Origin of the sequence: Corallococcus sp. BB11-1 (assembly GCF_026626625.1) — a bacterium.
GTDB classification, from domain to species: Bacteria; Myxococcota; Myxococcia; order Myxococcales; family Myxococcaceae; genus Corallococcus; species Corallococcus soli.
In genome coordinates this window covers 1-113070 of the sequence record NZ_JAPNJY010000019.1, presented here as the reverse complement: position 1 = coordinate 113070, position 113070 = coordinate 1, and the positions used below count along the sequence as shown (strand labels likewise).

The following is a 113070-nucleotide window of genomic DNA, read 5'->3' as shown; positions in this document are numbered from 1 at the left end:
CATCCCGCCCAACCGCGTGGTGGAGCTGGGAAGTCAGGTGGAGCTATAGCCGCCGCTCCCGGGGCCCGGCCCGGGAGTTCCGGCACCCCGGAACCTGACGCACAAAGACTTCACCGGGCGAAAAGAGAATCTTCTCCGGACTTCACGCGGCGTCATTTCTTCCCACAAGGCCTCTTCCACGCTACAAGCCCCTGGAATCATTGGGATTGCGGGGGCAGCCCTGGGGTCGGGACGACCCTCTGAATGTGGACATTGGCTCGAATCGAGGGGTTTACGTCCACGCTCGGCTGCTCCATCTTGCCCCGCCGACGTCCGTGAATTCCGGTTCGGATAAAAAAATACGGTAGGGCAGCAACACTTCCGCCAATCAATCGAGAATCTTTTCGCGGGGCAGAAAACTTCCTGCCCTGGCGTACGAGAACTTGGTTACTGTGCGGCCAGGTGTCCCCCGACACCCGGCGTCTGAAACGAGGTCAGCCTTCCATGCTCCAGGCCATCGCCCCCGCCTCCCTGTCCTCCTCGGTTTCCGCCGTGAAGTCCGTCATGCCGTGGGCCGAGCGCCCGCTGATGCCGCTGTCGGAGGCGGCGCCGTACACGGTGCTGAGCGCGCAGGAGCTGTACCCGCGCATCTGCGTGCGTGATCCGTACTTCGCGCTCAAGGACGTGACGGTGCTGCCGGGTGAGGTGGTGGCGCGCGTCCCGGTGCAGATGGACCCCGACGCGCAGGCGATGCCCATTGGCCTGGGCGAGGCGGGCCGTCACCTGGCCATCCTGGGCTCCTGCGCCTCCGCGCTGGTGGCGCCCAAGGACGGGCAGCACTTCTACCTGGCGAGCGCCGCGCGCGGTCAGTGGCTGGCGCCCCAGGCGCAGGAGCGCACCACGGACCTGCTGTGGGCCCTGGCGCAGGCGGAGTACACGGGCAAGCGCACCTGCACGGCGCGCACGCTGCTCTCCGCGTCGGACGGCACGCCGCTGTTCCGGCTGGAGGTGGACTACAACGTGCTGTCCGCCGCCGCCTTCACCCGCCTGTTCGGTCAGGCGAAGCTGGAGATGCGCGCCGCGCCCCGGCCCGCGGACAACGTGCAGCGCACCCCGGAGGAGTGGGCGAAGCTGCGGCAGAACCCGTACAGCAAGCCGCTGGAGCTGACGGACTGGAAGAACGAGGGCGACAGCCTGTGCTCGTCGCTGGTCGTCACCCCGGAGCTGTGCAAGGGCCACTTCGCGATGCACCCGGTGATGCCGGTGGCCGTCGTCGCGGGCGGCATGACGCGCATGGCGACCACGCTGGGCCGTTCGCTGGAGCAGTGCGGCACCGCCCGCTTCGTGGCGAAGGACGTGAAGCTGTCCGCGGACAGCCTGGCCTACTCGGGGCAGACGGTGGTGTTCGGCGCCCGCCGCACGAAGGTGCGCGGCGCGGACCACACGTTCGCCTGCTGGGCGGCGGTGGGCGAGCGCGTCGTCGCGCAGCTGGACGTGACCTTCACCCGCGTCGACTGAGGACAGGCGCGACGCGGGACGGGAGCGACGGGCGCGGGAGGACCGCGCTCAGCTCCACTGGATGTCGTAGTCCACGCGGTCCAGGCCCTGCTGCTTCGCGGTGACGTTGCCCGTGAGCCCCAGCACCTTGAGCGAACCGGTGAGGATGCCCACGTGGTACGCGGGCGGCATCATGTCCCGGCGCATGCGCAGCGTGCCGGACTTGGTCCCCGTGGTGAGGTACTCGCGGTTGCCGTAGGACACCGCCGCGCTGTACGCCATCTGCGCGCCCGCGAAGAGCTTCTGCGGGTCCCCTCGGGAGATGATGCCGAAGATGAGCATCCCCGGCCCGGTGGAGTAGCGCGTGATGCTCACCTCGCCGCACGCCTGGAACACGGCCTCGGGTGAGCCGAGCTGCCCCTCCAGCAGGTCCGCCACGGTGTACAGCAGCGTGAGCAGCTCCCGCGCCGGATACGAGCGCAGCTCCGCGTAGTCGTGGTCCAACTCGCCCACGCGAATCTTCTCCATCCCGTTCGCCCCCGCGTGCTGCTGCACCAGGCTGAACACGGATTTGAAGATGAGCCCTCGGATGGAATCCCCCGGCTGGAGGATGGCGATCCTTGCGGCGAGCTCGGCCTTGTCCGACGGCATGACTTCCAACTCCTTGCTTCCCGGGGGTGAGGAAGCGAACCCCAGCTTAACGGGACACTCCCGTCTGTCGACAAAGGACTCGCGCCGGCTGCCTACCCGGTGGGATGCCCAGGCACAACGCCCCGTGTCAGGGCCGGCCGGCCGACGTGGTGGGTCGGGTCCGTCCCAGCTCGGAGGCCCAGCCCGGAGGCGCGCGGGGCGCGCTCAGCGCTCGTCGAGCAGCAGGGGGGTGAAGCCGGCGGCGTCGCAGGAGGCGAGCACGTAGCGCACGCCGCCCCGCTCGCCGGTGAAGCCCGCGGTGATGCCGCCCGCGTGCAGGTGGCCGTAGACGCAGACCTTGGGGGCGAAGGCTTCAATGGGGGCGCTGAACGCGGTGGACCGCTCGTTGGCGTACACCGGCGGGAAGTGCACGGCGACGATGCGCGTGAGCGGCGTGGGGCTGGCCAGCTCCTTCTTGCGCGCGTCCTCCAGCGACGCGGCCAGCCTCCGCGTCTCGCGCTCCAGGTACCCGGCGTCGGACGGCTCGTCGCCCATCTCTCCGCCGGGCATGGGCGGCGCTTCCGGCGTGGTCCACAGCCGCGTGCCGGCGATGACCCACGGGCCCATCACCACCGCGTTGTTGTGCAGGAAGCCTTCCAGCGTGCGGAAGGGCTCCAGCAGCTTGCGCAGCTTGGACGCGGAGTCGCCCCACCAGTAGTCGTGGTTGCCGCGCACCAGCACCTTGCGCCCGGGGCGCGCGTCCAGCCACGCCAGGTCGTCCATCACCTCGTGCGCCCGCGTGGCCCAGGAGATGTCCCCCGCGACGATGACCACGTCCTCCGGCCGCACCCGCTCATCCCACGCGCGTTGCAGCGGGAGCGGGTGGTCCGTCCAGCCGAAGCGGTGCATGTCCTTCTGCCGCGTGGAGGGCAGGTGCGTGTCGCCGATGCCGAAGAGCCGCATGATGCTGGCGTCATAGCGGATGGCCCGCCCCCGTGTTGGACCTTCGCGCGCGCCGCCCTGACGGGACGCCGGCCCCACGGGTCCGCCAGGGGTTGAAATAACAGCGGATACAAGAAACGATGTAACAAAACGTTACGCCACGAATGTCCTGAAACACGTCAGTGAGACAAGGACGCTCCATCCTCCGGCCAGGCTCCGGGCTTTGGGTCCAGGGATGTAGGCAATTCCATGATTTCGGGTGTTTGCAGTCAAGCACTGCGCGGTGGGATCCGCGCGGGTGGTGCATGGATGTACCGATTCAGGAAGAAAACTGGACGAAGGTAACGGGCTGGGGAGGGCTGGCACGCATGGTGCTGTAGAAGGGACGTGGGCCTCTCCCGTGGGAATGCGGGGGCGGGCCATGGAGTCCCTCCCCCGACTTTGGAGTTCCCTCATGTCAACGTTCCGCAATCCGTTCGCGGCGGCCGCCGCCGCCCTGGTGTTGTCCGCGTGTGGTCCCCAGGCGCAGCAGCCCACGGAGGCGCCCGCTCCCGCTGAGACGGAGACGCCGTCGCAGCCGACGGACACCGGTGGCAGCGCGATGCCGCGTGAGCTGGATCCGCTGTTCGCGCAGGCCGCTCAGGAGTTCAACGTCCCGGCGGAGCTGCTCAAGGCGGTCTCCTACACGGAGACGCGCTGGCAGATGGTGCGCGGCACGGAGGAGTTCCCGGGCCAGCAGCCCGCGTTCGGCCTGATGGCCCTGCGCGGCGCGGACCTGGAGCAGGGCGCGGCGCTGGCCGGCGTGTCGGTGGACGCGGCGCGCACGGACGCGGCGGCGAACATCCGCGCGGGCGCGGCGCTGCTCTCCCGGTTCGCCACGGAGGCGAACGTGGAGCGCGGGGACCTGGGCGCGTGGGCGCCGGTGGCCGCGCGGCTGAGCGGCATCAGCCACCCGGAAGCGCTGGCGGAGCACGTGCACCACGGCGTGTACTCGGTCATCAATGAGGGCGCGGTGGCGCTCAACACGGACGGCTCCGTGGCGGCGTCCCTGGAGCCCGTGACGGTGGAGGCGAAGTTCGCCCGCCCGCAGGTGCGGGCCATGGCGGCGGGTCCGGACTACGGCGCGTCCATCTGGCGTCCGTCGCCCAACTACAACGCGCGGCCCGCGGGCGCCGGTGGCGACCCGTCGATGATCATCATCCACACCTGTGAGGGCGGCTACGCCGGGTGCTGGGGCTGGCTCGCCAACAGCGCCTCCGGCGTGAGCGCGCACTACGTGGTGAACGAGAGCGGCAGCGAGGTGACGCAGCTCGTGCGTGAGTCCAGCCGCGCCTGGCACATCGGCGCTGCGTACGACTGCAGCCTCAACGGCAGCAAGGAGTGCTGGCTGAACGGCGCGTCGTCCAACAACTTCACCATCGGCATCGAGCACGGCGGCTTCGCCAGCGGGACGTTCTCGTCGGGCCTCATCGAGACGTCCGCCAAGCTGTCGTGCGACATCGCGCGCGACAACGCCATCCTGAAGGACAGCTACCACATCGTGGCGCACGGCCGCCTGCAGCCGGCGACGCGCACGGACCCGGGTCCCAACTGGCCGTGGGCGTCGTACATCAACAAGATCAACGGCTACTGCGGCACCGCGACGCCGGCCGGTGAGATCATCGTCGACAGCAACAGCGCCAACAACGACGCGTCCAAGGCGCGCTTCGAGCTGACGGGCGCGTGGACCGCGGGCAGCAGCGCCGGCTACTACGGCAGCGGCTACTACTTCGCGGCCACGGAGGCCATCTCCGAGCCGGCGACGTTCTGGTTCTACCTGCCCACCGCGCAGACGCGCACGGTGGACGGCTGGTGGGTGGCGGGCACGAACCGCTCCTCCTCCGCGGCGTTCATCTCCTTCAACGCGGCCGGCGCCAACCTGGGCACGGCGACCGCGAACCAGCAGATCAACGGCGGCAAGTGGGTGACGCTGGGCTCGTACAACTTCACCGCCGGCTGGAACAAGGTGCAGCTGAGCCGCTGGCAGGCCGCGGGCTCGGTGGTCATCGCCGACGCCATCCGGGTGCGCTGACGTGAAGGCACGGGGCCTTGAACGGAAGGCGCGTTTGGGGCCCCTCCGGGCACGGACGTGGTGCGCCGTGCTCGGGTTGCTGGGTGCCATGGGGTGCGAGGGCCGCTGCGGCGGCGCTTCCACCCCGGCCCCCGGCCCCCAGTCCCTGTCGGAGGCGGAGCGGCGGGCCCTTCCGGGCACCATCGTCTTCCTCTCCGAGCGGGCGGGACAGAAGGACGTCTGGCGGGTGACGCCGGACGGGAAGGAGGCGCAGGTCACCTCCGCGCCCGAGGACGAGTACCCCGGCCCCCCGTCGCCGGACGGCCAGCGGCTGCTGGTGGTGGCGTCGGGCGAGGCCAACGGCCACGTGTTCCAGCAACTGCGCGTGCAGCCCCTGGAGGGCGGCGCGGCGGTGGCGCTGCATCCGCCCCGGAGCCGCGCGCGCAACGCGAGCTGGGGCCCGGACGGGACGTGGCTGGTGGCGGAGTCGGACGCGCAGGGCTTCAGCGACGTGGTCCGCCTGGCGCCCACGGCGAACGCGGCGGACACGCGGCTGACGCACGAGAAGGCGGGCTGCTTCGAGCCCGCGGTGTCCCCGGACGGCACGCAGGTGGCGTGCGTGTGCAGCACGGAGGGAGACCCGGAGGTCTACGTCTACCGCGCGGATGGCACGGGCGAGCCGCGCCGCATCACCACGTTCTACAAGGAAGACCGCTCACCGCGGTGGAGCCCGGATGGCCAGTGGCTCCTGTTCGTGAGCGACCGCGAGCGCCGGGAGCGGATGTACCTGGTGCGGCCGGATGGCTCCGACCTGCGCGTGCTGTCCGGCGAGGGCTTCGCGGGCGACGAGCGCGAGGCCGTCTTCAGCCCGGACAGCCAGCGCGTGGCGTACGTGGCCCGGCATGCGGACGGCAAGAGCCGCATCTGGGTGGCGAAGGTGGCGGGCGGCGCCCCGGTGGCGCTCACGGACGGCACCCACCGCGACGACATGCCGGCGTGGAGCCCGGACGGCAAGGCGCTGGTGTTCGTCTCCGAGCGCGACGGCGACACCGACCTGTTCCTGATGCGCGCGGACGGCACGGGCCAGACGCGGCTCACCACCGCGAAGGGCGCGGACTGGCTGCCCACCTGGTTCGCGCCGCGTTAGTCAGCCCGCCCGCTGCCTCGCGGGCTGGGGCTCCGGGGCTTCGGGCCGTGAGGCCTTCGCCATCTCCAGCGGCACGCTGAAGAAGAAGGTGGCGCCCCGGTCCGGTTCGCTCTCCACCCAGATGTGGCCGCCGTGGGCCTCCACGATGAGCCGGCTGATGTAGAGCCCCAGGCCCAGCCCCTTGCCGTCCGCGGAGCGACCGTCCTCGGTGCGGTAGTACTTGTCGAACAGGCGCGCCGCGTCGCGGGCGGCCAGGCCCGCGCCCAGGTTGCTGACCGACACCACGGCCTGCTCGTGCACGGCGGACAGGCGCACGTCCACCGGGGTGCCCTTGGGGCTGTACTTGATGGCGTTGGTCAGCAGGTTGGTGACCACGCGCTCCAGCCGCGCGGCGTCCATGGGCACGGGAGGCAGCGGCTCCGCCAGGTGCAGCCGGAAGCGCTCGCGCGTGTCCGGGGCCACGTCGCGCTCCAGCACCTCCTCCAGGAAGCGGCCCAGGTCGCGCGACTCGCGGCGCAGGGTCACGCTGCCGGACTCCAGCCGCGAGCCCTCCAGCAGCTCCTCAATCATCGTGTTCATCCACTCCACGTTGTGGATGATGGCCTGGGCCATGTGGCCCTCGCGCTCCAGCTTGCGCTCGTGCAGCGCGCGCTGGAGCAGGTGGGCGCGCAGGTTGATGGTGTGCAGGGGGTTGCGCAGGTCGTGGGAGATGAGCCCCACGTACTCCTCGCGCAGCTTCTCCAGCTCGCGGCGCTCGGTGACGTCGCGCAGGATGGCGATGGTGGTGGCGTCCCCGGCGCCCTCCAGCGGGGAGAGCCGCACCTCCAGGGGCACGCAGGTGCCGTCCTGGCGCCGGCCGGACACCATCCGCCCGGCCCCGGTGGGGCGCGGCGAGGCGCTGGTGGACGGACCGTGCAGGCCCTCGGGCACCAGCAGCTCCACGCCCCGGTCCAGCAAGGCTTCACGCCGGTAGCCGAACACGCGCTCCACTTCCGCGTTGGCGAAGCGCACCCGCCCGGAGGCGTCCACCACCACCATCGGATCCGGCGCGGTGTCCAGGAGGGTGCGGAAGCGCACCTCGGAGGCCTCCAGCGCGGTGGTGGCCCTGCGCCGTTCGTTGTCCAGCAGGTCCAGCGCGCGCGCCGCCATCAGCACCAGCGCGGCGCCGCCCGCGGCCACCACCGTGGAGAAGAGGGGGAACTTCGCGTCATGGCTCAGCCTGCCGGACAGGTGCATCACCACCAGCGTCAGCCCCAGCAGCGGCGGGCCCATGAGCGTCACCGGCACCAGCCGCCGCGCCACGAAGCCGCCCAGCGTGTCCTGCGTGAGCCGCCCCATCAGCCCCAGGTCCGGCCGCGCGCACAGCGTGCCCACCGCCAGCAGGATGAGCAGGCAGGTGGTGTGCAGCCCCATGCTGCGCTCCTGGAAGAACGGCACGGTGGCGGGCGTCACCAGCGGGCCCAGCAGGAAGCCGTTGAGGCCCAGCAGCGCCGCCATCAGCGTCAGGGACACGAACGCGTCCGACCACGACAGCCGCTGGGGGGTGCCCCGGTCCAGCAGCGCCAGCGCCGGGCCCAGCAGCAGCAGGCACAGCGACGTCAGGGGGGAAGGCTTGATGCCGGGCGACGCGAAGCCGTCCTCACCAAAGAGGCGCAGGAACAGCGCATCCAGGCCTCCGCCGCTCGCCATGACGCCGGCGACGACGCCATCCACCAGGCTCGCCGCGCCCAGCAGGGCCGTGGCCCATGCCATCCCGGTGCCCATCCAGCGGCGGACGGGGCTCGCGTCGCACCGCAGGCGCAACCCCAGCGCGCCTCCGGCCAGCAGCAACCCGAGCGCGGCGCTGGGACGCATCGCCGGCAGCGCGGCGCCCATGGACTTGAGGACCATGACGTCCAGTGCCCAGCCCACCAGGACCAACAGGCCCACCAGGCAGGCCGCGGCCGAGGAGCTGCGCGCAAGGGCACGGACCAACGCCGTGCTTCGTGGCATGGATCGGCCGCTCATGGTCCGCGTCCCCCCCGGAACGCCAGCGTGCAACCTTGGTACACAATCACGCCTTGGGGGTCGCTCCGGCAATGAGACGCCAGGGCCGCTCCATGTCCGCCGAAGGCAGGGCTATCCGACTTGTCAGGGTGAGGATACGACAAGGACCGGACATCGCCCAGCAGCGGTGGCCCGGCCCTGTTTCACCAGCAGACACCCGTCGCGGGGAGTGCCCGGGGAGGGGCCCGTTATGGCGCGTAGCGTCCCGGATACACGGTGAGCACCACGCCCAGGCCGGGGCCGGTGTCCACGTTGCGCGGGACGTAGGCGTCCTGCCCCTCCACGGAGACCTTGAAGGACTCCACGCCGCTCGCGGAGTGCACATAGAGGAACAGTCCGTGGGACGCGGTGCCCGTCTGGCTCACGGAGGTGAGGTCCTCGGAGGGGTAGTAGAGCCGGTCCGCCAGGTCGGCGCGGTCGAGCGCCACGCGCGCGCCGCTCACGGGCTGGCCGCCCAGGTCCACCACGCGCCCGAGCACGAAGCCCGCGGTGGCCAGGGTGGCCGTGGGAGTGCCGGTGTGGCCCATGAGGCGGGGGACGCCCACGGCGGCGCCCAGCTGGTCCACGAAGGCGGCGGGCAGGGCCCACGCCCGCGCGGCGACGATGTCCGTTCGCGGGCGGGTGCCGGTGAAGGCGGTGTCGTAGACGAGCGTGGTGCTGCGCACGAACCCGTCCTGCGCCAGGCCCACGCCGAGCCCCTGGTGGATGTCGCGCACGGGCACGTCGGTGACGCGGAAGGTGCCGTCCTCGGCCACCGTCCCGGTGGCGAAGGTGGCGGACGCGTCGCTGACGGCCACGCGCAGGGGCTCCTCCACGCTCAGCGTCATCCCGGACAGGGAGGGTGTCTGCGCGCCCCGGCCCACGGCCTCCGGGAACACGGCGGCCTGCCCGCTGACGAGGATGCGAAGGTTCTCCAGATCCACGGCCTCGGCGTCCTCGGTCCGCACGCCGGGGTCCGGTGTGAAGCCGCCGTCGCCACAGGCCAGTGCCACCAGCCCGAGCACGGCACCACCCGCCGCCCGAATAAAGTGTCTCATCGCGTCGCAACATCCGCACGGTCCGGTGTGATCGCAATCCGTTCCCGGGCCCCGTCCGTCCCCTGGCGGACGCCCCGGTGCACGCGGGGGAGGGGGGCCTGGGATGGCGAGGCTTCCGGATGTTGAAAACACGTCGGCACCGGGAGCCTGCCTTCCGCGAATGACGGAAGGCCGCGCCCGGTGCCGGGGTCCTGCATGGGATGGCGAGGGGAGGGACGCCTACCAGCGCGCCCCGCTCTTGTTGGAGGAACCGGAGCTCTTGCCCGTGTTCCAGCCACCACCGCTGCTGCCGCTGCTTCCGCTGCTGCTCCGGCCGCTGCCGCTGCTGCCGCTGCTGTTGCCGCTGCTGCTCCGGCCGCTGCCGCCGGGGCTGCTCCAGCCGCCACCACTGCTGCCGCTGCTGCCGCTGCTGCCGCTGCTTCCGCTGTTGCTCCGGCCACCGCCGCTGCTGCCGCTGCTGCCGCTGCTGCCGCTGCTGTTGCCGGGGCTGCTCCAGCCGCCACCGCTGTTGCCGCTGTTGCCGCTGCTGCCGCTGTTGCCGCTGCTGCCGCTGTTGCCGCTGTTGCCGCTGTTGCCGCGGGAGCTGTCGTTGTCGTCGTCGCGGCTCTTGTTGCCCGGGGTGCCCCAGCCGCCGCCCTTGTTGTCGTCGTTGTCACGCTTGCTGTTGTTCGCGGCGGGGGCGGCGTTGCTGCGGCCCCAGCCATTGCCGGAGCCACTGGGCGGGCGGGCCCCGGTGCCGGTGCCACCCGGAGGCGGGCGGCGACCCACGTTGTAGGGGACGGGTGAGGGCGCGGACGAGGGACGCGACGGGCCGGTGTTGTAGCGGACGTTCCCGGCGGAGGCCGCGTGGGTCCGGTCCCAGCGGTAGCCCCGGGTGCCGCGGTCATACGAGTACCCGTGGCCCCAGGAGCCGTGCGGGTAGAAGTCGTGCGAGTGGCGCCCGTGGAAGCTGCAATAGCCGCCGTTCGGGATGGGGTGGTAGTCCCAGTACCAGACCAGCGTCGGGCCCCGGTAGTAGTAGACGTTGTCCGTGTAGACGTAGGACGTCTGCGGCGGCTGGTAGTCGTGGATGTGGCTGTAGTCCTCCGGGCACCACCCGCTGCCGTAGTCATCCGGGATGGGGTGCGCCCCGGCGAACCGGTACTCCACGACGGGGGCGACGTAGGCCGCGCGGGTGGGGCGGTGGTAGTGGCCGTCCACGATACAGCCGGTCCCCATCAGCAGGGCGAAGGGGACGACCAGGGCGAGCAAGCGGTTCATGGAGAATCTCCTGGCGCGGAAGTGGACCCCCAAAGCGTCCCGCTCCGCAACCTCTCTGCCCTCATGACGGCCGGCGGCGCTTTTAATTCATCCCGCGAGCCTGCCTGCCAGGGAGGAGGGGGAGGGCCCCGCTGATATGAAGCCCGGGCGCGGGTCCACCCGAAGCCTGGAGCCCGCGCCTGGGAGAGACACGGATGTCGGAGTCGGACAGGGATTTCGGACGGGGGGCGGGGCCGTCCTGCGCGCTGCACCCGGAGCAGGTCGCCGCGGGCACCTGCACGCGGTGCGGCAACTTCATGTGCGACATGTGCAGCGAGGGCGGAAGCTCCCCGCGCTGCCCCACCTGCCGGGCGCGCGCCGGCACCACGTTCCCCCTGAACCGGGACACCTGGACCGTCAACGCGCTGTGGGAGGTGTGCTGGAAGGCCTTCCAGCGCGAGTGGGCCATGCTGTCGCTGGCGGTGTTGATCAGCTTCGGCGTCTCACTCGGCTCGCAGTTCCTGGTCACGCTGGGCCAGGGCATCGGCACCGCGCTGGACAGCACCGCGCTGGCCGTCGCGCTGGGCCTGGTGGGCGTGGTGGTCCAACTGGTGGTGCAGGGGCTGGTGCAACTGGGGCTGCTGCGCGTGTACTTCGACGTGCTGGGCGGGCAGCGCGCGGACGTGGCGCGCCTCTTCACCCAGATGCACAAGGTGGGGCCCTACCTGCTGACGATGCTCGTCGTCGTCGCCATCATCGTGGTGCCGCTGTTCATCGTGGGAGGCCTGGGCTTCCTGGCGGCGATGGGCACCGGCCTGCTGCACGGCATCCGCGAGGAGGCGGCGTCCGGCGAGATCCGGAACACCGTGGTACCCGTGCTGGCGGTGCTGGGAGGGGTCACGCTGGTGCTGATCTTCCCCCTCATCTACGTGACGCTCCCGCTCTACTTCGTCCAGCCGGAGCTCGCGTACGAAGACGCGCCGCCCTCACCCCTCCAGGTGCTGCGTCGCTGCTGGGACTACGCCCGGGGCCAGCGCCTGGCCATGGTGGGCGTGAGCTTCATCGCGGGGCTCGTGGTGCTGGGGGGCTTCCTCGTCTGCTGCGTGGGCGTCATCCCCGCCACGGCCATGGCCCAGCTGCTGCTCGCGGGGCTGTACCTGACGCTGCGCTCCGGGTCGGACGAAGGCTCCGACCCGTCGCACGGCTGACGCTCCGGTGACGCCGGGCGCGCGCCTTCGCCCACGGGACGAAGGCGCGCCGGGCGGAGCCTCAGTGCACCAGCCGCTCGGAGGAGCCGGAGCGGGGCGCGATGACCTTGCCCAGGCACGCGAGGATGTGCTCGCGGTACTCGGTGAGCTCCCGCAGGCCGCACAGCATCCACCGGCCGCCGATGACGAGCGTGGGCACGCCCCTCACCCCGCGGCTGTTGGCCAGCCGGTGCTCGTCGTGGATGAGCCGGCGCGTCTCCTCCGAACGGAAGGCCGCGGAGAACTGGTTCATGGACAGGCCCACGCGCGACGCCAGCTCGAACACCACGTCCGAGCGCGACACGTTGACGCCCTGCTCCAGCGCCGCGCGTTGCATGGCCCGCGCGAGGAAGGCCCGCGCCTGCGGACCCTGCAATCGCGCGGCTTCCAGCGCCGCCAGGGCCGGCACGCTGGAGCGGGGAGGGTCTCCCCCCAGCCACAGGTCCGTGGAGAGCAGCGCGGCAGTGGGTTCGGCTTCGCGCTGCGCGCGCTTCACCTCTTCCACCAATCCGCGCACTTCGCGCTCCGTGGGCAGCACGTCGTGCAGCCGCAGCGGGTAGGGCCGCACACTCCAGCGGACGGCTTCGCCAAACTCCTGGCGAAGCACGTCCAACCGCAGGTCGGCGAGGTAGCACCAGGAACACAACACATCCTGGTAGACGGTGATCTGCAGCGGCTTGTGCAGCGTTTTCATCGGGGGTCGCCAGATTAGAGGCGCATCCCCGTCGCTGCCAACACCCCCTGACAAACCACGCCGGTTGGCATTCCCGTATTCCTGTGGAGCATGCAAGGCACCGTGCGCACCGTGAAGCGCGACACGCACGCCATGCGGCAGGCGGGCAGGCACGTTTCACTGCTCGCGTGCCTGCTGTCACCCCCATTAGGCGGCCCCTGCCGCTAGGAGGCCCGCCCCGCGCGCGCCACCAACGCCGGGCCCCGGGTCCCCGCGTACACCAACGCGTGCTCCACGATGGTCCCGGCGATGTCCTGTTTCGTGGCGCCCTCCAGGCCCTCGAAGCCGGGGCTGGAGTTGATCTCCATCAGGCGGGGGCCGTCCCGGCCCTCCAGCATGTCCACGCCCGCGACCTCCAGCCCGATGATGCGCGCCGCCTTCACCGCGGCCTCCATGTAGGCCGGGGGCAGGACGATGGCGCGGCCCTCGCCGCCCCGGTGGATGTTGGAGCGGAACTCGCCCTTCTTCGCCTTGCGGCGCATGGCGCCCACCACCGTGTCGCCCACCACCAGCGCGCGCACGTCGCGGCCTTCGCTCTCCGCGACGAACTCCTGCAAGACAATCTCCTGGCCCAGGTCCCAGAAGGTGTCGAGGATGGTCTGCACCTCCGGCAGCGTGTGGGCGATCATCACGCCCACGCCCTGGGTGCCCTTGATCAGCTTGATGATGACGGGCAGGCCCCCCACCTCCTGCACCAGCTTGCGCACGTTGCCGCGGTCATGCGCCATCACCGTCCGGGGCATGTCCAGGCCCGCGCGGGCCAGGAACTGGAGCGCCCGCAGCTTGTCGCGGCTGCGCGCGATGGCGGTGGGGGGGTTGAGCACCGGCACGTCCATCATCTCGAAGTGGTTCACCACCGCCAGGCCGTACGCGGTGATGGACGCGCCAATCCGGGGGATGACGACGTCCACGCCCTTCACCTCCGCACCGCGGTACGTCATGCGCGGCCGGCCCTGGGCCAGCATCAGGCAGCAGCGCAGCGTGTCGAAGACGAGCGCCCGGTGCCCCCGCGCCTTGATGGCCTCCACCAGCCGGCGCGTCGAGTACAGCGAGCGCTTCCGGGACAGGATGGCCACGGTCTTCTTGGCGCGGGGCCGGCGTGGGCGCGGTGCGTCGCCACGCTCGGGTGCCTGCGCTCCAGGCGGGATGGGCGCCTTCTTCGGCTTCACTTTTCGGGGGGGCATGCGGGGCGCGGGACACTAGCACGCACGGCCCGTCAGGCATGGTCCGTGGGCGCCCTTTGCTATCCTCGCGTTCACTGATGACCGCCTCCAATCCGCATCCCGACGACATCCACACGAATCCCGGTGATGTCGGCCTCGAACTGTCGGCCCAGTCCTCCCTGCTGGGGGAGACGCAGGTGGTGGATCCGCGCGCCACCATGAAGCTGCACAAGTGCCGGCTCCTGGTGACGTCGGGGCCGGACACCGGGCGCTCCATGGCCAGCGACAAGGAGCGGCTGAGGTGCGGCGCCCACCCGGGCAACGACCTGGTGCTGGTGGAGGATCGCACCGCGAGCCGCCACCACTTCGAGGTCCAGTACACCGAGCGCGGCTACCTGCTGGTGGACCTGAACTCCACCAACGGCACCTTCCTGGACGGCCGGCGCATCGAACGGGCCTACCTGTCCCCGGGTTCGCAGATCCGCGCCGGCTCCTCCGTCATCACCTTCGCGCCGCTGGACGAAGAGGTGGCGGTGGAGCCCGACCGCGAGGGCGAGCTGTGCGGCATGGTGGGCCAGAGCGTGAAGATGCGGCAGGTGTTCGGGCTCATCAAGCGCATCGCGCCCATGGACGTGTCCGTCATCATCCAGGGGGAGACGGGCACCGGGAAGGAGCTGGTCTCCAGCGCCATCCACGAGCTGTCCGGCCGCAAGAAGGGCCCCATGGTGGTGCTGGACTGCGGCGCCATCCCGCCCAACCTCATCGAGAGCGAGCTGTTCGGCCATGAGAAGGGCGCCTTCACCGGCGCGGTGTCCGGGCGCCCCGGCGCCTTCGAGCGCGCGCAGGGCGGCACCATCTTCCTGGACGAACTGGGCGAGCTGCGCCTGGACCTGCAACCCAAGCTCTTGCGCGTGCTGGAGAACCGCGAGGTGCGCCGGGTGGGCGGCAACGACGTCATCGAGGTCGACGTCCGCGTCATCGCCGCGACCCACCGCGACCTCGTGAAGGAGATCGCCGCGGGCAACTTCCGCGAGGACCTCTACTTCCGCCTGTCCGTCATCAACATCCAGCTGCCGCCCCTGCGCCAGCGCCGCGACGACATCCCGCTCATCCTGAAGCAGGCCCTGGCGGAGCCGGAGGTCGTGGACAAGCACGGCCGCAAGCGCTTCTCCGCGGAGGCCCTGGGCCTGCTGATGGCCTACGCGTGGCCCGGCAACGTGCGCGAGCTGATGAACGTGCTGTCCCACGTGCTGACCTTCTCCGAGGGCGAGGAGATATTGCCCTCCCACCTGCCCCCGCGCGTCCGGGGCCAGGCCCGCGAGGGGCCGCTGCCCTTCAACGAGCACCTGGCCTTCAAGGACGCCAAGGAGCAGCTCCTGGAGAACTTCGAGCGCGAGTACGTCACCAGCGTCCTCACCCGCTGCGAGGGCAACCTGTCCCGCGCGGCCCGGGAGAGCGGGCTGCACCGCAAGTCCATTGAGCGGCTGGTGAAGAAGTACCAGCTGGACGCCAAGGGCCTGAAGCCGCGGTGAGCGGCGCGGGGCCTGTTTGGGATGAAGCCCGGTTGACGGATAGTAGGGGCCGGAAACCCTTCTGGAAGGTGGCGGATGACCTTGAAGCTTGAAATCGCGGTGCGTGGCTGGGTGGGGATGCTGGGCCTGGGCGCCGTCCTGCTGGCGCCGCCGGTGCTCGCGGCGGAGCCCTCGCAGTGCATGGTGAACTGCAACACCAAGGCGGCCACCACCATGCAGGCCTGCACCAGCTCCTGCTCCGGCAAGTCCTCCTCCCCGAAGTACCAGAAGTGCATCCAGGGCTGCGCCGAGAAGCTGACGGCCCTGCAGTCCAAGTGTGCCCAGGGCTGTTCCGGCAAGAAGAAGAAGTCCGGGGCGGACCACGACCACTAGGCAGGCCCGGGGCGGTCCGCCCGCGCGGGCCTCCCGGTGTTGAAGCCCTCGCGCGGCGGTGTTACGGGCGCGGGGCCATGAGCGACGCCCCCTCCCGCAAGGACCTCGACGCCACCGTCCACCTGCCGCGCACGGAGTTCCCCATGAAGGGGAACCTCGCGCAGCTCGAACCGCGCCTGCTGGCGTGGTGGGCGGAGCGCGGCGTGTGGAAGCGGCTGTTGGAGAAGAACGCCGGCCGTGAGCCCTTCGTGCTGGCGGACGGGCCCCCGTACGCCAACGGCCACCTGCACGCCGGGCATGCGCTCAACAAGGTGCTGAAGGACATCGTGGTGAAGTACCGGAACCTCTCCGGCCGCCCGTGTGACTTCATCCCCGGCTGGGACACGCATGGCCTCCCCATCGAACAGGCGGTGGAGAAGCGGCTGAAGGAGCAGAAGCTGGACAAGCGCACGCTGTCGCGCGACGCGCTGCTGGAGCGCTGCCGCGAGTACGCGCTGGAGTTCGTGGACATCCAGAAGGCGGAGTTCCAGCGGCTGGGCGTCTTCGGCTCGTGGGACGCGCCCTACAAGACGCTCGACTTCACCTACGAGGCGCGGGAGCTGCGGGAGCTGGCCACGTTCGCGCGCCGGGGCATGCTGTACCGCCGCAAGAAGCCGGTGGCGTGGTGCCTCCAGGACCAGACGGCGCTCGCCGAGGCGGAGGTGGAGTACGCGGAGCACACCTCGCCGTCCGTGTACGTGGCCTTCGACGCGGCGGGGGCCTCGCTCGGTGAGCGGCTGCCGCAGCTGCGCGGCCAGCGGGTGTCCTTCGTCATCTGGACCACCACGCCCTGGACGCTGCCGGCGAACCTAGCCATCGCGGTGAACCCCGCGTTCGAATACGTCTTCTACCGGCTGGAGGACCGCGTCCTGTGCGTGGCCAAGGACCTGCTGGCGAAGGTGCTGGCGGAGGTGAAGTCGGACGAGCTGGCGGTGAAGCACGTCCAGCTGCCCACGGGGGAGGTGTCGTCCCCGGCGCTGGTGGACCCCTCGCGCATCCTCGCGTACGCGACGGGCGAGGACCTGGAGCACGTGACGTACCAGCACCCCTTCCACGAGCGGCAGGGGCGCGTGCTGCTGGGCGGGCACGTCACCCTGGACGCGGGCACGGGGCTGGTGCACACGGCGCCGGGCCACGGGCAGGAGGACTACGAGGTGGGCCTCGCGTACGGCCTGGACATCTACAACCCGGTGCGCGCGGACGGCCGCTACGACGACACGGTGGGCGAGGTGCTCGCGGGCCGGCGCGTGTTCGAAGCGAACCCCGTGGTGCTGGACCTGCTGGTGCAGCGGGGCGCGCTGCTCAATGACAAAGCAGACACCGTCACGCACAGCTACCCGCACTGCTGGCGCTGCCACCAGCCCGTCATCCAGAGCGCCACCTACCAGTGGTTCATCCCCATGGACGCGCCCTTCCACGGCACGCAGACGTTCCGGCAGGCGGTGCTGGAGCAGGTGGACAAGGTGCGCTGGGTGCCGGCGTGGGGACAGTCGCGCATCCGGGGCATGCTGGAGGGGCGCCCGGACTGGTGCATCAGCCGGCAGCGCAGCTGGGGCGTGCCCCTCCCCATCGCGTACTGCGACGGGTGCGACGACGCGGTGGTGTCCCCGGAGGTGATGGAGCGCGTGGCGGCGGCGGTGGAGAAGGAAGGGGCGGGCGTGTGGTACCGCACGCCGGTGAAGGACTTCCTCGGGGAGGACTTCCGGTGTCCGCGCTGCGGGAAGGAGGACTTCCACCGCGAGACGGACATCCTGGACGTGTGGTTCGACTCGGCGTGCATGGCGTCCGCGGTGCTGGAGCCGCGGCAGCGCGTGCCGGCGGACCTGTTCCTGGAGGGCAGCGACCAGCACCGGGGCTGGTTCCACTCCTCGCTGCTGGTGTCGGTGGGCACGCGCGACGTGGCGCCCTACAAGGCGTGTCTCACGCACGGCTTCGTGGTGGATGGCCACGGCGAGAAGATGTCCAAGAGCCGGGGCAACACGGTGGCGCCGGACAAGGTCATCCAGCAGTACGGCGCGGAGGTGCTGCGGCTGTGGGTGGCCGCCAGCGACTACCGCAACGACGTGCGCCTGTCGGACGCCATCCTCAAGGGGTTGTCGGAGGGCTACCGGAAGATCCGCAACACGCTGCGCTACGCGCTGGGCAACCTGCACGACTTCGACCCCGCGAAGGACGCGGTGCCGGCGCAGGCGCTGGCGCCGCTGGACCAGTGGGCGCGCGGCCGGCTGTCCCAGGTGGTGGCCCGGGTGCGGCAGGCGTACGAGGACTACGAGTTCCACCTCGTCTACGCGACGGTGGTGGACTTCTGCGCCAACGACCTGTCCGCCGTGTACTTCGACATCCTGAAGGACCGGCTCTACACGGCGAAGGCGGACGGGCCCGCGCGCCGGGGAGCGCAGACGGTGCTGCACGAGGTCGTCACCGTGTTGCTGCCGCTGCTCGCGCCGGTGATGAGCTTCACGGCGGAGGAGGCCTGGCAGCACCTGCCGGGCAGGACCTCGGAGAGCGTGTTCCTGGCGGGCTTCCCGGAGCCGAAGGGCGCGATGGCGCCTGGGCTCGCGGAGCGCTACGCGAAGCTCTTCGCGGTGCGCGGCGCGGTGCAGGGCGTGCTGGAGGTGGCGCGGCGGGACAAGCGCATTGGCGCGTCCCTGGAGGCGCGCGTGGTGCTGACGGCCGATGGTCCGCCCGGAGGCTCGGTCAAGGAGCTGCTCCAGGCGCACCTGTTGGAGCTGCCCGGGCTGTTCATCGTGAGTCAGGTGGAGTGGGCGGACGCCGCCTCCGACGCGGCGACGGCGCTGGACGTGTCCCAGGCGTTCGGCGATGGCGCGTCCCTGGCCGTGGAGGTGCTGCCCGCGAAGGGGACGAAGTGCCCGCGCTGCTGGGTGTATTCAGAGGGGGTGGAGGCGGGCGGCGGGGTGTGCCCCAAATGCCGTGAGGCGTTGGGCTGAAGACAGACAGCGCTCCCCTGGGGGCGTGTCTGTCCAAACTTCGGGTGTGTTAGTTCAAGGCGCCGCCGGGGCAGGAACCGGCGGCCCCTTGCTCCTGGCATTCCCGGAGTCACATGCCTCCATTCCTCGGTGACCGTGAAGACAAGGTTCGTGGCAAGAAGGTCTACGGACGGGATTTCAACACGCGGGACCTGGGCTGGGAGGGGGAGTGCCGCCATGCCTACCTGCTTCGCGTCACCCATGCGGACCGCAAGTACCTGGGCCTGGATGACGCGCGGCTGGGAGAGGTCTTCGCGATGCTGGGCGTCCAGCCGCCGGACATCTTCCAGGCCGCGGACCTCCACGCGCGGGGGTTCACGGCGCCGTACAGGCAGACGCCCCCCGGTGGGGGCAGGCCCCGGCTGGTCGTCCACCCGGCCCAGGGGCTCGCGCTGGATGACCCGAGTGTGGTGCCTGACTTCTCCGGCGTGTACTGGCTGACCCCGCCCGGCGGCTACGCGGACCACATCGGTCAGCCGGTGGCCATCCTCCTGTTCAAGGAGAGCCGCGACCTGCGGAGGTTCGCCACCTGGAACCGGGAGCGGGGCCCGCGTGACGGCCGTCCCGTGCTGCGCTTCGACGCCAGCTCGCGGGTGGAGTGGCAGCAGGACATCCAGCGGCTCGTCAACCCGCTGCTGGACGCGAAGGTCTTCCGGGAGGAGGCCCTCTACGGCGCCACCCACTTCATCCGCAGCCAGGTGCCGGACCACGCGTTCTCCGCCCAGGGCCACAAGGACCACGACCCCGACGCGCTGGGGCCGGACGTGGACCCCGCGAAGCGGGCCATCAACCTCAAGGCGAACAAGGCCCGCGAGGCCATCCGCAGGTCCGTCGCCGAGGAGGGGATGACCGTGATGCGCCGGACCTTCTTCAGCCAGAGCATCGATCCGATGTTCATGGAGCTGGAGACGGGGCTCGCCTTCCTCACCCGGGATGAGGAAGGCAGGCCCGTCATGCGCATCGCGGCGGGGACGCAGTCTCCGCGCAAGGACCAGGACGGCGTGGAGACGCTCACCACCCTGTGGCCCCAGGACGAGGCTCCCCGGGTCGAGCTGAAGACCTTCCCGATTGGCGGCGGCTTCGGGGGACGCGACCTCTCCACCTTCCCCATCTACCTGGCCCTGGCGGCCTTCTTCTGCGACGGGCCCGTGCGGCTGGCCTTCGACCGGTACGAACAGTTCCTCTGCGGCATCAAGCGGCACGCCGCCGTGCTCCAGAACGTGCTGGCCTACGGGCCCCGGGACCCCCAGGGACCTCCGCCCAGGGGCCCCGGGGACTACGTCCTGCACTCGCTCGACGCCACCCTCTACATGGACGGCGGCGGCGTGCTGAACCTCACCAAGCCTGTCGTGCAGCTCTGTGCCCTCCACGCCGCCGGGCCGTACCGCTTCACGCACAACGCCATCAGCGGCTACGGCATCAGCACGAACGGCGCCCCGTCCGGTTCGATGCGCGGCTTCGGGATTCCGCAGGCGGCCTTCGCCATCGAGTCCATGATTGACGAGGTCGCGAGCACGGTCGGCGTGGATCCCATCGCGTTCCGGCGTGAGAAGCTGCTCCAGGCGAAGGACGTCGACGTCACGGGCTTCGAGCTGCGGCACCGGCTGGACACCGAGCGCATCTGCGAGCTCGCGGCGCAGGAGCCGCTCTGGACCGGGCGCGAAGCAAGGCGGGCCGAGTACGCGGCGCGGGGCAACGGGCTCGTGAAGTACGGCGTCGGCTTCGCCTGCGCGATGCAGGCCATTGGCACCAGCGAGGACGCGGTCTTCGCCGAGGTCAGCATCAGCGCGACGGGCGAGGTGACGGTGCGCTCCACCGCCATCGAGATGGGGCAGGGCAGTGAGACCTCGCTCGCCATCGCCCCCCGGCCGCTCCTGGGCCGCGAGGCGTCCCGCGTCGTCATGGGGGTGTTGGGCCGCTTCGACCACGAGACCATCCGGCTGAACAGGGCCCCCTACGCCCCGGGGCAGCCCCGGAACACGCCGAAGCTGGACAACACGATGAGCGCCTCGGTGACGGCGTTCTTCCACCTCCATGCCGTGGAGGAGGCCGCGCGGGTCGTCTTCGAGCACGGCCTGAAGCCGTGCGCGGAGGCCCTCTGGGGCGACGTCCCGGAGTCCGCGCGCTGGGAGGATGGGAAGCTGGTCGCTCCGGGGCGGGAGCCCATTGCCCTGGAGGAGCTGGCGTGCAGGGCCCACGCCCGGGCGAAGGAGGATGGGCTGTGCACCGGCGCCATCGTGCACACCTACTACCGCAACGCGTACGCCTGTTCGGAGTACACGCTGCGGGGCACGACGCGGCTGCGCTACATCGACGGGCTGGCCGTCCGCCACGGCGGGGATGATGAGGACGTGACGGGCTATGAGCACGTCACCCGCGTGGACGTCCCGTATGACGGCGTCGCGAACGACGCGAGGCACCACATCCGGAGCGTCTACGCGTCGGCCGGCCACCTCGTCGCGGTCACGGTGAACACCCGCTCCGGGGTGATTGACGTCGTGGACGCGGTCACCCTCCTGGACGCGGGCGACGTCCACCACCAGCGGATCCTCGAAGGGCAGGTGGAGGGCGGCTTCGCGATGGGGCTGGGGATGACCCTGTTCGAGAACATCCCGCCCGCGCCCGTGGGCGTGGACGGCCTGCTCAACCTGCACCGCTATCCGGTCCCCCGGGCCACGCACATGCCCTCTTCGGGCATCCAGCTGCGGCTGCTGCCGATTCCGGAGGGGGAGCAGATATTGAGGTCCGGTCCTCCCATCCGGAAGAAGGGCATCGCGGAGGCCGTCATGACCACGGTGATGCCGGCCATCGCGAACGCGGTCGCCCATGCCACGGGGGCACGCCTGGGCGTGCTGCCCTTCACGCCCGCGCGCGTCCTGGAGGCGCTGAAGCCATGACCGGAAATCCCAAGGGCACCGAGCGCGAATACACCCTCCACGTCAACGGCACCCCGAGGACCGTCGTCGCGTCGGGGCAGGACCTGCTCGTCGACGTGCTGCACGAACAACTGGACCTCACCGGCACGAAGCTCAGCTGCGGCATCGGCTCGTGTGGGGCCTGCAAGGTCGTGGCGCAGAAGACGCCCGGCAGTCCCAAGATGGCCATGCTGGCGTGCTACGCGCGCATGGACTCCATTGAAGGGCTGCACTTCACGACGGTGGAGGGGCTGTCGGGGCCGGGCGAGGCGCTCCACCCGCTGCAGCGGGAGTTCCTGGAGTGCTATGCGTTCCAGTGCGGCTTCTCCACCCCGGGCTTCCTGATGGCGGCGGACGTCCTCATGGATCAGCTCGCCCGCAGGCCCATCCCCGCGGCGCAGCTGGACCAACGCATCCGTCAGGCCATCTCCGGAAACGTCTGTCGTTGCACGGGGTACGTGAAGTACGCGGAGGCCATCAAGAAGGCCATCCTCGCGGACCCGCGCCTCACCTGTGAGACGCCGGGGCCGGCGGAGCCGCAGCGCTCGGTCGTCACCTTCCGGGTGCGCAAGCAGTCCTCGAACGACCTGGAGGAGAAGGCGCTCGTGGGCTTCCTGGACGAGGTGGAGGCGATCATCCGGTTCGAGGAGTGGCTCCGGCTGGACACCTGCACCGCGCGGGTGAGCGCGAAGACGCGTTCGGTCCGCACCGGAGAGCCGGTGCGCGACTTCAACCTGGGGAAGTTCTTCTTCAAGTCCATCGAGTCCGTGGACTTCACCCTGGACTCGGTGGACACGCTCGACGGGCGCTACCAACTGGACGCGGTGCCCTTCGGCACGGCCATCCCGGTGAACATCCAGGGCCACGTCTCCGCGCTCGGCATCCGGCTGCCGGTGACGGCGGACGCGGTGGTGATGGTGCTGGAGGGCACCCGCCTGCGCATCACGTCGCGCGCCCCGGTGACGCTCGACATGCGGGACCTGGGCTTCTCCGTGGACGCCTTCGCCAGCGAGTTCTTCCTGCGGCTCACGCGCACGGTGGAGATCACCTTCGACCTGGTGCTGGAGAAGGACGAACCCCGGGGCCCGGAGGTCTGGGCCACCGTCCCCCGGAGTCGCTGAGCCCGACCTCAGGTGCCGACGGCTTCCAGGCGGCGCAGCGTGTCCACCAGGCCCTGCATGCGGTCGTGGTGGGTGCCGGGCCAGAAGACGCGCTGGCAGCCGGGACACTGGCGGAAGTGGGAGTGGCGTCCGGCCACGCCTTCGGGGACGCGGCCCTGCACCTCGTCCGGCGAGGCGGCGGACAGCAGCGCGTTGCAGGCCATGCAGCGGCTGAAGGGCCGCATGCGCTCCGTCAGCGCGTAGCGGCGCACCACCTCCACCAGCTGGTGCGCGGGATCCGTGGCGCGCGGGAAGTAGCCGTGCACCACCTCTGAACGCTTCAGCAAGCCCAGGTCCCGCGTGAGCAACACCCGCGACTCCTGACGCGACAGGCGCGCCAGGTGCTCATCCGCGGAGTCATTGCGCCACAGGGTGTCGAAGCCGAGCATCCGCAGAAAGCCAGACAGCCGCCCCAGGCCCACGTCCAACACGAAGCGCGGCATGTCCGGGAGCGGCGGCCCCACGCGCGCCTCGGGTGGAACACCGGGCGCCTGGAGTGCGGGGTAGACGACGAGCCGGGTGTCCGCTCGCGCCCGGTGCTCGAAGCCCACCGCTTCGCCGTCCACCAACACCACGTCCACCTCCGGGTGCGGTGGCCCCAGCGACTCGATGAGGTCCTTCACGGAGGGGCTGCCCTGCAGGACATGGGTGAACGCCACGTCCCGGCGCTCCGGTGCCAGGAAGTCGTTCAGCACGCCGTGGAAACGCACGGTGAGCTCCCGTGGTGACATCGTGGCCTCCTCACCTCTGGCTGCTTAGTCTTGCTGTGTTGTCCTGCTGCGTCGCGGAGATGTGGAGATGTCTTCCTTTGAATTCAAGTCTTCCGCAGATACATGTGACGAAAAACTCTTGGATTCTGCGAAGGAGGGGAGAAATCGTCACGGGTGGTCGCAGGACAGCCAGCCTGCAAACTTCTATAATCCCGAGTCAGTCGGCGTGCCGAAGCCGACGGGTCGCCCCCTCGCCCCCTCGGAAGCAAGGATCCAGGTCCCCTCATGTCCATGAAGCTCCCCCCGTTTCTCAGCGCCCTCGTGGCGGTGGGGGCCCTGGCGACCGCCTGTGGCCAGGATGCAGAGCCGTTGCCGCCTCGGGACCCAGTGATCGAGGTCGATGCCGGAAACCAGGATGATGCGGGCACGCAGGCGGATGCCGGCGCCACGGTCGACGCAGGCGGCGAAGAGGATGCCGGCCGCACGATTGACGCGGGCACTGACGTCGACGCGGGCACCACGGTCGACGCGGGCGTTGCGGACGCGGGCTCGGGTGACGCGGGCACCACCGTCGACGCGGGCACCACCGTCGACGCGGGCACCTCCGTCGATGCGGGCACCACCGTCGATGCAGGCACCGCGGACGCGGGCTCGGGTGACGCGGGCACCACGGACGGTGGCTCGGACGCGGACGGCGGCTCCACGAAGATCCGCATCATGGCGGCCAACATCACCAGCGGTAACGGCCAGAACTACGACCCGGGTCACGGCATCCGGCTGATGCAGGGCGTGAAGCCTGACGTCGTCCTCATCCAGGAGTTCAACTACAAGTCGAACTCCGCGGCGGACATCCGAAGCATGGTCGACACGACCTTCGGCAAGGATTTCCATTACTACCGCGAGACCGGCGCGCAGATCCCCAACGGCATCATCAGCCGCTTCCCCATCCTGGAGTCGGGCGAGTGGAAGGACACGCAGGTGTCCAACCGCGACTTCGCCTGGGCGCGCATCGACATCCCGGGGCCGCGTGACCTCTGGGCGGTCAGCGTGCACCTGCTCACCAGCGGCTCCGGCGTTCGCAACACGGAGGCTGGCAACCTGGTGAAGTACATCAAGGAGAAGATTCCTGAGGCGGACTACCTGACCGTCGGCGGTGACCTCAACACCGACAGCCGCTCCGAGTCCTGCCTCACCACCCTCAAGCAGGTGGTGACGACCGTGGGTCCGCACCCCGCCGACAAGAACGGCAAGGAAGGCACCAACGCGAGCCGCGCCAAGCCCTACGACCACGTCCTGGTGGACAACGACCTCCACCAGTACCGGGTGCCCACCGTGGTGGGCGCGAGCACCTTCCCCAACGGCCTCGTGCTCGACAGCCGCGTCTACACGCCGCTGTCGGAGATCTACCCGGCGCTGTCCAGCGACAGCGGCGCCGCCAACATGCAGCACATGGGCGTGGTGAAGGACTACCTCACGCCCAACTTCTAGTCGGTGAGCGCGACGCGGCCGGGCACCGGGAGTCCCTCGGTGTCCGGCCGGTCCGCGCGCCTCCAGAAGTGCTTCAGAAGCTCCACTTGTGCTTGTTCTTCGCCAGGAAGCGCCCCACCGGAGGGATGCGGGCGATGAGCGGCGTGAGCACGAACACCGCCGCCAGCCGCAGCGGCTTCACGGCCTGTGACGCGATGTAGGCGGCCCCCCAGGCGCCTGCCTGGGCCCCGGTGCTCTGCGGCTGGAAGCCCGCGCGGATGGCCGCCCAGAAGCCCACGATGACCAGGCCGAAGATGACGTAGTTCAGCACGATGGCCAGCGGCCCGTAGTCCACCAGCAGCGCCTTGAAGCGCGCCATCAGCGACGGCTTCTCCGCCGGGGTGGTGGTCTCGGGTGGGGCAATGTCGGGAGTGGACGGTTTCACGTCGGGCTGAACAGGCGCCATGGGCGCACCATGCCCGAAACCGTTGGCCTCCGGGAGTCCGCTGGCAGGCGGGCCGGCGGGCGCCCCAAGGGCCCGGGTTGTCAGGGCTCCCGGGGGCAGGATAGAGGTCAAGGCGCGCATGAAAGCCTCCCTCCGCCTCCTCCTCGTGGTGGTCCTCGCCGTGCTCGCGGCGGATCAGGTGACCAAGTACCTGGCCGTGTCCCGGCTGACGCAGGCCCTGGACGGCCGCGACGGCCTGGCGCGCGTGTCGGGCTTCCTGAGCGAGCAGAACCTGGACAACGACCCGCCGGTGGAAGGCGAGTTCAGGCGCAACACGCGGCCGTACCGCTTCATCGAGGACTACTGGCACTTCCGCTACGTGGAGAACCCGGGGGCGGCGTGGGGCATGTTCGCCGACCTGCCGGACACCGCGCGCAAGGTGTTCTTCCACGTCGTGAGCCTGGCGGCGCTGTCGTTCATCCTGGTGCTCTACCGGCGCACGGACGCGTCCCAGAAGGTGGTGCGGCTGGCGCTGGCGCTCATCACCGGCGGCGCGCTGGGCAACTTCATGGACCGGCTCATCCGGGGCTACGTCATCGACTTCATCGACTGGCACTGGCGCAACCAGCCGGGCATGCGCTGGCCCACCTTCAACGTGGCGGACGCGGCCATCGTGGTGGGCGTGGCGCTGATGCTGCTGGACTCCGTGTGGGTGCGCCGGCCGGAGCCCGTCTCCACCCCGACGTTGACGCCGCCGAGCCCTCAGCCGTGACGGGGTGGGGTGGGCTGGTATAAGCCCTCTCCGTGCCGCGCAAATACGTCATCCTCGTCGCCCTCTCGCTGGGCCTCATCGTGCTGGACCAGTGGACGAAGTACCTGGTCGTGCGGGACCTCACCACCCGCTTCGACGGGGCCACCACGCTGAGCCAGCGCCTGGGCAGGATGTACACGCCCGCGGAGGCGGCCGGCCGCTACGGCCTGCACTTCCAGCCGCGCACGCACGTGGAGGTCGTCGATAACTTCTTCCGCCTGCGCTACGCGGAGAACCCGGGCGCCGCGTGGGGCATGTTCCGCGACCTGCCGCCCAACGTGCGCGGCCCGCTCTTCCACCTGGTGAGCCTGGGCGCGGTGCTCCTCATCGTCTTCTACTTCCGGAAGCTGACCGGCACGGACCCCGCGGAGGCGTGGGCGCTGTGGGGCCTGCCGATGGTGCTGGGCGGCGCGCTGGGCAACTACGTCGACCGCGTGTCCCGGGCCTTCGTCATCGATTTCCTGGAAGCGCATTGGTACGACAAGGCCGCCTGGCCGTCGTTCAACGTCGCGGACGCGGCCATCGTGGTGGGCGTGGGCATGCTCGTGGTGGACGCCTTCGTCCGCAAGGAGAAGCCGGCCTCCGACCCCGCCAAGGCCTGACGCCTCCACCGGGCTTCGCGCCCGGGGCCGGGGTGGGAATGTCCCGCCCGGCCGCCCTGGTTGTCCCCGCCGTTTCCGGGCGCGGTCCGTCGTCGGGTCCGTCTTCGCCGCCCGGCCCGAGGTCCCCATGCTCCCCGTCCTCCTGCGCCTCTCCTTCACCAGCCTCTGGATGCAGCTCCTGCTGTACGCCGTCGCGGTGGGGGTGGTGTCCTCCATCGCCGTCAACGGCTGGAAGGGCGCGGTGGGCCCGGTGGACGCGGCGACGGACAAGGCCGCGCCCGCCTCGCTCCAGGACAAGCTGCTGCGCGCGGGGGGCTTCGCCGCCATGGGCCTTGGGCTGGCGTACTTCGGCTTGATGTACGCGCTGCCGCCGGAGGCCTTCCCCGGGGGCAAGGGGGAGGGCATCCCGCTGCACACCTACGGCGTGCTGCTGGCCCTGGGGTTCAGCTGCGCGGTGTCGGTGGCGGGGCGGCTGGCGCAGGACGAGTGGCGCCGGGTGACCCTGGTGCCGGGCCAGGGCCTCGTGGACACGGAAGGGCCCCGGCGGCGCGAGCAGGTGATGGACCTGGCGTTCTGGGTGCTCATCGGCGGGCTCGTGGGCAGCCGCGTGCTGTTCGTGATGGTGAACTGGCAGGACTACGCGCGGGACTGGACGCAGGCGCTGTCGCTGGGCGGCGGGCTGGTGTTCTACGGCGGCCTCATTGGCGCGGGGCTGGCGGCGTACCTGTTCGCCCGCAAGAACGACCTGGACTTCCTGCGGCTCGCGGACGTGTGCATCCCCACCGTGTCGCTGGGCCAGTGCCTGGGGCGCCTGGGCTGCTTCTCCGCCGGCTGCTGCTGGGGGGACATGGCGGGCAGCCACTCCCACACCGGGGTGACGTTCCCCGGCGCCGGGGTGGCCCAGGACCTGTTCGGCCGGCTGGGGCACGCGTCCAGCCTGGCGTATGGCTCCCAGGCGGGGGATGACCGCTTCGTCGTGGAGGCCACCGGGCAGGTGCTCCACCACGCGGCGCCGGGCGCGGTGCGCATCTCCGACTGGGTGGCCCTGCACGGCACCACCCTGCCGGTGTACCCCACGCAGCTCTTCGAGTCGGTGGGGCAGCTGGTGCTCTTCGTGGCGCTGCTGTACGCGCGCCGCTTCCGCCGCTTCCACGGGCACATCTTCGCCCTCTGGCTGATGGCCTACGCCGTCCTGCGCACCACGGTGGAGCTGTTCCGGGGCGACGTGGAGCGCGGCACCCTGCACGGCCTGCTGGAGTCGCTGGGGGCCCAGGGGCTGGCGGCGGCGGTGCCCCTGGAGGCCTGGTACAACGTGTCCACCAGCCAGTTCATCTCCCTGTGCATGTTCACCTTCGGCGCCCTGCTGCTGGCGCGCCACCGACCGGCGGGTGAGGCCGCTGGCCTGGGACCGACACCGTCGGCGGCCTGAGGTTGCGAGCCGCGCCCGGGTTGAGGACACTCCCGATACATGCCGCCGCCCGATAACGCCCGGTCCGCCAACAAAGGCGGGGCCCGGTCCGCGCAGGACGCCAGCTCCTCCAGCGAAGCCGCCCTCCAGGAGTGTGAGGCCCTGGAGGCGGAGCTCGCGGAGCTGCGCCACACCTACGAGCAGTACTTCCTGGGCATGGAGCGGCAGGCGCCCATCCGCGCGCACGAGGACCTGAAGAAGCGGATGATCCGCCTCAAGGGCGCCTTCGTGCGCAGCACGTCGGTGAAGTTCCGCGTGCAGACCATCCACAACAAGTTCCTCACCTACGAGCGGCTGTGGGTGCGCACGCTCCAGGAGATTGAGGCCGGCACCTACCACCGCGACCTGGCCAAGGCCCGCCGTCGCGCCGAGTCCTCGAAGAAGCCCGCCGCCGCCGGTGAGCGCCGCAAGGACGTGGTGGAACTGCCGGAGGAGATCTCCGACATGGAGATCGAGGAGATCGAGGAGCTGACCGGCCGCCGCCCCATCAACGAGCCCAAGGTCCCGGGCCGTCCGGTGAACGAGCCCGTGGTGCCCGCGGTGGCGGCTTCCCCCGTGGCTCCCACCGTGGCTCCAGCGGCGGGCACGCCGTTCCGGGGGACGCCCGCGGTGGCGCCCGTGGGTGGCACGCCGTTCCGGGGGACGCCCGCGGTGCCCGGCGTTCCGGCGGTGGCGGGGGCCCCGAAGCTGCCTTCGCTGACGCCCGCGGTGCCTTCGGTGGCGGGGGGGACTCCCGCGGCGGGGCGCCCCGCGGTGCCTCCGGGCATGGCCGCGAAGTCCGGGGCCCCGGCGGCGGGTGCGCCCGCGCGTCCCATGGCGGCGGCGGCCCAGGCGGCGCCCCGGCCCGCGGCGGCCGGCCCCGGCGGCGGCCTGTCCGACGACAAGCTGCGCGCGGTGTACGACGCCTACGTCACCGCGAAGCGCCGCTGCCAGGAGGACACGTCCAAGCTGTCCTATGACTCGGTGGCGGCCACGCTGCGCAAGCAGGTGCCGGAGCTGCTCAAGCAGCACAACGCGAAGGCCGTGGAGTTCAAGGTCGTCATCAAGGACGGCAAGGCCTCGCTCAAGGCCGTGCCCAAGTAGAGGGGCGGTTGCGATGAACCAGGACCTGGAAGCGCTCAAGGCGCGGGTGGCGCGCCTGTCGGTGATGATCTTCGACATCGACGGCACGCTCACCGACGGCCGCATCTTCTGGGTGCCCAACTCCGGCTGGACGCAGATGTACAGCGTGCGCGACGGCATGGGCATCAAGCGCCTGCAGGAGGTGGGCATCGAGGTGGCGGCCATCTCCGGGGGCGACAGCCTCTCCGCGCAGATGCGCATGCAGTCGCTGGGCTTGCGCCACGTGCACTTCGGCAGCAACGACAAGGTGGCGCACTTCGAGAAACTGCTCGGCATCCTCGACGTGTCCGCCGAACACTGCGGCTACATGGGCGATGAGCTGGTGGACCTGCCGCTGCTCAAGGCGGTGGGCTTCTCCGCCACCGTGCCCGAGGCCCCGGACGAGGTGCGCTCCCAGGTGCACTACGTGGCCCAGCGCGCCGCGGGCTTCGGCGCCGCGCGCGAGGTGTGTGAGTTCATCCTGAAGCACCGGGTGCGCGCCGCTCCGGTGCCCTGAAGAGGCAAGCACCGCATGAAGAGGGGAATGTTGTTGGCGGGGGTCGTGGTGCTCGCGGGCTGCGCGAGCACGCGGCCCGTGAAGGCCCGCGCGGTCGTGGAGTGCACCATCACGACGCAGGGCCGGGCGGAGCACTGCAAGGCCCGCGAGTGGGAGGGGCCTCTCACCGCCGAGCAGCGCAAGGAGATCTTCGACCACATCGAGTCCGGCCAGTACAAGCCCGTCACCTACAACGGCACTCCGGTGGAGGTGCGCTACCTCTTCCGCTTCGAGTTCCGGGAGCCCATGCCTCCCGCCGACGGGGGAACCCTGTTCCCCAAGGACGGAGGCCTGCCCCCTCCGTCGGTGCCGTGACGGCTACTTCCAGAAGCGCGCCACCGCGCCGCTCTTCCCGGTGACGGGGTCGCTGGGAGGCACGGGCACCCGCGCGATGCGCTTCACCGACGCGTCGTGCGTCTTCGCATCCGGGCGCTGGAGGTCCCACTGGCCGTGGCCTTCCGGATAGGCACCCACGACGAGGAAGTCACCGCTCGACTCCACGCGCTTGTGGCCGGTGCCCGCGGGCAGCACCACCACGTCTCCCGCCTGCACGCTGACCCCCTGTCCCGCTTCACCGCCGAGCATCAGCTTCGCCGTGCCCTTCATCGCGCTCCTCCTTCGCGGCGTCGAATCGCGAACGTGACAGGGCCAACCTGTGAAGGGTCCGGGGGCCGCGCAACGCTGGAACGGGGCCCTTCTGACCCATCGTCAAAGGGGCGGGACGGGAAATTCGCCCAAACGTTCGTTCCTGGAAACGCCTCCTCCCCCAACGTGAGTCCAGGTTGTCGCTCCCGGAGGCCGTTCCTACCTTGCGCTGCCTGACGGTCGGTGGACGACCCGAGACACCTGGGAGGCGACGTGGGGATGCGGCGGATGTGGCTCGGACTGACCGCGGTCGTGGGGCTCGCGGTGTCCACCGGATGCGGAGGTCCGACGCCGGAGGATTCCGAGGCGCGGCTCGCGGTGCTGGAGGCGGAGGGCAAGCAGATGGACCACGCCCTGGACGCGGTCGAGGACCGGCTCCTGGGCAGCCAGGGCCGCCTGGCCATGTGGAGCGAGTTGGGGCGGCGTCACCAGGAGGTCAGCGTCGTCCAGTGCAAGGTGGCGGACGCGCACCTGGCCGCCATCATGAAGCACTACGACAAGCAGGACCAGAAGGCGCGGATGATCAAGCAGCGCAACTCCATGGCGTCCGTGCTCACCTCCGGCAAGGCGGCGCCCCAGCAGCGCAGCAACTGACGCTCAGCCTTCGCGGGCCATGCGTCCGCGGACGTGCTTCTCCACCGCGATGACGCCGTGGAGGAACAGCCCCGGCATCCACCGACGCATGCGCCAGAACCAGCGCGCGTCCATCATGGGCAGCACGTGCGGAGCGTTCCGGTCCACGGCCGTGAGCAGCCGCGCGGCGACCTGGTCCGGGCCCACCTTCGAGCCGTCCACCAGCTTCGCGCCCAGGCCCTTCAGCGAGTCATCCGAATAGCGCGCCGCCGCGGCGATGTTCGTCCGGAAGAAGGTGGGACACGCCACCGTGACGCCCAGGCCCAGCGGCCTCAGCTCCGCGTAGAGCGTCTCCGACAGCGCCACGACGGCGGCCTTGGACGCGTTGTAGGCCGCCAGGTGCGGCGCGAAGATGAGCCCCGCGGCGGACGCGATGTTGAGCACGTGCCCCGTGCCCTGCCTGCGCATGCGCGGCACGAAGGCGTGACAGCCGTGGATGACGCCCCACAGGTTCACGTCCAGCACGCGCCGCCACTCCACCAGCGGCAGCACGCCCACGTCCCCCGCCGCGCCCACGCCCGCGTTGTTGACGAGCAGGTCCACGCCGCCGAACGCGTCGTCCGTGGCGCGCGCCAGGGCCTCCACCGCTTCGGGGTCGGTGACGTCGCACGGGAACACGCGCGCCTCGCCGCCCAGCGCGGTGACGCGGCGGGCGGTCTCCTCGGCGGTGGCCGGGTCCACGTCCGACACCAGCACCCGCGCCCGCCGGGTCGCCAGGGCTTCACACAGCGCGCGCCCCAGGCCGCTGCCGGCTCCGGTCACCACCGCGCGAGGACGTGAGGGAAGGCTCATGGCTTCAGGGCTCCGGGCCCGGTGAACGGGCGGCATGGAACGTCGTGACGCGACAGGGCTAGCACGGCGGGTCAGGGGTGGTCATGCACCCGTGAAGGCCACGCATGCGGGGAATCCGCTTCCTGACGGGCAGGCAGGCGGGCGCACGGTTCGTGACCGGGGGGCGGAAGTTGGCTAGAACCCAGGCCGTGCAATGCGCCTGGTTCGGGGCACTGGCGGTCGTGTCGGCCATGCTCCTGGGATGCAACAATCTGGAGTCCTGCGGCTCCACGTCGGTGGACATCACCCGGACCGACGGGAGTCTCTACCGTTGCGTCACGTCCGAGGACTGTCCCCGGACCTCGCGTGTCTCGGTGTGCGTCACGGACGTGTCCTCGGAGCGTGAGTGCGTGCGCTGCGACGAGACGCGCTGCGTGCGCCTCATCCCGGAGTCGTGCGAATGAAGCGGCTGGGCCGACGCTGGGTGTTCGCGTTCGCGGTGGGGACGCTGGCCGTCACGGGCTGCCGCGACAAGCCGGTGGACCACATGCAGCGCGCGCGTGACGCCATCTTCGAGAAGCGTCCGGACGAAGCGCTGGTGGAGTACCGCAAGGCATACGACATGCTCCTGCGTGACGGGACGCCGGAGGCGCTGGTGATGCGCGCCCGGGCGCTCAAAGGCGCGGCGGACGTGTACTGGCTGGAGCAGCGCAAGGTGAAGGAGGCGGTGTCCGTCTACCGCCAGCTCATCCAGCAGTGTCCGGAGTCCCCGGAGGCGCTGGAGGCGCGCATCATCCTGGCGGAGCTGCTGCGGGTGCACTACCGCGACCTGCGAGGCTCCATCGACCAGCTCACCGCGGCGCTGCACCGCAACCCGCCCCAGGGCGCGGAGCTGCAGTACCAGGTGGCCAAGCTCTACTTCGAGCTGGCGGACTACCCGCAGTGCGAGCTGGAGGCGCGCAAGCTGCCGGAGCGCTTCGCCACCAGCGCGTACGTGGACGACTCCATCTACCTCCAGGCGCAGGCGCTGGCGATGATGGACGGCAAGCGGCAGGAAGCGCTGCGCGCCTTCGCGGACCTGCGCTCGCGCTTCCCGGATTCGGAGCTGGCGCCGCACGCCCTCTTCGAGATGGGCAAGCTGCGCGCGGACGCCGGGGACAACGAGAAGGCCATCGAGACCTGGGTGGAGACGCTCAAGACGCACCCGGACCCCACGCTGGTGCAGGACGCCATCCTGCGGGCGCGCCGCCGGCTGGCGAACCTCACGGTGGAGGGCATCGGCAAGAAGGAAGTGGCGTTTGATCGCGCCAGGCAGGCCCGCACCTCCGTGGAGGCCATGGGCGGCACCGCCGAGGAAGCCGCCCGCGACCGCGGGGACTGACGCCCGGCGCATTCGCGTGCGCGGTCCTGCCTCGCATGCGATGTAACGAAGCGGCCCCGCCCCGTCGGGCCGGGCGTCTCTTCGTGGGAGGAATCACATGAACGTGCTGGTGACTGGGGCCACCGCGGGCGTGGGGCTGGCCGTCGCGCGCCGCTTCGTGAAGGAGGGCGCGCGCGTCATCGCCACCGGGCGCCGGGGCGAGCGGCTGGACGCGCTGAGGGCCGAGCTGGGGGAGCGGCTGCTGCCGGTGACGCTGGACGTGACGGACCGCGCGGCCGTGGAGCGGACCTTCGCGTCGCTGCCCGCGGACTTCGCGCAGGTGGACGTGCTGGTCAACAACGCGGGGCTCGCGCTGGGCCTGGACCCCGCGCAGACGGCGCGGCTGGAGGACTGGGACGTGATGGTGGACACCAACGTCAAGGGGCTCCTGTACTGCACGCGCGCGGCGCTGACGGGCATGGTCGCCAGGGACCGGGGCCACGTCATCAACATCGGCTCCATCGCGGGCGAGTTCCCCTACCCGGGCGGCAACGTGTACGGCGCGACGAAGGCGTTCGTGCACCAGTTCAGCCTCAACCTGCGCGCGGACCTGCACGGCACGGCGGTGCGCGTGACGGACATCGAGCCGGGCCTGCTGGGCGGCACGGAGTTCTCCAACGTGCGCTTCAAGGGCGATGACGCCCGCGCCGCGTCGCTGTACGCGAACACGCAGCCGCTGACGCCGGAGGACATCGCGGACACGGTGCACTGGGTGGCTTCTCGGCCCGCGCACGTGAACATCAACGTCATCTCCATGATGCCGGTGGCGCAGGCGTTCGGCCCGCTGCCGGTGAAGCGCCAGGCCTGAGGCCCGGCGCCGCTCAGCCCGGCACGGGCAGCACGGCTTCCAGCAGCGGCGCGGGCACCGTCGGGTCGTCCGCGTCCGCCACCAGCAGCAGGTGGACGCGCCCACCCTCCACGCGCGCGTCCACGCCCTCCAGCTTCAGGCCCGCGTCCACCGCGTCCAGGTACACCGGCGTCCCATCCGGCGCGAGCACGCCCACCGCGGAGCCCTTCACCGGGCCATCCGCCACGCGGTCGCGTGAGTCCTCCGCCGTGGCGGTGAACACCACGCGCCCATCCGGCAGCGCCGACGCGTCCGTGAAGGACAGCCGGACGCCGTTCGCCTCGCCCAGCTCCCACCGGCGCACGCTGCGCACCGCCACCGGCCCCAGCGCGCCCACGTCCACGCTGGCCAGCACGCGGTCCAGGTCCAGGTCCACCAGCGCGTCCACGCCGCCCTCGCCGTTGCCCCGGTTGAGCAGCCGCAGGAACCGGCCCGTCACCGCCGCGCCCTCCACGTTGAGCGCCACCAGCTCCCGCTCCAACTGCACGTACAACCCCGTGCAGTCCACCGTGCGGGGCGGCCCCGCGAGCGTCCCGTCCGCGTTCAGCGGCAGCACCGACGCCCGGCGCCGCGCCGGCGTCGAACCCGAGGGCAGCGCCAGCAGCGCGCCGTGCGCGAACGTGGCGGAGGGGCCCAGCCGGCACAGCGCCTCCAGGTCGGGCTTGGCCGCCTTGCGCGCCGCGTGCGCGTCCGGCAGCTCCCCCGGAAAGAGGCGCACGCCGTGGCCCGGCGCGTCCCCGGTGGCGGGGAACACGGCCAGGTGGAGCGCGTCGTCCGCGACCACGTAGAGCCAGTCCCCCACGCGCACCAGCCCGCTGGCGGCGGAGACATGGCCGCCCCGCGGCTCCAACAAGGTCAGCGTGCGCCGCTGCGTGGTGACGATCATGGAATGGCCTCCGGGGCGCAGCGTCGCTGATTACAGCAGGCTGCCGCGCAGGAAGAGGCTGGCCGCCGTGAAATAGATGACGAGTCCGGTCACGTCCACCAGCGTGGCCACGAAGGGCGCGGAGGCGCTCGCGGGGTCGAAGCCCACGCGCCTCAAGATGAACGGGAGCATGGAGCCGGACAGCGTGCCGAACAGCACCACGCCCACCAGCGACACGCCCACGGTGAGGCCGATGACCACCGCATGGTCCCCATAGCTGTGGAACAGCCCCTGCCACACCATCACGCGCGTGAAGCCCACGAGCCCCAGCACCGTGCCCAGCGCCAGCCCCGTGCCCAGCTCCCGCCGGGCCACGCGCCACCAGTCCTTCAGCCGCATCTCCGACAGCGCCAGCGCGCGGATGATGAGCGTGGTGGCCTGGCTGCCGGAGTTGCCGCCGGAGCTGATGATGAGCGGGATGAAGAGGCTCAGCACCACGGCGCGCGCGATTTCATGCTCGAAGTAGCCCATCGCCGTGGCGGTGAGCATCTCTCCCAGGAAGAGCACCATCAGCCAGCCGGCGCGCTTCTTGAGCATCGCCAGGAAGCCCACGTCGAAGTACGGCGCGTCCAGGGCCTCCATGCCGCCGACCTTCTGGATGTCCTCCGTGGCCTCCTCCTGCACCACGTCCACGATGTCGTCCACCGTGACGATGCCCTTCATGCGCTGCGCCTCGTCCACCACGGGCATCGCCATGAAGCTGTGTTCGGAGAAGGTGCGGCTGACGGCCTCCTGGTCGGTGTTCTCCGCCACGGTGATGACGTCGCGCTGCATGACGTCCGCCACGCGCTTGTCCGGCGCGGCCTGGAAGAGCTGGCGCAGGGACAGCACGCCCTGCAGGCGCTGCTCGGCGTCCAGCACGTAGGCGTAATAGACGGTCTCCACCCGCTCGCGCGCCTGCTTGCGCAGGTAGCCGATGGCCTCGTCGATGCTCATGTCCGGACGCACGCGGGCGAAGCGCGGATTCATCAGGCCGCCGGCGTCGTCCTCCGCGTAGGCCAGCAGGACGTTCACCTCGCGGCGGCTGGCGTCGTCCAGCTGCGACAGGATGGTGTTCACCTGGTCCGGCTCCACCGCCTGGACCAGGTCGGCCAGGTCGTCCGGGGGCAGCAGGCGGACCCAGGTGCGGCGCTCGGCCGGAGGCAGGGAGAGGATGAGCTCCGCCTGTTCGCGCGCGGACAGCCCAAGGAAGAAGTCGTCCGCCACGGCCGGGGGCAGCAGGCGGAAGCCCTCCAGGCGCTCATCCCCGGACAGCACCGCCCAGGCCTCGTGAAGCTCATCGGGGGACAACGCGTTCTGGCTCTGGGGACTCTCCACCATGGCGTGCCTCGGAAGGGGAGGGTGCGCGCGCGCCGATGCGCGGCGCGCCGGCCTCTCTACACCCCCATGGGGGGCACGGCGAGCGGAAGCCGCGAAACATCCCCCTGAAATTTCGCCCGCCTGCCCGGTGCGTCCTCCCTCGGGGGCACGGCCTCGGGCCCGGGGTGCCTGGGTGCCTTCGCCGCCTGCCTTCCCGCTGCTTCCAAGCCGGTCCGGGGCGTCCGGCCGGGCGTCAGGGGCCGCGTGCCCGGTGCTCCGGCTCCTTGGGGCACCACGCTCCAGGTCGGTGCGCGGAGGCTCAGGTCTTCTGCTGGATGAGCTCGACCTTGTAGCCGTCCGGGTCTTCCACGAAGGCGATGACGGTGGTGCCGTGCTTCATGGGGCCGGGCTCGCGGACGACCTTGCCGCCGGCCGCGCGGATGGCGTTGGCGGTGGCGTGGATGTCGCTGACGCCCAGGGCGATGTGGCCGTAGGCGGTGCCCAATTCGTACTTCGCCGTGTCCCAGTTGTGGGTGAGCTCCAGCGCGGGGTGGGTGTCCTCCGGGCCGAAGCCGACGAAGGCGAGCGTGAAGCGGCCTTCAGGGTAGTCGTGGCGGCGCAGCAGCGTCATGCCGACGACGCGGGTGTAGAAGTCGAGCGACTTCTCCAGGTCGCCGACGCGGAGCATGGTGTGGAGGATTCGCATGCGGGCGGTCATAACCGCCGGGGCCGCCGGGGTGAAGCCACGACTGCCGGACGGGTGGGCGTCCCTCCTGCCCGGGGCGGCCCTTCGCCGTGCGGGCAGGCATCCGCATGGCGGTGGAAAGCCGACACCGGAGCCCCACGCGAGGCGGGGAGCGGCGCCCGGCGCGTGCTATGGAACCCGGCATGAAACACGCTCAAAGCCAGGCCCTCTTCGCCCGCGCGCAGGCGCGCATCCCGGGTGGGGTGAACTCTCCGGTGCGCGCCTTCCGTGGCGTGGGGGGTGACCCCGTCTTCTTCCGCGAGGGCGCCGGTGCGTGGCTCACCGACGTGGACGGCAACCGCTACGTGGACCTCGTGGGCAGCTGGGGCCCGCTCATCCTCGGGCACGCGTACCCGCCCATCATCGAGGCCATCCTGGAGGCCGCCCGGCGCGGCACCACCTTCGGCGCGCCCGTCGCGGCGGAGGTGGAGTTCGCGGAGCTGCTCTGCGCCACGGTGCCGTCGGTGGAGAAGGTGCGCCTGGTGTCCAGCGGCACGGAGGCCACGGTGGCCGCCATCCGCGTGGCGCGCGGCTTCACCGGCCGCGAGCACATCCTCAAGTTCGAGGGCTGCTTCCACGGCGCGGGCGACCCGTTCCTCGTGAAGGCGGGCAGCGGCGTGGAGACGCTGGGCCTGCCGGACTCGCCGGGCGTGCCGGCGGCGCTGGCGGCGCTGACGCTCACCGCGCCCTTCAACGACCTGGCCGCGGTGGAGCGCATCTTCGAGGAGAAGGGCAAGGACATCGCCTGCGTCATCATCGAGCCGGTGGTGGGCAACATGGGCGTGCTGGTGCCCCGGCCGGGCTACCTGGAGGGGTTGCAGGCGCTCTGCCAGAAGCACGGCGTGCTCTTCGTGCTGGACGAGGTGATGACGGGCTTCCGGCTGGCGCGCGGCGGGGCGCAGGAGCTGTACAAGCTCAAGCCGGACCTGACCACGATGGCGAAGGTGGTGGGCGGCGGCATGCCGCTGGGCGCGTACGGCGGCCGGCGCGACGTCATGGCGAAGGTGGCGCCCGAAGGGCCCGTGTACCAGTCCGGCACGCTGTCCGGGAACCCGGTGGCGGTGGCGGCGGGCATGGCGTGCCTGAAGGCGCTGGCGGCGCCGGGCACGTACGCGCGGCTGGAGCAGCTGGGGTTGTTGCTGGAGGAGGGCTTCCGCGCGGAGGCGAAGGCGGCGGGCGTGCCGGTGACGGTGAACCGCGTGGGCAGCATGCTCACGGTGTTCTTCACGGCGGAGCCGGTGTTCGACTACACGTCCGCGAAGAAGGCGGACACGGCGAAGTTCGGGCGCTTCTTCCACGCGATGCTGCAAGAAGGTGTGTACCTGCCGCCCAGCCAGTTCGAGGCGGCGTTCGTGTCGCTGGCCATCGGCGAGCCGGAGGTGGCGCACGTCCTCGCCGCGGCCCGCAAGGCGTTCCGCGCGCTTGGCGACGCCCGTTGAGCCAGAGCCCCTGAAGGGGCCGCTGCGCTTCGGTCCCTACACGCTCGTGCGCCGCATTGGCGCGGGCGGCATGGGAGAGGTCTTCCTCGCGCGCGAGGAGGGCGTGCGGCGCGCGGTGGTGGTGAAGAAGGTGCTGCCGGGGCTCTTGGAGAACCGGCAGTTCGTGGGGCGCTTCCGCGACGAGGCGCGCGTGGTGGTGCGGCTGGCGCACCCGAACATCGCGCGCGTGTACGCGATGGGCGAGGTGGACGGGCAGCTCTTCCTCGCCATGGAGTACGTACAGGGCAAGACGCTGAGCCGGCTGGCGTACCGGCTGCGGCAGCGCCAGCGGATGATGCCTTTGGGCGCGCTGCTCCAGATGGGGCAGCGGCTGTGCGAGGGCCTGGCGTACGCGCACGACGCGACGGACGAGGACGGACACCCGCTGCACCTGGTGCACCGCGACCTGTCGCCCGCGAACGTGTGCGTGAGCTACGCGGGCGAGGTGAAGATCATCGACTTCGGCGCGGCGCAGTCCACGCTGAAGGAGCAGCAGACGGCGCCGCGCGTGGTGATTGGGAACCTCACGTACATGGCGCCGGAACAGGCCCGCAAGCGCACGGTGGACCGGCGCGCGGACGTGTACGCGGCGGGCGTGGTGCTGTGGGAGCTGTTCGCGTGGAAGCCGCTGTCCCAGCGCGGGGACCCCCTGGAGCGCTGGCGGCGCGCGGCGTATCCGCAGTGGGAGCCGGCGGGGCGTCACCGGCCGGACCTGCCGCGCGCGGTGGACGCGTTCCTGGTGCGCGCGCTGGCGCCCGAACCGAACGACCGGTTCCCGACCGCGGCGGCGATGGCGGAGGCGCTGGCGGCGCTGAAGGAGAAGCTGACGCCGGGCGTGACGGACCAGGACCTGGTGCGGCTGATGTCGGCGGCCTTCCCGCGAGAGAAGGTCCACGAGCAGCAGCTGGTGGAGGAGCTGCTGCGCGAGCCGTCGGAGCGCGCGAGCACGCGGCAGGAGTTCCCGTCGGTGCTCGCCCCGCCCACCGCGCTGGTGGAGCGCGAAGCGGACGCGCTCCGGGCGCAGGAGGACATCGCGACGGAGGCGCTGGACGCGGTGAAGTTGCGCCAGGCGGCGGCCGAGGCGGAGGCGCGCAAGGACGTTGCCCCCCGGGAGCTGAAGCCCTGGGAGGAGCCCGGTGCGCGCAAGGCGCCTCCGGTGCGGCTGCACAACCAGGAAGTCACCAGGGACGCGTGGGTGCCGGGCACGGGCGCGGAGGAGTCCACCAACCCCGCCGCGCGACCACCGCCCGTGACGTGGGTGCCGGGCACGGGCGCGGAGGAGTCCACCGACCCCACCCGGCCCTCGCCCGTGGCGTCCATGCCGCGCATGGAGGAGTCCACTGACCCCACCCGGCCCTCGCCCGTGACGTCGACGCCGCGCACGGAGGAGCCCACAGACCCCGCTCGACCCTCGCCCGTGACGTGGACGCCGGGCTCCGGTGGGGAGGACGCGACCTCGCTGGGCGTGGATCCCAGGCGGCTCGCGGGCCTGGCGGACGAAGGGGCCCTCACGCCCGGCTCGGGCGAGAACGTGGACCCGGGGCGGACACCGGCTCTGGCCGCCGAAGCGACCCCCACGCCCGGCGCGGACTCGGGCCTGTCCCTCGCTCCGGGCGCTGAAGCCGCTCGCCTGGGAGGCGGGCCCGCCTGGACGCCGGGGTCGGGCGCGGACGAACCCACCCCCCGGGAGGTCGCCATGCCCCGGCCCTCCGGCCCGGGCGCCGAGGACACCACCGACCCGGGCGAAGGCCCCCGGGCGGACGGAGGGGGCCTGCCGGGCACCCAGCCCGCGGAGGGGCAACTTCTCCAGGCGGATTGGAATCCGGGCCCGGAAGCGGAAGACTCCGGTTCACAACCTCGCGCTGTTCATCGAGAAGGGGCCCCCCCCGCCCCGGAGGACTCACCCATGCAGAACCGGCCCTCGCGTCCGGGTTGGACCCCCGGCGTCGGCAGTGAGGACTCCACGACGAACGAGCGGCCCATGCGCAAGAGCGAGGACACCGAGCCCTCCTCGCGCGCTCCCGCCAAGGGCACCGCGAGCTCCGGTTGGACGCCGGGCTCTGGCGAGGAGGAGGCCACCGAAGGCGCCGGCCCGTCCCCGCTGGCCCTGGGCCCCGACGAAGACGCGGACGCGGACGACGAACACACGGCCGTCGACAAGCCGAAGCGCCCCCGCGCGAACGCGTCCCCGGAGCGGCGCGCCCCCACGGGCCGCACGTCCGTGGGCGCCGCCCCGCCGGTTCGCGCCGCCCCGCCGGTGGTGGAGGACTTCCCGGACGCCACCCGCCCCCTGTCCCAGGAGGAGCTCCCCGTGCCCTGGACGCCCGGCGGCGCGGGCGAAGCCACCGAGGCCCTGGAGGCCGCGAAAATCTTCGGTGCCCTGTCACGCACGACGGGCAACCTGCCCGCGTACCTGTCGGAGCAGTCCGCCCCCTACGTCGCTCCCAAGGAGGCCCCCCGCCGCGCGGCCCCCGTCGTGGACGAGCGGCCCAACGACACCCGCCCGATCCCGGTGCGCACCAAGACGCGCGAAACGCTCGTGGGCTACGACATGGACATCTCCGCCGCGCTCAAGGTCGCGGAGGAGCTGAAGGCGCGTGAGCGCGAGCTGGCGGAGGCGAAGCGCAAGGGCGGGAAGAAGCCCGCCAAGGTCGTCCACTTCCAGCTCCCCCGCCTGCCGTGGCCGCTGCCCTCGCGCTACCGCTTCTGGGCCATGCTCGCGGTGGTGGTCGTCGTGGCGCTCGTCCTGGGCTTCGGCGTCATGTGGCTCTTCGTGGGCTCCTCCGGCGGCGAGTGAGCCGCCGCCTCAGTCCGCGGAGGGCAGCCGGTACTGCACGCCCAGCGACACGGTGGCCGTGCTGAGCCAGTTGCTCGTGTAGCCGTCGCCGAACTCCTCCTCGTTGTCGTCCGACGTGCCGCGCGCGCCGCCGCCCAGGTAGCGCAGGTTGAGGAACACCTCCACCTGGTCGGTGAGCCGCACGCCGCCGCGCAGGCTCGCGTCCAGCAGCGCCCCCACCGTGTCGGAGTCGTCATCGCCGTTGATGAGGGCCACCGGCGCGTAGCTGCCGTCCGCCTCCACCCCCACCCACCAGTTCTCGCTGAGCGCCCACCGGCCGCGCACCTTGAGCAGCGGCACCGGCCCCACGTCCCGGTTGGCCCGCCGCAGCGTCCCGTCCGCCGACGTGAAGACGAACGTGGCGTTGCGCAGTTGCAGGGACGCGCCCACCGACAGCTCCCGCGCGGGGCCGCCCAGCAGGTCATACAGGTAGCTGGCCCGGTAGAACGGGAACGCGTAGCGCACGTCCAGCGGCGTGCCCTCCGGGAACGTGAGCCCGTCCAGCCGGATGTCCCGCCGCAGCACCACCTGCGTCTGGATGTCCAACGGCTGCACCAGGAAGATGAGCGTGTGCCGCCCGCGCAGGGCCAGCTCCGCGCTCAGGCGCACGAAGGTGTAGAGGTTGTCCTGCCCTCCGTCCTCCGGGAACCGGAAGGAGGTCCCGTCGCGGCCCTGGATGAGGCTGTGTGACAGCACGTCCAGGAAGCCCAGCTCCGCCACCGCGCGCAGCTCCACGCGAGGCTCCTCCTTCCGGGCCTTGAATGGAACGTCGACGGGCAGTGCCTCCGCGCGCGCCACGCCCATGAAGCCGAACAAGCACGCCACGACCCCTGCCACGACATGACCCCGGTGCATCATCCGCCTCCCTGGAAGGTGCGGCCCCTGCGTACCGGTGGTGGGCAGGGAGCGCCCGGCGAAAACGCGCCCGGGGTGGCGACTGTTCACTGCACGCGCAAGGGTGTGTCAGCCGCCCGTCAGCGGCAGCACCGGGAGCACGGGCGGCTCCAGCGGGAGGAAGAGCCGGAAGACGGTGCCCCCCGTCTCCGGCACGTCCAGCCCCAGCTGTCCCAGGTGAGAATCCACGATGCGCTTCACCACGGCGAGCCCCAGGCCGGTGCCCTGCGCCTTGGTGGTGAAGAAGGGCTCGAAGACGCGCGCGCGCAGCTCCAGCGGGATGCCCGGCCCGGTGTCGCTGATCTCCACCTGCACGCCGGGCCGGTCCAGCCACGCCCGCCGGGCCACCACCCGCAGCGTGCCGCCCTGGGGCATGGCCTGCACCGCGTTGAGGGCCAGGTTGAGGAAGGCCTGGCGGATGAGCCGCTCGTCCACCGTCACCGACGGCACGCCCTCCTCCATCATCCACTCCACGTTCACCGGCGGCGGCGTCTGGCCGCCCGCGTCCGACAGCGCGCCGCCCACCGCCTCCTCCAGCAGCTGCGTCACGGACACGGGATACAGGTGCGGCGACGGGGGGCGCGCGAAGGTGAGCAGGTCCGCGACGATGCGGTTGAGCCGGTCCGCCTCCTCCCCCACGATGTCCACCAGCGGCGCCGCCGGGCTCTCCGCGCCGATGATGCGGCGGATGGTGGCCACCGAATTGAAGATGGCGCCCAGGGGGTTGCGCACCTCGTGGGCCACGACGGCGGACAGCTCGCCCAGCGCGGCCAGCCGCTCGCGGTGCACCAACTGCTCCTGCGCGCGCGCCAGCTCCGCGTAGCTCTTCTTCAGGTCCTCCACCAGCCGCGCCCCCTCCAGCGCCAGCGACAGCTGGTTGGCGATGGCGTCCGCCCGCTCCAGCTCCGAGGGCGTGAAGCGGCGAGGCCGGCGCGTCTCCACCATCACCGCCACGCCCACCATCTGCGCGTGCACGGCGAGCGGCAGCACCATGTACGCCACGCCGTCCGTGGCCCGGCGCAGCTCGTCGTCCATCCGCACGTCCACGCGCGCGTCCTCCACCCGCAGCGGCTGGCGCGTGCGGAACACCTCGCCGGCCAGCGAGTGCGGGGACAAATCCAGCGGCAGGTCCCGGCCCACCAGCTCCGGGTGCCCGCCCGTCGCCGCGCGGATGGCCAGCCGCTCCCCCTTCGCGTCCGGCAGGAGCACGTAGGCGTCCGGCACGTCCACGATGCGCGCCAGGCTGGTGACGCCCGTGGCCAGCAGCCGGTCCAACTCCAGCGTGGCCGCCAGCGCCTTGCCCACCTCGTGCATCAGCGCCAGGTCCTCCGCCCGCCCGCGCACCTCGTCCAGCAGCCGGTGGGATTCAATGGCCGCCGCGAAGTGTGTGCCCATGCCCTGGAGCGTCTCCAGCTCCAGCGGGGTGAGCCGCCGCCGCGCGTGGAACAGCACGCTCAGCGTGCCCACGCCGCGCGAGCGCACCCGCAGCGGCACCGACACCAGCGTCTGGAAGGCCAGGGCGCGCAGCGCGTCGCGCGTGGGCGCGGGGCAGGCCTCCGCGTCCAGCACCTGCACCCCGTCGCTCATGCCGGTGGGGCGGGGCAGCGACCCCAGGCGCGCGCGGCGCACCCGGGCCACCGCGTCCTCGGACAGGCCGCGCGCGTACACCAGCTCCAGCGGCTCGCCCGGCTCGTGGCGCGAGTCCGCCGGCAGCAGCAGGCACACCGCGTCGCAGGACAGCAGCCCGGCGATCTCCTCCGTGCCGGAGCCGAAGAAGGCGCGCGGGTGCGGCGCGGACGCCGCCTGGGACGCCAGCCGCCCCAGCGCGGAGAGCGCCGTGGCGCGCACGCTCAGCCGCTGGATGGTGCGCGCCGCGTCCAGCGCGGACGACACCTGCTGTCCGAACAGCCGCACCGCGGCCACGTCCTCCTCGCTCAGCCACTCCGCCGCCAGCAGCAGCATGGCCAGGGGCGCGTTCTCCACGTCGATGCGCACCCCCACCGCGCGGTGCGGCTCCGCGCGCTGGAACACCGTCAGCACCGTGTCCATGCGCGCCTCCGGCACGAACCGCGACGCCTCCACGCCCAGGTCCTCCACCCACGCGCTCCCGTCGCGCCAGGTGCGCACCAGCGCCGGGGCCCAGCCGCCCATCGTCTCCACCGGCACCCGGCCGCCCAGCGCGGGCGCGTGCGGCACCAGCCGGGGCGCGAGCCCCGCCACCGACAGCTCCACCCCCACGCCCCGGGGCGTCAACCACGCGAACCCCAGCTCCAGCGCCTCCAGCCCGCGGAACACCTCCTCGCGCACCGCCTCCTCGGAATGCAGCGCGCGCACCTGCCCGCCCAGCTCCGCCAACTTTCTCAGCACCGTGCGTCGGCGCACCCGGGACGTCACATCCCGCGCCTGCACCACCCAATCCCTGGCATGCGAATGCACCGTCAATTCCACGCGCATCCCGCCGCCCGCGGTCCTGAGCCAGGCCTCGTAGGTGCCCGCCACCGGCGCCGAGCCCAGCCGCCGCGCCAGCCGATCCACCGGGGTGTCCGCCTGGGGCTCCTCCAGCAGCGCCGTCACCGGCTGCCCCACCAGCTCTTCACGGGGCGCGCCCACGAGCCGCGCCAGCGCGGCGTTCGCGTGCACGAGCACGCCGTCCCGGAGCACGAACACGCCCAGGGGCATGTCGTCGAGGAGGCGGTACTCCGCCTCTGGCTCCTCCGGGACCGTCCCCACCCGACGGTTCGTACGCTCAGTGCTTCTCACCCGGGCCACGTTGGCACCCCTGGACCCCCGGGTGAAGCCACCCCCCCGTCGCACCGCCCACCAGCGCACACCCGGCGCACGACGCGCCACGGCAATCCCCGCGTTTCTTCCCATACGCCAGACGTCATATTCGCGCCCCGCGGCCGGCAAACCCAGAGTCTGTGTGACATTGACAGTGCGTGCGAAGGTATCTAGATACATTCATCAACACGCGGCTCGGGTCTGGCTCCAGGGTCTTCCTGGGAGCACCCGGCGGTTCGCGGTCCTGAAGGGGGATGTCTTGAGCCTGCCCCGCACGACTTCCGGTGTCATCGTCCAGCAGCAGGACGGAGCCTTCTTCCTCATGGACACCGAGGGCGGAGAGGTCTTCCGCGTGAACGAGACGGCCGCCCGCATCTTCGAGCTGTGCCGGGGCGGCACGTCGCTGGAGGACGCCGTGCAGACCCTCGCCCGGGGGCTGGAGGCGCAGGGCCAGGAGGCCGCCATCCTCGCGGACGTCCAGCGCACCGTGGCGCAGTTCCAGGAGCTGGGGCTGTGCGAGCCCTCGCCCGCCGTCCGCTGAGTTCCTGAAGCCTCCCCCCGCATCCCGGGGCGCCGCGGGTCCTCCTGCTTCCGCGCGGCGCGCAAAGGCATCACACCGTTCGAGGAGCCCCCTCCTGGGGAGGGTCGGCAGCGCCATGCCCTGGCTCCGGGTTTCGCGTGCGTCCTGACGTCGGGACGTCCGCGAAAGCCAGTCGTGAGACCTGTGTTTCACGGCTGGGTGGAGCGAGATGAAGACGACAGGGAATGTCAGACCCCCTGTTCATGCTTCACCGCGCTTCACGGCAGTGGTTGTCCCGCAGCAAATCCAACCAAGGAGAAACACCATGTACACCCAGGCCCAGATCGTCCGCGTCGCCGCGTCGTCCGACAAGTGCACCTGCTCCAACGGCATGGTGGTGCTGTCGAACAACGTGGCGGAGTAGTTCCGCTCCGTCCGTTGCATCCCGCAGTACCCAACCTGAACCAGGAGAATCCCAACATGTACACCCAGGCCCAGATCGTCCGCGTCGCCGCGTCGTCCGACAAGTGCACCTGCTCCAACGGCATGAGCGTGGTCATCCGCGCGGAGTAGTCGCGCCGCTCCGCCCGCCATCACCCGTCGTCTGGAGAAACACCATGGACCTCAAGGCCAGGCTCGTCCGCTGTATCGCTTCGTCCGGCAGGTGCATGTGTTGTGGGGGCATTGCCCCTGAGACGGGCGCCGTCCGGCGGGCGGCGTAGTGCCATCACGGCCGGGTGGAGGCCGTGCGCCTCCACCCGGCTGTCTTTTCAATCCCTGACGCCCGCCCATGTCGCCAGATTCGCTCCAGTTGTTGCTCTTCACCCAGGCGGACGTCGGCGGATGCGCGCTCTTTCGCGTCGTGCCCGTGGAGCTCCGCGTGGGTCCCGGCCAGGGATGCGTGTGGTTGGACGCGTCGCGAGGTTCGGTCTTCACGCCTGTCTGGCAGCGGCACGTCCAGCACCTCGCGGCGCTGGGCAGGGCGCGCTACGCGCTGCCGTGGGAGCAGACCGACCTGCACGTCCGCGCGCGCGGCGGGAGCGTGACGCTGGATGGCCGGAGCGCGTCGTTGCCGTTGTTCGTCGCCTGGGTGGCGCTCCTGAGCGGCCGCCCGCTGCCGTCGCCCTTCCTGGGCACGGGGGTGGCGCTGGAGGAGCACGGTGAGCGGCTCGCGCCCGCGCCGCGCGAGTTCCTCCAGGGAAAGCTGGGCGTGGCCCAGTCCTACGTGAAGCAGGTGTTTCCCCAGGCGGGGAGGGTGGCCGTGTACGTGCCGGAGGACAGCGGTTTCGACGCGCATGCCCTGACGGCGCTGGACGTGCGGCCGGTGCCCACGCTCACGCGGGCGGTGTCGGCGGTGCTGGGGTTGGAGCCGCGCGCGGACGCGGCGGCCGTCACGAAGCCGGAGGCGCCATGATCCGCCAGGGCGTGCAGGCCCTCCGGGAGATGTATGGGTTGACGAAGGGGCTGGGCAACCTGCGGGTGATGCTCGGCTCGGGGCTGGTGGGCATGGTGGCCGCGGGCCTGCTCAACCCGGTGATGCCGTTGTACCTGCGCTCGCGCGGGCTGGATTTCCAGCAGATCGGCCTGCTCTACACGGTGGGCTCGCTGCTGCCCATCTTCGCGCAGCCGGTGCTGGGCGCCCTGTCGGACCGCCATGGCCGCAAGCCCTTCGTGGTGGGGCTGTCGCTGCTCACGTCGCTGATGGTGCCGGCGGTGGCGCTGGTGGACGACCCGACGCCGCTCGCGGCGGTGATGATCTTGAAGATGCTCCTGGCGCGCAGCGCGGCGCCCGTGTCCAACGCGATGGTGGCGGACTTCGCGCCCACGAAGCAGCGCGCCACCATCTTCGCGATGCTGGATGCCACCTCGAACCTGGTGTTCGTGGCGGCGCTGTTCGCCTCCTCGGCGGTCATCCGCGCGCTGTCGGTGAGCGGCACCTTCTTCCTCGCGGGCGCCCTGTTCCTGGTGGGCAGCCTGCTGCTGCTGTCGCTGGACGACTCCCAGCCCGCGCCGCGCGCAGGGGCCGGGGCGGGCGGGGTGCGGACGGGCTGGGCGCTGGCGCTCCAGGGGCTCGTGTCCCCCTTCACCTACGTGAAGGACCACCCGCGCCTTTCGGGCCTGTTCCTCTGGCAGTTCTTCTTCACCTTCGCGCTGGCGCTGTTTCCCACGTACCTGCCGCTGTACGCGGTGGAGCTGGGCGCGCCCGGGGAGCTGGTGGGGCCGCTGGTGGCGGTGTCCTGGCTCGTGTTCGCCTTCGTGCAGCCCTTTGGCGGCCGGCTGTCGGACCGGATGCCCCGGCGCGTGGGCCTCATCACGCCGGGCCTGGCGGGCATGGCGGTGATGGCGGCGGTGCTCGGCGCCTCCGGGTGGCTGCCGCGCGGATACGCGCTGGGCGCGCTGGTGGCGTCGTGGGTGCTGCTCGCGGTGCCGGATGGCCTGCACCGAGGCTCCGCGGCGGCGCTGGTGGTGGAGCAGGTGCCGTCGCCCGCGGAGCGCGGCCGCTTCATGGGGGCGCTGGGCTCCAGCGCGGCGCTGGCGGGCGTGCTCGCGCCCCTCACCTACGGCCTCGTCGCGCAGAAGGCCGGCCTCGGCTTCACGTTCCTCGTCTCCTCGGCGGCCCTCGTGCTGGCCCTCGGCTGTGTGTCGAGGGTCCGCGAGTCCCCGGAACTTCCCCCTGTCGCGGCGCCGGTGGCCGCGCTCAACCCCAACTCGGAGCCCGGATGAGCCCCTTACGAAACGTGTGTCGCTGGGGCGCCGCGCTGTGTGTCGCGCTGGTGCCCGCCCTGGGCTTCGCCGATTCGACCTACAAGGTCACGGCGACGCCAACGAAGGAAGCCATCACCATCGACGGCAAGGGGGACGAGCCGGCGTGGCAGACGGCGCCGGAGATTGGCAACTGGTTCCTCACGCGCGTGGACTACGGCCGCCCCGCGCCGGACGACACCAAGGTCCGCATCCTCTACGACAGCGACAACCTCTACTTCCTCTTCCACTGCCTGGACTCCAAGCCGGAGCGCATCACCGGCTACACCATGCAGAACGAGGGGTTCCTCCACCAGGAGGACAACATCACCGTCATCCTGGACACGTACCTGGACCACCGCAACGCGTACTTCTTCTGGACCAACCCGCTGGGCGTGCGCACCGACGGGCGCATCGTGGATGACGGCGAGGCGTTCTCCACCAACTGGCGCGGCGAGTGGGAGACGAAGTCCACGGTGGTGTCGGACGGGTGGATCGCGGAGGTGCGCATCCCGTTCGCGAACTTCCAGTTCGAGAAGAAGGACGAGCTGACGTTCGGCATGCTCCTGGACCGCGAGCAGTCGCGCAACCAGGAGTGGAGCAACTGGACGCCGGACGGCGTGAACAGCGCGAAGGTGAGCCGCTACCCGCACCTGAGCGGGCTCAAGGACATCAACCCGCGCTCCATCTTCAGCGTCACCCCGTACGTGGCCACCACGGTGGCGCTCAAGTCCACCGACGGCCGCGGCGTGTTCCGGCCCAACGTGGGCGCGGACGCGCGCTTCGACCCCACCCCCTGGCTGTCCATGAAGCTGACGGCCAACCCGGACTTCAGCGACGCCGAAGCGGACCAGAGCTTCCTGCTGCTGGACACCGACCAGCCGCTGCTGCCGGAGCGCCGCCAGTTCTTCCTGGAGAGCGAGCACCTCTTCATCGCGCCCATCAACATCTTCACCTCGCGCCGCATCGCGCTCAGGCCGCATGACCGGGTGTGGGGCGGGTTGCAGCTCACCGGCAAGATTGGCGACACGAACTTCGCGATGATGGACATCCAGCACCGCGACTTCACCGGCAAGGACGCGAACGGCCGGGAGGTCTACGAGAACGTCAACTCCGGCGTGCTGCGCCTCCAGCACGACATCGGCAAGCGGTCGATGATTTCGCTGGTGGCGCTCAACCGCAGCGGCCGGGGCGGCATCTTCGGGGACTCCGACTTCCAGACGGTGGGCGTGGACGGCAACTTCCACCTCTTCGAGGAGTTCTTCATCCAGGCGCAGGCGCTCAAGAGCTGGAGCCCGCTGGGCAACGACGACTCGGACGCGTACCACGTGGGCCTGCACCGCTTCGACACGCTGTCGGAGTTCTGGTTGCAGTTCGAGGACATCGGGAAGAACTACGCGAACCCGCTGGGCTGGACGCCCGTCGTCGACAAGCAGGGCTACAACTCGCGCCTGTTCCTGAACCCGTTCCCCAAGTGGCGCTTCCTGCCCCGGCTGGACGTGACGTGGGACACGCTGTGGCGCCGCAATCACGAACACCAGCGCACGCGCTGGCGCCAGCGGCTCAACGTCCAGCCGTACCTGCACCACGACTTCGCGCTCATCTTCGACGGCGTCTATGACGACAACCTGGGGTTCCGAGACCGCTTCGGCACGTTCGGCTTCACGCTGTTCCCGCACGACTGGCAGAACTACACGCTGACGGCCATTGGCGGCCGGTTCCTGGGCGGCCAGATTCGCGGCCTCAACGGCGCGGTCAACATGAAGCTGGGGCGACACTTCGTCGCCAAGCTCAGCGGCTTCTACACACGCAACTTCGACGTGCCGGAGAACAGCGACCTCTTCGGCACCTCCGGTGACGGCTACAGCTTCTCCGGCTACGCGCAGCTGCGCTACCACTTCAGCCCGGACCTCTACGCGCGTCTGACATTGCAGAAGGGCGTGGTGTACGAGCTGGCGGACTACAACTCCGTGAACGGCGTGTTCGTGGACGCGATGGTGGGTTGGCACTACCGCCAATGGAGCGACATCTTCCTCGTCTACACGGACCAACCCTTCGGCGGCTCCCAGGAGCGGCGGATCCTCTCCAAGATCTCCTTCAACTACTGAAAGAAGGCACACCCACCATGAGCACCGCCGACGCCGCCAGCCTCAAGCGCCGCTACGACGAGGTGTCCCCGAAGTACGACCAGGGGGGCCCCAGCCAGATGGCCATCAAGCTGTTCTGGCTCACCTACGAGCACCTCACCTGGAAGCCGGTGGAGGCGCTGCTGCCCCGGGACGGCACGGCCTGGCGCGTGCTGGACGCGGGCGGCGGCGGGGGCAAGTTCGGCACCCGCTTCGCGGAGGCGGGCCACCACGTCACCGTGTTGGACATCTCCCCGGGCATGCTGGAGGGGGCCCGCGCGCAGTTCACCGCGAAGGGCCTGCTGGACCGGGTGGCCTTCATGGAGGGGGACGTGGCGAAGCTGGACCTGCCGGATGCCGCGTTCGACCTGGTCTTCTGTGAAGGCGATCCGGTGTCCTACTGCCTGGATGCGTATCCGCGCGCGGTGAAGGAGCTGGTGCGCGTGGCGAAGCCGGGCGCGCCGGTGGTGCTGGGCGTGGACAACCGCTACGAGGCGTTCTCCGGCTCCTTGAAGCTGGGCCGGCCGGAGGAGGCGTTCCGCACGCTCCAGGATGGCAGGACGACGTGTCCCTACGGCCTGCCGGTGCACGCCTTCACGGTGCGCGAGCTGGAGCAGGCGGTGGCGGACGCGGGCGCGGAGCTGCTGGAGATCTTCGGCAAGCCGGTGATGTTCTTCGACATGCTCAACGCCATGGCCGCCGCTCGCGGCGGCGCCTCCGGGCAGCCGTGGGACGCGTGGGCCGCGCGCGAGGAGATACTGGCGATGCAGGAGAAGCTGGCGCACGAGGGCTTCGCCGTCCTGGGCCAGCACTTCCAGGTGATGGCCCGGCGGCGGGCCTGAGGCGAAGGAGCGCGCACCGTGGGCCTTCCCTTCCTTGGCGTGGGGCTCAGCTACCGCTGGGACCTCAACCCGCATCTGGCGCGTGGCAACCCCGGCGTGGACTGGCTGGAGGTGACACCGGAGCACTTCCTGCCGCTCACGCCGGACGCGGAGCGGCGGCTGGACCTGCTCGCGAAGCGCTATCCCCTGGTGGGCCACAGCCTGGAGCTGTCGGTGGGCTCGGACGGCGTGGACGCGCCCGGCTACCGCGAGGGCTTGCGGCGTATCACCCAGCGGACGGGCAGCGTGTGGCACGGGGACCATCTGTGTTTCACGCGCGTGGGGGACCTGGCCCTGCGCGCGCTCACGCCGGTGCCGCTGACGGACGAGGCGGTGGCCACCTGCGTGCGCAACGTGCGCGCGGCCCAGGCGGACCTGGGCGTGCCCTTCGTGGTGGAGAACATCGCGTATCTCTTCCACACGCCGCTCAACACGCTGGATGAGGCGGACTTCCTGCGCCGCGTGGTGGAGGGCGCTGACTGCGGGTTGTTGTTGGATTTGCACAACCTGTATTGCAACGCGGCCAACCACGGGTTCGACCCGTATGCCTTCCTGGACCGTCTGCCATTGGAGCGGGTGGTGCAGATCCACCTGGCGGGCGGCATGACGGCGGAGGGGCTGCGATTGGACAGCCACTCGGAGACGTCGCCCGAGGAGGTGTGGCGGCTGTTGGAGTACGTGGCGCCGCGCTGTCCGGTGCGGGGCGTGAACTTCGAGATGGACAGCGGCTTTCCACCCTTCGCGCGGCTGGTGGAGGAGCTCGCGCGCGCGCGCGCCATCCTCCAGCGCTGCGGCGCGAGCGCGGCCTGAAGGGACGGGGACACGGCCATGGGTTATCCACAGACGCTGGAGGTGCTGGCGCGGCTGCACGTGGATCCGCGCTTCCGCGAGGCGTGGACGCGGGATGCGCCACGGACGCTGGCGCCGCTGGCGCTGACGCCGGGGGAGCGGGAGGCGCTCGGCCGCGTGGACCGCGCGGTGGTGGACCGCGCCGGACGGATGATGGACTACCACCGCGCCGAGCGCGTGCGCGAACAGCTCCCGTGGGTGGATGAGGCGAAGCGGCCGGACCTGGCGCCGCTGCGCCTGCGCTTCCTCCAGGACGTACCGCCAGAGGTGCTCAACCGCGAGGAGGCCATCGCCTGGTGCCGCTTCCTGGAGCTGGAGTCAGATGCTCCCGGCCCACGCCTGCCGGCTTACGTCCCGCAGGTGGCCCGCTGTGAACGGCTGCGCATCGCGCTGGCGTGGGGGCTGCTGCCCATGCCCCCGGTGGGGCCCCTCGTAGAATCCTTCGACTTCCCGGTGCTGGGGCTCCTCGCCGCGCTGGAGGCGCCGGGCTGGCCCCCGGTGGAGGCCCGCCCCACGCGCGTGGAGTACCTCAAGGTGCCGGGCCTGCCCGCGGTGATGGTGCGCGAGCTGCCCGCCCCTTGAGGTGGCTCACCGCCGCCGGCCGCTGGCTCAGTGGTTGCGGCTCCCGTTGCGGCGGGTGGACGGCTTGTCGGCGGGCGCACCCTTCTCCTCCCGGTGGTGGTGCACCTTCTCGTAGGTGCCCATGAGCTGGGCCTCGCCCACGATGTGGCCGTCCATGGCCTCGCGCAGCTCCGCGCGGGAGGGCCGGCCCAGGTCCGGCAGCACCGTGTCCAGGGCGTACAGCCGGAAGAAGTACCGGTGGCTGCCAATGGGCGGCATGGGGCCACCGTAGTCCTGCCGCTGGAAGTCGTTCATCCCCAGCTTCACCCCGGGCGGCAGCACGTCCAGCGTGGCCCCGTCCGGCAGGCTCTGGGCGTTGGGGGGCAGGTTGTAGAGGACCCAGTGGCAGAAGGTGCGCTGCGGGTGGGCCGGGTCCGGCGCGTCCGGGTCCTCCACGATGAGCGCCAGGCTCTTGGCCCCCGGGGGGAGGTTCTCCCAGTGCAGGGGGGGCGCCTTGTCCTCGCCCTCGCCGGTGTAGGCGATGGGGATGGGCATCCCGTCCTTGAACTGGGGCGAGGTGAGCTCGAGCGGCTTCGGCATGGGTGGCTCCTGGAGGCGGAAGGCGTCCTCCGGCAAGCTGGCGACGCCCACCCCCGGCGCGTAGAGGCGGCGGGTGGGCCGCCCGCCCGTCCGTCACCCCCGTGCGACGACCGTTGCTGATCCACCGGACGCTCCCTTCGCCCGCCTGCCGCCGCGCCCCTTCCTCCAGAGGAGAAACCCCCGCTCCGTCCAGGACCGTGATAGCTGCGCTTGCGGGTGCGGCAATCCCTGCTGCCAGCGCCACCCCCCGGGTCAGCGGAGTGGTTGCACGCGCCGCGCATTCGGTGCTAAGCGGCGCCCGCGCGGGTATGGGCGGGGTCGGGGTTGGTGAAGAGAAACCCAAGACTTTCCCAGGGTTTGGTGAGGCGTCCGCATGGCAGACCAGGAGCCACGGGAGCGGGCGGACGCGCCGGGCAGTGAGCTGGGCGAGACGGCCCGGCAGATGCGCGCGGCGGAGCCGTACATCTCCGCGGTCTGGAAGCTGGTGGGCGGGGCGGTGGTGGGGGTCCTGGGAGGGTACTTCCTGGACAAGTGGCTGGGGACGTCCCCCTGGCTGCTCCTGGGCCTGTCCCTGGTGGGGATTGGCGTGGGGTTCTACGGCTTCCTCCACGCGATGGCGCGGCTGGGGAAGCGCAAGTGACGGGGCGGGACGGGCGGCAGGGGAAGGACCCCTTCTGGGCGCACGCGGGGCTGGCGGCGGCGGCCATGGGCGTGGGCGCGGTGGTGGCGGCGGCGCTGCCGAAGGTGGCGGAGGACCGGGTGGCGGCGCTCCTGGGCGTCGGGATGTCGGCGGTGGTGGGGGTGCTCGCGCTGTTCCTGAAGCGGCGGGCGCTGGCGCAGGCGGACCTCAAGGCCGCGCTGAAGGTGGTCGGAGTGGTGTTCGCGCTGAGAGGCGTGGCGGTGGGGCTGGGGTTGGCGTGGGTGGTGTCCCGGAATTTGAGCGCGATCGCGTTCGTGGGCGGCTTCTTCGGCGTCTACTTCGCGCTGCAGTGGATTGAAGTCAGCTACGTGATGGCCGCGTCGAAAGACCCGGCGGGCGGAGACGAGTGATGCGCAAGGCAATGGTGCTGTTCGCCTGTCTGTTCGCGGGTTCCGTGTGGGCCTCCGGTCCGGCCGGCGTCGCGAACGAGGGCAAGGACGCCGAGGGCGAGGACGTCGCCGGCTACATCCTCCATCACGTGTCCGACTCGAACGAGTACGAGTTCGAGATCCCGCTGAGCCACAACCACATCGTCGTCCACCTGCCGCGCATCTTCATCCCCCTGAACGAGGGCGCCTGCACGCCGGTGGCGGACCCGAGCGGCCACGGCGAGGTGTACCCGGGCCTGGGCGCCGGCTGCGTGGACCTCTCCATCACCAAGCACACGGTGATGATGTGGCTGGCGGCGCTCATCCTCATCGGCTCGCTGATGGTGTGGAGCAACCGCGACAAGACGAAGCTGGTTCCGCGCGGCACGGCGGCGAACCTCTTCGAGATGCTGGTCCTCTTCGTGCGCGACGAGCTGGCCATCAAGAACATCGGCAAGGAGGAGGGCCCCCGGTACGTGCCCTACCTGCTGACCGCGTTCTTCTTCATCCTCTTCATGAACCTGCTGGGCCTGTTCCCCTGGATGGCGTCCGCCACGGGCAACATCGCGGTCACCTGCGGCCTGGCGCTGTGCACCTTCGTCGTCACCCAGATCGCGGGCATCCGCGCGGCGGGCATCGGTGGCTACCTGAAGCACCTGACGGGCGGCGTGGCCCCCTGGCTGTGGCCCATCATGATTCCGGTGGAGTTCCTGGGCCTGTTCACCAAGCCCTTCGCCCTCACCATCCGACTCTTCGCCAACATGCTGGCGGGCCACATCGTCATCTTCTTCCTGCTGGGCCTCATCTTCATGCTCCGTCACCCCGCGGTGGCGCTGGTGAGCGTGCCGTTCGCCTTCGGCATCTACCTGCTGGAGCTGTTCGTGGCCTTCGTGCAGGCGTACGTGTTCACCATGCTGTCCGCGCTCTTCATCGGCATGAGCGTGGCCATGGGCCACCACCACGACGACCACGGCCACGCGGAAGGTGGCGCCAGCCACGACCACGGCAAGGCGCACCACATTTGAGCCGGGGAAGCTTCCCGGCCTGACTGGACGGGGCGCCTGAAGCACCGCGCGCCCCGGTTGAAGACCCGGCGGTTCGAAAGGCCGTCGGAGGTAGTCCTAAAGGGATTTCACGACCCCCCCACAAGCGGGTCCTGCCTCACCCGAAAGTACGTGCTCCCATGACCAACATCGCTCTTGCCTTCCTCGCCGCCGGTATCGGCGCGGGTCTCTCCATCATCGGCGCCGCGCTCGGCATCGGTAAGCTGGCGGCCGCCGCCATGGACGCCACGGGCCGTCAGCCGGCCGCGGGCGGCGACATCCGCACCACCATGATCATCGCCGCGGCGCTCATCGAAGGCGCGACGCTGTTCGCGCTGGTCGTCTGCATCCTGCTCGCCATCAAGGTCTGAGCCGGTTGGCAACACCTGGGAGCCGGCGTCCTCTTCGTTGAAGGAGGGGCGCCGGCCTTCCGGCAAAGCAGTCGCCGTGCCCGTGTCACCCGCAGTCTCCCGCACCACTTTTTCGCCGTCTGAATCCGGGACCCGCCATGTTCCTGCCCTCTGTTCTCGCCGCCAGCAGCTTCGTGGAGGTCCGTCCGGGCCTCATCTTCTGGACCATCGTCACCTTCGTCCTCGTCATGCTGGTGCTGCGCGCGAAGGCGTGGGGCCCCATCCTGTCGCTCGTGGAGGAGCGCGAGAAGCAGATCTCCAACGCCATCGAGAGCGCGAAGCGTGAGCGCGCCGAGGCGGAGAAGCTGCTGGCCGACCAGAAGACGGCCATCGCGGAGGCCCGTCGCGAGGCGGCGGAGATGATGCGCCGCAACACCGCGGACATGGAGAAGTTCCGCGACGAGCTGATGGCCAAGAGCCGCAAGGAGGCGGAGGAGCTGAAGCTGAGCGCCCGCCGCGAAATCGACGACCAGAAGGCCAAGGCCATCGCGGAAGTGCGCGCCATGGCGGTGGACCTGGCCATGGACGTGGCCACCAAGCTCATGAACGAGCGCATGGACGACGCCAAGCACCGCGCGCTGGCCGAGCAGTTCGTTCAGGGCCTGCCGGGTGCGACGAGCGCCACGGCGACCCGTCGTTCGGCGTAAGGCCGGGAAGTCCCAAGCCGCGCCCGTCTGTTCCAGGAATCCATCATGGCTCTCTCCATCGGCATCGTCGGTCTGCCCAACGTGGGCAAGTCCACCCTGTTCAACGCCGTGTCCTCCGCGGCGAGCGCGCAGGCCGCGAACTACCCGTTCTGCACGATTGAGCCGAACGTGGGCGTGGTGCCGGTGCCGGACGACCGCCTGGACCAGCTGACGGCGCTCATCAAGCCGCTGAAGAAGATCCCCACGTCGCTGGAGCTCGTGGACATCGCGGGCCTGGTGCGTGGCGCTTCCAAGGGTGAAGGCCTGGGCAACCAGTTCCTGGCGAACATCCGCCAGGTGGACGCGGTGCTCCACGTGCTGCGCTGCTTCGAGGACGACAACGTCACCCACGTCGAGGGCGGCGTGGATCCGGTGCGGGACCGGGACGTGGTCGACACGGAGCTGTGCCTCAAGGACCTGGAGACGGTGGAGAAGCGCCGTGACCGCTCGCTGAAGAACACCAAGCTGGGCGGCAAGGCGGCCGAAGAGGCCAAGGCCGAGGTGGCGGTGTTGGAGCGGGTGATGGCGGCCCTGGACAACGGCGTCACGGTGCGCGCGCAGAAGCTGAGCGAGGAGGACCACGCGCCCCTCCAGGACCTGTTCCTGCTGACGGACAAGCCCGTGCTGTACGTGGCGAACATCAGCGAAGGGCAGATTGGCAAGGAAGACAGCGACCCGCGCGTGAAGGCGGTGCGCGACATGGCCGCCAAGGAAGGCGCGGGCGTGGTGGTGCTGGCGGCGGCGCTGGAGTCGGAGATCCAGCAGCTCCCCGAGTCCGACCGCGCTGGCTTCCTGGAGAGCAACGGCCTGACGGAGCCCGGCCTGCACAAGGTGGTGCGCGAGGGCTACAAGCTGCTGGGCCTGTGGACGTACTTCACGGTGGGCGAGCAGGAGTGCCGCGCGTGGACCATCCACAAGGGCTTCAAGGCGCCGCAGGCGGCGGGTGTCATCCACTCGGACTTCGAGCGCGGCTTCATCAAGGCGGAGGTCATGCGCTGGGAGGACCTGGTGAAGCTGGGCAGCGAGGCGGCGGTGAAGGAGAAGGGCCTGCTGCGCGTGGAAGGCAAGGAGTACGCCGTGCAGGACGGTGACTGTATGCACTTCCGCTTCAACGTCTGACGCGCGAGTCCTCGGCTTCGCTGTGACGCGCGGGCGCCACCTTCCACTTCGGAAGGGGCGCCCGTTTCGTTTTCAGCGCGGGCCGCTCAGCAGGGTGAAGACCCAGAGCGCCACGGCGAGCAGGGCCAGCACGGTGGAGATGACGGCGGAGCGCTTCGCGCGGCCCGTGGGGTCCGGGTTGTTCTTCGCGTAGCGCCACACACCGCCCACCCGCAGCACGAGGAAGAGGGCGAGGAGCACGGGGCCCACGACCTGCCAGCCCTCGGGGCGTTTGAGGACGACGATCCACGCGGCGATGAAGGCGACGTTGCCGAGCAACAACACGGCGGGATAGGGCAGGGAAGGGCGGCGTTCGCTCACGGGCGGCAGTGTGCGCATCCCGGGCCCGGGCTCCAACCGAAACCTGTGGGGCGTGCACGGCAGGCGACACCGGCGTGCCGGCGCCTACTTCGCGGCGGGCGACTGCGAAGGCTCCACGTAGCGCGCGCGGGGACGGAGCAGGTGGCCCTGTTCGCGCTGCTCCAGGATGTGCGCCACCCAGCCCGCGGTGCGGCCCAGGCCGAACAGCAGGGTGCCCGCGCCCGGCGGCAGGCCCAGGGCGTCCGCCAGCATCACCAGGCCGAAGTCCATCGCCGGAGGGGGATGGCCGGCGTCGCGCATGGTGTCCATCACGGCGCGGGCCACCTTCACGCGGAGGGGCTCGGGCCTCACGCTCAACGCGGCCTCCACCAGCGGCGGCGTGCGCGGGTCCCCTTGGGGGTAGAGGCGATGGCCGAAGCCCGTCACGGCTTCACCCCGGCGCAGGCGGCCGTGCACCACCTGGGCGGCGCGCTCGGGCCGGCCCACCTCCGTGAGCAGGGCCTCCACGCGGTCGCAGGAGCCGCCGTGCTTGTGGCCGGAGACGGCCGCCAGCGCCGCGCTCAGGCTCGCGTACAGGTCCGCTCCCGAGGAGGCCGTCACCCTCGCGGCGAAGGTGGAGGTGTTCAGCTCGTGGTCCGCGCAGAGGATCAACGCGCGGTTGAGCAGCTCTGGCGCGCGCTTCACCTTCGAATCCCAGGCGGTGGCCAGCGACGCGGCCACCGTGTCTTCCTTCAAGGCCCGGGACACACGCCCCGGAGCCTGCGTCACGCAGACCCAGGCGCCCATCTGGCGGATGATGCGGCGGGCCCGCGCCTGCTCCTGCTCCACGGGCGCTGCGAAGCGGCCCTCGTCGCTCGCGGCCAGCAGGGGCACCAGCGCGGCCAGCGCCGACAACGGCGGTGTGTCCCGGGGCAGCAGCGCGGCCAGTGCGGAGGGCGTCAGCGGCGGGGCCCCTCGTGGCTTCGGGCCGGAGCCCCTTCGCGTTCCTTGCGACGGGTCCGAGCGCTCAAAGGCAGACAGCGCTGACGCTCCCCGGGTCAGACCCCCCTCCGAGAAGGGCCACGGCGTGGACACGGACGGCAGGTGCCCTGTCCACAGCAGCTCCGCCACGTCCTCGAAGAGGTGCCCTCCGGTGGCCAGGGCCACGGCGTCGTGCCCCCGGTACTGGAGCCCCCGCTCGTCGATCCTCGACACCGAGGAGTCGATGACCGGCTCGCCCCAGCGCAGCGCTCCTGACGCCACCGCCGCGTGTCCGGCCCTGGCGTCATGGCGTGTCTTCAGGCGCTCCAGGTCCGCGCGCAGGTAGCGGTTCTCCTTCGTGCCCTTCTCCGGCACGCACCGCACGAGCCCCCGGCTCACGTACGTGTAGAGCGTCGCCCGCTTCACACCCAGGAGGGCCGCCGCCTCCTCCGCGCGCAGCAGCTCCTCCTCAGGTGGATGGTCGAATCGAGATTGAGAACGACCCCCGCTGCGACGCACCATGGTTCTCGTGCCTCCCTGATGTGGAGTCTCGACTCGACTGGACATCCTGTCGAGTCGAACCCGTCTGGCGCGAGGCCTTCAGCGGGGAGCGACCATGGCCGTGGACTTTGGACGCACGTCGTCGGACTACGCGAAATACCGGGCGGGATTCCCGGACGCCTTCTTCAACCGGTTGGAACAGGACGGCGTGCTGCGGTCCGGGCTGCGCGCGCTGGACCTGGGCACGGGCACGGGCACCATCGCCCGGGGGCTCGCCCGGCGTGGCATGGACGTCACCGCGCTGGATGTGTCCGCGCCGCAGTTGGACGCCGCCCGGCGGCTCGCGCGCGACGATGGCCTCACGGTGGACTTCCGTGTCGCCAGCGCGGAGGAGACGGGCCTGCCGTCGGGGTCCTTCGACCGCGTGTTCGCTGGCCAGTGCTGGCATTGGTTCAACCGGCCCGTCGCCGCGCGCGAGGTGCTCCGGCTGTTGCGGCCCGGCGGGCGGTTGATCATCGCCTGCTTCGACTGGCTGTCCCTGCCCGGCAACGTGGTGGAGGCCACCGAGGCCCTGATGGAAGGCTTCAGCCCTCGGGACAACCTGGACATCGACCGCTTCGGCCATGGCGTGGGGGTCTATCCGGAGTGGTTCCGCGACGTGGCCCTCGCGGGCTTCCAGTCGGTGACGTCCTTCACCTTCGACTCCCCCACGCCGTACACCCACGAAGCGTGGCGCGGACGCATCCGCGCCAACGCCCGCATTGGCGCCCTGCTCCCGTCCGAGGAGGTGGCCCGCTTCGATGCCGCGCTGGGCGCGCTCCTCGCGGAGCGCTTCCCCGTGGAGCCGCTGTCCGTTCCCCACCGTGTGTTCGCGCTCGTCGCCGAGCGCCCCTGAGCAACCTGGAGGCCCGCCATGTCCCCATCGCATCCCCACGTCGTCCACACCGAAGACGTCCCCTGGACCGAGGTCGCCCACGGCACCCGCGTGGCGCTCAAGCGCAAGCAATTGGGCGCCGCCGCGCACGGGCGCAAGCTCGGGTGCAGCCTCGTGGAGCTGCCTCCGGGCCGCCGCTCGTGGCCCGCGCACTACCACCTGGCCAACGAGGAGGCCGTCTACGTGCTGGCCGGCACGGGCTCGCTGCGCATCGGTTCGGACGTCGTGCCCCTGCGCGCGGGGGACTATGTCGCGCTGCCCCCCGGCGCGGAGTGCGCGCACCAGCTCCTCAACGACGGGGCGGAGCCGCTGCGCTACCTGTGCTTCTCCACCATGGAGGAGCCGGACGTGCTCGTGTACCCGGACTCGAAGAAGGTGGGCGTCATGGCGGGCGCCGCGCCCGGCGGTGACAAGGCCGCGCGCACGCTGCTGGCCTATCTGCCGCTGGCCGCGTCGGTGGATTACTGGGACGGCGAGGAGCCCTGATAGGCTTCGCGCCCCATGGCCTCCCTGCTGGATGCGCTCGACCGCGAGCGGCTGCTCAAGGACCCCGCCGCCGCTGCCGGGCTGCTGCCCCAGGGTGAGCCCCCCCATGTGTCGCTGCTGCGCCTGTGCGAGGCGGGGCTGCTCGTGGGCGGACTCACCGTGGGGTACGGCGTCCGGCCGGACGAGCTGATGGGCCCGCTCACCGCGGCCATGGGGGGCGCGGCCCGGCGGCTGAAGGTCGTGGACGTGCGCGAGCGCCCCGCGCTGGAGCTGCACGTCGCGGCCGGGGACGTCACGGAGCGGTGGGAGGTGGAGGACGTGGCCGCGCTCGTGCACAACCTCAACGACCTGTACCGCGACGCTGCCGACGTGCGCGCGGTCGCCGTGCTGGGCGAATGGGAGGACTCCCTCCAACTGCTGTGCGTGGAGCGCCGCGCCCTGGGCCGGCTCCTGCGGCAGCCCTTCTTCGCGCCCGTCAACGCCCGCGCGCTCGCGGACCTGGTGCCCCGGGGCTGAAGGCGGGATGGGTGGGCCACGCTCGACCCCGGCGGCCCGCTGGGGCACCATGGGGGCATGCGGATCACCCTGGCCCTCATCGTTGGATTGCTCCTGGCGCAGGTCGCGCGCGCGGAGCCGGACTCCTTTGGACTGGGCACTGGCCGGGATGGCGCGCTGACCGTCACCGCCGGCAGTCTTGCCGTCATCGGCTCCTCCGCGCCCCTGCGGCTGGCCGCGACCGAGGGCAAGACGGAGCTGTCGGCACCCGGCCTCGAGGTCGTGGAGGGCGACCTGGTGATGGTCCACCAGACCCTGGGACTGTTGCCCCTGCCCGAGCCCGGCAACACGAAGCCCGTGGTGGTGCCCACGACCGGCCCCGGCCGCTGGGAGCTGGCGCGCGTGCTGTCCATGGACACCACCTCCGGCACGTTCCAGCTGACCCGGCCCCTGCGCTTCTCCTACCCCGCGGCGCGCACCCAGGTGCTGCGCGTGAGCGAGTTCACCGACGTGAGCGTCGAGGCGGACGCGCGGCTGTCCGTGAAGCCCTGGGATGGGAAGTCCGGCGGCATCCTCGCGATGCTGGTGACGGGCAAGGTCGTCAATGAAGGCCGCATCGACGCGGACGGCGCCGGGTTCCTGGGGGGCGCCTACCAGGCCCACGCGGGGCTCAAGGGCTGCACCGGGCTGGACCTGTCCCCCGCCCAGGGCGGCTCCGAGCGCGGCGAGGGCGTGGCAGGGAGGGCGTCCGGGAACAAGAGCGTCACCGGCCGCGGCAACCTGGCCAATGGCGGTGGAGGGGGCAATTGCCTCCAGGCGGGCGGCGGCGGCGGTGGACACGGCGGCATCGGTGGCAATGGTGGTCACTCCTCGGGCGCGGATGGCTCGCGCGTCGAGGGCGGCCTGGGCGGGGCGCCGCTGAGCTACTCCATCTTTGATCGCTTCACGTTCGGCGGGGGTGGCGGCGCGGGTGAGGGCACGGGCACCGACGGCACCAGCGGTGGGCAGGGCGGCGGCGTGGTGTTCATCCGGGCCTTCACGTTCCAGGGCAAGGGGATCATCAGCGCGTCGGGCCTCGCGGCCGACGTCGCGGGCACCGACGGCGCGGGCGGCGGCGGCGCGGGCGGCGCGGTGCTGCTGCGCTCGGGGGACCTGCTGGAGTGCGGGAGGGTGGAGGCTCGCGGCGGCGCCGGCGGCGACACGAAGGTGGGCGACCAGCCCCTGGGGCCGGGCGGTGGTGGCGCGGGTGGCCGCTTGCTGCTCCAGGGCAGGGAGACGTCGCACTGTACGTCCAACGTGAGCGCGGGCACCCCCGGCCAGTCCGGGGCCCCGAGCGCGGGTTCTCATGGCGCGGGGCCCGCCAGTCCCGACGCGGGCACGTCGGTGGGGACCGTGCAGTACATCGAGCAGAGCTTCCAGGCGCCGGCCCAGCCCGTCATCACCCTGCCCGCGGGGGGGGAGGTGTCCACCACCACGCGCCCGCGCATCGAGGGCAAGGCGGGCACGGATGGGCCCATCGTCCACGTCCTCGTGGATGAGCGGGAGATTGGCATGGTGGTGCCAGGGGCCGACGGCGTGTTCGCCGTGGTGCCGGTGGCGCCGCTGGCGGCGGGTGCGCACCAGGTCACCGCGTGGGCGGAGTCGTTCGGCGTGGCCAGCCTCATGTCCGAGCCGGTGCGCTTCACCACGCCGCAGGTGGTGCTCGCGGATGGCGGCGTCGTGGACATCGCCGTGCTGGTGGTGCCCATGAATGGCGCCACCGTGGGGCCCACGCCGCTGTTCGCTGGCACGTCGAGCAATGGCATCTCCGTGGGCGTCGTCATCGACGACGGGCCGGACAACATCGTGCCGGTGGATCTGCTCGGGCGCTTTGGCTACCAGGTGCCGGAGTCCGCGCCGTTGTCGGTGGGCGCGCACAAGGTCAGCGTCCACGCGCACAACGAGGCGGGCGAGGACGGGCCGTTCTCCGACGTGGTGACCTTCGAGGTCGTGGTGGCGGGCACGGACGGCGGAACGGGCACCGACGCGGGCACCGCGGATCCTTCCATGCCCATGATGGTCGTGCCCGCGCAGGACGCGAGCGTGGACCCCACGCCGGAGTTCGCGGGCGTGGCGCTGCCCGGCGCGTCCATCCGCCTGGAGCTGGATGGCGTCGCGCTGGCCACGGTCACCACCGACGCGGAGGGCGTCTTCCGTCACCAGGTGGGCGCCGACGCGGCGCTGGCGACAGGCGCGCACCGCATCGTCGCGCAGGTGGTGACGGCCCAGGGCGAAGCCGGCCTGCGCTCGCCGGAGGTGGGCTTCCAGGTGCGTGGCCCCACCGACCTGGACGTGGGCTGCGGTTGCGGCGCGGCGCCCGCGGGGATGCTCGGTCTCTGGGCCCTGGTGGGACTGGCCGCGCTGGCCCGCCGCCGCGCCCGGCGCTGAGCGCGCGGGCTGGGTCTGGACCGTGAGATTCCTCCGGTTCAGACCTCGGTGAAGTACATGCCGGTGGCGCCCGTCTGCTCCAGCGCGGTCTTGAGGTCTTCGGAGACGATGAGCGCGACCCGCCATCCCCAGGGGCGGAAGAGCTGGGTCGCGCCGACCTTCGATGGGTCGATGCGCATGCCGTACACGGAGCGGTACTGCCCGAGCTTCTCGGGCTTGTTGTGTCTGGGCTCCCAGAAGAGGACCTCCTCGGAGGCCTTTTCGTCGATGCAGCGGAGGGTCTTCGTGGCGACCACGAGGACGTATTGGTCGGGCTGACCAGGAATGTCGACCGGGAGGAGTTGCACGTCGGCGGCGGCTCGCTCCGCGAGGACCGTCGCGAGCTTGACGTGGACGATGGGGGTCAGCCCGATGCCCGCCAGTGAGAAGTCCCGAGACCGCCCAGGTTCGCCGATGGGAATCCGAAGCCGCTCTGGCATTTGAATGGGTTTCCCGGCTCTGAACATCCAGGGATCGACCTCGACCTCCACGGAGTTCATGTCGACGGGATCCTCCAGGAACCAGTTTCCTTCCTGGACATCCTCCGAGAGGTCGAAGAATCGAGCAGCCATGAGTGGTTCCTAGCCTCCCTTTCGGGACGTCAGGAGTCTATTGAGAACGGAGCCCGGCATGTTGGCTTCCCGAGCAAGCTCCTGGAGTGCATGGGTCAGGACCTCGCGACATTGCACGAGTGTCCGACAGTCTTCCGTCGCCTCACTCAACCGTCTCATCACGGCTTCATGGTACTTGCGCGGGTGTGGACCTCGGTGGCCATGGACCTCGACGATGTTTTCGGGGTCCTTCAAGTCCATTCCGGCCTTCTTGAAGAGTCTGCGGAAGAGCGGCGTCCAGGGCCCTCCGTTCTTCGAGGACTTCTCGTTGCGGATGGTGGCCAGGTGATGCTTCTGGGGCGGTCCGGACCGGGAGGACATCGCGACTGCGTTGGGTGCGAGCGCGATGGTGAACCCGTCGGCGGTCATCGCCACGGAGCGGATGCTCCCCATGGCCACGTACCGAAAACCCGCCTGGGTCTCCACCGCGAGCGCGGCCGGCGCTGAGCCCGGCAGTCCCTGGGTCCTCGCGGCGAGCCCCGCCGTGTTCCCCAGCGCGGCGGCGGCCACCATGACGAAGACGCGCGCTGAGTTCTCTCCCAGCACCTTTCCATACGCCTCACCCGCGTCGCGTACCTGCACGAACGTGGTGGCTTGATCCACCTGCCGCACCAGGGCCACCCACCCGTCGAGGATGCGCCACACCGTGTCCACGCCCAGGTACGCGATGGCCGTCGCGGTCATCAGGGCGGCGAGTCCCTTGGACAACGGCTCCGGCAGCGCCCAGAGCAACAGGTACATCGTCACGGTGGAGGTCATCATGGCCATCACCGCCTGCGGATGGGCCATGTCCTTCAATGCGTCGGAGGTCTCGCGCCACACCGAATCCATCGCGACCGCCATCGCCAGCGCATAGCGACCGTCGCTCCCCAGCAACGGTCCCTCTTCCAGCAATCGCAGACAGTCTCCCGCCTGTCTCCGGCGGCTGGCGCACCAGTGCTTGTAGCCACGGGTCAGGTCGTCGGAGGCATCCAAGAGGTGCAGCTCACGCGCTTCCTCTTCGCCCAGGGGGATGATCCGCCGGGTCCGCTCCTGGAACCCGAACAGGCCGCTGCGCTCCGGCAGGCCGAACAGCTCCCGGGCGTCCCTCATGGGCCGAGTGGAAGGTCGCACCTCCCGGGCCAGTGCCCGCACCGCCAGCTTGAACTCCTCGTCCTCCAGCCGGGTCGCGGCGAGCGAAGCGTCCACGTCCTCGTGGGGCGTGACGACCTTTCGCTCGCCGTCGTCCGTCTCCAGCTTCACGACCCGCGTCGTCGCGCAGCCCGACACGAGCAACCCCAACAACAGCGCCCACTCCCATCGCCTCATGCGCGCCTCGTGGTTGCGTCCAGCTCCTGTCCGCACGCTATCCGTGAAGCCGTGCCCGCGTTCTCAGGTGCCGTCCGCACCCACCGGGTGAGGTGTGCCTGCCAGTGGGCGGCCGTTCCCCTGGAGGGGTTGCCGGGCGCGGCGTGGGGGCGCCTGTTATCTTCCCGCGCTCGAAGGCGCCCCAGGTGGATGTCCAGGGCGGAAGGTGGCGCGCGTGTCGACGGACGTGTCCTCGGAAGCTACTTCAGCGCGAACCCGGCGGCGCCCGTCCCGCGCCCCGGGCTGGCGGTGGGTGCTGTCCCTGCTGCTGGGCCTGGCCCTCCCCGTCGCCCTGCACGTCTACATCGGCCTGCGCCTCTTCACGTCCCCCGGCTGGCCCGCCCCCTGGACTGGCGTGGGGTGGGGCCTGCTGGCCCTCTGCTTCCTCCTGCTGCTGGCCGGGTTCCGCGTCTCCCGCCACGAGCAGCCCACCGGCCTCTCCCGCGCCCTCCAGTGGGGCGGCTACGTGTGGCTGGGGGCCTTCGGCATCTTCCTGACGGCCGTCCTGGCCTCCGACGTCATCGCGGGCGCGCTGTCCCTCTCCGGCGCCGTCACGGACATGCACGCCCTGGCCCGGGGCCGCGCGGCGGCCGTGCTGGGCACCGTGGTGCCCGCGGTCGCGTTCGCCTTCGTCACCGCGCGCGGCCGCGCGAAGGTGGAGCGCACCACCGTGCCCCTCCAGGGCCTGGGCCCGGGACTGGACGGCCTGCGCGTGGTGCAGCTCTCCGACGTCCACGTGGGCCCCACCCTGGACGGGGTGTGGCTCCAGCGCGTGGTGGACCAGGTGAACGCCCTGGAGCCGGACCTCATCGCCGTCACGGGCGACCTGGTGGACGGCACCGTGGAGCAGCTGCGCGACCAGGTGGCGCCGCTCGCCGGCCTCAAGGCGAAGCTGGGCGTCTACTACGTCACCGGAAACCACGAATTCTACCACGGCGCCCGTGACTGGATTGCGGAGGTGGCCCGGCTGGGCCTCACCGTCCTCAACAACGAGCACCGCGTGGTGGAGCGCGACGGCGCCCGGCTCGTCGTGGCCGGCGTCACCGACCATGACGCGGGCCACATCGACGCCCCGCTCGCCAGCCGCCCCGACCTCGCGCTCGCGGGCGCCCCGCCCGACGTGCCCCGCCTGCTGCTGGCCCACCAGCCGCGCACCGCCCTGTCCCTGGAGGGGCTGCGCGTGGACCTCCAGCTGTCCGGGCACACCCACGGCGGGCAGATCTTCCCCTTCATGTTCTTCGTGAAGCTCCAGCAGCCCGTCGTGAAGGGCCTGGCCACCGTGGCCGGCACCCGGGTCTATACGCACCGCGGCACCGGCTACTGGGGACCCCCGCTGCGCCTGGGCCCCGCCCCGGAGATCGCCGCCCTCACGCTGGTCTCCGCATCCCGGTCTGCCGGAGATTGAAGCCAAGCTTGATATTTCCGATATTGCTGTTTACTGTGAGGACGTGTCCATCGCACCGTCTTCCCTCCTTGTCCCGGAATTCGCTTTCTCCCGCCCCACGGCGCCCGCGGCCCCGGGTGCACGGCGCGGGAAGCTGACGGCGGTCCCGGCGGCCCGGCCGGCGTCGGCGGAGCCGGTGCTGTTGGTGGTCTCCGAGTCGCCCGAGGTACGGTTGGCGGTAGCAAGGGAAGTGGGGGAGGGGTGCCGCGTGGTGGCGGCGCTGGGGGCAACGTCGGCGGACCGGCGGTTGGACATGGGTGTGGACGTGGATGGGCTGGTGCTGGACCTCGACGCGGATCGCCGCGTCGTGAGCGATTTCCTCTGCCGTCTGGTGGACCGGGGCTTCAGCGGTCCGCGCATCCTCCTGTCCTCCGGTTTCCGCCCTGAAGCCAGCGCCACCTTCCGGGCCTCCAGCCATTCCCACTTCGCACTCGGCCGGCCCTGGCGCTCCGGTGAGTTGCGTTCGCTCCTGGAGCTGGTCCTTGGGGTCTCCCACCTCGCTGAATCGACAGGCTGTCCGTGACACCCGCTTCGCGCCGCTGACCGAGCGGGTCGCGGACGCGGGCCATGGGCTCTTCACCGGCATCGCCGGGGCGTCCGCGGGCGCCGCGCGCAGCGCGTACGTGGCGCTGATGCTGCTGGCCGGCGGCATGGCCCGCTGCGCGACGGGCCGCTCGCGGGAGGGCCTGCCCCAGCTCAAGCGGGGCCTGTTCCGCGCGGCGCAGGTGCCCATGGACCTGGTGCTGATGGTGGGCGGCCGCGTGCTCAGCGCCGTGCAGGTGATGTCCGGCCTGGAGCCGGTGGGCCGCCGGCTGACGGACGCGGAGGTGACGCGGCTCAAGCCCATCTTCGGCGACAGCCTGGACTTCCGCTGCGTGCGCGTGAAGGAAGGCGCCCTGGGCCTGCTGGGCCTGCCGGGCCGCGCGTTCGCCCACGGCGACATCCTCTTCATCCCCCCTGGCTACGGCGCGGTGGGCTTCCGGCTGCTGGTGCACGAGCTGACGCACGTGTGGCAGCACCAGCACGGCGGCACGGGCTACCTGAGCGGCGCGCTGGCGGCGCAGTACCTGGGGGACGGCTACGACTGGCGCAAGGCCGTGGGCCACCGCCGGTGGGCGGAGCTGAACGCGGAGCAGCAGGCCCAGTTCATCGAGGACGCCGCCGACGCGCAGCTCATCCCCCACGTGGGCCGTCCCACCCCCCAGCAGCGGCTGCGCGGGTGGAGCGACGCCGCCCTGTGCCTGCTGGACGAGGCGCTGGACTGCCTCTACGCCGGACGGGGCGCGCCGTGAGCCGGAGGCCCCGCCCATGACGCCGCCTGCCTCCCGGCCCGGGGGCACGCCCGAGGGTCGCTGCCTGCAAGCCGTGACGTGGCTCCGCCTGGAGTCCCCGGGGACGGAGCACTGCGAGCTGTGGGAGTCCGACGCGGGCCCCCTGCTCACGGGCACCGTGGTGCTGGTGAGCGAAGGGCTGCCGCTGCTCGTGCGCTACACCGTGGCGTGTGATCCGGACTGGCACACGCGCGAGGCGCGGCTGGTGCTGCACCAGGGCGGCACGCGGCGCACGCTGGTGCTCCAGGTGGATGACCACCAGCGCTGGTGGCGCGACGGCCGCGAGCTGCCGGAGCTGCGCGGGTGCGTGGACGTGGACCTGAGCGTCACCCCGTCCACCAACACCCTGCCCATCCGCCGGCTGGGGCTGGAGGTGGGCCAGGCCCGGGACGTGACGGCCGCGTGGGTGCGCCTGCCGGACCTGACCCTGGAGCGGCTGGAGCAGCGCTACACCCGGCTGTCGTCGTCGCTCTACCGCTACGAGAGCTCCGGGGGCGCCTTCGTCGGGGAGGTGGACACCGACGCCCACGGGCTCGTCACGCACTACCCCACCGGCTGGGAACGCGTGGCCACCTCCGAGGGTTGAGCGTCCGGGCGCCATGGCGCCAACGCGGCCCCAACGTCCCGGGGGCGCAACCCGGGGCACCCCCGCGCGGACAATCCCGTCAGCCCCGCCGCGACGCCCCGTCCGCATGTCGGTGGATGTGCGTTGATGGGGCAGGAGACGCGGTTCTCCCTGCGGGCGGGGGATTGCGGGGACTACCTGTCATATAGGAATGGGCCCGGGTGACGTGCTGGGTTATATAACCGCGCATGAACCGTTCCGGATGCAGAGGGGCCGCGAGCCTGGGGCCACCCCGCCGGACGTCACGTGCAAGGTTGATGTGGTGAAAACCCACCCCCGAGGTCCTCTCGCTTCTGGCCGCGCCCGCAAGAAGCGCTCCCTGGCGCCCGCCTCCGCCGCCGCGCTGTCGCGGCGGCAGTTGGAGCGCAAGCTGGCGGTCAGTGTGGGCGCGGCGGCCCGGGCCGCGCGGCTGCGGGCCGGACTGACGCAGGCGGATGTGGCGGACCGTGTCGGCATCGCGTCGGAGGTCTACGGCCGGCTGGAGCGGGGCAAGATGATGCCCAGCGTCCCCACGCTGTTCCGGCTGTGCCTGGCGCTGCAGTTGTCCGCGGACGCGTCGCTGGGGCTGGCGGTGGCGGCGGCGGCGGGCGCGGGGCTGTGGGAAGAGGACTCCACGGACAAGGACGACCTGCCGGAGATGCGCCGCCTGCTGCGCTCCCTGCGCCGGCTGCCGCGCCCCCAGCTCAAGCTGATGAGCCTGGTGGCCAGCGCCATCCTGCCGACGCGCCGTTAGCGCGCGGCCGGGGCCTGCCCGGGCGCCGTCACCCGCCAGACCCAGCCGGAGGGGGTGGGGTCGCGGTGCGTGGTGTTCACGTCCACCGCGTACACGTCCAGGGTGTGCTCGCCCACGCCCAGGTCCTTCAGGCGCCAGGGGGACTCACAAGGGATGTAGAGGCTGCCGTCGAGCGAGCACCAGAACACGGGCTTCAGCGTCGTGGCGGTGAAGACGAAGCGGGCCTCGCGCGACGTCGTGGCGCCAGGGGGCCCCTCGTCGATGAACGTGTCCGGCCCGGGGTTCCCTGCCCGCGCGAGCGACGGCGGGAACAGCAGCGGCATCAGCACCAGTCCCAGCAGCAGGGACGCGAACACGCCATGGGGCAGGTAGCGCAGGGACGGCGGGGGAATCATGGCCGGGACTCCGAGGCTCGGGCGCGCGACCCCCCGTCCCCGCCACGCCCGCGTGCCGGGCTCGTGACGCGCGGCGGCGGCCTCGGTGGTCGGGGGCGGGTCATGGGACGGGTCCAGGGATCGGGAAAGGGACGACTTCCTGGAGGGTGGGGATTGCTCCGAAATGGGGCGTCCCGTCCGGCGGGCGGGGGCGGGCATCCACGGCGAGACGGGAGCCCCGGGGCGACTGTCCGCCAACGGAAGGATGCGCGGAATGCCGCGAACCGGCGAGCCAATGGATTCGCGGCGATCACGGACGGGCGCTTGTCATGGCGTGCATCCCCTGGCCTCATGGGCGCTGGCCGGGAACCGACTCCACGTACGACGAGCTCCACCGCACATGACCGTAGGAAAGAGGAGCGAGACCTGGCGCATCGGGTGGGTGGCGCTGGTGCTGGCCTTCCTGCTGCCGTCCCTGCCCGCGCGCGCGGTGCCACCCGCTGGCGGCGCGCAGGAGGAGCGCCCCGGCAGTGAGCGCCTGGGCGACACGCTGGACGCGGGCCTGCCCGTCACGGAGGAGAACCTCACCCCGGGCTCCGGCCCCCGGGGCATGGACGCGCCGTGGACCGAGGGGCAGGGCGCATCCCCGGACGGCGCGGACGGCGGCGCGGGCACGGTGGCGAAGGAGGCGGAGCTCCAGCGCACCGACGCGGGCTGGGCGGTGGAGGCGGGGGCCGCCCCGGACGGCGGGCCCGCGCTGGCCGCCTTCGTGCCCCCCGCGCTCGTGGGGGACTCCCCCGCGCCGTACCCGCCCAGGCTCGTGGGCGAGGCCGTGGCGGGCACGGTGAAGCTGGAGCTGCTGGTGGACGAGGCGGGCGAGGTGGACACCGCCACGCTGGTGGAGGGCGTGCACCCGCTGCTGGACGAGGCGGCGCTGCACGCGGCGCCCCTGCTGCGCTTCTCCCCGGCGCTGATGGAGGGCAAGCCCGTCGCGGTGCGCCTGTTCTTCGAATACCGCTTCGAGGCCCCCGTGTCGGTGGCCGCCGGCGAGGACGGCGGGACGCCGGGCTCCGTTGGCTACAAGCCCCAGGGCCCCATCACCCTCAAGGGGCTGGTGCGCGCCAAGGGCAACCGCGCGCCGCTCATCGGCGCCACGCTGGTGTCGGACGCCGCGCCGGACTCGCCGGTGCAGACGGACGAGCACGGCCGCTTCGAGGCGCGCTTTCCCACCGGCGGGCAGGCGGTGCGCGTCTTCGCCCCGGGCCACAAGCCCGGCCTGTACCGCGAGGCCCTGAAGGGCACCGAGTCGCTGGAGGTCGTCTACGGCCTAGAGCCGCTGGTCCTGAACCCGTACGAGACGGTGGTGCGCGGCGACCGCGAGCGCACCGAGGTCAGCCGCATCACCCTGCGCGACGCGGAGCTGCGCGAGGTGCCCGGCACCATGGGCGACCCCTTCCGCGTCGTCATGCTGTTGCCGGGCGTGGGCAGCATGCTGTCCGGCGTGGCCTACCCGGTGGTGCGCGGCAGCCAGCCGGCGTCCACGGGCTACTTCCTGGATGGCATCCGCATCCCCATCCTCTTCCACCTGTTCCTGGGCCCCGCGGTCATCCACCCGGACTTCCTGGACGCCATCGACTTCTATCCGGGCACGCCGCCGCCGCAGTACGGCCGGCTGATGGGCGGCGCCATCGACGGGCGCCTCACCCGGCCGCGCGACGACCGCGTGCACGGCAGCGCCTACGCGGACTTCATCAATGCGGGCTTCTTCATTGAGACGCCCTTCAAGTCCACCGGCACCAACGTCAGCCTCGCGGGGCGCTATTCCTATACGCCGTGGATCATCGCGCTGGCGGCCAACGCCCTCCAGGACCCGGCGCCGCCGGGCCGCAGCAACCCCAAGGTGGTGCTCGACTTCTGGGACTACCAGGGGCGCGTGGAGCAGGACGTGGGCCAGGGCAAGCTGCGGCTGTTTGCCTTTGGCTCGTCGGACACCTTCGGTTCGCAGTCGCAGGACGCGGAGGGCGACACCGCGCTGCAGTCCATCCTCTTCCACCGCGTGGACCTGCGGGGCCGCCACCCGCTGGGCAAGGGCGAGTTCGAGGTGGGCGGGACGTGGGGCCTGGACCGCTTCGCCGTCGTGTCGCGCGGTCCGGACAGCGGCAATGAAATCCACATCGACCAGAGCACGCTGTCCGCCCGCGTGGGCTACAGCGTTCCCTTGACGGAGCGTCTGCTGTTGCGCACGGGCGCGGACGTGGACCACAAGCGCGCCATCGTGGACATCCTCAGCCTGGAGGACGGCGAGGAGGTGCCGGAGGACAGCATCCACGCGCCCGTGGCGCTGGCCACCTTCGCCGGCACCTACGCGGAGGCGGTGTGGACGCCGGATGAGAAGTGGACGGTGGTGCCCGGGCTGCGCCTGGACAGCTACCACCTGTCCGGCGGCTTCGACCACAAGGTCATCGAGCCGCGCCTCACGGTGCGCCACAAGCTCACCGACACCGTCACGCTCAAGGGCGGCGCGGGCATCTTCCACCAGCCGCCCACCACCCTCATCAGCCTGCCGGTGGTGGACGTGGGCAGCCTGGTGTTGGGCCTCCAGGAGGGCGTGCAGATGTCCGTGGGCGCGGAGTGGAAGCCCTTCGGCAAGTGGGAGGTGGGGCTGGACCTCTATTTGAACCCCATGCTGCGCACCATCGAGCTCACGCCCTTCTCAGACGAAGGCATTGGCGACGTGGGCATCGGCGGGCCGGCCGAACCGGACGAGCCGACGGGGCCGGGCGGCGGCATCACCCAGAACGGCTTTCGCCGGGTGCGCGCCCGGCAGATCACCGTGGACGACCCGCCCGTCAGCCGCGACGACTGGGACCTGCCGGACTTCGAAAGCCACGGCCTGGCGTATGGCCTGGAGGTGCTCATCCGCTACCCGCTGGGGAACAACTGGTTCGGGTGGCTCTCCTACAGCCTCCAGCGCAGCACGCGCAGCAGCACCTTCTTCCGCTACGACGCCCGGGGGGAGGTCGTCTCCGAGGACAAGGCCAACCTGCCCTTCGCCTTCGACCAGACACACATCCTGAACCTGGTGGTCAGCCACAAGTTCTCCAACAACATCACCCTGGGAGGCGTGCTCCACTTCAACACCGGACGCCCCGAGTACGACAACCTGGGGAGCCAGACGATGCGCGAGGGCACCGACCGCGACGGCCGCCCCGCATGGGTCCGCGTGTCCAGGGACCAGGTGGACCGGCTGCCGCCCTTCTTCCGCTTCGACGTGCGCCTGTCCAAGGCCTGGGCCTACGAGACCTTCACCCTGGAGGCCTACCTGGACATGCTCAACGTCACCCTCAACCAGGAGACCCTGGGCTTCGACTACGAGGGCGGCGGCGCCAGCCGGCAGCCCTTGACCAAGAGTTCCGTGGGGTTGCCCATCGCCCTGCCCATCATCGGGGTCAAGGGCCGCTACTGACGCAACCTCCCTGGCGGGTAGGGTGAATGCTCAGGGGTGAGCAGTTTTTCGCCCACCCTGCACCCCGGGGCTGATCCAAAAGTGGCCTTTTGTGTCAGTATTCCGTGAGACGCGGGTTTTTCCTGCCTGCTTGGCACTGTCGCCGAGGGTGGGGGAGGGGCCCGAAGCGTCGGGGGGAGCACGATGATGGGTTTGTCCTGGGGGCCGGGAATGGCCTCGGCGTGGGAGCTGCCCGCCGACAATGAGACGCCCTGCGTCCTCCTGGAGCCCTTGCATGGGGAAACGGGCGAGGTGCTCGACTTCCGTTGGACGTCGATGAACGTCCCGGCCGAGGGCTGGGTGCGCTCGTTGGAGCTGGGCCGGCACCTGTCCCTGTGGACGCTGGAGGGCGTGGCGCTGGTGGACGTGGCGGCGTGCGCGCGGGTGCTGCTGCGCGGCGTGCCGCACGTGGGCCAGGTGCCGGGGGACGCGGCGGGGCGCCAGTACGTGGTGGTGCGCCATGGCGAGGGGCTGGCGCTGTGGCTGTTGCCCCGGGACGAGGGGCGGGCGTCGGACGCGCAGCAGGCGGCCCGGGAGCGCAACGCCCGGCGCGAGGTGGAGGAGGCGCTGGCGCGCACGGAGCAGACGGTGAGCGCGCTGCGCGAGGCGGAGGAGCGCTACCGGCTGGCGACGCGGGCCACGCACGACGTGCTGTGGGATTGGCACTTCGCCACCGACCGCGTGCGGTGGGACCCGGGGACGGGGGATGCGTTCGGCCACGCCACCGCGGTGCTGGACCACCAGTTGGGCTGGTGGGGCGCGCGCGTGCACGACGACGACCGCGAGCGGGTGGTGGACAAGCTGGTGGACTTCGTCGCGTCCACCGGCGACGTGTGGAAGGACGAGTACCGCTTCCAGCGCGCGGACGGCAGTTGGGCGCACGTGCTGGACCGCGGCGTGCTGGCGCGCGACGACGAGGGGCGCCCGGTGCGGATGATTGGTTCGATGATGGACGTCACCGAGCGCACGCGCGAGCTGGCGTCGATGGTGGAGGAGGCGCGCTTCCGCGAGCGCTTCATCGGCATCCTGGGGCATGACCTGCGCAACCCCCTCAACGCCATCGTGCTGTCGGCGCGGGCGCAGAAGCGGCGCGGTCCGCTGGAGTGCACGCCGGAGCAGCACCGGCAGCACGCGCAGCGCATCGAGTCCTCCGCGACGCGCATGGGCAACATGATTGCCGACCTGCTGGACCTGACGCGGGCGCGGCTGGCCGGCGGCATCCCCCTGCGCAAGGGCCCCACGGACCTGGGGGTGGTGTGTCAGCAGGTGGTGGACGAACTGTCGGCGGCGTATCCGGAGCGGGCCATCGCCGTGGACGTGGACGGCAAGGCCGAAGGCGAATGGGATTCAGAGCGGCTGGCGCAGGTGTTGAGCAACCTGGTGGGCAACGCGCTGGAGCACGGGACGCCGGAGGCGCCGGTGTTCCTGCGCTGCTGGGCGAAGGGCGAGCACCAGGTGCTGGAGGTGCAGAACCCCGGCACGCCCATTCCGGAGGACCTGCGTGAGCGGCTCTTCGACCCCTTCCGACAAGGTGACGGGGAGCGGGAACAGAGCAGGCGCAATGCGGGGTTGGGATTGGGGCTGTTCATCGTGAAGGAGATCGTCCAGGCGCACGGGGGCACCGTGGAGGTGGCCTCGTCACTGAAGGACGGCACCACGTTCACGGTGAAGCTGCCCCGGCCGCCGCGTCCCAAGGCGAAGGTGAAGACGTCGCGAGGTCGCACGCGAACCGCCTGAGCTTTTGGAAGGGGTGAGCGTTCACCGCCATGCGGTGAATGGGTGAGCGTCCTTTGTCACACGCACTGCGTGTTGGGCGAAGGACCGAAGGGGATGGGTCGGGAGTGCAGGGGCCCTGCTCGCTTCGCTGAGGCGCGTTTACCGGTTGATCAGGCCGTGCGGCTCATGCGGCCACCCACGCGGAGGCAGTCCCCATGCACGTCAGTCCCCCTCGCATCCCCTCATTCTCGTCTTCTCGCTGGATGTTCATGTTGCTGGCCACCGCGCTGACGGGGTGTGGCGCGCCGGTGACGGACGGGCTGGCGGACGCCCCAGGGCAGTCCGCGCAGGAGCTCATCTCCACCAATGGCCTGTCGACGAATGGCTTGTCGACGAATGGCTTGTCCACGAATGGCCTGTCCACGAATGGCCTGTCCACGAATGGCCTGTCCACGAATGGCCTGTCCACGAACGGGTTCCGCACCTGGTTCACGGCGGATCCCGCGTCGGCGGACATGGTGATGCGCTACGTGGTGCAGTGCTCGATGGCGGCGGGGAAGCAGTTGACGTACCAGTCGCCCACGACGGGGGCGAACTACACGTGGAAGGGGAGTCTGGGATTGGCGCCGGGGTGGGCGGGGGGCGCGCCGGCGACGGTGGCGGAGCAGCAGGTGGTGAGCGCGTGCCTGGCGGCGCACGCGAACAAGTACGGCGTGCACGTGGACATCTCCGTGCTGGGGCGGGACTCGGTGGGCGGGACGGTGCCGTACACGCCGGACGAGCTGAGCACCTACGCCGAGCCCGAGGCGTGCTTCTTCGGCAACCTCTTCACGGGCGAGGGCACGTTCGCGGCCAATGACGGCGCGTACCTGGACTACGACGAGAGCACGGTGCGCACCTGCGGCCTGTCGTCCTGGAGCGAGACGACGGCGTGCACGCCGATGAAGCACGTGGGCGCGTGCCGGTACTACTGCACGCTGGACTCCACGCGGACCTACTACACGCGCTGCACGTACAACGGCGTGACGTACCGTCCCATCACCACGCGCATGCTGCCCCAGGACATCTACCGCTGCGGCGACAACGTCTGTCAGCTCACGGAGAAGTGCGGCACCAGCAACACGCCGGACAGCTGCGCGGCGGACTGCGGGCCCTGCAAGTAATCGCAGGGGACGTGTGTGTCTATTCGGGGAGGGGCCGCGCGGCGCGGGCCGGAGCGCGCGTGACGAGGTCCCTCTGCCCACGACCGATCATCCCGACGGTGGCCAGGCCATCCAGGCCATGGCGGACGGGGTGATCCGGGCGGATCTTGGGGCTCGCACTGGTGAAGCGCTTGTGGATGGAGCCCACCATGATGACGCCGTTGCCATGGACGAGCTCCGAGTATCGTTAACGTTCATCAACCCTGTGTCAGGGATGCCAGCGCCAGGTCTCCGGGGTCCAGGTCGCGACGGGGGCCTTCTCCAGGACAGGGTCGAGGAAGTCCTTGGCGGCCTGGGTCACCTGTTTGAGCGTGGGCCATGCGAGCCTGTTGTCGCGGGCAATTTCCGCGTAGGGCGCTTCCCATGAGGTGGCAGGGGCAGGGAGTTCACTCGGCAGCGCATGGGTGTCGCGGAAGGTGAAGGTCTGTTCGAGCGCACGTCGCAGTCGCGTGGCATCCAGCGTCCTCGTGCTCGCCAGCAGTGCCAGGTCGGGCAGGTCCTTCACCCGGGAGTTCGGACGCAGTCGCGGCAGCGTGTACGCGTGCAGCTTTTCCGCGACATGGGTTTCGACGGGGTAGAGGCGCAGGCGGGGCGGCGCGATGCCCGCGAAGCCGAGCACGTCCGGTGCCATGACTTCATCCGGTTCCCCCAGCATGGGCTCTCCGAAGGCGACGTCCACGTCGAAAGGGCGCCCGTAGATTTTCTGCGCGAGTCGGCACTCCGCCCGGAAGCGCAGTCCTTCGTATTGCATGCCCTCGTTCAGGAGCTTCGGGTGCTCGGCATGTGAACGGACTTCAAACGAGAGGAAGTCATTGAGTTCAACGGCCGCGGCTTCCTGCAGCCGCAGCAGCAGGTTGCCGGGGTCGCCTTGAACGCGGAGGTCGATGTCCTTCGTGGCGCGGGCCTGCGCGATGCGCAGCTCCAGGACCAGGCCGCCCTTGAGGGTGGCCGCCGAGCCCAGCTTCACGCCAATCCGGGCGAGGAAGCGGTGGAAGATGAGCAGCTCGCGCTGGCGTTCGAGCGGCACGCTCCGCTTCGCCGCCGCCGCGTGGAGACGGTCTTCCAGGGCACGCTTGAAGGCCTGGGGCGAGGCGTAGGTGCGGCTCGTCATGTGCCGAGGCCGAGTCCCCCGAAGGGTTGCAGGGCCTCCTCCACCAGCGGGAGCTTCTCCATGACGATGCCGCGTTGCATGGCTTGCCGGGTGGCCTGACGCAGGAGATCCGGAGGCAGCGCATCGCGCGCGCAGTCGTTGAGGGTCCGCATCGGTGAGGTCACTCGCACGGAGCCTGCCCAACGGCATTCGGCTTCCGACAGGTCCGCGTAATGGAGAACCACCACGTCCGGTGCCCGCAGGCGTCGGTGGCGCCACGACTCGGGAAGTGTCAGGTGGATCCGGGACGGGAGGACATCCGAGAGGTCGTAGAGCGCGAGCGCGGTCTGGTGCGAGAAGGTGCCTGCCTGCTCGGCCCAGAGCCAGATCGCTACGAGATCTTCATGCTCGCCTGGTGGAAAATGCACCAGCCGGTAGATGCCACGGCGGATCCGAAGGACCCGTCTGATGCGCACGTAGTGCTGAAGGAGCTGTGGCGAGTAGCCAGCCTCCGCGCCCTGGCGGGTCGTGAAGAGCCCTTCCTGACTGGCCGCGAACTCGTAAAGCCGGTCCCAGTCTGGCCCTGCGTGCGACTCAAGGTCCATGCACGAAGATTAAAGATCGTTTTATCTTTGTGCAATCAAGTTTCGATCCATCGGAAGGAAAGTCCAATCGGGTTTTAGTTTTGTGCGAGCGGGGCGCGTTGGAGGGGATGGCGCGGATCGCCGGGTGCGTGGCGTCGAGGCCCGGCTTCTCGACGCTGACCGTGATGGTGAGACGTGGCACTGGAGCGGCTTGGGCTTCAGCGCGACGGCGGATACTTCTGCAGCTTGCGCTGGAGTGAGCGCCGGTGGATGCCCAGCTTGCGCGCGGCTTCGGAGATGTTGCCCGCGCTGTCCGCGAGCACCCGGTGGATGTGCTCCCACTCCGCCCGCGCCAGGGATGGCGCCTGGAGCGTCTCCGGCGCGGCCACGGACGGCTCCTCCGCCGCCCTGGCGAACGCGGCCAGGATGTCGTCCGCGTCCGCGGGCTTCGGCAGGTAGTTCACCGCCCCCAGCCGGATGGCGTCCACCGTCGTGGAGATGCTGCCGTACCCCGTCAGCACGATGATGCGCGTGGACGCATCCACCGCCAGCAGGTCCCTCACCAGCTCCAGCCCGCTGTGCCCCGGCATCCGCAGGTCCACCACCGCGTACTCGGGCGACTCGCGCCCCGCCGCCGCCATGGCCTCCTCGTGGTGGCCCGCCGTCGTCACGTCCCAGCCGCGCTCGCGGAAGGCCCTCGCCAGCCGCTCGCGCAACGTCGCGTCGTCGTCCACCAGCAGCAGGCTGGGGCGCTGATCCACCACGGTCGTGCTCACGCCGCCACCTCCTGGGCGCTCGCGGCCGGCAGGCTCAACCCCACCGTTGTGCCTTCCCCCGCCTTCGAGCGCAGCTCCAGCGACCCGCCCAGCTGCTCCGCCAGGGTGCGCGCCAGGAACAACCCCAGCCCCATGCCCTCGCCCGGTGCCTTCGTCGTGAAGAACGGCTCACCGGCCCGCGCCAGCACCGCGTCCGGCATGCCCATGCCCGTATCGCGCACCTCCAGGCGCGCGCCCGTGCCCTCCGCCCTCGCGCTCAGGGCCACCGGCCCGTTGCCCGGCGTGGCCTGCAGCGCGTTCTTCACCAGCCCCCGGAGCACCCGCGCCAGCGCCCTTGGCGGCCCGTGCACCCGGTGCGCCTTCAGCGCCTCCGGCAGCTCCACCCGCACGCGCTCGCGGCCGGACAGCTCCGCCAGCGTCTCCTCCACCAGCCGCTCCAGCGGGACGGCGTGGAAGGGCTCGCCCGTCGTCTGGCCCGCGTCCGCGGACATCTGCACCAGCACGTCGCGGCACCGGTCCACCTGCTGGCGGATGAGCCGCAGGTCCTCGCGCGCCGACTCGGAGGTGCTCGACGTGGCCAGCGCCCGCTCCAGCTCCTTCGCCACCACCGCGATGGTGGACAGCGGCGTGGACAGCTCGTGCGCCGCGCCCGCCGCCAGCGTCGCCAGCGAGGCCACCTTCTCCTGCCGCGCATGGCGCGCCCGCGTCTGCGCCAGCTCCTGCTCACGCTCCGCCAGGGCCCGCGTCACGCGCTGGATGAAGTACACGATGAAGCCCGCCGCCACCGCGAACGCCACCCACATGCCGCTCAGGTGCAGCCGCATCAGCTCCGCGTGGTCCGGCCGCGCAATCCCCGGCAGCGTCACGTCCTGCAACACGAACAGCGAACCGAACGCCAGCAGCGTGAACGCCAGCATGGCCCACGTCCGGCGCGCGGGCAGCAGCACCGTGCCCAGCGCTACGTTCACCAGGTACAGCGCCGTGAAGGGGTTGTGCGTCCCGCCGCTCAGCGCGAGCAGCCCCGTGAGCACCACCGTGTCCCAGAGCATCAGCCCGAAGATGGCGGCCTCCGCCACCGGGCGCGCCCGCGACAGGCCCGCGCGCACCGCCGCGTTCGTCAGCGCCTCCACCGCGAGCAGCGCCACCAGCGCCGTCACCGGCAGCGCCAGCTTCAGGCCCCACGCCGCCACCGCCACCAGCCCCGCCTGCCCGACGAGCACGCCCCAGCGCAGCCTGAGCAGCCACACCAGGTTGATGTGCGCCCGGGGCGAAGGTTCAGCGGACGGTGGCGAAGCGGACGGCGGGGGCGTCATGGCGTGACGGAGGACATCGCCACGGAGCGGGCCACCGTGTCCAGCACCGCCGCCGCGGCCCCCTGTGACTCCAGGTCCACGTTCGCCAGCCACGTATCCCAGGCGAGCGCGAAGGTGCGCTCGGCGGAGGGCTCCTCCTCCGACAGGGTCAGCCCGTCCAGCACCACCTCCACCGACGCGATGTTGGACGTGACCAGGCGGAAGGGCTGGGGCTCGCCTCCGCCCGCCGGCACCCGCGTTCCCTCCAGCCACAGCGTGCGCCCCACCATGTCCACGCCGCTGTCCGCGCCCGGCAGCCCCTCCGCGTCCGCGTCCGCCGGCTCGAAGGTGAGCCGCGCCCGGCAGTAGCGCCCCGGCGCGGGCCGCAGGGTGCCCAGCGTCAGCACGTCTCCGTCCGGCCGCTCCAGCCCGCTGACGTGCGGCGTGCCCAGCAGCCGCGGCGACCCCACCGAGTGCGCGTGCGCGGTGCCAACGGGAGACAGCGCCCGCAGCAGGCGCCAGCCCAGGGCGTCCTCGCAAGGCTTCAGCTCCACGCTGCCCAGCGTCACGTAGCCGCGCGTCAGCGTGAGCGTCTGTCCATCCGCCCGGGTGAGGCTGCGGCCACCGCCGGAGGCCTCCACGCCGTGGGTGGTGGCCCGGTGTTCGAGCCCCAGCGTGACGTGCACGCCCTCCAGCCGCTCACCACACGCGCCCAGGCCGCCCAGGGCCCCGAGCAGGACAATGCCAGACATGAAGCGAGAGGACGGGGTCATCACAGGTCGTACGCGAGCGAGAGCTGCGCGATGGGCGTGGACGACACCCGGCGCAGCTGGTTGACGACCGGGATGCGCACCCCGGCCTGCACCACCACGTCCATGCCCGGGCTGAAGAGCACGTCCGGTGACACGTAGGCGATGAAGCCCCCGCCGTACTCCTCCGACACGCCGGCGGTGTCCGCCGCGCGCTCCGCCCGGCTGTCCAATCCCAGGCGCACCGCCCAGCGCGTGGAGGGCTGGTACTGCGCGCCCACCGACGTGCGTACGGACGCGCCCAGCCGGAAGTCCTCGCGCCCGCGCGTGGGCAGGAAGCCCAGGACGCTGGCCATGAAGGACCACGAGCCGCGGAAGCCCTGCCACGCCAGCCCTCCCATGGGGTCCACGGAGCCGCTGCCCGGCTGCGCATCCAACCCCAGCGCCGTGCCGTCCCGCGCGGCCAGCCGGGGGCCCGTGGGCAGCTTCACCCCGCCCACCACGCTCAGGAGGTTGTCCGGCGAGAAGTCCCTGTCCTTCCACACGAACGCCTTCGCGCTCACGTCCACGTCGCCCAGCCCCCAGCCGCGCTCGCGCGCGAGGCTCACGTCCCGCACCTCGCGGGCCTGGAGCGGCAGGTTCACCGCCAGCACCAGCCAGGGCCGGGGCGCGTACGCCACCGCCACGTCCATGCGCAGCTCGCGCAGCCGCTGCGCGTCCAGGTTCTGCTGGCCCTCCGTGTGCCCCCACGCGCGCAGCATGGTGGACAGCCGCAGGCGCCCCTCGAAAGGCTGCTCGCCCCCCATGGAGGTGAGCGTGGGGTCTCCGCACGCGCAGCTTGCGCACGCCCACGCCCGGGAGGCGGGGGTGAGGAGCGCGGCGCACACGACGGCAAGCAGCAGGTTCGGGGTTCTCAAGGCGTGGGCACCCTAACGTCCCTGCGTCCCGGGCAAATGCGGCGAGTTGTCGCAGCCCGCCGGTGCGTCGGACGGGAGACGCACCGACTGTCCGCCAGTCAAGCTGGGCGGCCAGGAGGGCGGGGGCTGGCTGTGCTCCCGCGCATCCGTGCACAAGTAGAGAATGACACCGGCCCGTCCGCGTTGAGGGGGGAGAGGCTGGACGCACGGAGGTCATCCATGGGGTTGCTCGCGCCGCTGGGACGGCTGCTGTTCTCGGTCATCTTCATCACCAGCGGCCTCAATCACTTCTTCCAGCTCCAGGCCCTGACGGCCTACGCGCAGGCGTCCGGCGTGCCGGACCCGAGGCTCGCGGTGCTGGTGTCCGGCGGGGTGCTGGTGGTGGGCGGCCTGTGCGTGCTGCTGGGCGTGTTCGCCCGGCTGGGCGCGGCCATGCTCACCGTCTTCCTGCTGGCCGCCGCCTTCATGGTCCACCCCTTCTGGCGGATGGAGGACCCGGTGCAGGCGCAGAACAACCTCATCCACTTCATGAAGAACCTCTCCATGGCGGGGGGCGCGCTGCTCATCATCTATTACGGGCCCGGCCCCTTCAGCCTGTCGCGCAAGAAGCGCGAGGCGTCGCTTGGGGGCGTGAAGCTGGGCACGCCGCTGCGCTGAGGTCCCCGGACGGCGGACGTGCGAAGGCCCCCCGCTCCCGACCTGGGGCGCGAGGGGCCTGGGCGCTTCAGGGGGCCCGGGCGCGGCTCAGGGCGCGCCGACGTGGGCCGCCGCGGGGTTGCGCAGGGTGAAGAAGGCGACCTCCGGCGTGCTGCCCCGGCGCAGGTACGGGCCGCCGAAGCCGAAGCCCAGCCCCTGGTTCACGTACAGGTGGTTGCCGTTCACGCGGTAGTGGCCCCGGATGTACGGCTGGCCCGCGCGGCGGAAGAGCGCCTCCGTGAGGCCGCGCACGATGAACTGCCCGCCGTGCGTGTGCCCGGAGAACTGCACCAGCCCCGCGTGCGACGGCAGCTTCTCCACGGTGGGCGGCGTGTGGGCCAGCACCAGCCGCGTGCCCGACGTGGGCGCCCCCCGGAAGGTGGCCTCCACGTCGTCCTTGCGCGTCAGGCCGTCGTCGATGCCCAGCACCGTCACCGGCGCGCCCTTCACGTGCACCACCCGGTGCTCGTTCTGGAGCACCGTGTAGCCCAGGTCCTCGAAGCCCGCGCGCAGGTAGCGCACGTCCACCCAGTGGTCGTGGTTGCCCATCACCACGAAGACGCGGCCCTCCAGCCCCTTGAGCAGCTCGCGCACGCGCGGCAGCGGCTTGGGGCTGTGCGTGACGTAGTCGCCCGTGAGGAACACCAGGTCCGGCGCCGCCGCGTTCACCGCGGCCACCGCGCGGCGGATCCGCACGTCCGACGTCGCCTGGCCCACGTGCACGTCCGACAGCTGGGCAATCCGCAGGCCGTCATGCTCCGGGCAGATGCCGTTCAACTGGAGCAGGTGCTCGGTGAGCACGAAGTGGTCGCGCCAGCGCAGCCGGCGGTCGGGGCGGAAGGGATCCGGGCCTCGCGCCAGGAGCTCGTTGCGGCCGTGCGGCTCCAGCTCCAGCACTTCGGCCTGGGCGAGGGAGGCGGAGGCACCAGCGGCGTGACGGCGGGCGAGTCTCAGGCGCATGCGTTCGGATTCCTCCAGCGAGACGAGGGGGCGATTGTAGAGAGCGGACCGGATCGCCGTAAGGGCAGGGGCTCCGGCCCGCCTGTTCCCCTTGCGGCCAGCGCGGGGTGGAATCAGAACCGGGCCGCCTGACGGAACATTTCCAGCCTCCTCCTGGCCTCCAGGCGGGTAGGCCCCGCTGTCTCTCCGTGCCACATGCGCCGCCCCCTGGCTTACAGGTAGGACCCGCGCCCGCGAAGGCCGCCCGGATGCGCGGCGACCCCGCGGCGCCAGGACGGCGCGCCGAGGGGTCTTCAGGGCGCTTCAATCTCCGTGTGCCCGCGGGGCGGGCCGCGCTTGCCTAGTGGCCGCGCAGCACCGTGAGCCCGTCGTTGGTGAGCACCAGCAGCATGCCGGGCGTCACCGACGGGTCGTAGACGAGCTGGAGGACGCGGTTGGCGCGCACGCTGGCCACCTTCTCCAGCGTCTTGGCGGGCGTCAGCCGGTACAGGCCGCCGGAGTTGGTGGCGATGAAGAGCGAGCCGTCGTTGGTGGCCGCCAGCGAGTTGATGGCGTTGAGCGCCTCCACCTCCGCGCCGATGCGCGTGCCCTTCTGCGTGGGGCTGGTGGCGGACGTGAGCTCCATCTTCCACAGGCCCAGCGACTTGCTGCCCAGGTAGTAGGCGCCGTCCGTCGTCTGCTGGAAGCCGCGCCAGTAGTCGAACTCCGCCTGCGAGTTGAGCTCCGGCAGGTACGAGGACTTCACCTTGGACGGGTTGATGGTCGTGTCGGTGTTGTCCCAGTCACCCAGGCGGGGCGACGGGCTCACCATGCCGAAGGTCCAGTCGTTGGCCATCAGCACGTCGCCGTCCTGCGCGATGCCCAGGCCGTAGGTGTAGCCCGCGTACTGGGAGCCGCGCGCGTCGAACCACACCGGGTGCCGGTGCGCGTTGTACTGGAGGCCGCGGATGCGCGTGACGCCGTGGTTGCTGCCCACGTAGACGTCGCCCTTGTTCGGGCCGCGCATCACCGACACGCAGCTGAGCATGCTGCGGTCCTCGTCGAAGCGGTGGTCGTTGCTGTTGCGGATGCCCAGGCTGACGCCCTCGACGACGCGCGGGCCCGTCTGCACCGCGTCGCCGCCCCCGGAGTGGCGCACCGACTGGTTGATGTGCTCCTCGAAGGTGACCTGGCCGCTGGCGTCCAGCTTCACCGCGTCCACGTCACCGGCCTTGTAGAGCTGGAGGCGGCGCGGGCTGAACGGGTAGCACGTGTTTTCGTCACCCACCTGGTAGTCGCACGGCTGTCTGGTGACGATGAAGTTGGTGTGCAGGCCGGGGAACTCCGGATCCGGCTGGAGGTCCTCCGCGCTGTAGCCCACGTAGGCCCGCCCCGCGGCGCCGCCGCAGATGACGGTGGAGTTGCCGCCCGCGGCCGCCTGCCCCACGGCCCCCGACACCCAGACGAGCTGCTGCGTGTCCGCGCGCACCACGCCGATGCGGCTGCCATCCAGCACCCAGAGGTTCTTGCCCTGGTCCAGGCCCACCGACTGCACCCGCCCGATGCCGTAGCGCTCCGAGTAGTTCGTCACGGGGTCCGTGGGCCACCGGTCCGTCACGGGGCCCGGGTCCACCCCGCCGTCGGTGCCCGCGTCGGTGCCGGCATCCGTGCCCGCATCCGTGCCGCCGCCGGTGCCCGCATCCGTGCCCGGATCCGTCCCCCCGTCGGGTTCGGGATCCGTGCCTGCGTCGGCCTCCGTCCCCGCGTCGGTCCCCGCATCAATCCCTGGTCGGGGGTCGATGTTGTCCGAGTCATCCACCGGGGTCGTGGGCCCGTCCGCCCCACCGCAACCCCACGCCGACAGCACCATCGCCCCAACACACACGCCCAGCAGTCGTCGATTCACCGTGATCTCCCCGCGTGTCCCCTAAGCAAGCGGCGTACCTGCCCTGGAGCACGGGTGTTCCGCTCACGGCCCACCCTGAAGAGGGCAATTCCCTTCCCAGACGGGCACCCCGGGTGCCCTGTCTGGGCAGTAGGGACGGGATGAAAAAAATGCCGGGCCCGCGTCCCTGGTGGGAGGCGGGCCCGGCCGTGAAGCACGGTGGGTGCCAGCGCGCGTTACTTCTTCGGCGCGCCCTTGGGCGACGTGGCCTTCAGCTCCAGGGCCACGGAGTCGTCGCCATCCAACTGGAACTTCGCGCGCACGCTGGCGCCCTCCGGCAGCTCGTTCGCCTTCACGGTCTTGCCGTCCAGCGTGATGACGGTCTGGTCGCGCACGTCCAACTGCACCGCCGGCAGGTTGCCGGTGCGCGCGATGGTCACGTCGTCATCGTCCTGGTTGCTGACGGTGCCGGACAGGCTGTACGCGTCCTTCATCTTCCAGGTGCCCGCGGCGACGGCCTTGGACTTGTCGTCCGCGCCCACCACCTTCTTGGCGGTGTCACCGATGGCGGGGCCCACCTCCTGGGCCTCCACGCCCGTGGTCGGACCCTTGAGCTGCTGGTCACTCGGCGCGCTGGGCGCCGGGTTGGACGGCGTCCCGGTGGGGCTCTGCGCGAAAGCGGCCGTTCCCACGCACATCACTGCCGCGACGATGAGCTTCTTCATGGTCCCGCTCCCTTTGTCTGCGTGTGGTTCGCGTCCGTGTGGACCGCGTCTGCCCAAAAGGGTGGGGCGGCCCTGTTCCCACGCCAACTGGCTCCCTGCGTCAGCGCCGCCTGCCTTCCTGGAGGGCAGGCAGGCGGCCTGGAACCCTCAGGCGGGCAGGCACAGGCGCTTCACGGTGGTCAGCAGGGCGGGCAGGTCCAGCGGCTTTCGCAGGTAGCCCGCCACGTCCATCCCATCCGCCGTGCTGCGCAGGTCCAGCTCCGCGCTGGCCACCAGCACCGGGATGTCCGAACAGGCCCGCTCGTTGCGCAGCGCCTCGCGGAAGGCGACGCCGTCCATGCGGGGCATCATCAAATCCAGCAGGATGAGCTGCGGCCGGGGCTCCGAGGAACGCAGTCGCTCCAGGGCCTCCAGGCCATCCGCCGCCAGCTGCACGGCGTACCCCTCCAGCTCCAGCACGTCCTGGAGTGCATCCCGGATGTCCATGTCGTCGTCGACGACCAGCAGCGTGTGATGCGCTTCCATCCCGTTCCCCCTGCGAGCCCAGGGAGCGCCCCGGGCCGTCCCCCGAGCCGGGACAGCGGGCCTCCTACCCTCGCCCGAAACAATCTGTACCCGGGTACGGGGGAGGGGAAGCGGCAATGTAGGTTTATGCCTACCAGTGAGCACACGAAGGGCGGACGCCCCCATGGCCGGCCGCAGGGGAGGGGGCTACTCGCAGCGGTCGCAGAGGCCGCGCAGCTGCACTTCCACGGCGCGCTGGGACACGGCGCGGGGGACGCCCCGGGCGGTGGTCAGGCGCACGGACTCCTCCGGGAGGCAGGCGACGGTGCCGCAGTCGGTGCAGGTGAAGTGGGGGTGGTTGTTGGTGTGCTCGGTGCCGCCGGCGCGCTTGAGCTCGAAGCGCCAGACGTGGTCGCCCAGGTCGGCCCTCACGACGAGGCCCGCTTCGGTCAGGTCGGTGAGGTTGCGGTAGATGGTGACGCGGTCGTAGCCCTCGCCGCCCAGCTCCTCCACCAGGTCCGCGTGGCTCATCGGCGCGGTGGCGGTCTCCAGCTTGCGCAGCACGGCCACGCGGGGCGCGGTGCTGCGCAGCCCCGCGGCGCGAATCCGGTCCTGGAACCCGGTCAGCTTCTCCTGCGCCGAGATTTTCTTGGCACCCATGTCTGGTCGAATAACACAGCCGACGTGCCACGTCCCGGCCACCGCAAGCGAAGTGTACCTGTAGCCCGGTTGTAGCTGTGTCGCGTCATGGCGGGCGGCGGGCGCTGCTTGCGCGTGCGCCTCCTCGCGCTGGCGCAGGGCAGCCGTGGGGGCTTCCAGCTTCCAACACTTCCGCACGGTTGCCTTGACTCGGTGCGCCTCATCCCCACACTGCGGCTTTCCTTCATCCTGGTCGCGGGCCCTGGGCCCCACCGTCCAGAACGACCCGTCGTCCGCGCCCGTCCGTCCCGCCCCCTCCCCTCTGATGAAGCCCACCCTGCTGCTGGTCGAAGCCCCCGGGCCCCACCGGGAGTTGCTGTATCTGGCCTTCCAGAGCCAGGGGTGGCGGGTGCTGCTGGCGGTGGGCCTGGAGGCGCTGACGCTTGCCCTGCGCGAAGCGCCGCCCGTCCACCTGGTGCTGATGCCGGCCGGGGTGCTCACCGCCCTGGGAGGGCAGGCGGGGGTGCTGCGCGAGGCGCTGGCGGAGGCGGGCGCGGCCCTCTGGGTGGAGGCCCCGGTCGCGGAGCGGGAGGCGCTGGGACGGCTGGGCGTGCCGGTGGCGGGCTTCGTCAGCCCCACCCATTCGCTGGGCGCGAGGCTGGAGGCGGTGCGCCAGGGCCTGCCAGCGGCCGGGGTGGACATCGAACCTTCCCGCCCCTTGAAGGTGCTGGTGGCGGAGGATGATCCGGTCTTCCGCAAGCTGCTGCAGCTGTCCCTGGCCCCGTTCCACTTCGAGGTGATGGCGGCGGAGGACGGGGCGGGCGCGCTGGAGCTGGCGCGGCGGCGCTCCCCGGACATCGTCGTGGCGGACGTGCTGATGCCGCGCCTGGACGGCTTCCGGCTGTGCCTGGCGCTGCGCCAGGATGCCCGGCTCGCGCGCGTGCCCGTCATCCTCACGCACGCCACCGCGCCGGACGAGCTGGACCTGCGCATGGCGGCCAACGTGGGGGCCAACGGCTTCGTACGGCGCAGCCAGGGCAACGACGAGGTCGTGGCGCTGCTGCTGCGCGAAGCCCACGCCGGAGGGCCGCTGCCCGCGCCCGTGCCCGGCGAGCTGTCCACGGAGCCGCACCTGTACGGGATGGTGCGGCAGCTGGAGCGGCGCGTGGGGCTGCTGGAGCAGGCCGAGCGCGACGCGCGCGACAGCGAGGAGCGCTACCGGCTGGTGGTGTCCGGCTCCTACGACGGCGTGTGGGACTGGGACGTGCGCGGCCAGTCGCTGTACTGGAGCCCGCGCCTGCTGGAGATGCTGGGGCTCAAGCCGGAGGACTTCGCGGGCACGCTCGACGCGTTCCTCGCGCGGGTGCACCCGGAGGACCGGGGCGAGGTGGCCAGCGCGCTCACCCAGCACCTGGAGCAGGGCACGCTCTATGACGTGTCCTTCCGCCTGCGGCACGCGGACGGGGCCTACCGTTCGTGCGTGAGCCGGGGCCGGGCGCTCCGCGACGCGCACGGACGGCCCCAGCGCATGGCGGGCATCATCGGCGACGTGACGGAGCAACTGCGGCTGTACCGCGAGACGCGCGAAGCGGTGCGCGTGCGCGACGAGTTCCTGGCCGTGGCCGCGCACGAGCTGCGCACGCCCCTGGCCGCGCTGCGCCTGCGGGTGCAGGGCACGGCGGCGGCGCTCAAGCACTCACGCCAGGTGGAGCCGGAGCGGCTGGAGCGCGCGCTGGTGGCGGCGGACCGACAGGTGCAACGGCTGGCGGACCTGGTGGAGGGGCTGCTGGACGTGTCGCAGCTGCAGAGCCACGCGCCCCGGTTGAACCTGGTCGACGTGGACCTGACGCAGGTGGTGCGCGACGTGATGGGGCGCACCGAGGAGGCGGCGACGCGCGCCGGGTGCCGGCTGGTGCTGCGCGAGGCCATGCCCATGGTGGGCCGCTGGGACGCCCTGCGGCTGGGCCAGGTGGTGACGCACCTGCTCGTCAACGCGGTGAAGTTCGGCCCGGGCAAGCCGGTGGAGCTGGAGGTCCAGGGCGACGCGGACACGGCGCTGCTGCGGGTGCGCGACCATGGCATCGGCATCGCGCCGGACCGGGTGGAGGGGCTGTTCCGCCGCTTCGAGCGCGCGGTGCCCACGCGCAACTACGGCGGCCTGGGCCTGGGGCTGTACCGGCTGCACCGCATCGTGGAGGCCCACGGGGGGCAGGTGGCCGTGACGAGCACGCAGGGCCAGGGCGCCACCTTCAGCGTGCACCTGCCCCGCGCGGGGCCGCCCGCGCTCCGGGCCTGAGGCCAGGCACCCGGGCCTCTGTCCGCTCGCCGACAGCCCGGAGGGTGGCCCCTCCTGTTCCCGGCGGGAGGAAGCAGTTTGTCCTCCATGGGGAAAAGGCCGACCGTCCTGGTGCTGAACGGAAGTGAGGACCTCATCGAGGCCCTGGAGGCGCTGCTGGATGACGCGGGCTTCCAGACGAAGGGGGCCCGGGTGCAGGACGTCGTCCGGGGGCCGCTGGACTTCGCCACGCTGGTGCGGGAGGCCCATCCCTCGGTCATCGTCTACGACATCAGCGTGCCGTTCGACCTGAGCTGGCACGCGTTCCAGAAGCTCGCCGCGTCACCGTCGGTCGCCGGCATCCCCTTCGTGCTCACCACCACCAACCGCGAGGGCGCGCGGGAGTACACCGGGCCGGACGTCATCGAGTTGCTGTTGAAACCCTATGACATCCAGCAGTTCATCCAGGCCGTGGTCCTGGCGGTGAAGCGGGGGGCAGGCGCGGCAGCAGCACCGTGAAGGTGGTGCCCGCCTCCTCCGAGGAGCGCGCCGTCACCGTGCCGCCGTGGGCGCGCACCATCTGTCGCACGATGAAGAGCCCCAGGCCGATGCTCCGGTCCGCCCGGCGCTCCTGTTGAGCGGCGCCGCGCTCCAGGGGTTCGAAGAGGCGGGGCAGCAGGTGGGCGGGGATGGGGAGGCCGGCGTTGTGCACCTCCAGCACGACTCCATCCGGCTGCGCGTGGCTGCGGATCCGGACGGGCTGGTCAGGGTCGCCGTAGGTCAGCGCGTTGCCCAGCAGGTTGCCCACCACCTGGGACAGCCGGTCCGCGTCCCAGGTTCCCCGGCCGTCGCCGCTGACGGACAGCGCGAGGGCGCGGCCCGGGGCAGCGACCTGGGCCTCCTCGACGGCGGCCTCCACCACGGCGTGGAAGTCCATGTCGCGGGGGTTCAGCACCAGGCTGCCCTGGCGCACCTGGGTGAAGTCCAGCAGGTCGCGCACCATCCGCACGGCCCGTTCGGTTGACACGATGATGCGGTGCACCTGCTTCTGCTGCACGTCGGTGAGGCCCTGGCGCCGCAGCAGCAGGTTGGCGGACAGGTGGACGGCGGCCAGCGGGTTTCTCAGGTCGTGGCTCACGATGCCGATGAGCTGTCGTTCGAAGTCGCCGCGCTTGCGCGCCTCCGCTTCCTGGTGCCTGCGCAGGGTGACGTCCTGCAGCGCCCCCACCACCTGCACGGCGTGCCCCCGGCTGTCCCGGACGATGAAGGCCCGCTCCTCCACGTCCAGCCACGCGCCCTCCGCGCCGAGGAAGCGGTGGGCGCTCTGCCACGTCTCTTCATTCCCCTCGATGGCCTCCCGGAAGCTCCGGCGCACCGTCGCCAGGTCGTCCGGGTGGATGCGCTCGCGCCACCACGCCTCGCGTGAGATGCGGCCCGCGCTGGGGGTCCCCAGCACGACCTGGGTGCTGCCGCTCCAGTCCAGGCTGTCCGTCTCTGGATCCCATTCCCAGATGGCGTCCCGGGTGGCGCGCGCGGCCAGCCGGAAGCGCTGGTCGCTCCGCCAGGCGCGGGCCTCCGCGGAGCGGACCTCCTCCAGCGTGCTCCGGGCGATGGACAGGTCCTGCCGGGCGTGCTCCAGCTTCGCCGCGACCTCCTGCGCGTTCTGCCGCTGGCGCGCGCCCCAGCGCGCCAGCCCGTGGACGCGGGCGACGAGCTCCGAGGGCCGGAAGGGCTTGAAGGCGTAGTCATTGGCGCCCGCGTCCAGCCCCTCCGCGACGTCCTCGGGGCGCTGGTGGGACGTCAGCAGCAGCACGGGCATCTGGGCCGTGACGGGCGTGGCGCGCAGGAAGCGGCACACCTCCAGCCCCGTGAGCCCCGGCGTCTCGCGGTCGAGCACCATCACGTCGGGCGCCGCGTGGAAGCCCAGGGCCTCCACCAGGGTGGCGCCGTCGCTGAACCACCGGACGTCACACGACGCCGCGAGCGCGGCCTGCGTCACCTGGGCTTCCAGGGGGGAGTCTTCAAGCAGCCACACCACGGGGGGGCTGGGGGCGAACCGCGCTGAAGGTGGAGGGAAGGGGCTCAAGGGAGAGGAAGCTGCCTAATGGCCGGGGCCCGGCGTGTCCAGGGGGATGCGAGGCCTGGAGGCTGTTCCCAGGGCAACCGAGCATGAGGGACGGCAGGGACGGATGTCCGCTCGCGAGCGGGAATTCCACGCGGGCCGGTGACGGGATGGAGCGCGCCGGGGCACGACGTTAGCGTCCGGAGGATGATCCCCGCCGCGCATCCCGACTTCCTGTTAGGCGAGGGCGAGCTGCGCGCCCGGATCCGCGCGTTCGACTGGGCGGGGACGCCCCTGGGCCCACCGGGGACGTGGCCTGACGCCTTGCGGACGACGCTGGGCCTGGTGCTCTCGTCGCCGGTGCCCATGCTGCTGCTGTGGGGCGCCCAGGGCGTGCTGCTCTACAACGACGCGTTCGCGGTCGTCGCGGGGGGGCTGCACCCGGGGATGCTGGGGCGGCCCGCGGTGGAGGGCTGGCCGGAGATGGCGGACTTCCACCGCCACGCGCTGACGACGGTGTTCTCCGGGGGCGCGGTGTCGTACCGGGACGCGCCGCGGGTCCTCACGCGCCACGGCGTGCCCGAGCGCGTCTGGATGGACCTGGACTACAGCCCCGCGCGGGACGGGACGGGCCGCATCCTGGGGGGGCTCGCGGTGGTGCGCGAGACGACGGCGCGCGTGGAGGGGGAGCGCCAGCTGCGCGACGGCGAGGCGCGGCTGGAGTTCACGCTCAGGGCGGGGAAGCTGGGCGCGTGGGAGCTGGACCTGGCGACGATGACGCTCGGCGCGTCCGCGACGTGCCGGGCGAACTTCGGCCGCGGCCCGGAGGGGCCCTTCAGCTTCGACGACCTGGAGGCCACCATCCATCCGGAGGACCTGGGACGGATGCGGGCGGCCTTCGCGCGCACGCTCGCGGAGCAGGTGGACTACGACATCGACTACCGCGTGGTGTGGCCGGACGGGTCGGTGCACTGGGTGTCGGTGCAGGGGCAGCCCATCGCCGGTCCGGAGGGCCGCCTGGTGCGGGTGATGGGCACGACGCGCGAAATCACCCGACGCAAGCAGGCGGAGGCGCGGCTGCGGGCGCTCAACGAGACGCTGGAGGCGCGCGTCGCCGAGCGCACCGCCGAGCGGGACCTGATGTGGCGGCTCAGCCATGACCTGATGGTCGTGGTGGACGCGCAGGTGGACGGACGCATCATCGCGGCCAACCCCGCGTGGGAGCGGATGCTGGGGTGGACGGAGGCGGAGCTGGTGGGGACGCCGGTGCAGCACTTCATCCACCCGGACGACCTGAAGGAGTCCACGCGGTACGTGGAGGAGCTGGGGGACGCGGGGATGCCCCGCCACCAGGACAACCGCTACCGGCACAAGGACGGGCGGTGGCGGTGGATTTCGTGGTCGGTGGTGGAGTCCGGCAAGGCGGTGTTGATGGCGGTGGGCCGGGACGTCACGGAGGAGCGCGAGGCCCGCGAGGCGCTGACGGCCGCGGAGTCCGCGCTGCGGCAGTCGCAGAAGATGGAAGCGGTGGGGCAGCTCACGGGCGGCATCGCGCACGACTTCAACAACCTGCTCCAGGGCATCGTGGGGTCGCTGGGGTTGTTGCAGAAGCGCCTGCGCCAGGGACGCACGTCGGAGCTGGAGCGGTTCGTCATCAGCGCGATGGGGGCTTCGCAGCGGGCCGCCGCGCTGACGCACCGGCTGCTGGCGTTCTCGCGCATGCAGCCCCTGGACCCCAAGCCGGTGAAGGTGAACCCGCTGGTGGCCTCCATGGAGGACCTGCTGCGCCGCACGCTGGGGGAGCAGATGCGGCTGGAGCTGGTGCTGGCCGGTGGGCTGTGGCTCACGAAGTGCGACCCGAACCAACTGGAGACGGCGCTGCTCAACCTGGCCATCAACGCCCGGGATGCGATGCCGCACGGGGGGAAGCTCACGGTGGAGACGGGCAACGCGCACCTGGACGCGGCGTACGCGGCGCGGCGGAGGGACCTGTCGCCGGGGCAGTACGTGTGCGTGAGCGTGAGCGACACGGGGACGGGGATGTCGCCGGAGGTGCTGGAGCGGGCGTTTGATCCGTTCTTCACCACGAAGCCGCTGGGGCAGGGCACGGGCCTGGGCCTGTCGATGATCTACGGCTTCGCGCGCCAGTCGGAGGGCGCCGTGCGGTTGTACAGCGAGCCCGGGCAGGGGACGACGGTGCGGCTGTACCTGCCGCGCTACGTGGGGGAGGGCACGCCGGAGGACTCGCAGGCGCCCCGGGGGCTCACGGACGCGCACGTGTCGGAGGCCGGGGAGACGGTGCTGGTGGTGGAGGACGAGGAGGTCATCCGGGCGCTCATCGTGGAGGTGCTGCGGGAGCTGGGCTACCGCACGCTGGAGGCGAGCGACGGGACGGAGGGCCTGCGGCTGCTGCGGAGCGCGCCGAGGCTGGACCTGCTGGTGACGGACATGGGGTTGCCGGGGTTGAACGGACGGCAACTGGCGGACGCGGGGCGGGCCGCGCGTCCGGGGCTGAAGGTGTTGTTCATGACGGGCTACGCGGAGAACGCGGCGATGGCGTCCGGGTTCCTGGAGCCGGGCATGGCGATGATGACCAAGCCCTTCGCGATGGAGTCGCTGGCCACGCGCATCCGGGACATGCTCGAGCGCGGGTGAGGCGCGGGCGTCTCAGTGCCGGTTGTCGAACTGGATGCCCTCGCGCACGGAGGTGATGGCCTGCTCCGTGAGGCGGATGGCCTGCGCGCGGTGTCCGCCCTTGTCCCCGCTGGCGGCGCGCAGGTCCGACAGCGCGCTCTCCAGGTGGGCCAGCGCGTCGCGCATGCGCGGCTGGCGTTCGGCATGGGCCTGGTTGGCGGCGCCGCCGAGCAGGAAGGCGACGGTGGCGACGGCGACGACGATGGAGCGACGCATGGGGGCATCCCGGGGTGGTGGCGGAGGCCGTGGCCTCCGCGAGGTTTCTGGGATGAACCCGGGGGCGGCGGAAAGGTTGCGGGGCAATCCACGCCCCGGTGCATTTCGTCCCCGTGGCCCTGGCCTGCTCCAATGCCCCCTTGAGGTCTTCTGAAACGATGAGCGCCGGGGCGCGTGGCGACGTCCTTTCCCCTGCCTCAAGGTGAAGTCCTCTGTGCCGCGCCCGAGGCCTTGCTGGGCGACGGTGCCGGACGATGAGGGCGGGATTGCCGTGCCCATGCTCGACACGTCCCACCCGGACGAGGTGACGACAGTGCCAGGCCCCGGCGCGTGCGCCGGGCTGGGAGTCGGCCGCCAACAGTCTGAAATCCTGATTCTCGCCTTCTGACATGCCCTCGGGGGCATGCGTCGCCCGGTTCGGATGACTTGCCGGACCGGGCGGTTACGACCGGGCTCTGCACGCCGCACCAGAGTGCAACCAGGAGGCGCGAGCGATGGGTAACCGCTGGTGGGCGGTGCTTTGGCTATGGCTCCTTCCCATGCGGGGGGAGGCCACGGCGTCGTCAGAATCCGAGGCCGCTGCGCCCAAGGCGCCAACCCGCTCCTGGTCTTCACTGGCTCGGCTGGAGGTGGCGACGCTCGCGCTTCTGCCACGCTCGGGCCGCGGTAGGGCTGAAGGCTTCGTTCAGTTGGAGCCCACGCTCATCCTGGATGGCGGTCCGGAATTCGGGCTCAACCTGGGCGCCCCCGTCCGACTGCGAGCGTGGGGCGGCGCGGGCCGCGTGCGACGCGAGGACTGGGACCGTCTCTCCGACTGGGGCCAGCTCGTGCGCGGCCTCAAGTTGGGCTCGGACGCGGCGCCCGTGGGCGTGTGGCTGGGCGCCTTGGAGGACTACAGCCTGCTGTCGGCGCATCTGGTGCGCCGCTACTCCAACCGAACGAATCCGGACTACCACCCGGCGGGCGGCTTGCTCACGGGCACCGTCGGGCCGCTCTACACGGAGGCCTTCGCTTCGGATGTGCTGGGCGCGCGGCTGATGGGAGCGGAGGTCGCGCTGGATGTGGGGCGCGTTCTCCTCGGAGCCAGTCACATGCCGGGGCGATACACGCTCGCTGTCTCCGCCGTGCATGACTGGGGACGATTCGGAGGGAATGCGCTGTCCGTGACGCTGGCGCACCTGGACGCAACGGCGGTGGTGCTCAGGCGCCCGGGCCTGGAAGCGCACCTCTTGGCAGGCTGGGGAGGACGGCCGGGCGTCGGAGGCGCCTGGGGCGCGGTGCTGGGCGTGGGCGCGGATTCGGTGACGCCGACGCGGGACGTATCGCTGCGGCTGGAGGCGCGCAGGCAGCACGGTGGCTTCCGGCAGGGCTTCTTCGGTTCGGACTACGAACTGGCGCGCTTCCAGGCAGTGGGCCTGGAGGGTGTGCCACTGACCTCCATTCGCTTCCCGGACGGGTACTCGCTCCAGGGCGAGGCCCGCGTGGGCTGGGATGCCGTGGGCTATCGCGGACTGCAACGGCACTTGATGCTGTCGCTGAGCGTGGAGGCCTTCTCCTGGGGCCGCCTGGACGTGGACGGGCGCGTGGCGGTGCAGCTCCTGGAGCGCAACCTGGAAGTGGCGGTGAAGGGGCTGGGCGTGGGCCTGGGCCAACCCGGGGCGCGCTACCTGGGCGTGGCGGAAGCGCGCTGGCGAATCGCGGCGGGGAAGCTCTACGCGGTGGCCACGGGCGGCACGCTGCTGTTCCCCGAAGGAGACGGGACGCTGCGTCCAGGTGCCTTCGCTTCGGTGGGCTTGGGAGTGGACGATGCGCGCTGACGTCCTGCTCGGGTGCGTGGCCCTCCTCTTCACCGGCTGCGCCTCGTTGCCTGCCGGGCCCGGAAGGACGCTGAGCTACACGTCCCGCACGGCCACGGATTCCCCTGGGGCGCGCGCGTCGAACGACGAGGCGCCGCGTGCATCCGCCCCGGTGCCGGGTGTCACGCCTCGTGAGGAAGCGCCGCCCCTGTACCGCCGCAAGGCCGTGCGCGAAGTCGTGACGGGGGCGAGCCCCGTCAACGCGGTGGAGATGGCGGACGTCGCGAACCCTGACGACGTGCAACCGGACGGCTGGGAGCTGTTGCTGACGAACGCGGGGCTGGAGGCGCGGGATGAGCGCCCCCTGGGTGGAGTGCTGACGCCCACGCATGCCGCGCGGCTGCTGGCCGTGCTCTCGGGGAAGCCCGTCACGCTGGGCAACTTCCCGCCTCGCATGGCAGCGGGCTTCATCCTGCGCGAGGTGCTGGAGGGGGGCGAAGTCACACGGGAGGAGTTGTTGCGTCGGGTGGAGCGCTTCTCCCGGGAGCAGATCGCGGTGCTGCGACCGGATGGCTATCTGGCGTGGGCACTCACCGGACGGACCCAGCAGAAGGCGGCAACGGTTGAATGGAAGGACGGCGCCTTCCGCGCGCATGGCTTCGAGCTGGGCCGCTTCTACAGCGGCAAGGGCGGCGTCTTCCGGACCGTGGACGCGCAGCTCCAAGCGGCGGACTGGCGCCCAATGGCGGAAGTGTACGACGACGCGGACGTCATCAGCCGCACCCTGGATGGAGCCGAGGACGCCTTCGTGGAGCTGTACCACGCGCTGGGACAGTTGCTCACCCATCCCGTGGACAGCGTCGCGGGACTGAGCCGCCTGCCAGCGGGAGTGGTGGCCCTCATCACGTCATCGCCCGTGTACTGGGAGCGCTTCCAGTACATGACGCGTGGCGAGCAGATCCGCGAGGTGTCGCGGCTGACGACGGGCCTGCTCATCACCGGGGGCGCAGCGTCAGCCACGACACGGACGCTGAAGGCGATGGCGGTGGGCGCGGAAGTCTCGGTGCCTGTGCTCTCGCTGTCGGCGGAAGGCGCGTTGGCGTTCGAGCGCATCGCGGTGCCAGCAGGGCGCGCGGCGGCGGCACTGAGCGGCGGGCCTGGGGCGGCCATCATTCTTCAGCGGGCGAACACTGCCTCGAAGGGAGGGGCCCCTTCCCAGGGGCCTGGGCAGTGGGGGCCCGTGAAGGAGTCGATGTCCACGCGTGCCCGACGCTATCAGGAGCAGATCACCGGGCATTCGGCGGATGAAGCGTATTGGGTCGGTGGCACGAGCACGAAGGCTGGTGGCGTGAAGTTCGACGGTTTCGAAGAGGGAGTGCTGCTGGAGGCCAAGGGACCCGGCTACGCTGAATTCTTCGAGGACAACTTCGACCCCAAGAGTTGGTTTGAGGCGTCAGGCAAGCTCCAAGACCTCGCGGATCAAGCCGAGCGGCAGCGCCGTATCGTCCAGGGCCTGGGCATCCGCATCGAATGGCACGTCGCCGAGATGCATGCAGCCAATGGGATGCGGAAGCTGCTTGAGAATAGGGGCTTCACTGAAATCACCGTCATCCACACCCCGGCCCGCTCCTTGGTACGCTGACAAGTGCGCGTTATGACCACTCAGCCCACACCTGCGCTCCATCCTGACTCCTACCACGCTGGCGCCTACTGGGGACCTCGCAAGGAGTCCCCCGAGGAGTGCGCCCATCGAGCGGAGGCCTTTCTCAACTTGCTGGCCGCTTGTGACCCCCTGCTGGCGCATTGGAACAAGATTCCCAAACCGCGCGGCAAGGGGCGCAAGACCCCGCTCATGCCGCCTTCCCTCCCTGCGTTGACGGAAGCATTCCGGCGCGGCGTGAACCGGGAGCCCGGCGGGCCGCCTATCGAAGATCTGGGCTTTCGCGTTGGGGCATACAACGATGGAGCCGGCCAGGACTTCGCGTCCGTCAATATGAAATGCGGAAGCTACGCCGAATTCAGCATTGCCAATTCGTGCGTCCTGTCGCTACCGGCCAAGGGGGAGAACGCGGAGCGAATCCTCACGGCAACCGTGCTGGCCGAGGTGGTGCGCAGCATGGCGCTGGCCTGGGAACCTGATTGGGCGGTGGCCATGTCCCACACGCATCGGGAACTGGACGGCAAGGCCGGCGTGTGGCCTGGCTGGGTGACGTACCTCGCGCGTCAGCGGGGCACGGTGCCGCCGCTCCCAGCTCCAGTCCGCATCAAGCAGGTCGAGGACAAAGGCACGCTGATCGTCCTCACCCCCGAGCGCTTCTCGGTAGCCAACCCGGACCATGTGGCGCTGACGCGGCGCGTGCGAGATCTGCTGGACCGAGCTGGGCTCATGCCGCTCACTACGGTCTGAGATTCCAGGCTGCTACCCAATGGAAACCTTCGTGGAGGCGGCTGGTTTGTGGATGCAGGTACCCCAGGGCTCACCCTGAGCTATCCCCTCACTTGAAGGTTCTCCTCGGAGAACCCATGGGCAGCCGAGGGAGCAAGCTCCGAGGGGAAATCGAAAATGAGGGGATGCTTCAGGTCTGCGTAGCCACGCAGCACGAGGTCTTCCGGCTTCGGCGCCGGTGCATGATCTGAAGGCTGACAGACCGTGTTTGGAGGCTCCGGGCGCTGCACGTCAATCAGTGCGTCAACGTCGCTCGGGTCTGTCACGAGCACGAAGGCGGCCCGGGTGGATGCTCGGCCGTCAGCGAAGAAGACCCCGATCGCCTGCCGCTCGCCGTCAGTGAGATTGGCCACGGGCTGAACAATGATCGACCGCTCGCCCGCATCCAGGACATGGATCAGGGATTCGGCGAAGGTGAGGGTCTTCCGCTGGATCGGCGCAGAGAACAGGAATACCGTCCGGGCGTCCGCCGCGACATGGACGATGGGCCGCGGTTCGGCGGGCGTGCTGGCGATGGTCACGGAGCGCTTACGGCCAACGCGTGCCCCTGTGGCCGTCTCAGCCCCCGCAGCAGCTCCCGAGACGGGCACGAGCGTAAGCGCGAGGGCCAATCTGTACGGTTGGAGCAATGGTGCATGACCTCCCGAATGGGAGGCGACCATCGTGGACGCCCGCGCAGTGGGTCTCTCTCCTACGGCTTGAGCCGCGTCCCAAGCCTCCTGGTCGAGGTCAAGGCGGTGCGCGTCCACCGATCTCCGGGAACCGCTCATAGGCCCGCTGGAGCGCGTCCAGGTGGGCAGGGTTGTCCAGAGCGAGCGGCGCATCGGTGAGCTGCACGACCCACCCGCCCGTTGCCGTGCGCCGTGCCCGTGAAAGCAGCGCGGCGTCACGGAGTGGGTCCGGGAACCCGATGGCCTGCGCGGCAGCGGCAGACCCGTAGTTCAGCCACCCGAGAAAGTGCGGAATCTCAGGTGTGGACCTGTTCCACGGGAGCTTGAGCGACGGCAGTCCGAGGGGCGGAACGTGCAACTCATCGCCGGGGTGGCGGAACTGTTGCGCCACGATCCCACCATAACCGCTCGGCGTCGCATGCCCCCATACCGCGCGAGCGCCCTCCGCTAAACCTGCAAGCACATCGACAGCCTCCGCGATGCTGACCGCGTCGAGTGGCAGGTCCGCATGGATTTCAAGATGCGGCGGGCTCCCTGCGGCAAGACCGTTTGGGTTTTCCAGTCCAGCAACCGTCACAAGATGGTTATCATCATCGTTGCAGAGGAACGGAAACCCTCCATTTGCCATGTTGGCCGCGACCCACTCGTCGCGTTGAGGCAATGCGATGAGGTCTTCCTTTTCGGACATCGTCCACCCCAAGCGCAAGCCAGGCAGCGCACGTTTCATTGCATGGACAACCGCGGTCGGGCGGTCGTCATTGTTCTGGAGCGCGGGCGCGTGGGCGATAATGATGAGGGTTCTATGAGCGGCCGTCATTTCAACACCAATCCATGATGACAAATTTCAGGGTGGGGTCTTCGTCGAACAGCACGGCTTTGTGCGCGGCGCTTCGCACTCCAATGACGAAGTTGTACCCGCAGTCCCTTGCGAGCCTGGCTTCGCGCCTCAGCTCAGGCAGCTTCATCCTGACAAAGAACCTTTGAGGCCGTGGCGGCTGTTTTTCAAAGTCATCCGTCTTGACATCCCACAGCGTGCGAGTGATGAGTACCAGCCCGTCGAAGTTCTTCCCATTGACGAGCACATCCCAGCCAGGGAAGCTGTTGTTGGGAATCTTGTCAGCGCATTCATTGTGTGGCTCGTTGCCGCCCAGATGTCGCACCGGGACGGGCCTGCACTCGGGGTGGCGCTCGCGCTCCGGTGATTCGGATGGTGCTGGGGGAAACCAGTCCTGCCCCGCCGGCTCGGGCTTCGACTCGGGCTTGTGTTGTGCTTCAGATTCCCGGGTTGCCACCTTCGTTCCTCGTGAGGTCCCTGCTTCTTCGGGGTAGGAGTGGCGGAGTTCATATGCATCCAGCGCTTCTTTGATGGCGACGCTGGAGGTTGCCGCCTGGGGGCTCTCTTGCACTTGGCGTGGAGCCCAGATTCGAGATGGGCACGACAGTAACGGAGTCCATGGGGACGCCCCGCCAGCCGCTGCTTACCAGAACCTGTCCGACAGTCGGACAGGTTCGAGCCATGTGCCAACCGCCGAGGCGCATCCTCCAGGCAGGTCCCGCGAACCGTCGAGCGCACGGGGGAGGGCCGCTCGCCGTGGGGCAGCGGGACCGGAATGCGCGGCAGCGCTCCTCATTCACCAGGGACCTCCTCGCGGCGAATCCACATGAAGTGCGGGAGGGCCCCTGGGTGGGCACTTCCCGTGCCCCCAACTGTTGGGGGCCAGACTTGCCGCAATCACATGAGTTGGACGACGGCATGGGCGCTCGGAGGTCCCGATATGATCATGGGTGCATCCATTGAGAGAGGTGCGAAGTGCCAGAGGCCGCTCAACATCGGATGAGAGCAGACGGCGGGGCTGCTTGAGCGTGGTTCCTTGCCTGCTCCTGTGGGGGATGCTCGGGCTCTTCGACAACGATTGTCATGGATGCCATTTATCGCTGCTTCCATCGAAGGAGCGCAAATGACAAGGAAGTGTCAGTCGAAGGCGCCACCCGTCCAATTTGGCGACTACCTGCTTTGAGGGGAAGCGAATGGTGACGTCATTGACTGGGGATCAATTGTTGGAGGTGGCCAGGCGGTATTGGCGAACGGATGATGATTACTATCTCCGACAGGAATTGAGTCCAGAGGCTGGAAGGTTGGCGGCACTCTGGGCGCAGGAGCTGCCGAAGATCGGGCGGTGGCACGCCTTCCTGGAGACACTGGAGCGCCAGTTGCCCGGCTTCGTGGTGGGTGATGGAACGGCCCCGACGACCGTGCCGTGTTTCCGCTGTATTGCCTACCCGCCCGAAGATGGGACGGCACCCCTGGCACGGTGGATTGCTGTTGGGTGCGTCAGCATCCTGGCGCCTGTCTATGTCGTCTATGCCGTGCGGAAGAAGCGGGAGCGCGGGGGGATGCGCAGCGCGGAGGTGCGATTCGAGCATTGCCCCGAGTCCCTCCTGACGCCTGCTCAAGTGATTGGCAGCGCCATCGAAGCGGAGTTCGGGGCCCGGCTGTTGCCCTTGGAGAGCGCGCACCGGCCAGTGCCGTTGTTCGTGGAGTGGAAGGCGCCTCCGGAGACGACGCTGTTCCACGCGCTTTTCACCGCGTCTCCAGAAATCATCCCCTGAAGCGCTTCGTGGCACGGCCCTCCATGGCACCCCGCCACGTCACTCCCTTCTGGTAGGGTGTGACGCTGGAGGTTGCCTGCGTGTTCGCATCCCGTGCGGTTGTCTTGCCAATGCTGGTGATGGCGCTGGTCGCGGCGGCTCCGGCGCGGGCGGGGGCTCCGGACCGGCGCGTCCATCAGGAGCGCCGGCTCGTGGTCCGGGCCGACGAGGCCACGACGCTCCACCTGCTGCGCGTCGCTCCCGGCGTGGTCACCACCGTCGTGTTCAACGATGACATCCTGCCGTCCTCCGTGGACACGAAGGCGCTGGCGCCCCTGTTCGCCCAGGTGAAGGTGTACCCGGGCGTGATGGTGCTGCGCCCGTCCGTGGCCATGCCCGACTCCGCCCGGCCGCTCGTCACGGCGCGCTTCGCGGGCGAGGACGCGCCCCGGCAGGTGACGTTCCTGCTCGTCACGGATCCGAAGGAGGTGGACACCCTGGTGGAAGTCTCCCGCCACGCCCTGTCCCCTGAAGCCCTGGGCGAGGAGCTGGCCCTGCTCCGGGGCCAGTGCGCCGCCACGGAGGCGGGCTTCGCGCTCCTGCGGGCACAGTGCGCCCAGACCGGCCTGGGGGGCGCGGTGCTCATCGGTGCGTTGGGGCCAGCGGAGGTGTTGATTGAGCGGCCGGTCAAGGCCCTCAACGGCCCGGGGCTGGAGGTCATGGGGAGCACCGTGCTCTACCGCCACGTCGCGACCCGGGTCATGGCGTTCACCCTGGGCAATGCCCCGGACGCAGCACCCTGGATGCCGGGCGTGGCGCGGCTGACCCTGCTGGAGGCGGACGGGAAGCCAGGCCGCGTCGTCCTGGAGGCACCCGTGCGGATGCTCGAAGCCCGCCTGTCGCCAGGGACGCGCGGACAGGCCGTGGTGGAGTGGCACATGCCGAAGGGCTCGGCGCCGGACGCGCGTTACCTGATGGAAGCCTGGAACCAGGAAGCCGACCGTGCGGTGCGGTGGGAAGGATTGTCCCTGTGAGCCGTGAGTCGCTGGAAGTCGGACGCTCCGGGATGGGGGCAGGGCACGTCCTGTTGTCCGCGGAGTGGTTGCCGCCGGGCACCCGGGTGGAGCGCTGGGAGGTGGTGGGACGCCTGGGGGCGGGAGGTTATGGCACCACTTATTCGGTGCGCAGGGCGGGCCGCGTGCGCGGGCGGCTGTATGCGTTGAAGTTGTCGCGGCGTCCCGGGGAGCGGTGGTTCGCGCGGGAGGCGGCGCTGCTGGCCCGCGTGCACCACCGGGCCGTGGTGCGATTGATCACGCACGGCATCTGGCGGCTGGGGCCGGTGGAGCACCCCTATCTGGTGATGGAGTACGTGGAGGGTGAGTCGCTCTACGAATGGGCCCTGGCTCGCAACCCGACTGCTCGTCAGGTGGCGCTGTTGCTGGCGCAGGTGCTGGAGGCGCTGGCGGCCGCGCACGCGCAGGGCGCCATGCACCGGGACTTCAAGGGCGACAACGTCCTGGTCACCCCCGACGGCAAGGTGAAGCTGTTGGACTGGGGCGCGGGTTGGTACGAGGGGGCGCCCACCCTCACCCAGACCGCCAGGCTTCCGCCGGGCAGTCCGCGCTACTACAGCCCCCAGATCCTCCGGTGGCGGGCGTCGGCGGAGCGCCGGCCCGGGGCCCTGGAGCCCTACACCTACTCAGTGGCGGATGAGCTGTATGCGGTCGGAGTCACCTTCTACCGCCTGCTGGTGGACCAGTACCCCGCGCTGCCGTGGATCGTGCCCATCGAGCCCCTGGTATCCCAGGGCCTGGGGTCCTTGAAGGAGCTCAACCCGCGTGTGCCGGCGCTGCTGGAGGACTTCATCCTGCGGCTGCTGGCCTTCGCGCCCGAACAGCGCCCCGAGGGCACGGCCTCCCTGGCCCGGGAGGTGCGCCGGGCGCTGGCGATCGCTGACGCGGCGTGGGAGGCCCCCTTGTTCGGCTGGCGCGAGAGGACGTCCAGTGGTTCGCGCACGACGCTGGAGGCGGCGGAGGCGAAGGGGCCCGTGATGCCGGGGCAGGAGGTGGCCCTGCGGGAGGCGCGGGCGAGGCATGTGGAAGAGGTCCACCGGCTGCGTGAGGCGCGGGAGCTGCGCCAACGCGACCCGGCGAAGGTGGCGGAGGTCGAAGCCCGGGCGTCCCGTGCCGCGCGTGGGGGCGGTTGGCGTTCGCTTCCGCTGAGGTGGGCCGTGCTCGGTGCCGTGCTGCTGGCGGGGTCGCTCATCGCGGGGCTCGCTTCGTGGCGTCTGGGGTATGTCCCGGGCGTCGTGGCCCCGGTGCCGGGCGTCCAGCAAATGGCGCCCCACCCCGGGCCGTACCAAGCTCGCGCGCCTCTGACGGGGGAGGCTCTTCCACCCGCACTGTTCCAGCAGGAGAAAGAAGACATGACCCTTCGTGCGCCGCGGCAGGTGGCCGTCAATTCCTCTCCGGTGCGCGCGGGGGCGCTCGGGAAGCTCAAGCGGTGCACCCTGGCCGCTGGCGCCGTGGCCCTCACCGCCTGCGCGGGAGCGCAGATCCGCCCCGACCCGAGCCGCTGCCCCGAAGGAGCGTTGGAGGCCATGCGCAAGCTCTCCATGTATGAGACCGGCAGCGCCAGCATCCTCACGGACATCAATCAGCCGGGCAACAACTCGGAAGAGCTCATTGTCCGCGATGGCCCCATTGTCAGCCTCACCGTCGAAAGCTTTGGGGATCTGCCCACCGGAACACGCCTGTACGGGCAGCTCTGGACGGGCGGGGGAAGGGTGACGGGCCGCTACACCCGGGCGGAGCTGCCGGACCGGCGCGTCATCCCGGTGTGCCTCGTCTATGGCAACCTTGATGGCGGGGAGTGGCTCCCGGGCTCCAAGGCCGGCGCGGTCCGGATGCCGCGCACCTGGGCGTACCGTATCGTGCACGCCTTTCCATGAGTCATACTGGTAAAGAGCCTCGGGTCTTGAAATTATACTAATAGAACCCGCTGGGTCCTCCACTTCCAGGTAACGTAGAAGGTAGTTTGCCCTTGTTCTCCCCGGATGCCTGAGTCCGCGTGGATGGCAAGGAGCCCGCACGGCATGAGTCCTTCCAGGACGGTGAATCCTCCCCCTCCCGAAGTGCTGTTCAAGACGGGCTCCAGGTCCTTCGAGCTGGCGCGGGTGTTGCGGCGAAGCAGTCACGGGGAGCAGCAGCTCATCGCCATCCGGCGGCAGCCCGGGCGTGAACCCGTGCCGGTGTTCCTCCAGGCGCTGCCCCTGGATGGGCGGCGGGTGTCGGGCCTGCGAGACCCCCGCGTGCGGATGCAGGAGACGGTCAAGCTCGCGCGGTTGTTCCAGCACCCGCGCATCGCCCGGCTGAACGGCGGGCATGAAGCGGCGGGCGTCCTGTACCTCGAATGGGAGCATGTCCCCGGCTACACGTTGGATGACGTGTCGTTGCTGCCGCTGGTGTATGTGCATGCGTACTCCGAAGCCTTCCTGTTGCACGTAGGGCTCCAGTTGGCGTCCCTGCTTGCGTTCCTGCATGGGCACGCGGATGAGCGGGGTCTGCCATTGGGCTTCGTGCACCGCGACCTGCATCCGCAGGGCCTGCGGTTCACGCCGGACGGGACGTTGGTGCTCACGGACCTGGGAGATGCCTTCTCACGGCTGCCGGGTAGGGTGCCGTCCAGCATCACGCGTCCGCATGGACAGGCGTTCTACGGTGCTCCGGAGGTGTTGTTCGGCGAGGCCGCGGATGCGCGCTCGGACCTGTTCTCGCTGGGGCTCATGCTGCTGGAGCTGGCGACGAGCCTGCACCTCTACAGCCTCCCGCGCGCGCTGATGGGGGACCTGGAGGCGCGGCTGACGGAAGCGGATGGGCAGCGGGTGTTTCAGGGGATGATGGTGGCGGAGCAGGCGGGCCGGTTCACGGAAGACTACGGCAACATCGTCACGCATGCCGCCGCGTACCGGCCCGAGGACATCGAGTCGTTGATGTTCCGGTTGTCACCGGCCCTGCGCGCCATCCTCCACCGCCTGCTCCAGCGCGACCCCGCGGAGCGCTACGCGACGGCGGAGGAGGTGGAGGCGGATCTCCAGGCGCGCGCCACGGAACTGGGCGGGCACTACGGTGGCCCCGAGGCGGCGGCGGAGTTCCAGAAGGCGCTCGCGGGCACGGCCCCGTTGCTGAATGCGTTCCAGAAGGACGTGGGAGCCTTCCCGCGCGGCAGCGTGCTGCACCTGCCGACGCCGGTGGTGTGAACAGCGCCCATGAGACGGTCGTGATGGGGCCATACCTTGAAACACGAGAATCTGTCCTTTGAGACGCAGGAACTGCTGGGGCGGCTCATCGGGGAATCCCAATCCGAGGATGACAAGGAGCGACTGCTCCTCCCGGGCATACCGCCAGAGCATCGAGGAAGAAGAACCCCCGTTCGTGTTCGCTGCCTTCGACACCCGGGCGGAAGCGGACGCGTGGTTGATGGCGCAGCCCCCGGTGCCAGACCGGGCGTCCGTGCTGGTCGCGGGCGAGTACTTCTACGTGATGGACCTACCAGAGCTGAAGACCCGCAGGCTGCTCTCCAGTCCCATCCTCAAGTTCTACTTGCGAGACATGTGGGAAAAGGCAGCCACCCCGTGGCCACGTTCTCCACCCGCGAGGAGGCGGAAGCCTGGCTCCGCGAGCAGCCCGAGCCTCCCCGCCAGGTCGCCATCCTGATTGACGGCAAGCCGTATCTCGCGGCCTACCATCACCGCATCCAGCTCCGGACGCTCTACCCCCTCACCGCGCCCGAAGCCGCTCCTTCGTGAGCACCCTCAGTTCCACGCCAGCCGCACCACTTCCTTGATGCCCGTGCGGTGCAGCAACATCCCCGGGGCCTCGTGTCCGATGACCAGGTGGTCCTCGCCCGGGGGCGGGGCGCCGTACTCGAACGCGGCGATCTCCCGGTCCGTGCCGCAGATGCCCACCTCCCGCACCCGCAAGAGCACCTCCGTCCCCTTCACCACCGGGGGCTGGGGCTGGTCGATGATGCGCACCTCGCGGGTGCCGGGGAACACGGCGACGGCTTTCTGTGGTGGCTCTCCTGTTCATCCATGCGTCGGCGGGGACGTCCGTGAGCGCAGGAGCACCCGCGCCGGAGCCCCGTCCCCGTTCGCGAGTCGCAAAGGCAGACACACCATCTCGTGCGGGCCGGGCTCCACCCGCGTCAGGTCCAGCCCTTCAATGATGCACACCCCCGCCTCCAGCAGGAGCCGGTGCGTCAGCTCCCCCTCCTCCATGCCGGCGATGGACAGGTAGTCGATGCCCACCGTGCGCACCCCCGCCTCCACCAGGAAGCGCGCCCCGTCGCTCGACAGGTACGTGAAGCCCGGCTGGAAGTCGGACGCGTCCCAGCGGCCCCGGGAGTTGGCTGTCTTGAACAGCAATCGCTCACCTCGCCGCGGCGCGTGCTCCCGCAGCGCCTCCGCCGTGATGGCCGGCCCTCCAGGCAGCGCCAGCACCCGCACGTCCCCCAGGAGCCGGTCGAGCGGCAGCGCGTCCACGCCCAAGGCCCCCGGGATGAAGTGCACGGGCGCGTCCACGTGGGTGCCTGAGTGCACGCCCAGCGACAGGTGCGACACGTTGGCCGCATCCCCCTTCGCCAGGTCCAGGTGGGGGCGCACCTGGATGGGCGGGTTGTCCGGCCAGTGCACCATCCCGTCGCGCACCGGCACCGTCACGTCCACCCAGGGACTGGCTGTCGTGTCCTCCAATGTCGAATGCGTGGCCATGCCCAAGCGTAGGCACTCGCCGTCTAGGCGGGACGCGGCCCGGCCCCGCGTGCTCGGCCGGCTGCCCGGGGCCCGGGGGCGGCCCGGACAAGGCCCTATCCCCTGGCCGCCTGCCCCGTCCTGTCGTGGGGCAGCCTCACCGTGAAGGTCGTCCCCGCCTCCTGCGTGGACGTCACGTCGATGGTGCCGCCGTGCGCCTGGACGATGTTCTGCACGATGTAGAGCCCCAGCCCCACGCTGCGCGTCGTGCGGTCCATGCCCGGCGCGCCGCGCTGCATCGGCTGGAAGAGGCGGCGGAGCAGCTCCGGCGGGATGGGGTCTCCCTGGTTGTGCACCTCCAGGATGGCGTCCCGGGGCGTGTCCTGGACGCGCAACGTCACCGGCGTGCCCTCCGGTGAGTACTTCAGCGCGTTGCCCAGCAGGTTGGTGAGCACCTGCGCGATGCGGTCCGGATCCCAGCAGCCGCGCGCCTCCCGCCCCGTCGTGGCCGTCTGGAGGTCACGCTCGGGGAAGTTCACCTGCACCTCCTCCGCCACCTGCCGCGCCAGCGCGGTCAGGTCCAGGTCCTGGCACTGCACCGGGATGCCCCCGCCCAGCCGCGCCTGGGTGAAGTCCAGCAGGTCGCGGATCATCCGCACCGCCCGCTCCGCGGAGGCCTGGATGCGCAGGACGGCCTTGGTGGCGCGCTCGTTCAGCTCGTCGCGCCGCAGCAGCGACGTGGTGCCCAGCACGATGGCGTTGAGGGGGTTGCGCAGGTCGTGGGACACGATGCCCACCAGGTACTGCTCGAAGTCCGCGCGCTGCCGCGCCATCGCCTCCGCGCGCCTGCGCTCCGTCACGTCCAGCGCCGTGCCCACGAAGCGCGCGGGCCGCCCGTCCGGCCTGAAGTGGACCTGCCCGCGCCCGGACAGCCACCGCTCCTTCGCGCCGTCCCCGCGAGGGAGCCTCACGCGGTACTCGCACGCGTACTCCCCGCTGCCCCCCGGCACGTTGGCCTCCGCCATCGCCTGCTCCACCTTCGCCCGGTCCTCCTCGTGGACGAACTGCATGGCCTCCGCGAGCGACACCTCCCCGTGCTCGGGCAGCCCCAGCATCGCGCGGAAGCGCGCGTCCCAGGACGACGCCCCCGTCAGGGGATTGACGTCCCAGCTGCCCATGTCCACCGCGTCCAGCGCCAGCCGCAGCCGCTCCTCGCTGGCGTGCAGCGTGGCCGCCAGCGCCTCCGTCCGCTGCCGGGCCCGCACCCCGTCGGTGACGTCGGTGGCGACGACGAGGATGCCCTCGACGTCGCCTTCCGTCCCCAGCAGCGGCTGGTAGACGAAGTTGAAGTACACGTCCTCCAGCGCGCCTCCAGGCGCCCGCGTCAGGCTCACGGGCACCTCGTTGCCCACGAAGGGCCTGCCCGTCGTGAACACCTGGTCCAGCAGCTCCAGCAGGCCCTGGCCCCGCACCTCCGGCAGCGCCTCCATCACCGGACGGTGCAGCATCTGCGGGAGCGTGCGGCCCCAGAGCTCACAGATGCGCGGGTTGGCCAGCTCCACGACGTGCGTGGGCCCCTGGAGGATGGCGAGCGCGACGGGCGCCTGGTGCAGCAGCGTGTTGAGGCGGCTGAGCTCCCGGTCCGCCTGGACGCGCGCCGTCTGGGCCTCCTGGAGCATCCGCTCGCGCCCGGTCTCCGTCTCCCACCGGTCGGTGATGTCCTGCATGGCGCCCACCATCCGCACGCCCCGGCCCTGCGCGTCGCGCGTGACGACGCCCGTGTCCAGCACGCGCACGTAGCCACCCTGGCGGTCCTGGAACCGGTACGTGTCCTGCCAGCGCGCCTGCGTGCCCTGGATGACCGCGTGGATGCCGTGCTCCACGCGCTCGCGGTCCTCCGGGTGGATGCGCCCCACCCACCAGGACGCCGTGCCCCCCGTCTCCTCCGGCGCGAAGCCGAACAGGTCCTGCACGCCCCCGCTCCAGGCCACCTCCTGCGTGGTCAGGTCCCAATCCCAGACGGAATCAGAGGAGGCCTGGCTCGCCAGCCGGTAGCGCGTCTCCGACGTCTCCAGCCGCCGGTGGGCCGCGTTGAGCCTCCCCAGCAGCAGGGCCCGGTCCAGGATGCCGGAGAGGTACTCCACCAGCGTCTCCAGGAAGCGCTTGGTCTGCGGCGGCACCGGACGGGCCTCCGCGAAGCCCACGCACAGCACGCCCATCAGCTCGCCGTGGGGCCACAGGCGCAGGCCCAGCAGGGTGCTCCAGCCCTCCGCATGCAACCCCTCGCGCTCCGCCTCCGCCAGCCCGTGCGCCTGGGCGAGCACGAGCGGCTCCTCCGAGCGGGCCACCCGCCCCAGGAAGGACGGGCCCCGCGAGTCCACCCGGCGGCGCCCCGGGGGCGCCACGGCCTGCTCCGCGTCCGCGACGGCGACCATCATCACGCCCCCGTCGTCCACCAGGAACAGCTCCGCCCCGGTGGCCTCCAGCGCGCGGACGACGACGTCGACCAGCGGCTTCAGCCGCGCGTGCGCGTCCTCGTGCGCCTCCAGGCTCCGGGGCGCCAGCGCGTCCAACTGGCGCAGGAAGCGCTTCTCCCGCTGGCGGTCCTCCAGCGAATAGCCGGAGAAGAGGAGCACGACGTGGTCCATCGCCTCCTCCAACTGGTGGAAGAGGCATTGGAGGTCCCGGGCAACGGGCCGCTCCGCGTCCCGCAGGTCGTCCCAGAGCCGGGGGATGAGCTGGCCCAGGAGCGTGTACTCATCCGTCGCGTCCTCCTGCGTGGCGCCCACCCGCAGGCGCAGGTTGATGTGCGCCTCCTCCAGGCGCGCTCGGGTCTCCAGGTGCTCTGGCGTGGGGCCATGCCGGCAGATGGCCGCCACCACGCGCAGGTACTCCGGCAGCGTGGTGATGATCTCCGACGGCTTCAGGCCCTGGCTGCTCTCCCGGCCGCGCGTCTCCTCGACGAAGCGCCGCACCAGCACATCCAGGTTCGCTTCAATGAGGTCGGCGATGAGGTTCATGGGCACGCCAGGGGACGGGTAGGGGCTGCCGTCCCCGGGCGCAACGGCCCGACGCCCGTTTTCTCAGGCGGGGAGACGGCGGGCGTGGGGCTGACGCCCTTTCGTGTGTTGCGGGGTTGCACGCAGCGGAGCCGATGCACAGCGCGGCGTCATTGCTGGCGGTGCCCGTGGGACCTGCGTAGGCTGTCCTCCGTGTTGAGAACAACGCCTCGCTCCACCATCCTCATCGTCGACGACGAGCCGGACCTGCGCGAGGTGGTGGCGGAGCTGCTGGAGATGGAGGACTACGCGGTGGTGCAGGCGGCCAACGGCCAGCTGGCCCTGGACGCGCTGGCCCACATCCAGCCTCCGTGCCTCATCCTGCTGGACCTGATGATGCCGGTGATGGACGGACACGAGTTCCTCCACCGCGTGCGCGACGACGCCCGGCTCAAGGACCTGCCGGTGCTGATGCTCACCGCGCACCCGAGCGCGAAGGCGCCCCCGGGCACCGTGGGGCTGTTGCGCAAGCCCGTGGACATCACGGAGCTGCTGGGGCTGGTGGCCCGGCACTGCCAGCCGTCCACCTGACGGCCTGACGGCGCGCGGACGGCCGCTTCACGCCGCCGGCGCGGCGTGCACGGCGATGGCGTCCAGCAGCTCCTCCAGCCGCACCGGCTTGCCCAGCCGTCCGGAGACCCCGTGCGGCAGCGGCAGGGTGGGGTGCGCCGTCAGCACCAGCACCCGCGTCAGGTCCAGGGCCCCCGTGCGCCGCAGGTGTTCGATGAAGGCGTGCCCGTCCATCACCGGCATCACCAGGTCCAGCAGGATGAGGCCCGGGATGTACTCCAGCCGCGCCAGGACGTTCAGCGCGTCCTGACCGTTGACCGCCGTGTGCACCCGGTAGCCCTCCGACTCCAGGATCTCCTTCAGCGCCTCGCGGACGTCCCGGTTGTTTTCGACGAGCAGCAGGGTGGCGGAGTGTTGCGTGGTGGACACGCGCCAACGCTAGGGCAGGGCCCTGGGGAATTCCAATCCCGGGTGTCGCCCGGGGCTCGGGCGGTGGGGGGGCGGGCGGGCATGACCCGGTGGAACCCTGGAGGCCCGGCGCCCCTGGGGGCTTACGCGCCCCGGGGCAGCGTCAGGGTGAAGACCGTCTGCTCCGGTCCCGACTCCACGGTGAGGGTCCCCCGGTGGCTGCGGGCAATCTGGTCGGAGATGAAGAGGCCCAGGCCCAGGCCGGAGGGGACGTGGGCGCCCGTCTGCGCGCGCTGGAAGGGGTGGAAGAGCAGGTCCAGCTCCTCCTTGGGGATGGGGGGGCCCGGGTTGCTCACCCGCGCCACGGCCTGCTCCGGTCCGCCCTGGAGCGACACCACCACCGTGGACTCCGGCGGGCTGTACTGGAGCGCGTTGCCCACGAGGTTGCTCAGGACCTGCGCCAGCCGGTCCGCGTCCCACTGACCGCCCAGCGGCCCCGTGGACTCCACGCGCACGGTGCGGTTCGGGTGCACCAGCTCCAGCTCCTCCACCACCTGGCGCACCACCAGTCCCAGGTCCGTCGCGCCCGGCGTCAGGGGGATGCCGCCGCCCAGCCGGCTGCGGGTGAAGTCCAGCAGTTCGGTGATCATCCGCGTCATCCGGTCCGTGCTGCTGATGATGCGGCCCACGGTGCGCGCCAGCGCGGGGGGCACCTGTTCGCTGGCGATGAGGAAGCTGGCCGCCATGCGGATGGCGTTGAGGGGGTTGCGCAGGTCGTGGCCGACGATGCCCAGGAAGCGCTCGCGGAACTCCGCGGTGGCGCGCAGCTCCCCCTCGGATTGCTTGTGCCGGGTGACGTCCACCACCACCGCCCCCACGCCCAGCACCTCGCCCCCGGGGGTGCGCACCGGGTGGTAGCTCACCATCAGGTGCGCGTCGCTGGCCACGCCCGGCC

104 protein-coding genes (1 of these 104 only partly in view) are annotated in these 113070 nt (G+C 71.0%); 61 read left to right on the top strand and 43 right to left on the bottom strand.

All coding sequences use genetic code 11. The features are described from left to right. A protein-coding gene (locus OV207_RS15550) for a potassium transporter Kup (RefSeq protein ID WP_193350035.1) crosses the window boundary here: on the top strand, positions 1-49 show its 3' portion. It extends 1799 nt beyond the left edge of the window; only the last 49 of its 1848 coding nucleotides appear in the window; its start codon lies off the left edge, out of view; it ends in the stop codon at positions 47-49. 434 nt (positions 50-483) lie between these two features. After that, on the top strand, positions 484-1497 hold the full coding sequence (locus tag OV207_RS15545) for a hypothetical protein (RefSeq protein WP_193349788.1): 1014 nt from the start codon (positions 484-486) through the stop codon (positions 1495-1497). A gap of 48 nt (positions 1498-1545) precedes the next feature. Here the strand turns inward: OV207_RS15545 and OV207_RS15540 are convergent, their stop codons facing one another. Further along, the gene (locus tag OV207_RS15540) at positions 1546-2127 is read right to left on the bottom strand and encodes a DUF2378 family protein (RefSeq protein ID WP_193349787.1); all 582 of its coding nucleotides are present in this window, start codon (positions 2125-2127) and stop codon (positions 1546-1548) included. 204 nt (positions 2128-2331) lie between these two features. Beyond that, positions 2332-3069 (bottom strand): metallophosphoesterase, encoded by a 738-nt coding sequence (locus OV207_RS15535; RefSeq protein ID WP_267555993.1) that lies wholly within the window; start codon positions 3067-3069, stop codon positions 2332-2334. A gap of 433 nt (positions 3070-3502) precedes the next feature. Between OV207_RS15535 and OV207_RS15530 the strand changes: the two genes are divergently transcribed. Both OV207_RS15530 and OV207_RS15525 read left to right on the top strand, forming a co-directional pair. After that, entirely contained in the window at positions 3503-5119 is a 1617-nt protein-coding gene (locus tag OV207_RS15530) for an N-acetylmuramoyl-L-alanine amidase (protein ID WP_267555992.1), read from the top strand. A 76-nt stretch (positions 5120-5195) separates the two neighbouring features. After that, the gene (locus tag OV207_RS15525; RefSeq protein ID WP_267556087.1) at positions 5196-6245 is read left to right on the top strand and encodes a TolB family protein; all 1050 of its coding nucleotides are present in this window, start codon (positions 5196-5198) and stop codon (positions 6243-6245) included. Here the strand turns inward: OV207_RS15525 and OV207_RS15520 are convergent, their stop codons facing one another. The 3 genes from OV207_RS15520 to OV207_RS15510 form a co-directional block, all read right to left on the bottom strand. After that, complete coding sequence (locus tag OV207_RS15520; RefSeq protein ID WP_267555991.1) at positions 6246-8237, bottom strand: ATP-binding protein; 1992 nt, start codon at positions 8235-8237, stop codon at positions 6246-6248. A gap of 242 nt (positions 8238-8479) precedes the next feature. After that, complete coding sequence (locus OV207_RS15515; RefSeq protein WP_193349782.1) at positions 8480-9328, bottom strand: carboxypeptidase regulatory-like domain-containing protein; 849 nt, start codon at positions 9326-9328, stop codon at positions 8480-8482. 219 nt (positions 9329-9547) lie between these two features. Then, positions 9548-10588 carry a hypothetical protein gene (locus OV207_RS15510; RefSeq protein ID WP_267555990.1) on the bottom strand — a complete coding sequence of 347 codons (1041 nt, stop codon included), beginning with the start codon at positions 10586-10588 and terminating at the stop codon, positions 9548-9550. Positions 10589-10782: 194 nt separating this feature from the next. Here OV207_RS15510 and OV207_RS15505 point away from each other — a divergent pair, with 194 nt between their 5' ends. Beyond that, positions 10783-11775, top strand: coding sequence for a hypothetical protein (locus OV207_RS15505; RefSeq protein WP_267555989.1), 993 nt, complete (start codon positions 10783-10785; stop codon positions 11773-11775). Positions 11776-11836: 61 nt separating this feature from the next. On the opposite strand, the gene OV207_RS15500 is transcribed toward OV207_RS15505, so the two are convergent. Both OV207_RS15500 and OV207_RS15495 read right to left on the bottom strand, forming a co-directional pair. After that, positions 11837-12508 (bottom strand): DsbA family oxidoreductase, encoded by a 672-nt coding sequence (locus OV207_RS15500; RefSeq protein ID WP_193349779.1) that lies wholly within the window; start codon positions 12506-12508, stop codon positions 11837-11839. A 203-nt stretch (positions 12509-12711) separates the two neighbouring features. Beyond that, entirely contained in the window at positions 12712-13731 is a 1020-nt protein-coding gene (locus tag OV207_RS15495; RefSeq protein ID WP_193349778.1) for an ATP-grasp domain-containing protein, read from the bottom strand. Between the two features lie 77 nt (positions 13732-13808). Here OV207_RS15495 and OV207_RS15490 point away from each other — a divergent pair, with 77 nt between their 5' ends. The 5 genes from OV207_RS15490 to OV207_RS15470 all read left to right on the top strand — a co-directional run bounded on the left by OV207_RS15490 (position 13809) and on the right by OV207_RS15470 (position 22676). Beyond that, the gene (locus OV207_RS15490) at positions 13809-15242 is read left to right on the top strand and encodes a sigma 54-interacting transcriptional regulator (protein WP_193349777.1); all 1434 of its coding nucleotides are present in this window, start codon (positions 13809-13811) and stop codon (positions 15240-15242) included. Positions 15243-15317: 75 nt separating this feature from the next. Then, complete coding sequence (locus OV207_RS15485; protein WP_193349776.1) at positions 15318-15614, top strand: hypothetical protein; 297 nt, start codon at positions 15318-15320, stop codon at positions 15612-15614. A gap of 77 nt (positions 15615-15691) precedes the next feature. Continuing rightward, a complete protein-coding gene (gene ileS, locus OV207_RS15480) occupies positions 15692-18601 on the top strand; it encodes an isoleucine--tRNA ligase (RefSeq protein WP_267555988.1) in 2910 nt (969 codons plus the stop codon). A gap of 113 nt (positions 18602-18714) precedes the next feature. Next, positions 18715-21537 carry a xanthine dehydrogenase family protein molybdopterin-binding subunit gene (locus OV207_RS15475; protein ID WP_267555987.1) on the top strand — a complete coding sequence of 941 codons (2823 nt, stop codon included), beginning with the start codon at positions 18715-18717 and terminating at the stop codon, positions 21535-21537. Beyond that, entirely contained in the window at positions 21534-22676 is a 1143-nt protein-coding gene (locus OV207_RS15470) for a (2Fe-2S)-binding protein (RefSeq protein ID WP_267555986.1), read from the top strand. Before OV207_RS15475 ends, OV207_RS15470 begins: the two co-directional genes overlap by 4 nt. A gap of 8 nt (positions 22677-22684) precedes the next feature. On the opposite strand, the gene OV207_RS15465 is transcribed toward OV207_RS15470, so the two are convergent. After that, entirely contained in the window at positions 22685-23446 is a 762-nt protein-coding gene (locus OV207_RS15465) for a Mut7-C RNAse domain-containing protein (protein WP_193349772.1), read from the bottom strand. A 264-nt stretch (positions 23447-23710) separates the two neighbouring features. Between OV207_RS15465 and OV207_RS15460 the strand changes: the two genes are divergently transcribed. After that, the gene (locus OV207_RS15460; protein ID WP_267555985.1) at positions 23711-24913 is read left to right on the top strand and encodes an endonuclease/exonuclease/phosphatase family protein; all 1203 of its coding nucleotides are present in this window, start codon (positions 23711-23713) and stop codon (positions 24911-24913) included. A gap of 73 nt (positions 24914-24986) precedes the next feature. Here OV207_RS15460 and OV207_RS15455 read toward each other — a convergent pair whose 3' ends face one another. Then, the gene (locus tag OV207_RS15455; protein ID WP_193349770.1) at positions 24987-25358 is read right to left on the bottom strand and encodes a hypothetical protein; all 372 of its coding nucleotides are present in this window, start codon (positions 25356-25358) and stop codon (positions 24987-24989) included. A 118-nt stretch (positions 25359-25476) separates the two neighbouring features. Here OV207_RS15455 and lspA (OV207_RS15450) point away from each other — a divergent pair, with 118 nt between their 5' ends. From lspA (OV207_RS15450) to OV207_RS15425, 6 genes are all read left to right on the top strand, one after another. Then, positions 25477-26109: a signal peptidase II gene (gene lspA / locus OV207_RS15450; RefSeq protein ID WP_267555984.1), complete on the top strand. Its 633-nt coding sequence runs from the start codon at positions 25477-25479 to the stop codon at positions 26107-26109. 32 nt (positions 26110-26141) lie between these two features. Beyond that, on the top strand, positions 26142-26750 hold the full coding sequence (gene lspA / locus OV207_RS15445) for a signal peptidase II (RefSeq protein WP_267555983.1): 609 nt from the start codon (positions 26142-26144) through the stop codon (positions 26748-26750). A 127-nt stretch (positions 26751-26877) separates the two neighbouring features. Next, positions 26878-28179: a prolipoprotein diacylglyceryl transferase gene (locus OV207_RS15440; protein WP_267555982.1), complete on the top strand. Its 1302-nt coding sequence runs from the start codon at positions 26878-26880 to the stop codon at positions 28177-28179. Positions 28180-28218: 39 nt separating this feature from the next. Further along, positions 28219-29301: an MXAN_5187 C-terminal domain-containing protein gene (locus OV207_RS15435; protein ID WP_267555981.1), complete on the top strand. Its 1083-nt coding sequence runs from the start codon at positions 28219-28221 to the stop codon at positions 29299-29301. Between the two features lie 13 nt (positions 29302-29314). After that, complete coding sequence (locus OV207_RS15430) at positions 29315-29836, top strand: KdsC family phosphatase (protein WP_193349765.1); 522 nt, start codon at positions 29315-29317, stop codon at positions 29834-29836. Positions 29837-29851: 15 nt separating this feature from the next. After that, positions 29852-30190: a hypothetical protein gene (locus tag OV207_RS15425; RefSeq protein ID WP_267555980.1), complete on the top strand. Its 339-nt coding sequence runs from the start codon at positions 29852-29854 to the stop codon at positions 30188-30190. Between the two features lie 3 nt (positions 30191-30193). On the opposite strand, the gene OV207_RS15420 is transcribed toward OV207_RS15425, so the two are convergent. Continuing rightward, positions 30194-30481, bottom strand: a complete 288-nt coding sequence (locus OV207_RS15420) for a hypothetical protein (protein WP_267555979.1) — start codon at positions 30479-30481, stop codon at positions 30194-30196. Positions 30482-30748: 267 nt separating this feature from the next. On the opposite strand from OV207_RS15420, the gene OV207_RS15415 reads away from it, so the two are divergent. Next, complete coding sequence (locus OV207_RS15415) at positions 30749-31114, top strand: hypothetical protein (RefSeq protein WP_227027435.1); 366 nt, start codon at positions 30749-30751, stop codon at positions 31112-31114. Between the two features lie 3 nt (positions 31115-31117). On the opposite strand, the gene OV207_RS15410 is transcribed toward OV207_RS15415, so the two are convergent. After that, positions 31118-31945 (bottom strand): SDR family NAD(P)-dependent oxidoreductase, encoded by an 828-nt coding sequence (locus OV207_RS15410; RefSeq protein WP_193349764.1) that lies wholly within the window; start codon positions 31943-31945, stop codon positions 31118-31120. A 230-nt stretch (positions 31946-32175) separates the two neighbouring features. Here OV207_RS15410 and OV207_RS15405 point away from each other — a divergent pair, with 230 nt between their 5' ends. The 3 genes from OV207_RS15405 to OV207_RS15395 all read left to right on the top strand — a co-directional run bounded on the left by OV207_RS15405 (position 32176) and on the right by OV207_RS15395 (position 34152). Further along, on the top strand, positions 32176-32388 hold the full coding sequence (locus OV207_RS15405; RefSeq protein ID WP_120531602.1) for a hypothetical protein: 213 nt from the start codon (positions 32176-32178) through the stop codon (positions 32386-32388). Beyond that, positions 32385-33305 (top strand): tetratricopeptide repeat protein, encoded by a 921-nt coding sequence (locus tag OV207_RS15400; protein ID WP_193349763.1) that lies wholly within the window; start codon positions 32385-32387, stop codon positions 33303-33305. The genes OV207_RS15405 and OV207_RS15400 overlap by 4 nt, the downstream gene beginning before the upstream one ends. A 97-nt stretch (positions 33306-33402) precedes the next feature. Further along, complete coding sequence (locus OV207_RS15395) at positions 33403-34152, top strand: SDR family NAD(P)-dependent oxidoreductase (RefSeq protein ID WP_267555978.1); 750 nt, start codon at positions 33403-33405, stop codon at positions 34150-34152. A gap of 13 nt (positions 34153-34165) precedes the next feature. On the opposite strand, the gene OV207_RS15390 is transcribed toward OV207_RS15395, so the two are convergent. The 3 genes from OV207_RS15390 to gloA all read right to left on the bottom strand — a co-directional run bounded on the left by OV207_RS15390 (position 34166) and on the right by gloA (position 37121). Further along, positions 34166-35077 (bottom strand): DUF6929 family protein, encoded by a 912-nt coding sequence (locus OV207_RS15390; protein WP_267555977.1) that lies wholly within the window; start codon positions 35075-35077, stop codon positions 34166-34168. A gap of 30 nt (positions 35078-35107) precedes the next feature. Further along, complete coding sequence (gene mgtE / locus OV207_RS15385; RefSeq protein ID WP_193349760.1) at positions 35108-36436, bottom strand: magnesium transporter; 1329 nt, start codon at positions 36434-36436, stop codon at positions 35108-35110. A 298-nt stretch (positions 36437-36734) separates the two neighbouring features. Then, positions 36735-37121, bottom strand: coding sequence for a lactoylglutathione lyase (gene gloA, locus OV207_RS15380; protein ID WP_193349758.1), 387 nt, complete (start codon positions 37119-37121; stop codon positions 36735-36737). A 182-nt stretch (positions 37122-37303) separates the two neighbouring features. On the opposite strand from gloA, the gene hemL reads away from it, so the two are divergent. Together hemL and OV207_RS15370 are read left to right on the top strand one after the other, a co-directional pair. After that, positions 37304-38599 (top strand): glutamate-1-semialdehyde 2,1-aminomutase, encoded by a 1296-nt coding sequence (hemL, locus tag OV207_RS15375; protein WP_267555976.1) that lies wholly within the window; start codon positions 37304-37306, stop codon positions 38597-38599. Next, the gene (locus OV207_RS15370) at positions 38583-41435 is read left to right on the top strand and encodes a protein kinase domain-containing protein (protein WP_267555975.1); all 2853 of its coding nucleotides are present in this window, start codon (positions 38583-38585) and stop codon (positions 41433-41435) included. Before hemL ends, OV207_RS15370 begins: the two co-directional genes overlap by 17 nt. Positions 41436-41444: 9 nt before the next feature. On the opposite strand, the gene OV207_RS15365 is transcribed toward OV207_RS15370, so the two are convergent. Both OV207_RS15365 and OV207_RS15360 read right to left on the bottom strand, forming a co-directional pair. Continuing rightward, a complete protein-coding gene (locus OV207_RS15365) occupies positions 41445-42299 on the bottom strand; it encodes an outer membrane protein (protein ID WP_267555974.1) in 855 nt (284 codons plus the stop codon). 138 nt (positions 42300-42437) lie between these two features. Continuing rightward, entirely contained in the window at positions 42438-45098 is a 2661-nt protein-coding gene (locus OV207_RS15360) for an ATP-binding protein (RefSeq protein ID WP_267555973.1), read from the bottom strand. A 310-nt stretch (positions 45099-45408) separates the two neighbouring features. Between OV207_RS15360 and OV207_RS15355 the strand changes: the two genes are divergently transcribed. The 7 genes from OV207_RS15355 to OV207_RS15325 all read left to right on the top strand — a co-directional run bounded on the left by OV207_RS15355 (position 45409) and on the right by OV207_RS15325 (position 52849). Next, positions 45409-45690 (top strand): PqqD family protein, encoded by a 282-nt coding sequence (locus OV207_RS15355; protein WP_267555972.1) that lies wholly within the window; start codon positions 45409-45411, stop codon positions 45688-45690. 769 nt (positions 45691-46459) lie between these two features. Beyond that, positions 46460-47083, top strand: coding sequence for a hypothetical protein (locus OV207_RS15350; RefSeq protein WP_267555971.1), 624 nt, complete (start codon positions 46460-46462; stop codon positions 47081-47083). Continuing rightward, positions 47080-48393 (top strand): MFS transporter, encoded by a 1314-nt coding sequence (locus OV207_RS15345; RefSeq protein WP_267555970.1) that lies wholly within the window; start codon positions 47080-47082, stop codon positions 48391-48393. The genes OV207_RS15350 and OV207_RS15345 overlap by 4 nt, the downstream gene beginning before the upstream one ends. Continuing rightward, complete coding sequence (locus OV207_RS15340) at positions 48390-50519, top strand: carbohydrate binding family 9 domain-containing protein (protein ID WP_267555969.1); 2130 nt, start codon at positions 48390-48392, stop codon at positions 50517-50519. Before OV207_RS15345 ends, OV207_RS15340 begins: the two co-directional genes overlap by 4 nt. 17 nt (positions 50520-50536) lie before the next feature. Continuing rightward, the gene (locus tag OV207_RS15335) at positions 50537-51379 is read left to right on the top strand and encodes a class I SAM-dependent methyltransferase (RefSeq protein WP_267555968.1); all 843 of its coding nucleotides are present in this window, start codon (positions 50537-50539) and stop codon (positions 51377-51379) included. An 18-nt stretch (positions 51380-51397) separates the two neighbouring features. Beyond that, positions 51398-52228 carry a DUF692 domain-containing protein gene (locus OV207_RS15330; protein ID WP_193349748.1) on the top strand — a complete coding sequence of 277 codons (831 nt, stop codon included), beginning with the start codon at positions 51398-51400 and terminating at the stop codon, positions 52226-52228. An 18-nt stretch (positions 52229-52246) separates the two neighbouring features. Continuing rightward, positions 52247-52849: a hypothetical protein gene (locus tag OV207_RS15325; protein ID WP_267555967.1), complete on the top strand. Its 603-nt coding sequence runs from the start codon at positions 52247-52249 to the stop codon at positions 52847-52849. A gap of 27 nt (positions 52850-52876) precedes the next feature. On the opposite strand, the gene OV207_RS15320 is transcribed toward OV207_RS15325, so the two are convergent. After that, positions 52877-53428 carry a YbhB/YbcL family Raf kinase inhibitor-like protein gene (locus tag OV207_RS15320; RefSeq protein WP_193349746.1) on the bottom strand — a complete coding sequence of 184 codons (552 nt, stop codon included), beginning with the start codon at positions 53426-53428 and terminating at the stop codon, positions 52877-52879. A 373-nt stretch (positions 53429-53801) separates the two neighbouring features. On the opposite strand from OV207_RS15320, the gene OV207_RS15315 reads away from it, so the two are divergent. From OV207_RS15315 to ychF, 6 genes are all read left to right on the top strand, one after another. Then, positions 53802-54068: an AtpZ/AtpI family protein gene (locus tag OV207_RS15315; RefSeq protein WP_193349745.1), complete on the top strand. Its 267-nt coding sequence runs from the start codon at positions 53802-53804 to the stop codon at positions 54066-54068. After that, entirely contained in the window at positions 54065-54478 is a 414-nt protein-coding gene (locus OV207_RS15310) for a hypothetical protein (protein WP_193349744.1), read from the top strand. Before OV207_RS15315 ends, OV207_RS15310 begins: the two co-directional genes overlap by 4 nt. After that, a complete protein-coding gene (atpB, locus tag OV207_RS15305; RefSeq protein ID WP_267555966.1) occupies positions 54478-55521 on the top strand; it encodes a F0F1 ATP synthase subunit A in 1044 nt (347 codons plus the stop codon). Before OV207_RS15310 ends, atpB begins: the two co-directional genes overlap by 1 nt. A gap of 158 nt (positions 55522-55679) precedes the next feature. Continuing rightward, positions 55680-55910, top strand: a complete 231-nt coding sequence (locus tag OV207_RS15300) for an ATP synthase F0 subunit C (protein WP_014400382.1) — start codon at positions 55680-55682, stop codon at positions 55908-55910. A gap of 137 nt (positions 55911-56047) precedes the next feature. After that, entirely contained in the window at positions 56048-56596 is a 549-nt protein-coding gene (atpF, locus tag OV207_RS15295) for a F0F1 ATP synthase subunit B (RefSeq protein ID WP_193349742.1), read from the top strand. 45 nt (positions 56597-56641) lie between these two features. Continuing rightward, positions 56642-57754 (top strand): redox-regulated ATPase YchF, encoded by a 1113-nt coding sequence (gene ychF / locus OV207_RS15290; protein WP_267555965.1) that lies wholly within the window; start codon positions 56642-56644, stop codon positions 57752-57754. 72 nt (positions 57755-57826) lie between these two features. Here the strand turns inward: ychF and OV207_RS15285 are convergent, their stop codons facing one another. Both OV207_RS15285 and OV207_RS15280 read right to left on the bottom strand, forming a co-directional pair. Next, the gene (locus OV207_RS15285) at positions 57827-58132 is read right to left on the bottom strand and encodes a hypothetical protein (RefSeq protein WP_267555964.1); all 306 of its coding nucleotides are present in this window, start codon (positions 58130-58132) and stop codon (positions 57827-57829) included. A 66-nt stretch (positions 58133-58198) separates the two neighbouring features. Next, positions 58199-59596 (bottom strand): citrate synthase, encoded by a 1398-nt coding sequence (locus OV207_RS15280; protein ID WP_267555963.1) that lies wholly within the window; start codon positions 59594-59596, stop codon positions 58199-58201. Between the two features lie 94 nt (positions 59597-59690). On the opposite strand from OV207_RS15280, the gene OV207_RS15275 reads away from it, so the two are divergent. Genes OV207_RS15275 through agmC form a run of 4 tightly spaced genes read left to right on the top strand, consistent with a single transcriptional unit; the run spans position 59691 to position 63917 of the window. Then, the gene (locus OV207_RS15275; RefSeq protein ID WP_267555962.1) at positions 59691-60470 is read left to right on the top strand and encodes a class I SAM-dependent methyltransferase; all 780 of its coding nucleotides are present in this window, start codon (positions 59691-59693) and stop codon (positions 60468-60470) included. Between the two features lie 18 nt (positions 60471-60488). Next, positions 60489-60995 (top strand): cupin domain-containing protein, encoded by a 507-nt coding sequence (locus tag OV207_RS15270; RefSeq protein ID WP_267555961.1) that lies wholly within the window; start codon positions 60489-60491, stop codon positions 60993-60995. A gap of 15 nt (positions 60996-61010) precedes the next feature. Beyond that, entirely contained in the window at positions 61011-61511 is a 501-nt protein-coding gene (locus OV207_RS15265) for a hypothetical protein (protein ID WP_267555960.1), read from the top strand. Positions 61512-61568: 57 nt separating this feature from the next. Then, positions 61569-63917, top strand: a complete 2349-nt coding sequence (gene agmC / locus OV207_RS15260; protein WP_267555959.1) for an adventurous gliding motility protein AgmC — start codon at positions 61569-61571, stop codon at positions 63915-63917. A gap of 38 nt (positions 63918-63955) precedes the next feature. Here the strand turns inward: agmC and OV207_RS15255 are convergent, their stop codons facing one another. Both OV207_RS15255 and OV207_RS15250 read right to left on the bottom strand, forming a co-directional pair. Next, a complete protein-coding gene (locus OV207_RS15255) occupies positions 63956-64528 on the bottom strand; it encodes an imm11 family protein (protein ID WP_267555958.1) in 573 nt (190 codons plus the stop codon). A 9-nt stretch (positions 64529-64537) separates the two neighbouring features. After that, complete coding sequence (locus OV207_RS15250; RefSeq protein ID WP_267555957.1) at positions 64538-65875, bottom strand: AHH domain-containing protein; 1338 nt, start codon at positions 65873-65875, stop codon at positions 64538-64540. Between the two features lie 205 nt (positions 65876-66080). Here OV207_RS15250 and OV207_RS15245 point away from each other — a divergent pair, with 205 nt between their 5' ends. The 5 genes from OV207_RS15245 to OV207_RS15225 all read left to right on the top strand — a co-directional run bounded on the left by OV207_RS15245 (position 66081) and on the right by OV207_RS15225 (position 70047). After that, positions 66081-67319 (top strand): metallophosphoesterase, encoded by a 1239-nt coding sequence (locus OV207_RS15245; protein WP_420715222.1) that lies wholly within the window; start codon positions 66081-66083, stop codon positions 67317-67319. A gap of 184 nt (positions 67320-67503) precedes the next feature. Continuing rightward, positions 67504-67881: a hypothetical protein gene (locus tag OV207_RS15240; protein WP_267556086.1), complete on the top strand. Its 378-nt coding sequence runs from the start codon at positions 67504-67506 to the stop codon at positions 67879-67881. Further along, positions 67841-68650, top strand: coding sequence for a DUF4157 domain-containing protein (locus OV207_RS15235; RefSeq protein WP_193349730.1), 810 nt, complete (start codon positions 67841-67843; stop codon positions 68648-68650). The genes OV207_RS15240 and OV207_RS15235 overlap by 41 nt, the downstream gene beginning before the upstream one ends. A gap of 16 nt (positions 68651-68666) precedes the next feature. Next, entirely contained in the window at positions 68667-69275 is a 609-nt protein-coding gene (locus OV207_RS15230; RefSeq protein ID WP_267555955.1) for a putative glycolipid-binding domain-containing protein, read from the top strand. Positions 69276-69576: 301 nt separating this feature from the next. Then, the gene (locus OV207_RS15225; RefSeq protein WP_324291530.1) at positions 69577-70047 is read left to right on the top strand and encodes a helix-turn-helix transcriptional regulator; all 471 of its coding nucleotides are present in this window, start codon (positions 69577-69579) and stop codon (positions 70045-70047) included. Here OV207_RS15225 and OV207_RS15220 read toward each other — a convergent pair. After that, positions 70044-70442 (bottom strand): hypothetical protein, encoded by a 399-nt coding sequence (locus OV207_RS15220; protein WP_267555954.1) that lies wholly within the window; start codon positions 70440-70442, stop codon positions 70044-70046. The genes OV207_RS15225 and OV207_RS15220 overlap by 4 nt on opposite strands. A gap of 589 nt (positions 70443-71031) precedes the next feature. Between OV207_RS15220 and OV207_RS15215 the strand changes: the two genes are divergently transcribed. The 3 genes from OV207_RS15215 to OV207_RS15205 all read left to right on the top strand — a co-directional run bounded on the left by OV207_RS15215 (position 71032) and on the right by OV207_RS15205 (position 76805). Beyond that, positions 71032-73887, top strand: a complete 2856-nt coding sequence (locus OV207_RS15215) for a TonB family protein (RefSeq protein ID WP_420715225.1) — start codon at positions 71032-71034, stop codon at positions 73885-73887. A 210-nt stretch (positions 73888-74097) separates the two neighbouring features. After that, positions 74098-75663: a sensor histidine kinase gene (locus tag OV207_RS15210; RefSeq protein ID WP_267555952.1), complete on the top strand. Its 1566-nt coding sequence runs from the start codon at positions 74098-74100 to the stop codon at positions 75661-75663. Between the two features lie 194 nt (positions 75664-75857). Continuing rightward, on the top strand, positions 75858-76805 hold the full coding sequence (locus OV207_RS15205) for a hypothetical protein (RefSeq protein WP_420715221.1): 948 nt from the start codon (positions 75858-75860) through the stop codon (positions 76803-76805). 247 nt (positions 76806-77052) lie between these two features. Here the strand turns inward: OV207_RS15205 and OV207_RS15200 are convergent, their stop codons facing one another. The 6 genes from OV207_RS15200 to OV207_RS15175 form a co-directional block, all read right to left on the bottom strand. Then, positions 77053-77955 (bottom strand): nucleotidyl transferase AbiEii/AbiGii toxin family protein, encoded by a 903-nt coding sequence (locus OV207_RS15200; RefSeq protein WP_267555950.1) that lies wholly within the window; start codon positions 77953-77955, stop codon positions 77053-77055. Further along, positions 77952-78539: a type IV toxin-antitoxin system AbiEi family antitoxin domain-containing protein gene (locus OV207_RS15195; RefSeq protein WP_267555949.1), complete on the bottom strand. Its 588-nt coding sequence runs from the start codon at positions 78537-78539 to the stop codon at positions 77952-77954. The genes OV207_RS15200 and OV207_RS15195 overlap by 4 nt, the downstream gene beginning before the upstream one ends. Positions 78540-78736: 197 nt before the next feature. After that, a complete protein-coding gene (locus tag OV207_RS15190) occupies positions 78737-79294 on the bottom strand; it encodes a response regulator transcription factor (protein ID WP_193349725.1) in 558 nt (185 codons plus the stop codon). Next, positions 79291-80607 carry an ATP-binding protein gene (locus OV207_RS15185; protein ID WP_267555948.1) on the bottom strand — a complete coding sequence of 439 codons (1317 nt, stop codon included), beginning with the start codon at positions 80605-80607 and terminating at the stop codon, positions 79291-79293. Before OV207_RS15185 ends, OV207_RS15190 begins: the two co-directional genes overlap by 4 nt. After that, entirely contained in the window at positions 80604-81338 is a 735-nt protein-coding gene (locus OV207_RS15180) for a hypothetical protein (protein ID WP_267555947.1), read from the bottom strand. The genes OV207_RS15185 and OV207_RS15180 overlap by 4 nt, the downstream gene beginning before the upstream one ends. Before the next feature lie 20 nt (positions 81339-81358). Next, entirely contained in the window at positions 81359-82252 is an 894-nt protein-coding gene (locus OV207_RS15175) for a transporter (RefSeq protein WP_267555946.1), read from the bottom strand. A gap of 219 nt (positions 82253-82471) precedes the next feature. Between OV207_RS15175 and OV207_RS15170 the strand changes: the two genes are divergently transcribed. Next, complete coding sequence (locus OV207_RS15170; RefSeq protein WP_267555945.1) at positions 82472-82909, top strand: DoxX family protein; 438 nt, start codon at positions 82472-82474, stop codon at positions 82907-82909. Positions 82910-82996: 87 nt separating this feature from the next. Here the strand turns inward: OV207_RS15170 and OV207_RS15165 are convergent, their stop codons facing one another. From OV207_RS15165 to OV207_RS15145, 5 genes are all read right to left on the bottom strand, one after another. Beyond that, on the bottom strand, positions 82997-83908 hold the full coding sequence (locus tag OV207_RS15165) for a metallophosphoesterase (protein ID WP_267555944.1): 912 nt from the start codon (positions 83906-83908) through the stop codon (positions 82997-82999). Between the two features lie 340 nt (positions 83909-84248). Further along, complete coding sequence (locus tag OV207_RS15160; protein WP_324291529.1) at positions 84249-85793, bottom strand: hypothetical protein; 1545 nt, start codon at positions 85791-85793, stop codon at positions 84249-84251. 215 nt (positions 85794-86008) lie between these two features. Beyond that, positions 86009-86497 (bottom strand): hypothetical protein, encoded by a 489-nt coding sequence (locus OV207_RS15155; protein ID WP_193349719.1) that lies wholly within the window; start codon positions 86495-86497, stop codon positions 86009-86011. 147 nt (positions 86498-86644) lie between these two features. Continuing rightward, positions 86645-87022 (bottom strand): response regulator, encoded by a 378-nt coding sequence (locus tag OV207_RS15150; RefSeq protein ID WP_193349718.1) that lies wholly within the window; start codon positions 87020-87022, stop codon positions 86645-86647. A 186-nt stretch (positions 87023-87208) separates the two neighbouring features. Then, a complete protein-coding gene (locus OV207_RS15145) occupies positions 87209-87661 on the bottom strand; it encodes a Fur family transcriptional regulator (protein ID WP_193349717.1) in 453 nt (150 codons plus the stop codon). Positions 87662-87965: 304 nt separating this feature from the next. On the opposite strand from OV207_RS15145, the gene OV207_RS15140 reads away from it, so the two are divergent. Further along, a complete protein-coding gene (locus tag OV207_RS15140) occupies positions 87966-89936 on the top strand; it encodes a sensor histidine kinase (RefSeq protein WP_267555943.1) in 1971 nt (656 codons plus the stop codon). 111 nt (positions 89937-90047) lie between these two features. Further along, positions 90048-90434: a hypothetical protein gene (locus OV207_RS15135; protein ID WP_193349715.1), complete on the top strand. Its 387-nt coding sequence runs from the start codon at positions 90048-90050 to the stop codon at positions 90432-90434. Here the strand turns inward: OV207_RS15135 and OV207_RS15130 are convergent. Next, entirely contained in the window at positions 90376-91950 is a 1575-nt protein-coding gene (locus OV207_RS15130) for a sensor histidine kinase (RefSeq protein WP_267556084.1), read from the bottom strand. The two genes, OV207_RS15135 and OV207_RS15130, sit on opposite strands and share 59 nt — an antisense overlap. A gap of 234 nt (positions 91951-92184) precedes the next feature. Here OV207_RS15130 and OV207_RS15125 point away from each other — a divergent pair, with 234 nt between their 5' ends. Then, positions 92185-94632, top strand: coding sequence for a PAS domain S-box protein (locus OV207_RS15125; RefSeq protein WP_267555942.1), 2448 nt, complete (start codon positions 92185-92187; stop codon positions 94630-94632). 12 nt (positions 94633-94644) lie between these two features. Here OV207_RS15125 and OV207_RS15120 read toward each other — a convergent pair whose 3' ends face one another. Beyond that, entirely contained in the window at positions 94645-94887 is a 243-nt protein-coding gene (locus OV207_RS15120) for a hypothetical protein (protein WP_267555941.1), read from the bottom strand. A gap of 494 nt (positions 94888-95381) precedes the next feature. Between OV207_RS15120 and OV207_RS15115 the strand changes: the two genes are divergently transcribed. The 3 genes from OV207_RS15115 to OV207_RS15100 are packed head-to-tail and all read left to right on the top strand — an operon-like array spanning position 95382 to position 99090. After that, positions 95382-96704 carry a hypothetical protein gene (locus OV207_RS15115; RefSeq protein ID WP_267555940.1) on the top strand — a complete coding sequence of 441 codons (1323 nt, stop codon included), beginning with the start codon at positions 95382-95384 and terminating at the stop codon, positions 96702-96704. Further along, positions 96694-98325: a Tox-REase-5 domain-containing protein gene (locus tag OV207_RS37640; RefSeq protein ID WP_324291528.1), complete on the top strand. Its 1632-nt coding sequence runs from the start codon at positions 96694-96696 to the stop codon at positions 98323-98325. The genes OV207_RS15115 and OV207_RS37640 overlap by 11 nt, the downstream gene beginning before the upstream one ends. Before the next feature lie 12 nt (positions 98326-98337). Further along, positions 98338-99090, top strand: coding sequence for an immunity 52 family protein (locus OV207_RS15100; protein ID WP_193349709.1), 753 nt, complete (start codon positions 98338-98340; stop codon positions 99088-99090). An 80-nt stretch (positions 99091-99170) separates the two neighbouring features. Here OV207_RS15100 and OV207_RS15095 read toward each other — a convergent pair whose 3' ends face one another. The 3 genes from OV207_RS15095 to OV207_RS15085 all read right to left on the bottom strand — a co-directional run bounded on the left by OV207_RS15095 (position 99171) and on the right by OV207_RS15085 (position 101206). Beyond that, the gene (locus OV207_RS15095; protein WP_227027430.1) at positions 99171-99791 is read right to left on the bottom strand and encodes a DUF2381 family protein; all 621 of its coding nucleotides are present in this window, start codon (positions 99789-99791) and stop codon (positions 99171-99173) included. A 67-nt stretch (positions 99792-99858) separates the two neighbouring features. Next, positions 99859-100617, bottom strand: coding sequence for a DUF5953 family protein (locus tag OV207_RS15090; RefSeq protein WP_267555939.1), 759 nt, complete (start codon positions 100615-100617; stop codon positions 99859-99861). Between the two features lies 1 nt (position 100618). Beyond that, a complete protein-coding gene (locus OV207_RS15085; RefSeq protein WP_267555938.1) occupies positions 100619-101206 on the bottom strand; it encodes a DUF6310 domain-containing protein in 588 nt (195 codons plus the stop codon). A gap of 730 nt (positions 101207-101936) precedes the next feature. Here OV207_RS15085 and OV207_RS15080 point away from each other — a divergent pair. The 5 genes from OV207_RS15080 (at position 101937) to OV207_RS15060 (ending at position 107196) form a co-directional block, all read left to right on the top strand. After that, a complete protein-coding gene (locus tag OV207_RS15080; RefSeq protein ID WP_267555937.1) occupies positions 101937-102410 on the top strand; it encodes a hypothetical protein in 474 nt (157 codons plus the stop codon). A gap of 80 nt (positions 102411-102490) precedes the next feature. Next, the gene (locus OV207_RS15075; RefSeq protein WP_267555936.1) at positions 102491-103423 is read left to right on the top strand and encodes a DUF2381 family protein; all 933 of its coding nucleotides are present in this window, start codon (positions 102491-102493) and stop codon (positions 103421-103423) included. Next, complete coding sequence (locus tag OV207_RS15070; RefSeq protein WP_267555935.1) at positions 103420-105339, top strand: serine/threonine protein kinase; 1920 nt, start codon at positions 103420-103422, stop codon at positions 105337-105339. The genes OV207_RS15075 and OV207_RS15070 overlap by 4 nt, the downstream gene beginning before the upstream one ends. 144 nt (positions 105340-105483) lie before the next feature. Further along, complete coding sequence (locus tag OV207_RS15065) at positions 105484-106647, top strand: protein kinase domain-containing protein (RefSeq protein WP_267555934.1); 1164 nt, start codon at positions 105484-105486, stop codon at positions 106645-106647. Between the two features lie 375 nt (positions 106648-107022). Further along, positions 107023-107196, top strand: a complete 174-nt coding sequence (locus tag OV207_RS15060) for a hypothetical protein (protein WP_267555933.1) — start codon at positions 107023-107025, stop codon at positions 107194-107196. A 6-nt stretch (positions 107197-107202) separates the two neighbouring features. Here OV207_RS15060 and OV207_RS15055 read toward each other — a convergent pair whose 3' ends face one another. The 3 genes from OV207_RS15055 to OV207_RS15045 form a co-directional block, all read right to left on the bottom strand. Continuing rightward, positions 107203-107445 (bottom strand): alcohol dehydrogenase catalytic domain-containing protein, encoded by a 243-nt coding sequence (locus OV207_RS15055; protein WP_267555932.1) that lies wholly within the window; start codon positions 107443-107445, stop codon positions 107203-107205. A gap of 30 nt (positions 107446-107475) precedes the next feature. After that, positions 107476-108159: a cyclase family protein gene (locus tag OV207_RS15050; RefSeq protein WP_267555931.1), complete on the bottom strand. Its 684-nt coding sequence runs from the start codon at positions 108157-108159 to the stop codon at positions 107476-107478. A 95-nt stretch (positions 108160-108254) separates the two neighbouring features. Further along, complete coding sequence (locus tag OV207_RS15045) at positions 108255-111158, bottom strand: PAS domain-containing protein (protein WP_267555930.1); 2904 nt, start codon at positions 111156-111158, stop codon at positions 108255-108257. Between the two features lie 192 nt (positions 111159-111350). Here OV207_RS15045 and OV207_RS15040 point away from each other — a divergent pair, with 192 nt between their 5' ends. After that, a complete protein-coding gene (locus tag OV207_RS15040; RefSeq protein ID WP_420715218.1) occupies positions 111351-111728 on the top strand; it encodes a response regulator in 378 nt (125 codons plus the stop codon). Positions 111729-111755: 27 nt separating this feature from the next. On the opposite strand, the gene OV207_RS15035 is transcribed toward OV207_RS15040, so the two are convergent. Together OV207_RS15035 and OV207_RS15030 are read right to left on the bottom strand one after the other, a co-directional pair. Beyond that, positions 111756-112136 carry a response regulator gene (locus OV207_RS15035; RefSeq protein WP_193349698.1) on the bottom strand — a complete coding sequence of 127 codons (381 nt, stop codon included), beginning with the start codon at positions 112134-112136 and terminating at the stop codon, positions 111756-111758. 122 nt (positions 112137-112258) lie between these two features. Then, positions 112259-113070 (bottom strand): sensor histidine kinase (locus OV207_RS15030; protein WP_267555928.1); only part of this gene is annotated, 812 nt, incomplete at its 5' end.

Bases quoted from the DNA above. Each gene is read 5' to 3' on its own strand.
- OV207_RS15545 (WP_193349788.1), top strand. From the start codon at position 484: ATGCTCCAGGCCATCGCCCCCGCCTCCCTGTCCTCCTCGGTTTCCGCC.
- OV207_RS15540 (WP_193349787.1), bottom strand. From the start codon at position 2,127: ATGCCGTCGGACAAGGCCGAGCTCGCCGCAAGGATCGCCATCCTCCAG.
- OV207_RS15535 (WP_267555993.1), bottom strand. From the start codon at position 3,069: ATGCGGCTCTTCGGCATCGGCGACACGCACCTGCCCTCCACGCGGCAG.
- OV207_RS15530 (WP_267555992.1), top strand. From the start codon at position 3,503: ATGTCAACGTTCCGCAATCCGTTCGCGGCGGCCGCCGCCGCCCTGGTG.
- OV207_RS15520 (WP_267555991.1), bottom strand. From the start codon at position 8,237: ATGCCACGAAGCACGGCGTTGGTCCGTGCCCTTGCGCGCAGCTCCTCG.
- OV207_RS15515 (WP_193349782.1), bottom strand. From the start codon at position 9,328: ATGAGACACTTTATTCGGGCGGCGGGTGGTGCCGTGCTCGGGCTGGTG.
- OV207_RS15510 (WP_267555990.1), bottom strand. From the start codon at position 10,588: ATGAACCGCTTGCTCGCCCTGGTCGTCCCCTTCGCCCTGCTGATGGGG.
- OV207_RS15505 (WP_267555989.1), top strand. From the start codon at position 10,783: ATGTCGGAGTCGGACAGGGATTTCGGACGGGGGGCGGGGCCGTCCTGC.
- OV207_RS15500 (WP_193349779.1), bottom strand. From the start codon at position 12,508: ATGAAAACGCTGCACAAGCCGCTGCAGATCACCGTCTACCAGGATGTG.
- OV207_RS15495 (WP_193349778.1), bottom strand. From the start codon at position 13,731: ATGCCCCCCCGAAAAGTGAAGCCGAAGAAGGCGCCCATCCCGCCTGGA.
- OV207_RS15490 (WP_193349777.1), top strand. From the start codon at position 13,809: ATGACCGCCTCCAATCCGCATCCCGACGACATCCACACGAATCCCGGT.
- OV207_RS15485 (WP_193349776.1), top strand. From the start codon at position 15,318: ATGACCTTGAAGCTTGAAATCGCGGTGCGTGGCTGGGTGGGGATGCTG.
- ileS (WP_267555988.1), top strand. From the start codon at position 15,692: ATGAGCGACGCCCCCTCCCGCAAGGACCTCGACGCCACCGTCCACCTG.
- OV207_RS15475 (WP_267555987.1), top strand. From the start codon at position 18,715: ATGCCTCCATTCCTCGGTGACCGTGAAGACAAGGTTCGTGGCAAGAAG.
- OV207_RS15470 (WP_267555986.1), top strand. From the start codon at position 21,534: ATGACCGGAAATCCCAAGGGCACCGAGCGCGAATACACCCTCCACGTC.
- OV207_RS15465 (WP_193349772.1), bottom strand. From the start codon at position 23,446: ATGTCACCACGGGAGCTCACCGTGCGTTTCCACGGCGTGCTGAACGAC.
- OV207_RS15460 (WP_267555985.1), top strand. From the start codon at position 23,711: ATGTCCATGAAGCTCCCCCCGTTTCTCAGCGCCCTCGTGGCGGTGGGG.
- OV207_RS15455 (WP_193349770.1), bottom strand. From the start codon at position 25,358: ATGGCGCCTGTTCAGCCCGACGTGAAACCGTCCACTCCCGACATTGCC.
- lspA (WP_267555984.1), top strand. From the start codon at position 25,477: ATGAAAGCCTCCCTCCGCCTCCTCCTCGTGGTGGTCCTCGCCGTGCTC.
- OV207_RS15440 (WP_267555982.1), top strand. From the start codon at position 26,878: ATGCTCCCCGTCCTCCTGCGCCTCTCCTTCACCAGCCTCTGGATGCAG.
- OV207_RS15435 (WP_267555981.1), top strand. From the start codon at position 28,219: ATGCCGCCGCCCGATAACGCCCGGTCCGCCAACAAAGGCGGGGCCCGG.
- OV207_RS15430 (WP_193349765.1), top strand. From the start codon at position 29,315: ATGAACCAGGACCTGGAAGCGCTCAAGGCGCGGGTGGCGCGCCTGTCG.
- OV207_RS15425 (WP_267555980.1), top strand. From the start codon at position 29,852: ATGAAGAGGGGAATGTTGTTGGCGGGGGTCGTGGTGCTCGCGGGCTGC.
- OV207_RS15420 (WP_267555979.1), bottom strand. From the start codon at position 30,481: ATGAAGGGCACGGCGAAGCTGATGCTCGGCGGTGAAGCGGGACAGGGG.
- OV207_RS15415 (WP_227027435.1), top strand. From the start codon at position 30,749: ATGTGGCTCGGACTGACCGCGGTCGTGGGGCTCGCGGTGTCCACCGGA.
- OV207_RS15410 (WP_193349764.1), bottom strand. From the start codon at position 31,945: ATGAGCCTTCCCTCACGTCCTCGCGCGGTGGTGACCGGAGCCGGCAGC.
- OV207_RS15405 (WP_120531602.1), top strand. From the start codon at position 32,176: ATGCTCCTGGGATGCAACAATCTGGAGTCCTGCGGCTCCACGTCGGTG.
- OV207_RS15400 (WP_193349763.1), top strand. From the start codon at position 32,385: ATGAAGCGGCTGGGCCGACGCTGGGTGTTCGCGTTCGCGGTGGGGACG.
- OV207_RS15395 (WP_267555978.1), top strand. From the start codon at position 33,403: ATGAACGTGCTGGTGACTGGGGCCACCGCGGGCGTGGGGCTGGCCGTC.
- OV207_RS15390 (WP_267555977.1), bottom strand. From the start codon at position 35,077: ATGATCGTCACCACGCAGCGGCGCACGCTGACCTTGTTGGAGCCGCGG.
- mgtE (WP_193349760.1), bottom strand. From the start codon at position 36,436: ATGGTGGAGAGTCCCCAGAGCCAGAACGCGTTGTCCCCCGATGAGCTT.
- gloA (WP_193349758.1), bottom strand. From the start codon at position 37,121: ATGCGAATCCTCCACACCATGCTCCGCGTCGGCGACCTGGAGAAGTCG.
- hemL (WP_267555976.1), top strand. From the start codon at position 37,304: ATGAAACACGCTCAAAGCCAGGCCCTCTTCGCCCGCGCGCAGGCGCGC.
- OV207_RS15350 (WP_267555971.1), top strand. From the start codon at position 46,460: ATGTCGCCAGATTCGCTCCAGTTGTTGCTCTTCACCCAGGCGGACGTC.
- OV207_RS15345 (WP_267555970.1), top strand. From the start codon at position 47,080: ATGATCCGCCAGGGCGTGCAGGCCCTCCGGGAGATGTATGGGTTGACG.
- OV207_RS15340 (WP_267555969.1), top strand. From the start codon at position 48,390: ATGAGCCCCTTACGAAACGTGTGTCGCTGGGGCGCCGCGCTGTGTGTC.
- OV207_RS15335 (WP_267555968.1), top strand. From the start codon at position 50,537: ATGAGCACCGCCGACGCCGCCAGCCTCAAGCGCCGCTACGACGAGGTG.
- OV207_RS15325 (WP_267555967.1), top strand. From the start codon at position 52,247: ATGGGTTATCCACAGACGCTGGAGGTGCTGGCGCGGCTGCACGTGGAT.
- OV207_RS15320 (WP_193349746.1), bottom strand. From the start codon at position 53,428: ATGCCGAAGCCGCTCGAGCTCACCTCGCCCCAGTTCAAGGACGGGATG.
- OV207_RS15315 (WP_193349745.1), top strand. From the start codon at position 53,802: ATGGCAGACCAGGAGCCACGGGAGCGGGCGGACGCGCCGGGCAGTGAG.
- atpB (WP_267555966.1), top strand. From the start codon at position 54,478: ATGCGCAAGGCAATGGTGCTGTTCGCCTGTCTGTTCGCGGGTTCCGTG.
- OV207_RS15300 (WP_014400382.1), top strand. From the start codon at position 55,680: ATGACCAACATCGCTCTTGCCTTCCTCGCCGCCGGTATCGGCGCGGGT.
- atpF (WP_193349742.1), top strand. From the start codon at position 56,048: ATGTTCCTGCCCTCTGTTCTCGCCGCCAGCAGCTTCGTGGAGGTCCGT.
- ychF (WP_267555965.1), top strand. From the start codon at position 56,642: ATGGCTCTCTCCATCGGCATCGTCGGTCTGCCCAACGTGGGCAAGTCC.
- OV207_RS15285 (WP_267555964.1), bottom strand. From the start codon at position 58,132: ATGCGCACACTGCCGCCCGTGAGCGAACGCCGCCCTTCCCTGCCCTAT.
- OV207_RS15280 (WP_267555963.1), bottom strand. From the start codon at position 59,596: ATGGTGCGTCGCAGCGGGGGTCGTTCTCAATCTCGATTCGACCATCCA.
- OV207_RS15275 (WP_267555962.1), top strand. From the start codon at position 59,691: ATGGCCGTGGACTTTGGACGCACGTCGTCGGACTACGCGAAATACCGG.
- OV207_RS15270 (WP_267555961.1), top strand. From the start codon at position 60,489: ATGTCCCCATCGCATCCCCACGTCGTCCACACCGAAGACGTCCCCTGG.
- OV207_RS15265 (WP_267555960.1), top strand. From the start codon at position 61,011: ATGGCCTCCCTGCTGGATGCGCTCGACCGCGAGCGGCTGCTCAAGGAC.
- agmC (WP_267555959.1), top strand. From the start codon at position 61,569: ATGCGGATCACCCTGGCCCTCATCGTTGGATTGCTCCTGGCGCAGGTC.
- OV207_RS15255 (WP_267555958.1), bottom strand. From the start codon at position 64,528: ATGGCTGCTCGATTCTTCGACCTCTCGGAGGATGTCCAGGAAGGAAAC.
- OV207_RS15250 (WP_267555957.1), bottom strand. From the start codon at position 65,875: ATGAGGCGATGGGAGTGGGCGCTGTTGTTGGGGTTGCTCGTGTCGGGC.
- OV207_RS15230 (WP_267555955.1), top strand. From the start codon at position 68,667: ATGACGCCGCCTGCCTCCCGGCCCGGGGGCACGCCCGAGGGTCGCTGC.
- OV207_RS15220 (WP_267555954.1), bottom strand. From the start codon at position 70,442: ATGATTCCCCCGCCGTCCCTGCGCTACCTGCCCCATGGCGTGTTCGCG.
- OV207_RS15215 (WP_420715225.1), top strand. From the start codon at position 71,032: ATGGACGCGCCGTGGACCGAGGGGCAGGGCGCATCCCCGGACGGCGCG.
- OV207_RS15210 (WP_267555952.1), top strand. From the start codon at position 74,098: ATGGCCTCGGCGTGGGAGCTGCCCGCCGACAATGAGACGCCCTGCGTC.
- OV207_RS15205 (WP_420715221.1), top strand. From the start codon at position 75,858: ATGCACGTCAGTCCCCCTCGCATCCCCTCATTCTCGTCTTCTCGCTGG.
- OV207_RS15200 (WP_267555950.1), bottom strand. From the start codon at position 77,955: ATGACGAGCCGCACCTACGCCTCGCCCCAGGCCTTCAAGCGTGCCCTG.
- OV207_RS15195 (WP_267555949.1), bottom strand. From the start codon at position 78,539: ATGGACCTTGAGTCGCACGCAGGGCCAGACTGGGACCGGCTTTACGAG.
- OV207_RS15185 (WP_267555948.1), bottom strand. From the start codon at position 80,607: ATGACGCCCCCGCCGTCCGCTTCGCCACCGTCCGCTGAACCTTCGCCC.
- OV207_RS15180 (WP_267555947.1), bottom strand. From the start codon at position 81,338: ATGTCTGGCATTGTCCTGCTCGGGGCCCTGGGCGGCCTGGGCGCGTGT.
- OV207_RS15170 (WP_267555945.1), top strand. From the start codon at position 82,472: ATGGGGTTGCTCGCGCCGCTGGGACGGCTGCTGTTCTCGGTCATCTTC.
- OV207_RS15165 (WP_267555944.1), bottom strand. From the start codon at position 83,908: ATGCGCCTGAGACTCGCCCGCCGTCACGCCGCTGGTGCCTCCGCCTCC.
- OV207_RS15155 (WP_193349719.1), bottom strand. From the start codon at position 86,497: ATGAAGAAGCTCATCGTCGCGGCAGTGATGTGCGTGGGAACGGCCGCT.
- OV207_RS15150 (WP_193349718.1), bottom strand. From the start codon at position 87,022: ATGGAAGCGCATCACACGCTGCTGGTCGTCGACGACGACATGGACATC.
- OV207_RS15145 (WP_193349717.1), bottom strand. From the start codon at position 87,661: ATGGGTGCCAAGAAAATCTCGGCGCAGGAGAAGCTGACCGGGTTCCAG.
- OV207_RS15140 (WP_267555943.1), top strand. From the start codon at position 87,966: ATGAAGCCCACCCTGCTGCTGGTCGAAGCCCCCGGGCCCCACCGGGAG.
- OV207_RS15125 (WP_267555942.1), top strand. From the start codon at position 92,185: ATGATCCCCGCCGCGCATCCCGACTTCCTGTTAGGCGAGGGCGAGCTG.
- OV207_RS15120 (WP_267555941.1), bottom strand. From the start codon at position 94,887: ATGCGTCGCTCCATCGTCGTCGCCGTCGCCACCGTCGCCTTCCTGCTC.
- OV207_RS15115 (WP_267555940.1), top strand. From the start codon at position 95,382: ATGGGTAACCGCTGGTGGGCGGTGCTTTGGCTATGGCTCCTTCCCATG.
- OV207_RS37640 (WP_324291528.1), top strand. From the start codon at position 96,694: ATGCGCGCTGACGTCCTGCTCGGGTGCGTGGCCCTCCTCTTCACCGGC.
- OV207_RS15100 (WP_193349709.1), top strand. From the start codon at position 98,338: ATGACCACTCAGCCCACACCTGCGCTCCATCCTGACTCCTACCACGCT.
- OV207_RS15095 (WP_227027430.1), bottom strand. From the start codon at position 99,791: ATGGTCGCCTCCCATTCGGGAGGTCATGCACCATTGCTCCAACCGTAC.
- OV207_RS15090 (WP_267555939.1), bottom strand. From the start codon at position 100,617: ATGACGGCCGCTCATAGAACCCTCATCATTATCGCCCACGCGCCCGCG.
- OV207_RS15065 (WP_267555934.1), top strand. From the start codon at position 105,484: ATGAGTCCTTCCAGGACGGTGAATCCTCCCCCTCCCGAAGTGCTGTTC.
- OV207_RS15050 (WP_267555931.1), bottom strand. From the start codon at position 108,159: ATGGCCACGCATTCGACATTGGAGGACACGACAGCCAGTCCCTGGGTG.
- OV207_RS15045 (WP_267555930.1), bottom strand. From the start codon at position 111,158: ATGAACCTCATCGCCGACCTCATTGAAGCGAACCTGGATGTGCTGGTG.